81 protein-coding genes and 1 pseudogene (2 of these 82 running past the window's edge) are annotated in these 115,343 nt (G+C 46.5%); 15 read left to right on the top strand and 67 right to left on the bottom strand.

Annotated elements, in window-relative coordinates; genetic code table 11:
* The 9 genes from LOZ80_RS06255 to LOZ80_RS06215 form a co-directional block, all read right to left on the bottom strand.
* A protein-coding gene (locus LOZ80_RS06255; RefSeq protein WP_238170622.1) for an endonuclease MutS2 crosses the window boundary here: on the bottom strand, positions 1-1,503 show its 5' portion. The gene continues 408 nt to the left of window position 1, outside the view; the window shows 1,503 of its 1,911 coding nt (coding positions 1-1,503); it begins with the start codon at positions 1,501-1,503; its stop codon lies off the left edge, out of view.
* A gap of 703 nt (positions 1,504-2,206) precedes the next feature.
* A complete protein-coding gene (locus tag LOZ80_RS06250; RefSeq protein ID WP_238170621.1) occupies positions 2,207-2,566 on the bottom strand; it encodes a DUF7674 family protein in 360 nt (119 codons plus the stop codon).
* Between the two features lie 158 nt (positions 2,567-2,724).
* Positions 2,725-3,048, bottom strand: coding sequence for a hypothetical protein (locus tag LOZ80_RS06245; RefSeq protein ID WP_238170620.1), 324 nt, complete (start codon positions 3,046-3,048; stop codon positions 2,725-2,727).
* 55 nt (positions 3,049-3,103) lie between these two features.
* Positions 3,104-3,433 (bottom strand): hypothetical protein, encoded by a 330-nt coding sequence (locus tag LOZ80_RS06240; protein ID WP_238170619.1) that lies wholly within the window; start codon positions 3,431-3,433, stop codon positions 3,104-3,106.
* 79 nt (positions 3,434-3,512) lie between these two features.
* On the bottom strand, positions 3,513-3,947 hold the full coding sequence (locus tag LOZ80_RS06235; RefSeq protein ID WP_238170618.1) for an NUDIX hydrolase: 435 nt from the start codon (positions 3,945-3,947) through the stop codon (positions 3,513-3,515).
* 347 nt (positions 3,948-4,294) lie between these two features.
* Entirely contained in the window at positions 4,295-4,738 is a 444-nt protein-coding gene (locus LOZ80_RS06230; RefSeq protein ID WP_283214778.1) for an HAD family hydrolase, read from the bottom strand.
* Positions 4,739-4,811: 73 nt separating this feature from the next.
* Positions 4,812-5,000, bottom strand: coding sequence for a hypothetical protein (locus LOZ80_RS06225; RefSeq protein ID WP_238170617.1), 189 nt, complete (start codon positions 4,998-5,000; stop codon positions 4,812-4,814).
* Between the two features lie 169 nt (positions 5,001-5,169).
* Entirely contained in the window at positions 5,170-5,628 is a 459-nt protein-coding gene (locus LOZ80_RS06220) for a GNAT family N-acetyltransferase (protein WP_238170616.1), read from the bottom strand.
* A 47-nt stretch (positions 5,629-5,675) separates the two neighbouring features.
* Positions 5,676-6,125 carry a GNAT family N-acetyltransferase gene (locus tag LOZ80_RS06215; protein ID WP_238170615.1) on the bottom strand — a complete coding sequence of 150 codons (450 nt, stop codon included), beginning with the start codon at positions 6,123-6,125 and terminating at the stop codon, positions 5,676-5,678.
* Positions 6,126-6,315: 190 nt separating this feature from the next.
* On the opposite strand from LOZ80_RS06215, the gene LOZ80_RS06210 reads away from it, so the two are divergent.
* The 6 genes and pseudogenes from LOZ80_RS06210 to LOZ80_RS06190 all read left to right on the top strand — a co-directional run bounded on the left by LOZ80_RS06210 (position 6,316) and on the right by LOZ80_RS06190 (position 9,585).
* A complete protein-coding gene (locus tag LOZ80_RS06210) occupies positions 6,316-6,804 on the top strand; it encodes a hypothetical protein (RefSeq protein WP_238170614.1) in 489 nt (162 codons plus the stop codon).
* A gap of 92 nt (positions 6,805-6,896) precedes the next feature.
* The gene (locus LOZ80_RS39300) at positions 6,897-7,400 is read left to right on the top strand and encodes a tyrosine-type recombinase/integrase (protein WP_337951003.1); all 504 of its coding nucleotides are present in this window, start codon (positions 6,897-6,899) and stop codon (positions 7,398-7,400) included.
* A gap of 210 nt (positions 7,401-7,610) precedes the next feature.
* Positions 7,611-7,739 carry a tyrosine-type recombinase/integrase gene (locus LOZ80_RS39295; protein ID WP_337951002.1) on the top strand — a complete coding sequence of 43 codons (129 nt, stop codon included), beginning with the start codon at positions 7,611-7,613 and terminating at the stop codon, positions 7,737-7,739.
* A gap of 85 nt (positions 7,740-7,824) precedes the next feature.
* A pseudogene (locus LOZ80_RS06200) lies at positions 7,825-8,237 on the top strand (DUF4279 domain-containing protein).
* A 147-nt stretch (positions 8,238-8,384) separates the two neighbouring features.
* A complete protein-coding gene (locus LOZ80_RS06195) occupies positions 8,385-8,783 on the top strand; it encodes a nucleoside 2-deoxyribosyltransferase (protein ID WP_238170613.1) in 399 nt (132 codons plus the stop codon).
* A gap of 232 nt (positions 8,784-9,015) precedes the next feature.
* A complete protein-coding gene (locus LOZ80_RS06190; protein ID WP_238170611.1) occupies positions 9,016-9,585 on the top strand; it encodes a dihydrofolate reductase family protein in 570 nt (189 codons plus the stop codon).
* 769 nt (positions 9,586-10,354) lie between these two features.
* Here LOZ80_RS06190 and LOZ80_RS06185 read toward each other — a convergent pair.
* The 10 genes from LOZ80_RS06185 to LOZ80_RS06140 form a co-directional block, all read right to left on the bottom strand.
* The gene (locus tag LOZ80_RS06185) at positions 10,355-11,140 is read right to left on the bottom strand and encodes a DeoR/GlpR family DNA-binding transcription regulator (protein ID WP_189017356.1); all 786 of its coding nucleotides are present in this window, start codon (positions 11,138-11,140) and stop codon (positions 10,355-10,357) included.
* A 79-nt stretch (positions 11,141-11,219) separates the two neighbouring features.
* A complete protein-coding gene (locus tag LOZ80_RS06180; protein ID WP_238170610.1) occupies positions 11,220-16,385 on the bottom strand; it encodes a DUF2341 domain-containing protein in 5,166 nt (1,721 codons plus the stop codon).
* Positions 16,386-16,416: 31 nt separating this feature from the next.
* Entirely contained in the window at positions 16,417-20,280 is a 3,864-nt protein-coding gene (locus LOZ80_RS06175) for a LamG-like jellyroll fold domain-containing protein (protein WP_238170608.1), read from the bottom strand.
* 297 nt (positions 20,281-20,577) lie between these two features.
* Entirely contained in the window at positions 20,578-21,162 is a 585-nt protein-coding gene (locus tag LOZ80_RS06170) for a TetR/AcrR family transcriptional regulator (RefSeq protein ID WP_238170607.1), read from the bottom strand.
* A gap of 613 nt (positions 21,163-21,775) precedes the next feature.
* Positions 21,776-21,943, bottom strand: coding sequence for a hypothetical protein (locus LOZ80_RS06165; RefSeq protein WP_238170606.1), 168 nt, complete (start codon positions 21,941-21,943; stop codon positions 21,776-21,778).
* Positions 21,944-22,203: 260 nt separating this feature from the next.
* On the bottom strand, positions 22,204-23,076 hold the full coding sequence (locus LOZ80_RS06160) for a sugar phosphate isomerase/epimerase family protein (RefSeq protein ID WP_238170605.1): 873 nt from the start codon (positions 23,074-23,076) through the stop codon (positions 22,204-22,206).
* On the bottom strand, positions 23,060-24,364 hold the full coding sequence (locus LOZ80_RS06155; protein WP_238170604.1) for an alpha-L-fucosidase: 1,305 nt from the start codon (positions 24,362-24,364) through the stop codon (positions 23,060-23,062). Before LOZ80_RS06155 ends, LOZ80_RS06160 begins: the two co-directional genes overlap by 17 nt.
* A gap of 38 nt (positions 24,365-24,402) precedes the next feature.
* Positions 24,403-26,121, bottom strand: coding sequence for an ABC transporter substrate-binding protein (locus LOZ80_RS06150; protein WP_238170603.1), 1,719 nt, complete (start codon positions 26,119-26,121; stop codon positions 24,403-24,405).
* Between the two features lie 98 nt (positions 26,122-26,219).
* Positions 26,220-27,155 carry a carbohydrate ABC transporter permease gene (locus LOZ80_RS06145; protein WP_189017380.1) on the bottom strand — a complete coding sequence of 312 codons (936 nt, stop codon included), beginning with the start codon at positions 27,153-27,155 and terminating at the stop codon, positions 26,220-26,222.
* Between the two features lie 11 nt (positions 27,156-27,166).
* On the bottom strand, positions 27,167-28,072 hold the full coding sequence (locus tag LOZ80_RS06140; RefSeq protein ID WP_238170602.1) for an ABC transporter permease: 906 nt from the start codon (positions 28,070-28,072) through the stop codon (positions 27,167-27,169).
* Between the two features lie 131 nt (positions 28,073-28,203).
* Between LOZ80_RS06140 and LOZ80_RS06135 the strand changes: the two genes are divergently transcribed.
* Together LOZ80_RS06135 and LOZ80_RS06130 are read left to right on the top strand one after the other, a co-directional pair.
* Positions 28,204-29,982, top strand: coding sequence for a sensor histidine kinase (locus tag LOZ80_RS06135; RefSeq protein ID WP_238170601.1), 1,779 nt, complete (start codon positions 28,204-28,206; stop codon positions 29,980-29,982).
* A complete protein-coding gene (locus LOZ80_RS06130; protein ID WP_238170600.1) occupies positions 29,979-31,484 on the top strand; it encodes a response regulator in 1,506 nt (501 codons plus the stop codon). The genes LOZ80_RS06135 and LOZ80_RS06130 overlap by 4 nt, the downstream gene beginning before the upstream one ends.
* Before the next feature lie 20 nt (positions 31,485-31,504).
* On the opposite strand, the gene LOZ80_RS06125 is transcribed toward LOZ80_RS06130, so the two are convergent.
* Positions 31,505-32,599: a response regulator transcription factor gene (locus LOZ80_RS06125; RefSeq protein WP_238170599.1), complete on the bottom strand. Its 1,095-nt coding sequence runs from the start codon at positions 32,597-32,599 to the stop codon at positions 31,505-31,507.
* Between the two features lie 183 nt (positions 32,600-32,782).
* The gene (locus LOZ80_RS06120; RefSeq protein ID WP_238170598.1) at positions 32,783-34,288 is read right to left on the bottom strand and encodes an alginate lyase family protein; all 1,506 of its coding nucleotides are present in this window, start codon (positions 34,286-34,288) and stop codon (positions 32,783-32,785) included.
* Positions 34,289-34,516: 228 nt separating this feature from the next.
* Here LOZ80_RS06120 and LOZ80_RS06115 point away from each other — a divergent pair, with 228 nt between their 5' ends.
* Entirely contained in the window at positions 34,517-35,719 is a 1,203-nt protein-coding gene (locus LOZ80_RS06115; protein ID WP_238170597.1) for an MFS transporter, read from the top strand.
* A 79-nt stretch (positions 35,720-35,798) separates the two neighbouring features.
* Here LOZ80_RS06115 and LOZ80_RS06110 read toward each other — a convergent pair whose 3' ends face one another.
* From LOZ80_RS06110 to LOZ80_RS06095, 4 genes are all read right to left on the bottom strand, one after another.
* Positions 35,799-37,496 (bottom strand): S41 family peptidase, encoded by a 1,698-nt coding sequence (locus LOZ80_RS06110; protein ID WP_238170596.1) that lies wholly within the window; start codon positions 37,494-37,496, stop codon positions 35,799-35,801.
* 443 nt (positions 37,497-37,939) lie between these two features.
* The gene (locus LOZ80_RS06105; RefSeq protein ID WP_238170595.1) at positions 37,940-39,298 is read right to left on the bottom strand and encodes a sensor histidine kinase; all 1,359 of its coding nucleotides are present in this window, start codon (positions 39,296-39,298) and stop codon (positions 37,940-37,942) included.
* Positions 39,295-39,975, bottom strand: a complete 681-nt coding sequence (locus LOZ80_RS06100; protein WP_238170594.1) for a response regulator transcription factor — start codon at positions 39,973-39,975, stop codon at positions 39,295-39,297. Before LOZ80_RS06100 ends, LOZ80_RS06105 begins: the two co-directional genes overlap by 4 nt.
* Positions 39,976-40,067: 92 nt before the next feature.
* On the bottom strand, positions 40,068-41,474 hold the full coding sequence (locus LOZ80_RS06095) for an MATE family efflux transporter (protein ID WP_443147012.1): 1,407 nt from the start codon (positions 41,472-41,474) through the stop codon (positions 40,068-40,070).
* 321 nt (positions 41,475-41,795) lie between these two features.
* On the opposite strand from LOZ80_RS06095, the gene LOZ80_RS06090 reads away from it, so the two are divergent.
* Both LOZ80_RS06090 and LOZ80_RS06085 read left to right on the top strand, forming a co-directional pair.
* Complete coding sequence (locus tag LOZ80_RS06090) at positions 41,796-42,488, top strand: DUF4183 domain-containing protein (RefSeq protein ID WP_238170592.1); 693 nt, start codon at positions 41,796-41,798, stop codon at positions 42,486-42,488.
* Positions 42,489-42,575: 87 nt separating this feature from the next.
* Entirely contained in the window at positions 42,576-42,860 is a 285-nt protein-coding gene (locus LOZ80_RS06085; protein WP_238170591.1) for a DUF4183 domain-containing protein, read from the top strand.
* A 375-nt stretch (positions 42,861-43,235) separates the two neighbouring features.
* On the opposite strand, the gene LOZ80_RS06080 is transcribed toward LOZ80_RS06085, so the two are convergent.
* The 35 genes from LOZ80_RS06080 to LOZ80_RS05910 all read right to left on the bottom strand — a co-directional run bounded on the left by LOZ80_RS06080 (position 43,236) and on the right by LOZ80_RS05910 (position 101,028).
* Positions 43,236-43,892: a type 1 glutamine amidotransferase domain-containing protein gene (locus LOZ80_RS06080; protein WP_238170590.1), complete on the bottom strand. Its 657-nt coding sequence runs from the start codon at positions 43,890-43,892 to the stop codon at positions 43,236-43,238.
* Positions 43,893-44,796: 904 nt separating this feature from the next.
* Positions 44,797-44,967: a hypothetical protein gene (locus LOZ80_RS06075; RefSeq protein WP_238170589.1), complete on the bottom strand. Its 171-nt coding sequence runs from the start codon at positions 44,965-44,967 to the stop codon at positions 44,797-44,799.
* 143 nt (positions 44,968-45,110) lie between these two features.
* Positions 45,111-48,701: a golvesin C-terminal-like domain-containing protein gene (locus tag LOZ80_RS06070; protein WP_238170588.1), complete on the bottom strand. Its 3,591-nt coding sequence runs from the start codon at positions 48,699-48,701 to the stop codon at positions 45,111-45,113.
* A 144-nt stretch (positions 48,702-48,845) separates the two neighbouring features.
* Complete coding sequence (locus LOZ80_RS06065) at positions 48,846-50,186, bottom strand: FAD-dependent oxidoreductase (RefSeq protein WP_238170587.1); 1,341 nt, start codon at positions 50,184-50,186, stop codon at positions 48,846-48,848.
* Between the two features lie 28 nt (positions 50,187-50,214).
* A complete protein-coding gene (locus LOZ80_RS06060; protein WP_337951001.1) occupies positions 50,215-51,036 on the bottom strand; it encodes a carbohydrate ABC transporter permease in 822 nt (273 codons plus the stop codon).
* Positions 51,037-51,054: 18 nt separating this feature from the next.
* Positions 51,055-51,954 carry a carbohydrate ABC transporter permease gene (locus LOZ80_RS06055; RefSeq protein ID WP_238170586.1) on the bottom strand — a complete coding sequence of 300 codons (900 nt, stop codon included), beginning with the start codon at positions 51,952-51,954 and terminating at the stop codon, positions 51,055-51,057.
* Positions 51,955-52,416: 462 nt separating this feature from the next.
* Positions 52,417-54,156, bottom strand: a complete 1,740-nt coding sequence (locus tag LOZ80_RS06050) for an S-layer homology domain-containing protein (protein WP_238170584.1) — start codon at positions 54,154-54,156, stop codon at positions 52,417-52,419.
* 76 nt (positions 54,157-54,232) lie between these two features.
* Positions 54,233-58,945, bottom strand: coding sequence for a cohesin domain-containing protein (locus tag LOZ80_RS06045; RefSeq protein WP_238170583.1), 4,713 nt, complete (start codon positions 58,943-58,945; stop codon positions 54,233-54,235).
* 39 nt (positions 58,946-58,984) lie between these two features.
* Positions 58,985-59,833, bottom strand: coding sequence for a carbohydrate ABC transporter permease (locus tag LOZ80_RS06040; RefSeq protein ID WP_238170582.1), 849 nt, complete (start codon positions 59,831-59,833; stop codon positions 58,985-58,987).
* 20 nt (positions 59,834-59,853) lie between these two features.
* Complete coding sequence (locus LOZ80_RS06035) at positions 59,854-60,723, bottom strand: carbohydrate ABC transporter permease (protein WP_238172909.1); 870 nt, start codon at positions 60,721-60,723, stop codon at positions 59,854-59,856.
* A 100-nt stretch (positions 60,724-60,823) separates the two neighbouring features.
* Positions 60,824-62,182 carry an ABC transporter substrate-binding protein gene (locus LOZ80_RS06030; protein WP_238170581.1) on the bottom strand — a complete coding sequence of 453 codons (1,359 nt, stop codon included), beginning with the start codon at positions 62,180-62,182 and terminating at the stop codon, positions 60,824-60,826.
* Between the two features lie 104 nt (positions 62,183-62,286).
* Positions 62,287-63,723 (bottom strand): helix-turn-helix domain-containing protein, encoded by a 1,437-nt coding sequence (locus LOZ80_RS06025; RefSeq protein WP_238170580.1) that lies wholly within the window; start codon positions 63,721-63,723, stop codon positions 62,287-62,289.
* On the bottom strand, positions 63,695-65,491 hold the full coding sequence (locus tag LOZ80_RS06020; protein ID WP_238170579.1) for a cache domain-containing sensor histidine kinase: 1,797 nt from the start codon (positions 65,489-65,491) through the stop codon (positions 63,695-63,697). Before LOZ80_RS06020 ends, LOZ80_RS06025 begins: the two co-directional genes overlap by 29 nt.
* 649 nt (positions 65,492-66,140) lie before the next feature.
* On the bottom strand, positions 66,141-67,490 hold the full coding sequence (locus tag LOZ80_RS06015; RefSeq protein WP_238170578.1) for an ABC transporter substrate-binding protein: 1,350 nt from the start codon (positions 67,488-67,490) through the stop codon (positions 66,141-66,143).
* A gap of 119 nt (positions 67,491-67,609) precedes the next feature.
* Positions 67,610-69,205, bottom strand: coding sequence for a response regulator transcription factor (locus LOZ80_RS06010; protein WP_238170577.1), 1,596 nt, complete (start codon positions 69,203-69,205; stop codon positions 67,610-67,612).
* A complete protein-coding gene (locus LOZ80_RS06005; protein WP_238170576.1) occupies positions 69,202-70,923 on the bottom strand; it encodes a sensor histidine kinase in 1,722 nt (573 codons plus the stop codon). The genes LOZ80_RS06010 and LOZ80_RS06005 overlap by 4 nt, the downstream gene beginning before the upstream one ends.
* A 146-nt stretch (positions 70,924-71,069) precedes the next feature.
* On the bottom strand, positions 71,070-75,350 hold the full coding sequence (locus LOZ80_RS06000; protein ID WP_238170575.1) for a hypothetical protein: 4,281 nt from the start codon (positions 75,348-75,350) through the stop codon (positions 71,070-71,072).
* 24 nt (positions 75,351-75,374) lie between these two features.
* Positions 75,375-77,045 (bottom strand): extracellular solute-binding protein, encoded by a 1,671-nt coding sequence (locus tag LOZ80_RS05995; protein ID WP_238170574.1) that lies wholly within the window; start codon positions 77,043-77,045, stop codon positions 75,375-75,377.
* 124 nt (positions 77,046-77,169) lie between these two features.
* A complete protein-coding gene (locus LOZ80_RS05990; protein ID WP_238170573.1) occupies positions 77,170-78,045 on the bottom strand; it encodes a carbohydrate ABC transporter permease in 876 nt (291 codons plus the stop codon).
* Between the two features lie 15 nt (positions 78,046-78,060).
* Positions 78,061-78,981: an ABC transporter permease gene (locus tag LOZ80_RS05985; protein ID WP_238170572.1), complete on the bottom strand. Its 921-nt coding sequence runs from the start codon at positions 78,979-78,981 to the stop codon at positions 78,061-78,063.
* Between the two features lie 206 nt (positions 78,982-79,187).
* Entirely contained in the window at positions 79,188-81,440 is a 2,253-nt protein-coding gene (locus LOZ80_RS05980) for a helix-turn-helix domain-containing protein (RefSeq protein ID WP_238170571.1), read from the bottom strand.
* A gap of 30 nt (positions 81,441-81,470) precedes the next feature.
* On the bottom strand, positions 81,471-83,666 hold the full coding sequence (locus LOZ80_RS05975) for a family 78 glycoside hydrolase catalytic domain (RefSeq protein ID WP_238170570.1): 2,196 nt from the start codon (positions 83,664-83,666) through the stop codon (positions 81,471-81,473).
* Positions 83,667-84,129: 463 nt separating this feature from the next.
* The gene (locus tag LOZ80_RS05970) at positions 84,130-84,480 is read right to left on the bottom strand and encodes a hypothetical protein (RefSeq protein ID WP_238170569.1); all 351 of its coding nucleotides are present in this window, start codon (positions 84,478-84,480) and stop codon (positions 84,130-84,132) included.
* Between the two features lie 83 nt (positions 84,481-84,563).
* The gene (locus LOZ80_RS05965) at positions 84,564-85,976 is read right to left on the bottom strand and encodes a sulfatase family protein (RefSeq protein WP_238170568.1); all 1,413 of its coding nucleotides are present in this window, start codon (positions 85,974-85,976) and stop codon (positions 84,564-84,566) included.
* A gap of 89 nt (positions 85,977-86,065) precedes the next feature.
* Positions 86,066-86,890: a carbohydrate ABC transporter permease gene (locus LOZ80_RS05960; RefSeq protein ID WP_238170567.1), complete on the bottom strand. Its 825-nt coding sequence runs from the start codon at positions 86,888-86,890 to the stop codon at positions 86,066-86,068.
* Entirely contained in the window at positions 86,887-87,789 is a 903-nt protein-coding gene (locus LOZ80_RS05955) for a carbohydrate ABC transporter permease (protein WP_238170566.1), read from the bottom strand. The genes LOZ80_RS05960 and LOZ80_RS05955 overlap by 4 nt, the downstream gene beginning before the upstream one ends.
* Before the next feature lie 17 nt (positions 87,790-87,806).
* Positions 87,807-89,324 (bottom strand): ABC transporter substrate-binding protein, encoded by a 1,518-nt coding sequence (locus tag LOZ80_RS05950; protein ID WP_238170565.1) that lies wholly within the window; start codon positions 89,322-89,324, stop codon positions 87,807-87,809.
* A gap of 120 nt (positions 89,325-89,444) precedes the next feature.
* A complete protein-coding gene (locus tag LOZ80_RS05945; protein WP_238170564.1) occupies positions 89,445-90,296 on the bottom strand; it encodes a helix-turn-helix transcriptional regulator in 852 nt (283 codons plus the stop codon).
* A gap of 274 nt (positions 90,297-90,570) precedes the next feature.
* Complete coding sequence (locus LOZ80_RS05940) at positions 90,571-91,644, bottom strand: sialidase family protein (protein ID WP_238170563.1); 1,074 nt, start codon at positions 91,642-91,644, stop codon at positions 90,571-90,573.
* A 105-nt stretch (positions 91,645-91,749) separates the two neighbouring features.
* Positions 91,750-93,195, bottom strand: a complete 1,446-nt coding sequence (locus LOZ80_RS05935) for an ABC transporter substrate-binding protein (protein WP_238170562.1) — start codon at positions 93,193-93,195, stop codon at positions 91,750-91,752.
* A 105-nt stretch (positions 93,196-93,300) separates the two neighbouring features.
* Positions 93,301-95,010 carry a sensor histidine kinase gene (locus LOZ80_RS05930; protein ID WP_238170561.1) on the bottom strand — a complete coding sequence of 570 codons (1,710 nt, stop codon included), beginning with the start codon at positions 95,008-95,010 and terminating at the stop codon, positions 93,301-93,303.
* Positions 95,007-96,557 (bottom strand): response regulator transcription factor, encoded by a 1,551-nt coding sequence (locus LOZ80_RS05925; protein WP_238170560.1) that lies wholly within the window; start codon positions 96,555-96,557, stop codon positions 95,007-95,009. Before LOZ80_RS05925 ends, LOZ80_RS05930 begins: the two co-directional genes overlap by 4 nt.
* 18 nt (positions 96,558-96,575) lie before the next feature.
* Positions 96,576-97,406, bottom strand: a complete 831-nt coding sequence (locus LOZ80_RS05920; RefSeq protein ID WP_238170559.1) for a carbohydrate ABC transporter permease — start codon at positions 97,404-97,406, stop codon at positions 96,576-96,578.
* 13 nt (positions 97,407-97,419) lie between these two features.
* Positions 97,420-98,370: a carbohydrate ABC transporter permease gene (locus LOZ80_RS05915; protein ID WP_238170558.1), complete on the bottom strand. Its 951-nt coding sequence runs from the start codon at positions 98,368-98,370 to the stop codon at positions 97,420-97,422.
* 195 nt (positions 98,371-98,565) lie between these two features.
* Entirely contained in the window at positions 98,566-101,028 is a 2,463-nt protein-coding gene (locus tag LOZ80_RS05910; RefSeq protein ID WP_238170557.1) for a glycoside hydrolase family 38 N-terminal domain-containing protein, read from the bottom strand.
* Positions 101,029-101,172: 144 nt separating this feature from the next.
* Between LOZ80_RS05910 and LOZ80_RS05905 the strand changes: the two genes are divergently transcribed.
* The 4 genes from LOZ80_RS05905 (at position 101,173) to LOZ80_RS05890 (ending at position 105,272) form a co-directional block, all read left to right on the top strand.
* A complete protein-coding gene (locus LOZ80_RS05905) occupies positions 101,173-102,078 on the top strand; it encodes an AraC family transcriptional regulator (protein WP_238170556.1) in 906 nt (301 codons plus the stop codon).
* 90 nt (positions 102,079-102,168) lie between these two features.
* Positions 102,169-102,963, top strand: coding sequence for a DeoR/GlpR family DNA-binding transcription regulator (locus LOZ80_RS05900; RefSeq protein ID WP_238172908.1), 795 nt, complete (start codon positions 102,169-102,171; stop codon positions 102,961-102,963).
* A complete protein-coding gene (gene nagA, locus LOZ80_RS05895) occupies positions 102,953-104,098 on the top strand; it encodes an N-acetylglucosamine-6-phosphate deacetylase (RefSeq protein ID WP_238170555.1) in 1,146 nt (381 codons plus the stop codon). Before LOZ80_RS05900 ends, nagA begins: the two co-directional genes overlap by 11 nt.
* A gap of 76 nt (positions 104,099-104,174) precedes the next feature.
* A complete protein-coding gene (locus LOZ80_RS05890) occupies positions 104,175-105,272 on the top strand; it encodes a stalk domain-containing protein (RefSeq protein WP_238170554.1) in 1,098 nt (365 codons plus the stop codon).
* Between the two features lie 114 nt (positions 105,273-105,386).
* On the opposite strand, the gene LOZ80_RS05885 is transcribed toward LOZ80_RS05890, so the two are convergent.
* From LOZ80_RS05885 to LOZ80_RS05855, 7 genes are all read right to left on the bottom strand, one after another.
* Positions 105,387-106,181 (bottom strand): SDR family NAD(P)-dependent oxidoreductase, encoded by a 795-nt coding sequence (locus LOZ80_RS05885; protein ID WP_238170553.1) that lies wholly within the window; start codon positions 106,179-106,181, stop codon positions 105,387-105,389.
* A gap of 109 nt (positions 106,182-106,290) precedes the next feature.
* Positions 106,291-107,304, bottom strand: a complete 1,014-nt coding sequence (locus LOZ80_RS05880) for a helix-turn-helix transcriptional regulator (protein ID WP_238170552.1) — start codon at positions 107,302-107,304, stop codon at positions 106,291-106,293.
* A 456-nt stretch (positions 107,305-107,760) separates the two neighbouring features.
* On the bottom strand, positions 107,761-109,857 hold the full coding sequence (locus LOZ80_RS05875) for an IucA/IucC family protein (protein WP_238170551.1): 2,097 nt from the start codon (positions 109,855-109,857) through the stop codon (positions 107,761-107,763).
* A 14-nt stretch (positions 109,858-109,871) separates the two neighbouring features.
* Positions 109,872-111,074, bottom strand: a complete 1,203-nt coding sequence (locus LOZ80_RS05870; protein ID WP_238170550.1) for a type III PLP-dependent enzyme — start codon at positions 111,072-111,074, stop codon at positions 109,872-109,874.
* Between the two features lie 36 nt (positions 111,075-111,110).
* Positions 111,111-111,878: an HpcH/HpaI aldolase family protein gene (locus LOZ80_RS05865; protein ID WP_238170549.1), complete on the bottom strand. Its 768-nt coding sequence runs from the start codon at positions 111,876-111,878 to the stop codon at positions 111,111-111,113.
* A 5-nt stretch (positions 111,879-111,883) separates the two neighbouring features.
* Positions 111,884-113,734: an IucA/IucC family protein gene (locus tag LOZ80_RS05860; RefSeq protein ID WP_238170548.1), complete on the bottom strand. Its 1,851-nt coding sequence runs from the start codon at positions 113,732-113,734 to the stop codon at positions 111,884-111,886.
* On the bottom strand, positions 113,731-115,343 hold the 3' portion of the coding sequence (locus LOZ80_RS05855) for an IucA/IucC family protein (RefSeq protein WP_238170547.1). Its footprint extends 253 nt past the window's final position; 1,613 of the gene's 1,866 nt are visible here — the last part of the coding sequence; its start codon lies off the right edge, out of view — the gene reads right to left on this strand; the stop codon is at positions 113,731-113,733. Before LOZ80_RS05855 ends, LOZ80_RS05860 begins: the two co-directional genes overlap by 4 nt.

The following is a 115,343-nucleotide window of genomic DNA, read 5'->3' as shown; positions in this document are numbered from 1 at the left end:
CCCCAATACCTCATCTTTCAACTCCATCTTCTTCGAGATCCAAAGCGCATTGCTCTCGCCCGATTGCCCAATCAGTAGCTTATATTGCGGCTCTAAGGTCTCGTTGTCGAATGCCATGGCTGCGTTCATGAAATCCGGATGCCGTTCCGAAAATTCCTTAATCTCTCCATAGTGCGTGGTCGCAACCGTCATACAACCCATTTGGTAAAATTCTTCCAGAATCGCAATGGCCAGTGCCGCACCCTCATTGGGTTCCGTTCCGCTACCAATCTCATCAAACAACAACAACGTATTCCGATTCGCTTGGCGCATGATCTCGGCTATATTTTTCATATGGGACGAAAAGGTACTAAGCGCATTCTCCAGGCTCTGATTATCCCCGATATCAACGAACATACGATCAAACACAGCCACTTCGGTAGACGCATCCGCCGCGATGTGAAATCCGGACATCACCGCCAGCGCGATCAAACCGACCGTCTTCAGGACAACCGTCTTGCCCCCCGCATTCGGACCCGTAATGACCAAACTGCGATATCTATCGCCAATTTCAAAATCCAGCGGAACCGCACCTCCGGACAATAACGGATGCCTGCATCGGACCAACTTAATCATCCCGTGGTCGTTCACTTTAGGTGCGATTCCATCCATGCTTTTGCTAAATTTTCCTTTGGCGAAAATCATATCGTACAGACTAATCAAATCAATATTGACCGTTATCGGCTGGGTTTGATTTGCGACTAAATCCGATAGAGCCGACAGAATCTGAAGCTCCTCCATCCCCTCCTCCATCTTGAGACCCGAAAGCTCTGCGTTATACTTGGCAACAGTTAACGGCTCCATAAACACAGTCGATCCCTTGGAAGATATTTCGACAATCGTTCCAGCCACTTGATGCTTATAGGCAGCTTTAATCGGGATGGTGAAGCGGTCATTTTTTTTGCTGACAAAAAACTCCTGAATAACCTCCTTGTTCGCGCTGTTCTTCAGAAACTTTTGCAGCTGCTCCTCAATCTTCGCCTCGGCAATATCAATATGCTTGCGGATTCGTCTGAGCTCTTTACTTGCCCCGGAGTCCACCCGATTCCCTTTAATAGCTTGGTGAATTGCATCTTCAATGTTCTGGAAATCCCACATGGAGTTGGCATAAGCACTTAGCTTAGGAGCGTAGAATTCCTTCTCGGTCATGAACTTCTTGACTTTCCGGCAACCCCGGAGAAAATCAGCAATGGCAATCAGTTCGGAGGGATCCAGCACCATCCCTTTGTCCAGCTTCTCCATCATGAGTTTAATATTCGAAATCCCCAGCAGCGGCACATGTCCCTCAGTATCCAGAATCGCGCGGGCTTCCGTTGTTTCAAGGAGACGTTGCTTTACTACTTTGAGGTTTGAACTTGGTTCAAGCTGATCGATCAGTTGCTTGCCCAGACTGCTTACACAATAGCTTTGGACGAGTGTCTTCAATTCGTTATATTGTAATTTGTCCTTTGTACTTGGATTCATCTTTGCATTCTCCTCACGATTGGGTGATCATGATGAATATCCCTGCACCATAAGATTTCAACGTTTATGCACAAATAAGCGCAAAAAAAGCTGCGGGAAACCCACAGCTCATTACACTCAATTTACATGACGTTACATATAGATAAAAGCCATCAGCTGACAAGGGATTTGTGTCCAAAGCCGCAGTGTACTTCCTCTGTTCGAGTCATGGTTCATGATGCATTCGCAGGGTTCTTCATAGGTAACTTAAATAAAACTATCATATAGGATTTTAAGAAACGGTATCCCGCTTCACCTATAGAATAGAATGTTATCTTCTTAAGTTATGCCTGTTGAAAACCTGCTACACTCATAAAACACCTCGTAGGGAATGTGTCTTGCATTGAAATCGTATGATGTAAGTAGGATATATGATTTGATGTGGGAAGTCAAGGGTGTAATGACCGCTAGTCAATTCTTAAATAATCATTTGGCTGGTGGAATACTTTCTGAAGTATTTGAACTATCCTGCCCGAAGCGCCAAAGACCACCACGCTCTACTGCCCGTTAGTGGGGAAAAGGCAACCTGTTTTTGTCGGTTACCTTTTCGTCTGGACTATTGAGCTCTCGTTCACCGTTAGCGTAGTGAATCTTGCCGAATGGCTCGATGCGTGAATGCGGATTTAGAGGTTGACGGTGGCTTCGGAGATATACATAGAAATTCTCATAATCTCCCCCATGCTCTTTCAATATTATCCGACGCTTTTCTGGTTTCCTTACCCATGTATCTATAAGCAACTTCTAGTATTTCCTTTTCGTCCCCAAGCCTCTCTAGAATAGTACAAGACAAAACTTCTTTAACTAAAGTATCCCCCTTTAATTCCATCCTCTCATAAAATTCAAACAATCGTATTAGTAACTCGGTTTCTATATCTTTTCTTAGTAATTCGATCAAATAATCATTTAAGTCACCAAAAAACACATGGTTAAGAACTTCTTTATATAATGCTTCATGTTCAGTAAGGTTAAGCCTGAATTTTGGAAATTCATTAACAAATATTTTTGAAAGTTCATTATATTTCAAGCCTAACCCACCTTCTTAAATTCTAATATATTCGCCTGCCTTGCCTAAGATATTCGCAAAGTTATTGAACTATCCTCCCATTACGTAAAAAGGGAACAGTCTACCGGCCACGGCGTTCTGCTCCCATGTTATTCAACAATCGTTCCCAGTTAGTTGAATCAACTCATGTCAAATGTGGTCCAACCAACTTCAAGTATTTTCATTTGAAAATCCCTGAATTCTTTCTTTGCATTAAAATTCGTAAATTCAATCTTAGTAAAAGGCTTTGTAAAGAATGTAAAACAACATGGTTTTGCGCAGATATCCCGTTCTCCGACACATTTACTTTTAGTACGGAAAGCTTGAACTTCATCATCCGTCCAACTATTTTTCCTCTTATTATACATAACCCAATTTTCATTACACTCTTTAAAATCGACGAAGGTTTCTTTATCTAAATTAACGTAGGTAAAACCCTCTAACGTTACCTCACGGATCTTCAAAAATCTCTCACCCCACTTAAATACAACTTATGTACTTTTCAACTATCGTCCTACGTTAGGTTAACGCTTCGAGCTTTCTTCCAGATAGTTTAAAACTCAACAAGGCTCCTTTTCCCTTTGGATTCCATCCCATATTAATTGCTTCAGGAATTATTAGGGCCACTTCAGCAGGCATTACAACTTTGTTATTGAGTGTCTCAATATGCGGAAACTCCACCCAGAACACATTAATATCTGATTCTATATTAACCCTGAGTATTTGGCCTCTAACTTCATTTTGCTGAACGGTTAAGGTGAGAATCCCCTTTGCAGAAGGGGTGATTATCCATGTGTACGATTCTTGCCCTACTGTAATCTTTCTTGTCCCCTTCTTACTGATAGTCATATAGTCAACTCCAGTGTCTTTTTTATTGAAACAATCGTTTTTCTTTAGGTTAATCATACCTCTATAAGCTTTTAGTTTTTCATGTAATATCTATAAGTAATTCAGTTAAGCCATTAGGATATAGGATTCTTTGACCGAGTTCAAAATCGGTAACTGATATCCATTGTGCATATGTGATTTTTTCACCTTCATTAACCTCAAAACGTTCTTGCTCATATAAATTTGGGTTGTTTAAATCTACTAGGTATATTTGAGTTATTTCATGCCCTATATTCTCATCGATCTTATAAATGTTTTCTATACATTTGACATGACTTTTTATTGTTATTTGAACACCTAGTTCCTCTTGGAATTCTCTTATTAATGTCTCTTGAGAATGTTCCCCAAGTTCGATTGTTCCACCTATAGGTCTATAGTAAAAACCTGTTCCCTTTGAATGTTTCCCTGTTTGCTCCTCAACAAGAATTCGTTTATTCCGAGTAACGATTCCTAATACATTGGCACGTGGATACAAGTCTCTTCCTCCTCAAACCAAAATTGTTTTTATTCAATACTACCACAATTTGGTTGCATTTCAGCCCGTTAGGTCAATAAAAAAAGGAACAGTTGCCGGTCGCGGCGATCTGTCCCTATTTTTCACTAAAGTTACCCGTTAGCGTAATGAACCTTTCCGAACGAAGCGTGAAAGACGTAAGATTCAATCATCCACTAATTATAATAGTAAGGCTGGTCGAGGCGATAACGGCGTTTTATGCATAATCATTTTCACTTCATCTGTATTGAGCGACAAGTCGTTTACAGCCGGTAAATACAAATCAACATCGTTTATCCGTTAGTTAATTGGTGTTGATCGTATATCATTTATATTAGTAAAGCTGTCTTCAATTCATTGAAGCTGGATACTCGTTCACATCCTGCTCTCTGAGTGTCAAATTTATCTAAGAAGATTGACTTCATTCCCATTCTCTGTGGTGTTAAATAATCATTTTCATAATCGTCGCCAACAAATATAATTTCAGAATTATTACAGCCCGCTGATTGCATGGAAATCTCGTATATTTTTGAATGTGGCTTTCTCCAACCTACATTTATCGAGGTGATTATGAAGTCAAATAATTCTCCGATTCCGTTGCTGAATAGTAACTCCTCTATACCATCCTTTACCATAAAATTTGAAACTATAGCTAACTTATATCTCTTAGAAAGCTGAATTATAACCTCTCTCACTTCTGGACTTATGTAGCATTTCGATTTATATGTTCTCCAATAATTTTCATATAGCTTTGTTACTACTTCAGTTTTAATATTTAGTCCTATCGACTTAGATTTATGAACTAATAACTCAAACCTTCATACTAACTCATACTCTTCGTCCATTTCAAAGGGTTACTCCAATTTCAATTTTTGAAGTTTCATAATATTTTGCGAACTCATTAAAATCATTCCAATAATGCTCAACACCAGAACCTTTAAATGCCCATAAAGCATAGTCATTCCCTTTTGGCAATTCATATAAATCAACAATTGTTTCCATGCAATCAAAGAAAATGTATTTAAACTTATTCAATGTAGAACACCCACCCAAAACAGAATATTGGAATAATTATACATTAAACTCAGGCATTAAAGTACAAAAGAAATATAAATTAAACTGCCCGTTAACGTAATGAGACTGCCAATCATATTCGCGGCAGCCATGTGGTGTTTGTTTATTGATCTATCGTTTCGCGTTAGCTTTACGCTAACTGAAGTAAGTGGGTGTCTTTTTCAGAATCATCTTTTACCGAAAACCCGATAGAGTGATAAAACAAATCAGCAACAGGATTATCTGTCTTCAACACAATCATTTGAAAGTAATTTCTAGCTTCTGCAATAACTGAGTCCATTAGCATCCGCCCTATCCCAAATCTGCGTACACTTGGTGAGACATACATTCGACGAACACGACCAATTTCTATGTTTTCTGAATGCGGGGCTTGATTTAATCCGCAAACTCCTACAATTTCGCCGTTTTTAATGGCTAGAAAGAGTGCTTCCACGTCCAAATCGAATTTATTTGTTCCAGCTTCATAATCGGTTACCAATCGTTTGAGGTGACGAAATCCTTCACTCGTACTCTCATCAACCAACAGATTAAGCTTTTGGATATCTAGATCATGCACTTTTGTAATTATGAATTCACTCTCAAATGGCATCTTATATTCTATTTCTTTCCTGTCCGTTAGCGGAATGAACGAATCGGTTATGGTTTGGCTATGAATCCAGTTTTTACCCCTTTTTTGAATCCAGCATTTTCATAAAACAAAAGTGTCCCTTCTTCTTTTGAACCAGTCATCAACATAACTTTATAACAATTTTGTTCCCATGCAATCTCTAATGCTTTTTTCAAAACTGCGGCCCCATATCCTTTTCTTCTAAAATCGGCATGAGTAACTACATTTTCAATTAAACCGTAAGGACGGGCATTTCTAGTTAAGTTTGGAATTATGACTAACACACAAGAGGCTACTAATTGATTATCTTTATCAACTACGATATAGTGCATATTTAAATCATTGTAGATTTTACCCCACAATGAATCTAAATCCTCCACATTAAGTTCCGGGTCATCTTTGTTTAAATGTTTATATAGCTCTAATAGTTTGGGTAATTCGTTTTTGTATATAGTTCTGATTGCTACAACTGTTTCCATAGATCCACCCCTGAATGCGACTTTTCCTACATTATAAATCCAAATAATGGTTTACGATACACTATTACGCAAAACTTCCCGTTAGTTGAATGAACAAAAAAGAGGAGCTGCCGCGATGCAGTCTCCTCCGCTATAGTTACCCGTTAGCGGGACTGTTACAATAAGATGGAGTAGTGTGAAGTGCCAAATATTGTTGATGATAAGATCATATGATGTAATTTTTAAATTAATGGCAGCCGTTGTGATCAAGCCATCTACTACTGAAAAAACAAAAACTCCAGTACCACAAACTAAAACTGAATATAAGATAGGATATCGCCTTAGTATTGTCAGTCCTAAGACGATAACAATTACTGAATCAAAGTGGGCTGTGTTCCCTAAAGGAATAAAAGTTTTCCCTGTCTCCGAAGCGGAAATGGTGGAACTCTCCGAAGAAGAAGAGTATCAATTAATATTTGAGCTACGTAGAGAAAAAGTAAATGCAGTGAAGTTAGGAAATCAATCCCCACATCTACACATTGTATTTGACTCAGGAAAAACGCTTTTTGTAAATGGTCACCATGATAAATATGAGTGTTGGCAAGCAAGGGATGGTTATGGATACACTGGCGATGAATGGCTAATAGTAGCCACCCCTGGAGATAGCATCTCAACATGGGCACCAAATTCGTTCAACTAACGAAAAACGCTAGCACAATTATAAGTACTAAGATTAGACCCTCCCAATACTAGCAAAGCTAGAGATAACTTATACTTGGGAGGGTTTTTATTATGACATTGAAGGATTTATGGATGCTGTATGAAGCTGACAAACGTATCCTGGGATTCAGCACCCACACAATTAAAGCATACTTTCTACAACTAAACATGCTGATTCGTGAACTAGGTAATATGGAGATAGAAGAAGTCTCTTTAAACTTACTAAAAGACTACTTAGCAAGGGAATCTGCGAGATTAAAACCGAGTAGCTTAGGTCATCGGATCCGATTTGTACGCTCCCTTTTCCGCTTTGCATTTGAAGAGGGCCATATGACACGGAATCCTTCTCTCAAGCTAAGAGAGCCGAAGATGGATAAACATATTCCGAAATTTCTAATTGAGGATGATGTAATTCATCTGAAGATTACCTGTCATTCACATCGAGAGTATGCTCTGTTGGAATTTCTGTACTGCACAGGCTGCCGTGTTGGAGAAGTGCAGAAAATAAACATTGAAGACGTGAACTGGGAAAACTGTTCAGCAATAGTGAATGGTAAGGGTTCTAAACAAAGATAGGTGTATTTTACTACCAAATGTAATATCTGGTTAAAAAGGTACTTAGAAAGCCGTGGAGATACTTGTAAAGCATTGTTTGTTACCGAAACGAATCCGACCCGACGAATGACGATTCCAACAATACGTTGGTCATTAAAAAAGCTCGCACAACGCGGGAAAATTAATGCCAATGTATATCCTCATTGATTCCGTCACACGTATGCTTGTCAATTGCTAGATAACGGTTCACCGTTAGAATTTATTCAGGGTATGCTTGGGCATGAAAAAGCATCTACTACACAGATTTATGCTCATCTGCGCGGAGAGCGTAGAAGAGAATTATATCGTCGATATTTTTAGGGATTTCACCGTTCAAGTAAGGGGAGTTGTGTTAAAGTTTAGATATGAATAGACTGGGGTGACTGATATGGATAAAACCACTGTCATGGTATATTTCAACATATTCGGGGACAGTTTTCCTGTAAATGAAGTTACGAAAGTGCTTGGTATCGAACCAACTGAATCGTATAACAAAGGTGATGTCATTGTTAGAGTTAAGAATGATAATCTAGATAGTTCAGCCATCCATACAGAAAAGAGTCATCCTGGGAACTTAGTTCAGGCTATCAAGAGTCCTATGATATTAACGACCAATTGTATTACCTCGTAGATTCACTGGAAAGTAAGGTAGTTGAACTTAACAAAAACAGGGACGAGTTCAATGTATCGTTTAAGTTTATGGTGGTAATAAAAATTGAAAATAATGAAAAACCTGCGATGTATTTACATCATAGTTTCATTAGCTTTGCATATTCAATAAATGCGGATGTAGATTTTGACTTGTACATTTTTAATTAATCGATGATTAAGCTCCCTTGAGCAATTTTAGTTCAATAACATCAAGAGAAGGCTGCCGATATCATTTTGATCGGCAGCCTTCTCAGCTAAAGGGTAGGGTACTTCCAATATGTGCTGAGGTTTAGAAGGCTTAAATGGGGGAACGAAATGAAATTTTACATAGCGTCCAGTCTCAAAAACATAGAAAACGTGCGGTTAGTCGCTGAGAATTTGAAAGCACTTGGTTTTCAACATACGTACGACTGGACAATACATTCGAACATAGACTCCATCACCAAACTACGTATAATTGGCGAAGAGGAAGTTTCAGGGGTTTTGGTTGCAGATGTAGTAATTGTCATGATCCCAGCAGGGAAAGGGAGTCATGTCGAGCTAGGAATTGCTCTGGGAGCAGGAAAGAAAATCTATTTGTATTCCTCAACAAATGAACTGAATGAAATCGGGAATACATGTACGTTTTATCATGCAGATTCAGTTGAACAAAGGATTGGCTCTTTAGAAGAATTGATAAATTCAGTCCGTATTGATTACCAGGATCATCATTAAACTATCGGGAAACGATAGTTAGGGATCGTCGGCTGCGCGCAGTCTGGACGGTCCCTATTTTATTGAAGTAAAGGGCAGATTTGCACAACATTGTTGTCTTCGAAGGATATTCAGATTTCCACTTGACCCTTACGTAACGTAATGATTTATAGTGAACGTAAGAGCAGGACGAAACACGGGCCTACTGCCAAAAAATCGAACAACTAAAATCGAAGTCGGAGGAGAAGCAAACATGAGAAAACTCGTATTGTTCATGCATGTGTCGCTGGACGGGTATGCGTCGGATTCGAACGGAGGACTAGATTGGATTCCGTACAACGAGGAATTAGAGAAATACGCCGAGGAGGTCGTAGCCGAAGTCGGCTCTCCCGTATACGGACGCACGACGTATCGGATGATGGAGAACTACTGGCCCACGGTGCTTGATAATCCGAATGCGTCGAGGCACGGTATGGAGCATGCCAAATGGCTGCAAGATGTTAAGAAGATCGTCATTTCCGGCTCGATGGACTTTGTCGAATGGAACAATACGATGCTGATCAAGGACAATATCGCAGAGGAAATCAAGGCGCTCAAGGAGCAGCCTGGCAAAAATCTCGTTATCTTCGGCAGTCCGGGGGCAGCGAAGACGTTGCTTGAGCTCGGCCTGATCGACGAATTCCTGCTGACGATTTGTCCGGTCATCTTGGGTGGCGGAAAATCGGCATTCCACGGCGATGGTGAGAAAATCAGGCTCAAGCTGCTGTCCAGCCGAACACTCAAGTCGGGCATTATCGCGGCCCGCTATGAGTTGGAGAAATAGCCGCGCCGTACAAGGTGTTCCACTAACGGATAACGTTTGTTGAATGGGAGCCTTATAAGCGGTTGTAAAAAGTACTTCAAAACTTATTTGTCCTCGAACACCAAAGTTTTAAAAAGGCAGCTTAGCCGCCCTAAGAGATGAGCGTCTTCATAGTGGTTTTCAACAATCTAGCGGTTCCTAGTTCCCTTTGGGCTTTGCCATGACAGGAAGCGTCGTGTGAAAAGGAACTATGATCCTCTATATAGCGGGAAATGAGGGAAACGTAACCTGAAAGGGAACTGAGATCCGCTATTTAAACGAAACCTGCTGATTCCAACCGGGAAATGGAGACATAGCGGATCGTAGTTCCCTCTGGCGTGGAATATGACGGTTTTCAGAATTATAGCGTACTGTAGTTCCCTCAAACTGGCGATCATGACACATTTTGCTATCATCGCGGCTTGACGTCCCCTTATATCCGTACGATAGCTAAGCTAGAGGACCTCATTCTGCCAAATAGCTTGTTTATACCTCTAGTTAAGAAAAAACTAGCCTGCGGCTAGGTCACTCAGACAATCAACCTTGAGGCAAGCTCAAACCCTACGCCGACTCCGTTCATTAAATCTCCAAAGCAGCCTTTTTTCAGTCTATAAACATCATACAGTTCATTAGATGCCCTTTGGGATCGAAAACCTCCAAAACAAAGAAGTCTGCGGTGGACGCCAATAAAAAAAGGCTCCTATTGGAAATTCCCCCAATAAGAGCCTTTTCTATCGGCTATTGAGCGTATTCATTCGCTAGTTAGCCAGTAAATGTCTTTCTGTTCAATCGTTTCCTTCCACTCCTTAGGATAAGGCTGGTCAGAGACGATGACATCAATCTGATCGAGAGGCATCAGGTGAACGAAGGCTTGGACACCGATTTTGGACTGATCCGCAAGGACAATGACTTCGCGTGCCGATTTGGCAAACTTCTTCGTCATATACGTTTCGTTCAAATCATAATCGGTCACACCGCCCGTCAGCGAGATGCCGCCGATGGACAAGAATGCTTTATTCAGATAAAACTGCTCCATGAGCTGTTCACAGAGCGGGCCTGTGAGTGACTGCTGCTCTGGATTAAGCTGTCCGCCGAGCAAAAAAACTTTGCCCGTAAACCGATTGCTGTTCAACGCTTCACACAAATAGGAAGCTATCGGCAGCGAGTTTGTCAAGATCGTCAAGTTGCGCTTGCCTTGAATGGCTTTCGCCAGCTCCATCATGGTGGTGCCTACATCCAATGCAATTGTGTCCCCGTCCTCGATAAGTTGGGCAGCTCGCTCTCCGATCTTCTTCTTGGCATCAACGAACAATTGTGTGCGCTGTACAAAGGTGGGTTCACCGTTCTCATAGCTGGCACGAACAGCTCCGCCATACACCCGCTGAAGGTGCCCCTCTAATTCCAAGGCATCTAAATCTCGACGCACCGTCTCCGAGGAAACACCTAGTTCGTCCGCCATTGGCAACACTTTAACTTTGCCATCACGAAGCAATGTTTGCAAAATATGCTCTCTTCTTTCCTGGCCTAACAACGACAAGAGCGACACACCACCCATGGATACATATATGTCTCAGTATATTAAAATTGTGTACTTTTTCCAATAGGGAGCATCTGAATTATTTATTTGTTTGAAATAAGAAATTATGAATGGCCTGCGTGCCCTCTGCTCGCGTCGCTGTTCCTTTGGGCACGAACGATTCATCCGCACGTCCATTCATCAAATGCAAGGAAGATACGGAAGCTATTGCTTCTTTCGCCCAATCGTCAACTTCACGCCAATCTACAAAAGCTTTCCCGTCACGCGGGGCTTCGCCCCCGTTATTCTTAACTTTCCAAGCCCGCATCAACATTGCTGCCATCTGTTCTCTTGTAATCTGCGCATCCGGGGCAAATTGGGAGTCGCTGATTCCATCAACGATGCCAGCGGCCAACGCGGCAGCAACTTCTTGTGAGTACCACGCTGTATGAGAAATGTCGGCAAATGGGCTGCTGCCTGCCTTCGGAAGCGCCAACGAGCGAGCGATTAGCGCAGCAAATTCGGCGCGGGTAATCTGCTTTTCAGGATTGAAGCTTATTTCGCCTTGAACGGCAACAATGGGATCGGCTACCATGGAATCGAACATATTACGCGCAGCCAAGTCTCCAATCACATTCGCAGCCCAATGTCCTTTGACGTCGAAATAGTTTACTTCCTTTTGGACGATGACAAAGTCACTGCTGCCAGTCGCTTTGAACTTCATGTTGGACGGATCTTCCGAAGCATTCAAGGACTGTAGAAGGAGTTGACCGTCGTTGCTGATGCGGTACAATCCAACTCTTTTACTGTTAAACCCTTCCTTCATAGGCATCTGAATATCGATCGTCCCCTGCCGTGCAGAAGCTCCCCAGACAACATGCATCATATCGGATACAGGCTTCACTCGCAGCGACTGATGAGACTCCAAGTCTTTCAGAATGTCCATATAGTCATCGTTCCATACACTTCCAGACAGCACAAGCGCCGGATTTTTATTAGGCTTATCTGATACCAAAGCGCTAGCTGACACTTTCAAAGTTCCCCAGTCGAACTGAATATGAATGTTCGATGCCTTTGCCAGATCTGCGGTTAAGTAAGGAAGCTCCATCTGAACTTTGCCTTTCTCAGCACGTACTATGATAGAATCCGTTCCGTCATTAGCCGTTAACTCGCTTGCCTTTACTTTCTGAATAAAGATATCGTCCGGATCCACAGGAACAGGAGTCTGGATGAAGCCTCCTCCAACGCCTCCAGGTGGTGGGGCCGTTGCTGCAGCAACCTGAACCTCATGACTGACCTCTAACCCTTTGTATCTTGCGGTTATGGTCGCACGACCTGGACTAACTGCAATCACTTCGCCCTGAGCGTTCACGCTTGCTACAGATTCCATACTGCTCGTAAATTGAACGCCGTCTTGAACCGGGACAAAGTTCGGCTTGTCGCTATAACGTGCGGATATGGCAGCTTGGCCTTTCTCACCCACTTTAAGCGAATCAATGCCACTGATCACCAGCGATTCCAATTTCGGTCCTGGTTCTGGAGTCGGCACGTCCACATTATCTTTCACCAATAATGTATAGCTGCTGAAGAGGGTCTGGTACGTTGCTGTAATGACGGTTTGCCCCGCTTTCAAGGCTATAACTTCGCCAGTTAGCGCGTTCAACTGCGCGACGCTTGGATCTGCATTGGTCAGGATTAGCCCTGGTGTCAATGACTGATCCGCTCCTAGCAGCGATGAGGTCGTATGATTGCTATAGGTTGCTGTGACTACCGATTGCTGACGCACCCCAACGACAGCAGCCTTCAAACCTGTCAGCTCTATCGATTGAATAAGCGGCTGCACCGATGGCAGCGCTTGGACAATTAACCGATAGGACGTTGCGATTAATCCCACTCTCACTGTGATATCCGTCTGCCCTTCGGCGATCGCCGAAACGAGCCCGTTGGCATTAACCGTTGCCACCGCAGGATTGCTGCTGCTTATGACGTAATCCTTTACCGACACGATACTGCCATCTGTATACGTAGCTTCTACGACCGTGCTAAGCTTTTGTCCTACTTTCATCGGAGCCAGCCCGTTCAATCGAATGGATTGCACGGCAGGAGCATCAATAGTAAAGGTGCTTTCCTCCGTTTTCACTTTATGGCCGAAGGCATCCGAAACCTCGCCATACCAAGTGTATGACTGGTTGGGGTTTAAGCCTTTCCATACATAACTGGCCATTCCATCTGCGGCTGTAACAGGCGCTAGATTTAGCGAACTTGTACTGACGTTGCTTCCCGTAATGGCAACATAACCGGTTGCCAGCTCAATAGGCTCGTTGTTCCATTTAATCGGCATTGTATAGAACTCATGTTTCTGTTGAAAAAATCCATAATTATCATTCGTAATCGGCGAGTACGGAACCATGTAAATCTGTTGGCGTTTCAAATCGAAGTACATCATCCGCATGTACGCCGCACCGCCAAGAGCCGCATCCTGATAGTCGTGCAGCAGTTCGTAGACGACTTTGCCCCCGATTCGTTTAACGTTATAGAACGTAGATTGATTATGACCGCACAATACCATAAAGACATTGCTGTTAGGTTTGACAATCTGATTCATGATATTGATGCCATCATAATCATCCGTACCGTAGGCTCCCTCATATAACAAATATTCATGTACAGCCAGAATTCCTTTACGGTCTTTGTATTGCTGCAATACCTGGTTCGCCCAGTTGATGGATGTCGCGTCAAATCCGCCCCAGCCCATGTACAAGATGATGAAATCTACACCGCCAGATGATATCAAATCGTAGTGGTTCTTGTTCATGCTGTTATAAGCGGTATAGTAAGGCTTGCCATTAAAGAGCTTGTCCTTAAAACGAAATGCGCCGAAATACTTACTATAGAGAGCATCGTTCGTATCATGGTTGCCTTGAATAACACCATAAGGAATCCCTGCGTTTTCCAAAATCTTCATACTATGGTCGGCATTCTTCCATTGCGTTTCCTGGCTCGCTGAATTCACAATATCCCCGGTATGAATCACATACTGGATTTTCTGCGCGTCCTTGTTATCAGCGATCCACTGTGTTTCGGCATCGTAAACGCCTGGAAAAGACTCCGCTTCAAGCTGGGTGTCTGTCATCCATACGAAACTGAAATCATAATCGCTTGGCGTTGGATTTTTGCCTGGTAGCATCGTATCATGCTGCGTTGCGGCGACGTACAGTTTGGCAACCTTCGTTGAGCTGTTCACCATCGTCGTTTTATCCAACGTCCCCGTCAATTTAAAATCGCTATTGTCCGCATTTCCCAACTTGGAAGCGATCTGCACCCATTTGCTGGTCGAATAGTTCCAGGCAAACAGTTTGACCAACTCCTTGGAATGTCCTTCCCATGTCACATCCAACTGATTGACGGTGTTCAGATCGCTGCTAATCGTTAAATCGAAGCGTTGATAAGGATAGTTCGACAACGACTTGCTGTTGTAATAAGCGCCATCCGACGATTTCAATTGATCATAAGCGCTTGCCGGCAAAGCCGTCTCGGAAGTAATCGTAGCGCTGCTTGGCGGATCCATCGTATCGGTTCGCTCATAGGCGGCATCTGTCGGCACTTTGGCGCTGTAATCTTTGACGAACTTCATATCTTTCTGGTAAAAGTTTACTTGTACCGGCTCACCTGTCGCAGACTCTGCCTTGACTTGCAAAGTGACATCGCCGCTTGGCTGAATCAATGTCCCATTGGCTCCTTGCGGCGCAGCTGCTGGGCTTAAATTACGCCCATCGACTGTGAACGTCACTGTTTTGCTGGCCTTAGCGGAAGCATCAGCTTTGGAAACAGCTTCGACATTCAACGTATGCACGCCGCCTTTCAGTTGGCTCAGCATGGATTGAAAAGCTTTGGAACTGCCATCCACAACGACTTCCGGCTGGCTATCCAATTGATAGCGGATCGTTGACGCCTCGCTGGTCACGCCACCAAAGCTTAAATCTGGCGAGTAGTAGACAGCTCCCTGTTTAGGTTGAATAAGTGTTAGCTGCATAGCGCCTTTGGATTCCTTGTCACCGAAAATGACAAAACGGCTGCTCTTGCTCATCGTTTGATAATCAGCCATGACCCAAGCTGCGCTCCTAGCTTGCTTGGACACCCTGACTTCGTCTACACCGCCACGATAACCCCCGCCAGCAGCTCCGGCATCGGAAGCCTTGCTGATTGTGAACGGCGTCGTTGACGAACCGCTAGTCGTAATCAGTGCTCCGCTGCGGGTTGCGGCTGCCACAAGCGCTCCATCGCGATATAGCTTGAGGTTGTTGCTGGCTTGGCTTTGATCATACGTTAATGTCAAATAGGTCCATTCTGCCGTCACGGCTCCTGCGTCCAAGTCCGGCGCCGTGCTGCCGTTTTTCATCGGGTCGGCATCGTTCGTAAACAAATTAGCGCTCCATTTGCCGCCGCCAATTTTCATGAAATAGGCTTGATTTTGCGTATCTGCGCCTCTTTTTCTAGCAATAACGTAATAGTTAAGCGAGTTTATTTCGTACTCATTGGCCCGCACCCAAGCTGAGATCGTAAGCTGGCCTTGACCATCGCCAACATTGCCATTCGTCGCTCTGACCAACCCCCGATGACTTTCATAGTATCTTCCAACCATGTTATATCGAGAGTCCTTGGCCTCCAATGTATAGGAAGGACCGCTTGAACTCGCGTTAGCTGCATTCCGTAAGCCGGTATTGTTGTTCATGCTCGAGTCTGTATACTGCTGAGCTTGAGCAGGGTGATAGAAGTAGTCGGCGATTCTGTCCGGGAAATGATACACCAGCAAATAGTTCGCATCCCACACCTGCTTAGGTTGAAGGTTAATCGTCGAACTGCCTCCATAATACAGCCAGATGCTGTCCGCGCTGGATTGGGCATGGATGATAGGGACTTTAACCCAAATCAGGCTCTCTCCCTGAGGATCCCATTTTTCAACTTCATAGGGAAGCTCAGATGACTGATCGGATGTGTAAAATCTGAGATCGTTCGATGCAGTTACCGAATAATCGATTTTGCTAGCGTCAAGTTTGATCAATACGGGATAATTGGCTAGATCCTCTGTACCTACCGAATTGTCAAAGCTTAACTGCATCCGATAATTCCGGTCTCCGTCCACCCATGTTGCGGGAGCAGATGCGGCATTCGCTTGCTGTGTTAATGTTGGCAACGCCATTTGGCATAGGAATAGAAGGATGACAAGTTGTGCTATTATTGGCTTGAAACGCTGAATTCTCAGCATGGATGATCCTCCACTCTATCTATGAAAATCATTATTTTTGGGTCAAATTATGAATGAGGTTAAATACCGCTTGCGCCGCTTCGGCACGGGATACGCTACCGGTAGGAACAAATAATTGCTCTGCACGTCCTTGCAGAAGTCCTAGCTTTGCAGTCATCTCGATCGATGAACGAGCCCAACTTGCCATTTGATCGGCATCCTTGAACGTTTGGTTGCCGCCTTGTTCTATTTTCCCGCCTGCATGTTCAACTGCTCTGGCGAGAAGCACAGCCATCTGCTCTCTGCTGATAACCGATTCAGGATTAAACAAGGCATTGTCCTCACCGCTGACCAAGCCGGATGATGCAGCTCCTGCAACATATGGCGCATACCATGCGCTTGCCGGAACATCCTGGAAACTGCTTATCTTTTGCTGCGGAATGTGTAATGATCTCATAAGCAAGGCTACAAACTCAGCCCGCGTAATGAACTTCTCCGGTTCGAAGAATGTATCGTTCACGCCTTCCACCATATGCATAGCGCTCATCATCTGCACAGTACGATTCGCCCAATGCTGCTCAGGCAGATCTTGAAACACCTTTTTGTACTCCAGTACCGCATACTTGCCATTCTCACGGAGCTGTGCGCGAATGCCCTTATCTGTTAATTCCCCACCGATATAGGTCATGCTGCCATCTTCATATATGCGGTATACGCCCAACAACGGTCTATCGCCACTTGCCGTAAACTCCGCTTGAATCGGCTCGATCCATCGCTGGTTTGGCGTTCTAGTTCCGTTAAATGCTTGTGAAACGATTGTTACATCAAAGAGCGACGAAGCATATTTCATTGTCGTATCAGGTGCTGAATGACTGGTTGACAGACCCAGAACCAGCTTGATGTCAGAAGATCCAATGAATAGATTGCCAGGCATCGTTAGCGTAAGATCGTCTCGATCTAAGCTAATTGTCTTCTTCGCTGAGCTTTCAGCAAGCGTTGGAAATACAATCTCTTTGATGCCTGTATCCAACTTAATCGTACTGTTCGAAGCTAATTGTCTCTGTAGATCGTCTACTATTAACGTATCGGTTTTATTGGAAGACGTCTGCCCTCCACCTCCACCGTCGCTCCCCGTAGAACTTTGTTCCACAACCGTAATCGTCGATTGAGCCACCAGATTCTGATAAGTTGCTGTCACTACCGTTGTGCCAGAACGAATCCCGGTGATTGTACCATGAGCGTCAATCTGAACAATGGCCGGATTCAGAGCATGCCATTTGGCCATGGCTGTAACGGGCACAGAAGTCGATGAGCTTCCATTTGTATAGATCGCATTGGCCGAAATCGCGCCACTAGCTCCTATATACAAGCTTGCTGGAAGGTTCAACTGCAGCACAACCGGTCGTTGTTCCGGTACAATTACGGCATTAACAACCATCGAAAAGCTTGCATTAAGACCTTTATAGTTAGCGACTAAACGCGCAATCCCCGGTTGAGCTGCGTATACGGCTCCAGAGACAGAATCAATTCTAGCCACATCAGAGTTTTCACTCCAATAGGTGACTCCCGTTTCTAACTTAGTCGTCGAGTTATCCGAATATACGGCCGTGAGTACTGTATGAACTAACTGTCCTACCGTCAAGGCAGTGGGTCCGGCAAATTGGAGTTCCGTAATCTGCGGATTCCCGTTAGGATTGCCCGTTGGACTAACCGTTAGGATAAAGTCTGCTCGCAGTCCAACCGCTGCAGCGCTAATCACAGCTGTTCCCGGAGCAACTGCATGAATGATGCCGTTATTATCGATGAACGCAACAGCAGGCTGATCGGAGCTATACGTTACACCAGCTGACATGATTTCCGTGCTTCCATCCTCATAGACGACTGTCGTCACTGCCTTCCCCGTCTCTGAGGCCATGATGGCGGACGGTCCGTTTAATAAGAGAGATTGCGGCTTGAGCTGCACTTTGTCATGGACGGTTAGAGCAACATTGGCACTTAGAGATCCGTAGTTGGCTGTTAACGTTGCTGTCCCTGCACGAAGCGGTGTAATCATCCCTGAGCTTGAAATCACTGCAACATTCGGGTTCAAGCTTTGAAAAACAAGTCCATTGTCAATAACCGTTTCCAGTTGGTTGGCATCTTTTTTCTTCAATACCGCAAGCCCGCTCTGACCTACCCACCAATCAAGCGGAATATCCCAGGCAATCGAGGACACGGGCGGTATGGCAGCAGGCGCATACTTGGCATGCAATTGCTGCACAGCATTAGCATCCAGCACTTTGCTGTATAATTCCACGAAACCGATTTTACCTTGAAAATAACTCGTGGCATCTATCGGTTCCGCATCTGCGCCAATCGCTAGATCGACCTTCGTGGCACCGCTGATTACGCCATTTTTGGACTGACTTCCTTCCAGAATTCCGTTCACATACAGCTTGGCTGTCTGTCCATCAAAGGTAGCTTCCGCATCATAAACTTGACCTGCCGTTAGTTTCGTGATGCTAGGCACAATGACGAAAGAATCGTTTCCTGCTATGTCATGAATGAAGAACCATGCTTCCAGCTTCTGAGTAATTGGGTTGAATTCCAATGCATAGTCCGATCGCTGCGCTTTTCCAATAATGTCCTGCGTTCGATACAGATCATCCAGCGAGAAAGACGCCGCCATCGTCATAAAGCTTGGGCTAAGCCCTTGGTTGGTTGGGATCCGCACATAGGACATTCCATCAAGCGCGAGGACATTTTTGTTAAAATCAGGATTGTAATTCACCGCTGCACTGCCAACTGGCGTACCGTGATTATGAGCAGCACTGCTGTCTTCACCCGCTGAATGATCGAACGTGAGTTGGAGCAAATCTGGGGCCATACCCGGAGGAGCGACAACCGTCCCCGGCATTGTATAGGACAACGAAGGTCCGTTTGTCGTCCAATTATCTGACGCATCGCCGGCTTCGACTTTATAGGTCGCCGTTTCACCCGGAATCACTAGATCAAACGAATAGCTGTTGGTGCTGCTATTCACCGTATTCACTAAAGTACCGTTCTTGTAAATGCGGTACTGCGTCACTGCTTTATCATCTGTCGCTGACGGCCAGTTCAAGTTAAAGCTCGTCGAGCCTGCCGGTGCGCCACTTAGCTGACTGCCGACCGGCCAGGATGGAGCTTGTTGATCAGCGAGGAGGCCCGTACTTTCGTAATAACAAGCCAATTCGGCTTGCGTTAAGCCTCGGCTGAACATCTTGGCGTAGCCGATCGAACCTTTGAACGTTAGCTGTGCCGTAGTTGCACTTTGTGGATCTCCGCCTATAGCCAGTCCGACTGATGTAGGAGAAGTTATGGCTCCTGTACGATTTTCGGTAGCAACTACCTGCCCATTCACATAAAGAACGTGCTGAGCTCCGTTATAAGTAATTGCAGCATCATAATACTTATTCACACTCAAAACAGGGCTATATAGCTTCCTTGTTGCACCGCCAATATAATCCCATGTCTCCATCTTGTTTGGATTTACTTCCAAGCCGTAGCCTGTGCTCTGCGTTTTCTGGAAAATTCCTTGCTCTCCGCTGAAGGCATCTGCCGAAAACTGAACCAACATCGTAAACCCATTGGGGAAATTGTTGAGTTCCGCAGCATTCGGTATCATAATAAACTGGCCGCCCGTCAGCTTCAGCACGTTCTTTTGCAGCTTTGATTCATATACGAGCTGCGGGTTGCCGTACGCTGTACCATCCACATGCCGAGGTGATTTATCTTTAATCGCGCTTTCGGTAAAATCAAAATCAACTAAATCGGGCACAGGCACAGGGCCCATACAAGATGAGGCGGCACTTGCCTGCCCTGGGATCATGGTGGATGCCAATGCTCCAAATATGAAGCAGATCAGCAATAAAACAGACAAACTTCGACGTAACCTCATCAACATTCTCCTCTTCCATCTTCCTATACTATTCTTACCTTTAAGATAAATAAGTTTTGTTAGCTCAATGTTAACCGGATGTGAAATTTTGTTAAATGTTGTTGTTTATTGTTGATTATTACTTATTGATTTGCATGATATAGATTAAAAAACCCTAAAAACCACGAAAATACCAACTTGAATATCAAATAAAACAACATTAATCAATATTTCTTCGATTTAAGGCGTTGGCATCAACAAATAGAAAAAAAGCTTGGAGTCTATGACTCCAAACTTTAGGCAATCGATATTCAAATTCTATGAAAGCGAACGCATTAAAGTAAATTGTTTGGCCAAATATAGCGGCGTATATGGCATATCCTTTCGAAGCCAAGCAACGATAGTCCCGATTAAGGCAGCAGATCCATACCATAGAGCTATATCCTTCTGAATACCGGTAGCAGCAAGAATCGCTTCACTCTCCGCGCTGTCCAGTCTTGCGGTGATTAATTCAGACAACAGCTTTAACAATCGGTCTGTAAAAATCGGCGTTCGCCTCGACGCAAGTATGATTTTATAAAATTTAGCATGTTCGGCTATATGCTCCAGCAAGTCCACCAACAGCGGCCACGCGCCTTCTTCTGCGACATACTGATTCCCTGAATCCTTGTCCAGAATTTTACGAATATCCTCGATCATATCATCTGCCATCTTCTCCAGCATATCGGGAATGTCCCGATAATGCAGATAAAAGGTAACACGGTTTATGGTAGCTCGCTCAGCAATACGATTGACCGAAATTTTCTCGATTTCCATTTCCTGCAGCAATTCCACAAAAGCGTCTTTCAGCAATTGACGTGTGCGGAGTATGCGGGGATCGGTTCGGGATGTTTTATTTTCCATGTACCTAATTCCTTTGCTCTTATGTATAGCTTTCACATTATATTAGCCTATTGCTTATAAACCACTCAATTCTGCCTACAATCCAATTCAATTTGTGTAAATTATATTACACACTGTAAATTTAGTCCACGCAGGAATGGGAGCATCGAGCCACATTACAGGCAGGAGCACGTACAGGCACTCTAACGAACTCAACACCCTTTATTTGGCCAAAATCGCTCATTCTGAAAATCTAATGAATCCCAGATGCTCTATCACAAGCAAACGATCACCTTTCCGCCTACAATCTGCTCGATAACGCCAATCCAGTTCATTACATCGCCAAAGTAGCCATTTTCTCGCCGATAAGCATCGTACAGTTCGTTAGATCCCTCGCTATACGGACACTTTTTGTTATAATAGTGGACTGAGTTTTCCTTATCTCCGCGCGTGGCCGCTGGGGTAACGCCTCGATCACTCCAAAACATTTAAACGCTTAGATTTCAAGAACAACCTAGTCTGCATTTAGGTCACCAAGTCAATGTACCTTGGGGCAAGTTTCCTAACGAACTCAACACCCTTTATTCGACCAAAATCGCTCATTCTGAAAATCTAATGAATCCCAGATGCTCTATTACAAGCAAACGATCACCTTTCCGCCTACATTCTGCTCGATAACGTCAATCCAGTTCATTACATCGCCAAAGTAGCCATTTTCTCGTCGATAAGCATCGTACAGTTCGTTAGACCCCTGGGAGACGAAAACTGCCGTAGCAAAGAAATCTGCGACAGACGCCAGCAAAAAGAGGCTGGCTCTAAAGGTTACAAACCTAGAGAGTTGCCTCTTTTTTTTGTTTCGATTGGGAGTGAAATCTATTCCGTGAGAAAGTATCAGAAATAACGGAAGCTTTTCCATGTAGTTCAATATTGAAAGCATGGGGCTGCCCTTAAGTCATTAAATTGACTTTCTTTGAGGACAGCCTCTTCAGCGCCTCCAGGCTTTCGGGCTTTCCAACTAGCAATGCCGCATGAGTCATTAGCTGCCGCTTACCTCATTATGCCTCAAGCTTCCTGCCACAGCCGCCTTACATTGTCCATCGCGATGATGGAGGCTGCCCTGCATTCCTCCATGCCTTCAAATTCCACTGTGACATAACCATCATATCCCGAATCCTTAATCAGCTTGATAATTCGGCGCATATCGATATCTCCTTGACCGACGATCGCGCCTCTTAGATAGTTGCCATTCGCGGTCTTGAACCAGGCTCCTTCTCCGGGATGTTCATGGTAGGGTCTGAAATAAAAATCTTTCATATGGATGAGTGACGCATAGGGTAAATTCTTGCGCACCCCGATAAGCGGGTGTTCATCGACGCACATGAAATTGCCAATATCGAGTGTTGTTTTGAAATTGGGGCGATTGACTTCGGTCAGAACACGCTGCACGCGATCGCTGGCTTGTACGCTGAAGCCGTGATTTTCAATGGTCGTCGTAATCCCGTATTGGGCCGCATAATCAGCGATGATGCGGCTTCCTCTTACCATCTTGTGCAAGTTCGCTTCGAACCATTGAATCGTCATCATCTCCGGCGGCAATGTAAAAGCTGTCACATCATGCCGCATATGGGTCATGCCGAGTTCATTTACCAAATCAACATGCTGCTTGACGCGCTCCAGCTCAGCTTCGAAAGCCTCTTGCGTCTCTTGGACGAAGTTGGCAGGCATCGAATAATTGGATAATTCGATGCCAGCTTCCTTGGCCTTCGCGCGGACTGCAGCCGCTAACTCGGGTTGATCTATCAGCGTAAAACCATAGGGGACAATTTCCATATGCTCGCCGCCATGCTCGGCAATCCACTCAATCGCGTCGAGTACAGTCATTTCTCCTGTTTTTAATACGCCCAACAAGCTGTATGTGCTAAGACCTACTTTCATCGTTTATCACCTCAGTCACTAATTCAAGCGCGATCACCGTATCCATATCGTCCGGCAGTTCGGCTCCGATCAAATGAATGAATGCCCCGCTAGCGATATCCGAATACTGTTCCGCCATCCACGGCATGGATATTTTCAGCTCAGATCCGTCTGCAAGGAGTCTTGCCTTCTTAATTCTCCCCTTAAGTCCTTGGAAATAGATGGGGCCGATACCGCGATCAAACACATGGGCATACAACATATTTCCCTTCTGCGTATACCTCCCCCATTCCGGCTTAGGAAGATCCGCTGCTCCGCATCCATAGATGCTTTCGCCATTGCGCCTCATCCATTCACCAACAACCGTCAATATCTCTAAGGATTGAGATGGAATTTCCCCTCGTGCATCCGGCCCGACATTGAGGAGCAGATTGCCGTTCTTGCTGATGCATTCAACCAAAGCCCGCACGACCTGCTTGGGGGACTTGTAGGCATGGTCCATCGCATGATAACCCCAGTTGTCGTTGAGTGTAATACAGGCTTCCCAGGGAACATCCAGCCCGTTCTCGTCTACAATGCCGCCGGGCGGCAGAATTTGCTCAGGGGAATAGAAGTCCCCCGCATATACCTCCGGCTCGGCCGCTTTAATATGGCCGCCAAGCCGATTATCAATAAGAATATCCGGTTGCAGGGAGCGAATCAGGTTGACTAGCTCCGTTGCCCGCCACTTTTCACCCGTCATATCATCGTAAGAGAAGTCAAACCACATGACATCAATTTGCCCATAATTGGTAAGCAGCTCTTTCACTTGCGCATGCAGATAGTCCACGTAGCGTTCGAACTGAATCGGACGGTTCTGATATGCTTCATTGTCTCTCATTGGATGAATGCGGTCCCCGTACGCAGGATAATCATCATGATGCCAATCAATCAAAGAATAGTAGAAGCCGACCTTCAACCCTTCATCGCGAAAAGCTTCGACATATTCCTTGATCAAATCCCGCTGTGCGGGTGAATTCGAAGCCTTATAGTCCGTAAACTCGCTTTCAAAGAGGCAGAAGCCATCATGATGCTTCGTCGTCAGTACAGCGTATTGCTGTCCTACCGCCTTCGCTGCTTTGGCCCATGCCCGCGGGTCGTAACGGTCCGGGTTGAACTCGCGGAAGTACGGCTCGTATGCCTCATTGCTCAGTTTCTCGAAGCTTCGGACCCACTCCCCCCTCGCGGGGATTGCATACAATCCCCAGTGAATAAACATGCCGAATCGTGCTTCCCGGAACCATTCGGTTCGTTCCCAACGCTTGTTCATATGTCTCCTCCTTTGTTCCTATGCAATTCCTGCCGCAATCACTTCTTATACACTTTATCGTAGGCATCCTGATAGATTTTGATAAATTGATCCATACCGGAATCTTTAAGACCTTTCAAATAAGCGTCCCAATCTTTGTCGAAGCTCTTAGCCCCCATGATGAACTGCAGCATGGATTGTTTGACGTAATCCGTAATAATCGGCTTTAATTGTTTCACTTGATTGGCCTGGTCGTTCGTCAAGAAGATATCCGTCGGGAACTCTTCTTTCGGTTGATGTCCTTCGTACAATTCCTTGGTCGCTTTGTACAGACGCGTTTCTAAGCCATCCATCGTATAGAGATCCTGACTGGCTGCGTACCCTGTTTCGCGATATTCAGCAGATCGGAAGTTCGGGCCCATTTGATTCCAATGATCGTTCTGCACCTGACCTACCCCATAAGACGTTTCCTTCACTTTGAACCTAGCCGCCGTTCCGCGTGTATTCTTATCGGTTGCATCGGCCTTCACCCAGTTGCGGCCTTCTTCTCCGAAGTTCGACAATGTCGTGCCTTCATCCGAATACAGATAATCGGCTAGACGAATGGCAGCTTCTGGATTTTTATTTTTATTCGTCACGGCAAATACAGAGTTCCCTACACCAATGTAGTGCGGCGTGAACGATGCTCCGTCCGGTCCTGTAAGCGGCGCAATCGGATCATAGTCTTTGTGCCGCGTCGCTGTTGGCGAGGCATCCGTGAATTCGCCGAACCAGCCTGCCGGAATCGCGCCGGCAATCGCTATATCAGGGCTATTCCCTTTTTGCGTAAGCGCATCTGATTTTTGTGTAAATGCTTCCTTGTCAATCAAGCCTTCCGCATATAGTTTGTTCAAAAATTGCAGACCTTTTTTGAAGCCTGGTTGATCGACCGAGGTTGCCAGCTTGCCGCCGCTCATCATGAAATAATTGTTGTCCGCATTGTAGTAGACGAACGCGTTCATGACGAACGTTTCAATATCCGTATGCCAACCTGTCGGCGAACCCGTCAACGCAATTTCATCTGCCTTGCCATTGCCATTCGGATCTTTCTCCTTAAACGCTTTGAGCATGTTGTAGAAATCGTCAGTCGTTTTAGGTGCAGTAAGACCAAGCTTTTGCAGCCATTTCGTGTTCACCCACATTTTGGCAGAAAACTGGCAGTGATAGCACTCATTCAAGGAAGGAATCGCGTATATATTGCCATCTGGCGCAGTGATTGCCTTCTCCAAGTACGAAATGTCTTTGAATGCTTTCTTAATGTTCGGTGCGTATTGATCGATCAGCTTATTTAGCGGAAGCAGAACCCCTTGTTGACCGTAGAGCAGTTGCTCCTCTTTCGTTAGATTCCCTTGCATGAAAATATCGGGATAGTCGCCACTAGCGAGCAGCAGCTGCTTCTTCTCATTCAATGCCGCTGTTTCACCCGGCACAAGCTGCCAGTTCAAATGAATATTCGTCTTTCCTTCCAAATACTTGGTAAACCAATTCGTATTCAAATCGGCAATATTAGCGGATTGCGGCGCGAAAGCACTCATCGTAATTTTATTGGCGACAATCGGAAAGCCGGTTGCATTAACGTCTTTTCCCCCGCCTGAGCTTCCTGCCCCACTTGGGCTAGTGCCAGGGCTGGTGCTGCCTTTGGGATTATCGCTATTGGATGTGCAGCCAATTACAAGCAAAGTAATGAATAAAATCAGGACCGCCGATAACCATGTTTTTCTGGTTCCTTTACTTACCATACTCAAACCCTCCTTGTTTTTCATAGCTATTCAATTCCGTCTGGACAAGCCTGGTCTGTACACTGCCGCGCATCCCTCCTTTCGATGTGTAACCGGATTCAACCTTTCAGAGAACCAATCAGCAGCCCTTTTACAAAATGCTTTTGCACAAATGGATACAGCATTAGAACGGGAGCGCTCGCCACAACAATCAACGAATATTTAAGCAGTTCCTTTAACCCTTGTCGATCCGCAAGCTCCTTGACATCCTTAATCATCGTAGGATCGATAGAGTTCAGGATCAGAATGTTTCGTAGAATAAGCTGCAGTGGATACAAATTAGCCGATTTCAAGAAAATTAACGCATCAAAGTAGGAATTCCAGTAGCCGATGGCATACATGAGCACCAGAACAGCAATGATTGGCTTGGAAAGCGGGATCACAATTCGCAGCAGAAATTTGAAATCACTGCATCCATCCAAATGTGCGGCCTCCGTTAGTTCCGAAGGAATCGACGTCTGGAAAAATGTCCTCGCCAGAATGACTTGCCAGACGGAAATTGCCCCTGGTATGATCATCGCCCATCTCGTGTCGAGCAAGCCCATGCCTTTCACGGTCAAATAATAGGGAATTAATCCCCCGTTGAACAGCATCGTAAAAATGAACAGCGCGGTGATGACATTGCGTCCATAAAAGTTTTTGCGTGAAAGCGGGTAAGCTGCTGTTATCGTCAAGGCTACGCTAAGCAGCGTTCCGAAGAAGAGATAGAAAAGCGAGTTGCCATAACCCGTCAAAATTTGCGGATTCTGAAACACCGCTTTGTAACCGCGAAGCGTCGGCTCCACGGGTAGCAACCACACCTTGCCTGAGATGACGGCTGATGACGAGCTGAAAGAAGAACTAACAATATAAATGAGCGGATAAGCAACAATGATCAAACAAATGAGCAAGAACAAGTAGACAAAGAACAAATACAATCTGTCCACACTATTTTCAAGAATACGAGTTGAGGTTTTTCGTGCCTCTATCGTCAAAGTCTGTTCGGAATGAACCATCTGTTTACCTCCTACCACAAGCTCGTCTCTGAATTTTTCCTAGCCACATAGTTGACCACAATGAGCAGCAGCAAATTAACGATAGAATTAAAGAGTCCGACTGCTGCGGAGAAACTGAAATTCGCTCCAACCAAGCCCATTTTGTATACATAAGTGGAGATGACCTCGGAGGTCCCAACGTTAATGGCATTTTGCATCAAATACACCTTCTCGAAGCCAACATTCATAATTTGTCCTGCATTCAGAATGAGCAAGATAACAGCCGTCGGCATTATGCTTGGCAAATCGATATGAATCATCCGTTGAAACCGGGACGCGCCATCTACTTTGGCCGCCTCATACATATGCGGGTCAACCCCTGCCAGAGCGGCAATGTAAATGACCGAGGCATATCCCGTAAACTGCCAAACATCGGAGAGTACATACACCGTTTTGAAGTACGCTGGCTTGGACATTATATTTTCCGCTGGAAATCCGAACTTATCCGCCAAGAGATGAACAAAGCCGAGCTGTGGAGAAAGGAACAGCATGATGATGGAAACCATGATGACCGTTGAAATGAAATAAGGCGCGAATGTGACCAGCTGAACCGTCCTTTTGAAAATCCCGTTTTTCAATTCGTTTAACGCCAGGGCCAGAATGATCGGCGCCGGGAAACCAACAAGCAGCGAGTAAAGACTAAGCAGCGCCGTGTTCTTGATAACTCTCCAAAAGATAGGCAAATGGAAAAAGTCCACAAAATGCTTGAAACCGATCCAATCGCTTCCCCATATCCCTCTGGTGACCATATAGTTTTTAAAGGCGATTTGGACGCCAACCATGGGGACATATTTGAATATAATTAAATAAACGAGTGACGGTAAAATAATCAGATAGAGTTGCCAGTTTTTCTTTACCATTTTAAGTGCTATACTCATGATACTCCCCCTCGATGCAATGGCCTACCGCTTATATTAAGCGCTTACAAGGTCTATAATAAAGGAGTCTGACACATATTTATAGTGATCATTTTTAAGATCCAGTGTCCGTTTATAAGGTGGTGTGATCAATGAAAACCAAGCTGACTTTCAGCTATCAAAACTTATCGATTGTGAAAAAAATGGCCATAGGTTATATCGTCATTATTTTCATTCCGATTATTTCGTTCGGCTTGTTTCTGTATAATCAGAACTACAACAGCTTTCTTGAAGAATACGCGCAAGGCAGACAAAAAATTGTTAATCAAGTGCTTAACAACATCAACGTAAGCACGGTACAGATCGAGTCCGCTTATCAGCTATTCCAAAATAATTCGAATACGATCGCCTATTTAAGTGGGAACTACCGGACCGATTTTGAGCAGGTTTCCAATTTTTTGACCTATATCAGACCCTTGTTTTCTTATATTTTGTCATCCAATCGCATGATCGATGGAATGACCATTTATATGGAGCAGCAAAACGGCATGATTTTCCGTCCGGAAATGGCTAAGATGGACGAGTTCAAGCTAGACGAGGACATTAAAAAGCTTCCGCTTGGCGTAGGCAAATGGGTTACGTTTAATAGTGGATCCTATCCCGATATCAACCTCCACTATTTCCACAAAATTGGAAACCGCAACTTCGAGCAGGACATTGGCCTTCTCGATATCAAGGTAACCTCGAATCTAATAAAGCCTTTACTGGAGTCGCTGAATTTGAACATCAGCAGCAATTTATATGTGCTTGATCAGGATCATCAGATTATTTCTCATATCGAAGAGATTGCCCTGTCCAAAGATTCCGAGAAGGCCATGCTCGCCGATGCGTTCCAAGCAAACGCCAAATACGCGTACCAGACGGTCAACGGGAAGAAACTGCTTATTGAATCGTTCTATACGGAAAGCCTCAAGCTGCAATTTGTGATGATCGAGCAAGTGGACGATGTCTTTATTGGGGTAAAAAAAAATAAGTATGTGCTCGTTTTGATTGTAGCCCCCCTGCTGCTGCTGCTGTCAGGCATCTACTATCTGATCGCCAGCTCCATTACGAAGCGGATATTGAAGCTTTCCAAGCACATGCGGCAAGTGGACGAGAACTATTTCCCGCTCTATCGCGGGGAAATTAATAAAGACGAAGTCGGACATCTGACTTCGTCTTACAATGCGATGATCAGACGCATGGATGAGCTAGTCAATACCGTACATCGTTCAGAAATGCTGCGCAAGGAATCGGCCTATCTGATGATGCAAGCCCAAATCAAGCCTCATTTCCTGTACAATACGCTCGAATCGATTCGCATGATCGCGGAAGCGAACGATGACCCGGAGGCCGCGGAGATGTCCTATACGCTTGGCAAGCTGTTCCGCTACAGCCTGTCTGGAACCAAAAGCGAGACTTCGCTGCGAGAAGAAGTCGAGAATATCAAAGACTATATCAAAATCCAACAAATTAGACTCGCTGACCGACTGCAAGTATCCTATGACATCAACGCAAGGATCGATAACTTTATTTGCCCCCACTATATGCTGCAGCCGATTATTGAAAACAGCATTGTTCACGGAATCGCGAATGTAAGAAAACAAGGCTCGCTTTCGATCCGCATTTGGGAAGATGCAGCGTTCATGTACATTGCCGTTGTTGACTCAGGCGCAGGCATTGAGGAAGAACGATTGCAGCTCATACAGGCTGTATTAAACGGAACTATGGATGTCCATCATTTGCAAAAGAGCGGCGGAGGCCTAGGCATTATGAATGTAAACGAACGCGTAAACATGTTTTTTGGCGAACCTTCAGGCATTCAATTGGAGAGTAAGCTTAACGAAGGAACGACATGCATACTCAAGTTAGCTAAGGGGGCAACGCCATGAAATTGATGGTTGTCGATGATGAACCTATTATTCTGAACGGCATCATCCGTATGATCCAGAAAGCGGATACACCGTTTACCGAGATCGTCGGAGCAGCCGACGGCATTGATGCGATACAAAAGCTGGCACACTTCCAGCCGGATTTGATCCTGACTGATATTCATATGCCGGAATTGGATGGACTCGCGCTAATTAAGCACATACAAGAGATGAATCTCTGCAGCCGGTTCGTTATCTTAACCGGATACAGCGATTTCGCTTATGCCAGACAAGCACTGCGCTACCAAGTCATCGACTATTTGTTGAAGCCAATCAACAAGGATGAACTAATTACCATACTCCATAAGATCGGGAGAACGATACAGCAAGAGCAGGCACGAACCATCGAGCACGACCTGCTGCTGCTCAAGGAGCATATCCTATACAATACTCCCTACGAGGAGCTGTCGCTAAGGCCAGAGCAGCTGCAGCCTCTATTTCCCCATCCTTACACCACCATCATCGTATTTCAGGCATGTGAAAACGAACCTCCTCTTCCAGCCGAACGTCTGGATGGTATCGTTAACGCTTTGGCAGCGGCTAGCAGCAGGATTTACAAAACCCAGTCACGTTTCTTGCGGCAAACCATCCTCATTGTCAATGGTGCCCACGTGCTGTCGGACGCAGAGCTGCACCGGTTATGCGGTGAGTTTAAGATACAGGGCAGTGGATATTGCATAGGGGCTAGCGGGGGGATGGACGATGGGATCAGCCTACGCAATCTATATATTGAAGCGATGGCATCCCTGTTGTTTCAGCGGTATTTTGGCAGCTGCGGATTAACGGTTTTCAAACAAGAAACGGAGAACCTCTATAGTAGCTATGACAGCCTTGTTCACTATATTGAACAATCCTTACTGCATCAAACCTCCATCGAGCAGATCGAGAAGGACATGCAGCCCATACTTCTCTATTTCTCCGGCGATATCGATTGCCACAGCAAACTGCGTGAGCAGTTTCTAGTATGCATAGGGCTCTATTTGCAAAATGTCAATCTAACACCTGAAGCGATCTGGGGCGAGCAAGCCGCAGCCCAACTATTTTCATCCAGCGGCGCGATCCTTGAGGATGTGCGTGTAGCGGAGATTCTTGTGCAGCTAATTCGATATATGCGACGAAGCGACAACCAGCAGCCGAACGTACATGCCATTGACAAAATCGTCGCTTTCGTGGAACAAAACTACAAGCTCGATTTATCGCTCGATGCCGTGGCCGACCATGTGCAAATGCATCCCAACTACATCAGCATGTTGTTTCGCAAAGAGATGGGACTGACCTTCCTGCACTACTTGCACACCTACCGACTTGCCAAAGCCAAACTAATCATGCAAGAGAACCCGGAATGGCCGATCAATACGATTGCGGAGCTTGTTGGCTACGAGAATCCGCGGCATTTCTTCAAAGTGTTTAAAAAGTTCGAGAACATTACGCCTGGGCAATTCCGGATCGAAAATTCTTCATAGTGACAGATAAGTGCCACCCATTACTTAATCCCCAGCGAGCTGCGGAATTCAGATGGCGAGATGCCCACTACTTTTTTAAACGTTTTGGTGAAATGGGAATAATCGTCGTAGCCAACCTCATCCGCAATATCAACAATTTTGAGATGGGGGACTCCCAGCAGCTCTTTGGCCATCGCCATTCTTTTGTTAATTCGGTACTGCACGAAGGTTTGGTTCGTCATCTTCTTGAAGAGGAGGCTGAAATAGGTGGGGGTTAATCCAGCCATCTTCGCAACCTCATCCAGAGACAATTCTTGAGACAACCGGTCATCCATATAGTTTTTCGCTAGTTGCATAGCGTCTTTATAATTGCCATTACGAGACAGTCGTAAACATCCCTCGATTTGTCGTAATTGATCATCGAACGCTTCGAGGGCTATTGTTATATTTCCTTCCGGAATATCACGCATCGTTATTGTTGGTATAAAATGTCGCACCTGGAATCTCTTCAGCAACATGTCCATGCATTCATTCAGCAGCTCATGGAGTTGGTGAAAGGAAAGATTCGCTTGGAGACAATAGTCTTTCCATTCCTCCATCAACCGGTTTAGCTCGTCGGTCTGCAAGGTCCAGATGCACTGTTCCACACAATCGATCCACTGCACATAACGAGTAACAGGGATATAACCTGGAGCCTCTTTCTTAAGCATCGCATCGAAAACCTCGTGCAACGTCGATTGAGGTACTGGTTTAAGCAAATAATGCTTCACACCGTAAGATATGCATTTCTGGGCGTATTCGAAATCGTTATACCCGGAAACCACGACCGTTTGAATATGGGCATGGTGGTGGTGAATGGTTTGGCAAAGAGCCAAACCATCCATTTTGGGCATACGTATATCTGAAATAACTATGTTCGGTTCCCTTGCAGCTATTTTACCCAAAGCATCTACCCCATTTTCGGCAGTCCGAATGTCCGCGAAAGATGGCATGTACGCCTCGGCCATCTTCTTTAGCCCTAGGCGGATGATAGGTTCATCGTCGACAATAAGCAAATGAATGGGAAACCTCTCCCTTGCAGGTTTTTTCGTTCTATGCGGTACGGCATCCATCGCCGAATTGGGAATCACTTTCATCCGATACTGGAAATCTTAAGTTGATTCTACTATGCGAACTCGCCTAAGAACATGTAAAATCTTTAGCTTGGTTGGCGTATTTTACGGTGCTCCCCCTTACTCCAAAACAAAGAAAAAGACTGCCCGCAAGTAAATTTACTCACGGGCAGTCTTTTGTGTGTGCCTAGAAGAAGTTTAGCTTCCTTATTGGGATATGCTCGGTAGTGTGAACACCAAGTTCTCCCGGGCGGATGCCCCTTTTTCTTTCAATAGTTGCTCGGCAATGAATCGGAATTCCGGATTTTTGTATGCCCTCGCGGCTGACGTTATAGCTGGGAGCGCTGAAGATAAAGTCTCGGCTTTGATCTGTTCAAATTCCCATTCTTTCTTCTTGCTGATATAGGGACTCAGGAATTCCATAGCTTTGAGAATACTGCGTCCGTCTTCCGTCTTGTAATTCCAGAGATCGATGCCGATTTTGCTGCCTAATCGGGCAACAATCGTCATGGCCTCCATATTGTAAGTTGAATAGTGCAAGGACCGCGTTCTAGCTAGTTCGAGCGGCATGCTGCCGTCTGGTGCGATTTGTGAAGCAATCCGCTTTTTGTTATCTTCGACAATCTTCTTGGCGACATCCGTGTGTCCGCTGAATAAGGCATAGGCAGTGACTTGCGCATCGTACCAATTGCCATGATTGTTTTTGGCATTTCGTTCATCCGTGCCGATCGGGCTTTCGAGCAGCCACGTCATATAGCTGCCGATCCATTGCTTGAATTTGTCCAAATCTTGATTGGACAAATACTTCGTGCCATTCAAGATCGTGGCAGGATCCAGCGTGTTCAAAATATTCAAGGTTTCGATAATACCCGCTGCCCGTCCTTCATTCACGCCTGGTACGGACTGGCCGTAATTTAAACTTGGGTTCATTCGCGTCGCAGGGTCGAGATACCAAATTCTTAGCAATTTGGATGCGTAGTCAGCGTAAGCTTCGTTCTCGGTAAAGAAGTAAGCTAAAGAAAGTGCGCGGATACCTGTCGTCGTGATACCGAAGTTTGTCCGGTCGAAGGCATTCGTATTGACTTCCGGATTCTGCTGGCCGTCTTTCTGAATATAGGGCTTTCCATCTGGCGTATTCGGATTCGGCCACCAATAGACTCCGATGGAAACGTAATCATGTTTATCGCCGCTAGGAGCCACCGTGGTTTTATCCAGCACCGACACCGGGGGTTTCTGCAGTGCCGCTTCTGCATCTAGTATCAGTTGATTCACGCTTTGTGTGATAAGCGGATCTCCCGCCAAATATTTTCTCTTCGCCTCATTCAAGGTAGCTGCATCCAGCGTAACCAGCTTAGCATCATCGAGTGCCTCTGTGCCTTTGCAAGCAGCTTTCTTGACTTCATCACTGGGTTTGCTTCCGATGATGATCGCTCTGCAGGCAGTGTCCCATTCAACGTTCTTGCCCATCAGTTCTCCAACCATTCGTACGGGTACATAGGTCGTATTCTGATAGACCAAGGACTCCGGCACTTTGTCACCTTGATTATTGTAATTGCCATTTGGAGCGCTTTTGTTTACTCCATCCACAAACAATCTCACTTTTTTCAAGCTGATGTCCGTCGATGACGATGCTGCGAAGCCGATGCCTGAGAAAAATAAGGATCCGCATAAAAATGATACAACCACCTGCTTGAGCGAATATTTCCTACTCATTTTCCGTTCACTCCCTTAATAGTAATCATGCAGATTTTAAAACGATGTAAACGATTTCAAAACCATGTTATCTCTTCCTTCAAAAAATTTGTATGGATTATTCCAAGGTGTATATGGGGTAATTTATTATGATTACCAAAATAATAGTTATTCCCGCGTCTATGCATTCCCTCACTAATATGCTAGATTGATTTATACAACATCTCAGAAAGGTTTGATATTGACACCATGGCGTTATCTCAACGTATCTCCACTGATCAAGGATCCAAAAAAGCGTTTCCCATCTCTTTGCTTTCTCTAACCGTTGGTTCCTTCGCAATTGGCATGACTGAATTTGTCATCATGGGTCTTCTGCCTAATGTCGCGACGGATTTGGAAGTCAGTATCTCAACTGCCGGACAACTCATTACGATGTATGCTCTTGGGGTAGCCATCGGAGCTCCTATATTGACCGTGCTCACCCACCGAATCCCACAAAAGAAACTATTATGTTTGCTCATGGTTTTATTTATTCTGGGCAACGGAATCTCTGTTTTCGCTCCCAACTATGCGATTATGATGGGCGCCCGCCTAATAACCGCCTTGACGCATGGGACCTTCTTTGGCGTTGGGGCTGTTATTGCCTCCACCCTGGTCCCCCCGGACAAACGTGCCGGAGCAATTTCCATCATGATGGCTGGTTTAACCATTTCCAATATTATTGGCGTTCCGCTAGGAACATTTATCGGCCAGCACATGGGATGGCGATCCTCATTTGGCGCTATTTCGATTATGGGAATGATCGCATTGGTCGGCATACTTATCTTTATCCCGTCCATGAAGCAAGATAAACCAGCCAGTATCCTTCAGCAGGTTACTTCACTAATCAAGCCCAAGCTCCTGATTTATCTGCTGATCGGGGCACTAGGCAACGCTGGCCTTTTCACTATTTTCACCTATATTACACCACTGCTTACGGAAGTCACCGGTTTTGCCGAGCATAGCGTAACATGGATTTTGGTCCTATTCGGCTGTGGTGTAACCATCGGCAATATGGTTGGCGGCAAACTGGCGGACTGGAAGCTGATGCCTTCCGTACTGGGCATTTACTTTGCGACTTGCGTCATCCTAACCCTCTTCACCTTCACGATGTATAGCCCAACTGCTGCCGTAGTGACCATCTTTCTGTGGGGAGCTGCTTCTTTCGCCGTATTCCCAGGTCTGCAGCTGCGTGTTATGAGCCTAGCCAAAGCGGCGCCTGCACTTGCTTCTACCTCCAGCCATTCAGCAGGCAATCTCGGCAATGCCGCTGGTGCTTTCATTGGAGGTTGGGTCATTACTCATTTAGCCATAACCGCCCTCCCCTGGGTCGGCGCCGTGCTCGTCGGTCTGGCTCTCATCTTGGGCATTGCTTGTTATATAACAGAGCGTAAGCCATCTGTGAAGTACTAGCGAGTCTTATAAGAACACGTCATAGAGGCTGCCTGGATGAAGTCGTGGAATCGACTTGACCAGGCAGCCTCGCTTCACATCACTTCATGTTCTCCAAGGCTTGAATCGCATAATTCAGCTCGACATCCTGCCCTTGAACAACCTTTTGTTCGAAAGTTTGCTCATTTAATGGAATTCGAATATCTGGAATCGCTCCGCCTTTCCCTTGATCATCACTGTCCCCTTGAATCGCTTTATCTGCATTCAGCGATCGGCCGTCCGGGAATTGCACGACGTACCCCTCCGGCATTTCAACTTGTATAGGATTGGAGACAACCCCGAATGAACCATTGGTAGAGGTAAAACCAACAATTTGCACATTGGGCAAGCCTTTTGCCAGAATCGGCAAACCTTCTCCTGAACTTCCTGTCCGTTGATTGATGATAATGGCTAGCTTGCCGCCATAGTAAGGCTCCGCGGGTTGTATTGTCCGCGTTTCACTAGTATTGATTTCAAATTTCCCGGTCATTCGACTGTAGTAACTTACATATTCATAAAATTTAGGCTTATTCACGAAATAACCGGCCATCGCAGCAACAAGGTCATCACTCCCCCCTGGATTGTCCCGAACATCAATAATCAAGCCTTTTATTTGCTTTTCCTGAAACCCTTTCAAGATGTCTCCCAACACTTTATCCGGATGAGCCATGGACTCACTTGGCAGTAAATATCTGATTTTCACATAACCGTATCCGTTACTTAGAACTTTTCCTTCCACGGGGGCATCCGTTTTAACCAATTTCACTTTTGTTTTCTTGAGCGTCTCAAACTGGTCATCATAGGCCCTTAAGGTTACTTTTTTTATCTCATGATCACCCTTGTTTTTATAGGCAACCTCGATATCTTTATCAATAGCCGTTCTTGTCATAAATCTACCCTGATTAATAAGCTGATCACCCTCCGTAGCCATCGGGCTTTCGCTCCAGTAGGTTGAGCGGTAGGCTTCCTGAACATCTCTTCCATCCCAGGACAGGATCTCCGCACCAAGCTGGATGCCGCTTTTATCAGCCGGACTGCCTGCCACTAGCAAATTAACGTATACCTTGCCTTGATCCAATTGAATCGTACTAATCCCCACACTACCGCCAACTTCTTGTTTGAAAACGGGATTGTCTTCGTACAATTGCTCATTCATAATTTTGACATGTCCGTCTCGCAGTGAAAAAAGGTACGTTCTTAACGTTTTATAGTATAAATCTTTGTTCTTTTCTTGCTCAGCTTTTACAAAAAGGGGTTCATATTTATTTTCCATTTCATTCCAGTCTATCTTTTTCCAATCCCCGAAAGGATACTCTTTGGATAGCCGCTCATTTAATTGTACAAAGGCTTGGGAATAGCTCATTTCACTGAAATGACTAACCGGATTAAAGCGTACCTCGCCGGCAATCATCCAAACGAAGATAAGCGGGATGACACCAGCTAGACATAAGACGGCTCTTACAATTCTGTGCTTGGGTACGGCGATGCGATAGATCGGTTTATAAATTTTCTTGAAAGTGCATAGGAAAAGTATCGCGGTCAAGACGTACAGCACTATCGCCAGCAGTGACGTATCGCCGCTTAACACACTTGCGATAGCCACAAGAAGGCTCAAACTAGGCATAAAATCAAACCATCGCATATACCTTTGAATAGGGACAGCATACCAGATTAGAATGATCATATTGATGGCTAATAGTATCAGATCATACATAGTAAACCATCTGAATGATTGAATTACATCTCCAAAATAGCTCATAGGCATCTCCTTCTCTTCGAAGCTTATTTTTTTAAGCTTAAAAAAGAAATATGAACAGAGCATGAACACGATGGGCGCTTTCCATATAAATTCTGACATGAGAAAAATGGCTTCGCCACCCTGATAAATCAGTCTCTTCTTAGCGGCAAAACCTAGTAAGGGAACTAGGGGACGCTAAGTAGACGAAAAGTAGGGTCGCGAGGGGTATAGCGGAACTACAGGGTCTTATTTCCATCAAAAGCGCCGAAATTTCCATGAAACAACAAAATAACGTACTGTAGTTCCCTCAACCTCCCGACAATGATACTTTTGGCTAGAATAGCGCACCGTAGTTCCCTTACGTCAGCGTGAGGAAGCTGGAGCAACTCCGCGCTCACGCCAAAACAAATAAAGGCTGTCTCTCCGGTTTTTCAACCTTTTGAGGCAGCCTTGTTCTTATACATCTAATCAGGCGCAGTGTTTGGCAGATTTATGGTGAACATCGTGCCTTGCCCGACTGCGCTTTCCACTTCGATATTTCCGTGATGGAGAGCAATAATTTGCTTCACGATCGCGAGGCCGAGGCCGCTGCCCATGCTGTTGCGCGAGCTATCCGTTTTGTAAAACCGCACAAAAATATGGGTTAACGCGTCCGGCGTAATACCTATCCCGGAATCCTTGATCACAACCGTATAGGTATGACTGTGTGCGAGGAGCTCGATACCGATCTTTCCGCCATCGGGCGTGAATTTGATGCTATTCCCAAGCAGGTTCATCCATACTTGATTCAGCTGATCGGGATCAGCCGTAATTTTGGAAGCTACGGGAAGCCTCAGGTCAATGCGAATGTTTTTGGTTGACCACAGCGGCTCGCAAGAGACGACAACCTGCCTGATTTGTTCGTCCAGATTGAACGTTTTTGCCACAAAAGGATGGTGCTTGGATTCGAGGGAAGAAAGCTTGAGTAGATTATCGCTGAGTCTGGACAATCTATCGCTTTCCCTAAGGATGATATCCAAATATCGCTCCCGATTCTTCGCAGTAACCAGATGATCAAGCTTGAGTGCTTTCGCGAAGCCCGAGATGGAAGTTAACGGCGATTGAATCTCATGGGAGACATTCGAAACGAAATCCTGACGCATCATCTCTAACTGCTTGAGTTCCCGGGCCGTCTCATTAAAACTTTGAGCAAGAATCCCCAACTCATCTTTGCGCTTCATCTTTAATTCCACATCAAAATCGCCCTTGGCGAGTCGTTTGGTCGCTTTCGTCAATGCTTGAAGCGGCTTCACCAGAAATCTGGCTGCAATAAGAATACATAAGCTTCCTATAACAAGCACGAGTAATAGAATCGTTATTAATAACCGGATAATAGCCTTCTCATTTTGGGTAGAAGACAGCAAAAACAGGGCAAAGTTCTTACCTTCAAAAGAAAACGGAAGCCCGACATAGACCGCCCCTTCTACTTTCACTTTGGATCGATAGTGCCCGCCTCCCAGAACTTGATCGATGGATTCCGTGGCGACAGTAACCACTTGGCCTTGATAATTCTGGCCATAGGCTTTCATTTGGCCTGAGGCAGAATACAATTGAATCGGGTACATGGTCAACTGGGAAGCTTTCGTCATGAACGCATCCAAGTCTTCAGGTTTTGTTTGTTCATAAAGCCCTACAATGTTCTCGCCTACAGCGATCATATCGTTCTGTCCGATATCATTTAACTCTTTTTGGAATATGGCGACCCCGAGCAGGAAGGCAGAGATCAAGCCAATGACAATAGCAGCAAGAAATGTAAGCACGATACGGACATATAAGCTCTTCATCCCGAGTTAACCACAAGCCTATAGCCTAGGCCGCGTGCCGTTTCAATGTGAAAATGCTTTTTGTCGCCGGCAAACCTTTCCCTCAGCCTCTTGATATGCACGTCCACGGTCCTGTCATCACCTTCGTAGTCCATTCCCCATATTTGAGTGATCAGCAGCTCCCGTGTGAAAATTTGCCCTGGATGGCTGGCTAGCTTGAACAATAGCTCGAATTCTTTTAGTGGCAGCGCTTGTTCTTCGTCTCCGCGCACAACTCTGTAGGTGTCAAGGTTCAACAGAATTTCACCCAGCTGTATGACCTTGGAGAAGGAAATCCGGGAGCGCTTCAACAGTGCTTTCACTCGCAGCACAAGCTCCACCGGATCGAACGGCTTCGCCAGGTAGTCATCCGTTCCCAACTGAAATCCTTTTACCCTATGCCCTGACTCCCCTTTGGCCGTAACCATTAAGAGCAGGATATGAGGATCTCGACTCCGGATCTCCTTGCACAAATCCCAGCCGTCCATAAGCGGCATCATGATATCAAGAATGACGAGATTGATATCCGTTCTCTCCATCACCGAGAGTGCTTCCTCTCCGTTCTCCGCCTCAATAACGTCAAATCCATCATTCTGTAGAAAGAAACTCATCAGCTCGCGGATGTTGGCATCATCATCCACAATAAGTATGTTGTTCATTGCACTATGAACTCCTTTTTCCAATATAAACATGTAAACCCATCATACTGCAAGGGTTGATAATTGAACAGAATGGACAAGCTGTTATCCCCTTATTTCTTGCTCGCTGCATCTACCAGACGATGCTTGTACCATCCCTCTCCGCGATAACGCCATAGGAAAATCGCCCCGCGCACACCCCACTCCAATTGCATAGCCGCCCACACACCGAACACTCCGTAGCCCAGCGTGATACCAAAAACATAGCCGAGAACGACGCGAAACAACCACATAGTCAACATCGCCGTAATGGAGGTGAACCGAGAATCACCTGCAGCTCGCAGCGCCCCAGGCAGCAGAAAACTGATCGACCATAGAGGGATTTGGACGAGCATATTAACCAGCATAATCAGGTACAGATCGTCCATAATTTCCGCTGGCGGGTGGAACAGACTTACGAGAGGCTTGAAGAACGGGAGCAGCAGCAAGCCTGTTAGAACCAGCGAGCCCGACGATAGCCATAGAAACGACCTCGTAAATTTGCGGGCATCCTGTATACTGCCCCTCCCTATGCACTGCCCAACCACTGTGACCAAGGCTGTTGACAAAGCGATTGAGGGGATTTGCAAGAGCATAGCGAAAACCGAACTGATCGCATTCGTTGCAATCGCATACGTGCCTAAGCTAACGATGTAGATTTGGGTTAACATTTTACCACCATTAAAAAATACCTGCTCCGCGGCAAACGGCAGCCCGATAAACATGATTTTCTTGAACATCGAGAAATTCCAGTCCAGCAAGTCCTTAAGTTGAATTCGCAGGTTGGCATCCAGACGGAGCAAGTAGTACAGTGCGCAACCCGCAGCCAAATAGCGGGAAATATTCACAGCCACACTTAAGCCTAGAACCCCCATATCCATGAAATGAACGAATATAAAGTTCAGAAGTACGTATGTAAGGTTCATAATCAAGGACAACCCCAAGGTCACTCGGGTTTTCCCGATTCCCCTAAGTGCCCCGTTAACGGCTTCCTTGAAGGCAATACCGAGGTAAGATAAGCCGCTTCCTACCAGATAAGTGCCCGCATGGGTGAACACCTCTGGATCCGCCGTACCGAAAAGAAACTTCAGAATCGGATGATAAAATAAGAGAACAAACAAACTCAAGATTAGCCCCAGTAAAGTCACAGTAGTTACCGAAGCTGCTGCCGCCTTGGAAACCATTTTATCATTCCCGCTGCCCTTGTATTGTGCCACCACCACTGTGCCCCCGGTCGCCAAAGCAACGAAAACGTTAACCAGCAAGAGATTGAGCGAATCAACCATACTCACTGCGCTGACTGCCGCCACACCCGACGAACTGATCATAGCAGTGTTCACCAAACTTAGACCAACTAGGAAGGCTTGATCGATAAGAATTGGGAAAAACAACGATATCACCTGTCGGTAATCAATGGATTCCCCTGTAAGATATTTGTTCAACATAGCATGGCTTCGAGCCTTAAAGCGAAGCGGAATCACATTAGGTCACTTCCCATTCGATAGCATCTGACGTCGATGGATTCGATACCTTTTTGCGAAGATATCATCTTCATTCATTTATCCTACTTTATCATAGAATGTGATGTTGTTGTTGTTTACCAAACTTAAAAAGGCGCTTCTCTCCTCTGTTAGATCCTTAATGACGGAACCGTCACCCTAACACCAACCTATTCTTCCCAAAAATAGGATATGACCCAACGGTAACAGACGATTAGTCCATCCCTAAGATAAACGGCTCACGTACACTGAACCATAACAGCTAGGAACAAATCGGAAATTGTTGATAAGGAGGTGTTTCGCTTGTTGTGTCGCAATACCCGTAAAAAAACCCGAAGGGTTCCATTAACAAGAAAGCATATGTGTAAAAAATCTAATTCCGATGGCAAAAAAGATTGTAAAAAGAAGACAATTACGGCTTGCCCTTTGCCAAGAAAAAAGGGACGCAAGAAAATTATTGTCATCTGTAAAAAAAATAGACGTGTTGCCTGTCCTTCACCAAACATTAATGTAACTGCTCCTCAAGGCATACAAGGCCCTCAGGGACTTCAAGGGCTTCAAGGACTTGAAGGGCTTCAGGGACTTCAAGGGCTTCAGGGGCTTCAGGGGCTTCAGGGGCTTCAAGGAGCACTTGGAATACAAGGACCACAAGGCATACAAGGCCCTCCTGGCCTCCCAGGTCCTTCCATCATCCCTGAAATTATCATTGTTCCAAGCGCTCGAAGATACTTTTATACGGTCATTTCTGATACGCAATCCCTTGTAACTATTCCAGCTAATGAATTCACTAACGATGAAGGAAGATTCATAACCGCATTTATAGTGATAGGTCCAAATAGCTATAGCAATCTTTATATCAATGGCATGTTGCAAGAAAGCAGTTTATACAGCTTAAATACAAACGCCTTGACTATTCGCGCCAACAATCAAACTATTTTTTCTGGTACGCCGATTATTCTCGAAATCATTCATTTTTTTGCTCAAACATCCTATTAAAATGTACGATCTAATCACATAGCTGCCCTTCCCATTATTCTATCTCCGGCATCTACTAATAGTGATTGGAGAAGGGAGGTGATATACATGCCAATTACAAAACCTTTTATGGCTGCCAGAAGATTCAATGCTACAGCAGGAGACGGCACAGGCGTCGGTGTTGCATTTAATATTCTAGCTACAGCCACCACGAATGACGCAGGCACTGCTGCCACAGCATTTCCAACAGCTCCAGCGTATTATAATCTCTACATTAATGCACAGTTACAAACAGCCGATACTTCGACCGTTACTACCACGGCGATCACCATTCCTGGTGGTGATACACTTGATCCAGCGACTCCAATTGTAATCGAATTTGTTGTAAACTAATTCTCTTTAGGAACATGATGCCGACAATTCTTGTTGTTTGGAATTGTCGGCATTTTCGTTCTCAGCGCCTGAAAACATACAAAAAAATGGGATTTGAATGTACATGGCGATCATACTTCCTGTCTCTCCCCCCGCTCAAACCGTTCCAGTAGAGGCTGATGTGATTTTTGACACGAACAGTATTCTCTCCCGCTGAATCACACATGATCCAGGAACCGCTCAGATTGCAGGGCTTTAATTTCTCTAGCGGCCGGCGATGTTCTTACTTTACGGAATCATAGTTATTTGATGAATCTTCCCATACTTATGATGTGAACAAAAAAAAGCCAAGCCTACATTCAGGCTTAGCTCTTTTGCATGTTTTGGAATTCGTAGTTAGTTCAATTTTGCTATAACCGCTTTGGCTACGCTAAGTGTGGATTGAGGATTTTGACCTGTGATTAAATTGCCGTCAACCTCATAGTGATCGCTCCAATCTGGCGCCGTAACAAAGTTGGAACCTGCTTGACGAAGCTTGGACTCCAGCAGGAATGGCATATAGCTATCCAATCCAGCAGCTTTTTCTTCCGAATCTGTAAAGGCCGTTATGCGTTTGCCTTCCACCAAGAATTTGCCATCAGACAGCTTCGTATTGACTAAACCAGCCGGTCCATGGCAAACCGCAGCGACAATTTTCCCAGCCTCATAGAATTCTCTCAGCAGTGTTTGAAGCTTCCCGTTATCAGGTAGATCAAACATCGTTCCGTGGCCGCCTGGCAGGAAAATCACATCATAATCCTCCGCATTTACTTCATCCACTTTGATCGTATTTGCAAGAAACTTCTCGGCATCCAAGATTTCTTGATGCAAATCAGCACTTACACTATTGCTATCAATCGGAGTTTTACCGCCTAAAGGGCTAGCCACAGTTATCTCATACCCCTGTTTGGAAAATTCAATGAAGGGCTCAGCAAATTCCGAAAGCCACAGTCCTGTAGATTTTTCACTATCTATTTGATTGGCAGAAGTGACAACTACTAGTATTTTTTTCATTTTTTTGATTCTCTCCTCTGTGTTTGAAATGATCTTTCAAACGTATTGTATCTTGACGCTATTCATAAATCCAATTATGTATTTTATGGTTTATCATAAATATATTTATATGATTTGCCGGGTTAGACACGCCCATTTGCCAGGTGTTTCCCCATCAATGAGAGAAAGGGTTTGTCCCTGGAGTCTAATGAACCTTGAGGCTATCCGCAATAACGAACTCATTACCAGCTATTTGATCAAAATAGGTCATTTCGAAAAACTAACGAATTCCCGAGGTGTTATTCCGAGCAAATGATCACCATTCCGCCTATAAACTACTCGATAGCGTCAATACAGTTCATTAAATCGCCAAAGTAGCCATTTTTGCGTCTATAAGCATCCCGCAGTTCGTTAGAATGATAGACTGATTAGGCATCGATGGGGGGAGGCCCGGCAAGGCAGAGACCTGGCGGGGTAGAGGCCAGGAGGGGTGGAGGGCCAGGCGGGCGGTGGCACGGCAGGATGGCGGCCGGGCGGGTCGAAGTGCCAGGCGGGCGGTGGCACGGCAGGTTGGCGGCCGGGCGGGACGAAAGGCCAGGCGGGCGGTGGCACGGCAGGTTGGCGGCCGGACGGGACGAAAGGCCAGGCGGGCGGTGGCACGGCAGGTTGGCGGCCGGGCGGGACGAAAGGCCAGGCGGGCGGTGGCACGGCAGGTTGGCGGCCGGGCGGGACGAAAGGCCAGGCGGGCGGTGGCACGGAGGGACGCGGTAAGGGGGCGCTTCTCAGAGCGGCCAGCTCGGCCGCCCAGAGGTCGGCGGTGCTCAACTCTGCCTGTTAACGCTGTTTTTCAGCGTTACAGCTCCCGTTTTGGCCTCATGCTCCAACTTAACGCTGTTTTTCATCCTTATCTCACCTAAAATGTCGCTCAAGGTGCACTTTTCCCACCCGTAACGTTGTTTTGCAACGTTACAGTATCTGCATCTGCATCTCCGCCAACTCCTGCCTCTGCTCCACCTCCGCCAACAAAACAAAGAGGCCGCTCCCCAGGTTTGCAACCTTGGGAGACAGCCTCTTCATCAAATAGAGCGACAGACATCTCAGCAAGACACATCCGAAGCCATCACGTTTGTTCGATAAACAACAACTGGATGCCTTTGATGCTCACAGCTTTCAATCCATTCTACTTTGGGGTTCAAGTGTGCCGCTATCGCAGGCAAGCAGCTTTTCAAAGTAACCCCGCTACGGAGTCACATTCACAATCATCATATCGCTGGATGTGGCACCTGCATGATTAACGAGCTCACCGCGATACTCATAGGCCCCTTTGTTTCTGCTCGCTATCGTTGTTACTGCCGATTGAGCAGACGGTGTATGACTTGTCAGTACTTGCGTATCAATAAGAACACCGTTCTCATATAAATGATACGTCTCGCCATTGGTACCCCACCACATGTTCATACTCACCTTGAAGTTTCCGTCGCCATCCCAGTTATCGCTTGATAAAACCGGTTTGCCGGGTGAAGCCTGGGTAACAGTGACAACGTGCGTACTGCTCGTCGTTGTGCCATAAGCGTTCGTGAGCTCTGCATAGTAACGATACGTTCCGTTCTTATTGCCGTAAACCGCGGTTACCACTGTTTGTGCGTTAGGTGCATTGTCAGTAAGAATTTTCGTATCGATTGAAACATCATTCTCATAAAGCTTGTAAATTGTACCGTTGTCTCCATACCACATATTCATCTTCAACTTGTAATTGCCATCTTGCAGTCCCGTATCGTAGCCATTGTCATCGGAGAGAATCGGCCTACCTGGTTTGGCCATGCTCTTCGACGCAATACTCACTTCGGCCTCGGCATACAGGGACGTCAAAGGATTGGTGACACGGATTACCGCGTTGCCAACAGCCTGAGCACGCAGATGTCCTGCAGTATCAATGGCTGCCACATCGCTATTCGTACTGCTCCAAATCAGATTTTGATCCGTTGCATCATTCGGAGTTATCCCCGCCGTAAATAGATGCGTATCTCCTACTTGCAAGCTAAGCGCCTGAGTATCCAGGCTGATGCCCGTAACGGGGATGAACTCGAACTTGGCAACATCCGCGCGAAGTGGTCTGTCATGAGCCGAATTCACATCCTCAACCGTGATGTAGCTCCCGCTTCCCCTCGGCAAATCATAGATGCCCAGTACCTGCCATGAGCCTTGCAGTGTGGATTGATCGATGATCTTGGAATCAATCTTCGTGCCACCGATATAAAGCGAATATTCGGCTGCTTTGGTCGTATACGCAGGAGTTGCGGGCGTTCCAGGCAGATAAACCGATACCCTGTATCGTCCGGGCTGGATAATTGTCGGCGTCCATTTGGCCGATGCGCCTGTTGGATTCGTAATGGCTCGCGAGATGCCGCCATTGTAACCTTGCAGAATCGTGGAAGTCACCCACTTGTTCGTAGCGGTTCCTAGAGGCCCGTTGACTTCCGCGTATCCCCCATTTGTGCCGTAACTATTATAAATCGTCACCTGCTTTATGACGGGCATCGTTACTTGGATCTTCGCTTCAGCAAAGAGGGAAGTCAACGGATTCGTGGCACGAATCACCGCCTCTCCGACCCCCGTCGCATTCGCATGCCCCTCGGCATCGACAGTCACGATTTGACTGTTCGAACTGCTCCAAACCAGCGTCTGATCTGTCGCCTCGACAGGCGTAAATGCAGCTTTGAAGGCATGCGTATCACCTACCTCCAGGTCCAGTGAATCGGTATCCAGAGCAATTCCCGTTGAAGGAATCGCCTCTAGCTTGATGACATCCGCCCGAAGCGGTCGATCGTGAGCTAAGCTTGTGTCTTCGAGCAGAATATAACTGCTTGTTCCCCTTGGAAACTCATAGGTACCCAATACCTGCCAAGACCCCTGCTGAGAGAATTGATCAACAGCTTTCGTTTCCTGTTTTATTCCGTTGATATAGATCGAATACGCAGCCATCTTCGTGGTATTCACCGGGGTGGCGGGCGTTCCGGGAAGATACGCTGAAACCCGGTAACGTCCGGACGCAGACACATTCGGTGTCCATTTGGCCGATGCGCCCGTTGGGTTCGTAATCGCCCGCGAAATACCGCCGTTATAGCCTTTGAGGACGGAAGAGGTTACCCATTTGTTGGTAGCTGTTCCAAGCGGCCCATTGACTTCGGCGTAACCTCCAACGCTGTAACCGCTATACAGAGTGATCGGATTGGTAATCGTCGGCGGAATCTCTTCGATATAAGGAGCCTCCAACCCACCTTTGACATAAACCGGATTCTCATCCAGCCGCAGCCGCACATAACCATTCGTTGGCGTATACGTTACCATATTCCCCATGATGTCTGTGACTTGTAGGGGGCTGCTAGTATAAAGCTTGAGGTCGGCTCCCGCAGGAGCGTACATAACCCGAACATCCTCCGCAGCTGTATGGAACTTATGGCTATACACGCCAGGTCCAACATCCTCCGTCGTTTGGAAATCCGCTCCCGTTAATTCACGGGTCATAGTCGCATAAGCGGCATAGGCCGGCTTCGGAACATAAGCCCCTTTGGCATCGTCAGGATTCCGAATCAAACCGAACGTTCCCTCAAATTCATTCGGAACCGTAGATTTATTTTGCAGATTATAAATATTAATTTTTTCGACCCCATTTGCCAAGGCAGTGACAATTCTTCGAGCCACATAGTTGGCTTGGACATGTTCGTCGAAATTAAAATTGCTGAATCCTGTCTCCGAAAGATTGATCGGAATGGTTTGATTGTTGTTATAGGTTTTCATCATATTTTTATGTCTGTTGATATCTTTAACGAAATCCTCTGGATTCCTCGTATACGAATGGAACGAATATTCATCCATATAATTCAGCGAGCCTTTTTGATAAAGCGCTTCCAAAAATGCGTCTGAACCCAATTCGCCAAAGACAAATCCTGTTATTTTCACATTCGGAAAAAGGGGATGAATTTGTTCGTAGGAGGTTTTTAACAAATTGAAATAAAAATCCGCCTTCTCTGCCTCTGTATGAAGTCCTTTCCCAAACGAAGGAATGTCCGGCTCATTCCATATTTCCACCTGACCAATCTCCGGGTATCTGCTTAATACTTGCTTGCCATATTCAGCAAAGGCCATTCTTCCCTCCAAACTCGTGGGCGCATTTCCGCTATCATAGAAATTATTATATAATGCAAGTGTGATATAAGGCTTGAGATCGTTCGCCGATACACGCGACATGAAATCATCATGGAAGGTTTTAAAGCTATAATCCCCCTTGGTCGTATCCTCGATGTCCCCCCACCGTAAGGCATCCCTGACATACTTAACCCCCATTTTCTTGGCAATCGGGATCAGGGCTGCGGAGTCTTGTGCAATTATGTCGGTTCGAGCAGCGTGCGTTTGTACGGAAAAATGCGAATCCGCCACTTGGCTCAGATCGAAATTCGAGACGACAGCGAACGAGGTTTCTTTTGACGACACAACGTTCCCGTTCTGCTTGGCGGTTATTACTAAGTTGAACCAACCATTTTTCCCAGGATTAACGGTTAGCAGGGTCGTTCCATCGCTTACAGGCTGACTTCCGGACTGCACGGTGTTATTCCAATAATCGGAATACACCCAATCAATCGAGTCCCCATCCGTATTGATTCTAAATGTTTTGGCATCGCTTTCATAAAAAATATTCCCAACTGTGGTTTGCCCAATGGTTAATGATGCTGCATGGGCCACTTGGTTTCCTGAAATCAGAGTGAACCCGTACATTGCTAGAAGAGCCAACACCACAAATGCAGAACTCAAACGGCTTAACACTTTCTTCATTGCCATACATCTCCCTTCAAATGTAAATCATTTTCAATAGAATTCGAAACCGTGTGTGTCCTCTCACCTCCCTCTTCCATTCAAAAATTAAAAAGGCATACACCGTTCATCGTATAGCGCCCAGTATATGCCTTTGTGCTTCATTTATTTAATCAACACATGTGTCTCCTTGACAGCACCTTCTACGAATTGGCCCCGGGTTTGGAGAATATACCGAATCTCTTCGGCAGAAATCATACGAACATCGCTGAAGCCAGATTTGACGGTTAAGGCTGCTGCAGTTCCTGCTGCTTCGCCAATAGCGCTTATTCCTGACATGACACGGTAAGAAGCGTGGGCTTCAAAGGTACCACTAATGCAGCGCGAGCTTAACAACAGATTGCCAAATCCTTTCGCAATAAGACTGCGATACGGAATATGATAATACCCCGGGCTCGGCAAAATGGTCATATACTCCTGGTGATTTTTATTTCCATCTGGATCATGAACATCCACATCATAAGCACACGCTGCCACCATATCATCAAACTTGCGTACTTGCAGACAGTCTTCTCCGGTTAACATATAATCGCCGATAACTCTGCGTCCTTCACGCACCCCTAACTTGGCGAAAATAGTCTCGATCTTCGCCTCCCGAAAGGCAGGATGCTCCCTGATTGCTTCAACTAATTCATATACTTGAGCTTTGCCGATTTCGAAGGCACGTTCAACGGATCCCGGAATCGTGGGATCAACATCGTTCACAGCCGTCGAATTAAACAGGAATGCTTTGCCGTCTGGATAAGGGAATGCTAGTACGCCCTGACGCATATTCGTGCTGTTCGTTCTCTGTTTCATCGCCATATAATAAGGCTTGAGCGTCTCTTCCAGCCAAAAAAAGCAGCCCCAGCTTGTAACATCCTTTACTTTGAACAACGAGGGATCGAATCCAGTCAGCTTAAAAGTTACCGTTGCCATCTGCATCTTTCCATCTTTTTCTCGCCCCTTTTGAAACTCTGCTCCTGCCAATGCGGACAAATTCCCATCTGCTGTGGCGTCTAGGAATACACGACCGAATACACGTGTTTGCTTAGATCCAGTGATCGTCACTGAACGAATATTGCCATCTTCCACTTGTACAGCGTCTACTTCACAGTCTGTCCATACGGTCAGATTTTTCTCTTTTTGAATTAATCGATGGTACGTTTCTTTTAATTCCTGTTCGTCATAGCTGGATACCGTTTCCTCGTCAAAGGTCAAGCCCGTATTCTGATAAGCCTGAGGGAATAATTCCTTGTGAATCCCCGTGTTCACACATCTTCCATCATGATCACGAAACTTGCATACTAAAGCGATTGCCGCATGGACGCCCGTTCCGCCAATCTCACTCATTTTTTCAATAAGCAGTACCTTGCTGTGTAATCTTGAAGCAGCCAAAGCTGCACAAATGCCGCCTACGCCTGCCCCAACAATCACAATATCAAAATCGTTTGTCCAATCATTCATGGTTATCACTCCTTTAATAAAATTAGGCTTACCCTTTCAGACCGCTGCTGGCAATGCCTTCAACAAAAAATCTTTGGAAAATAGCTACAACAATGATAAGAGGAAGCAGCGCCGAAACGGAAGCAGCCATAATCAACGAATAATTCGCGCCATATTCATCTACAAAGCTGGAAAGACCAATCGGTAGAGTGAACAATTCACTCGAGCGCAGGAAGATCAACGGATTCTCATATTCATTCCAATGCCATGTAAAGGTCAGGATGAGAAGTGTTACGATGGCAGGCTTCGTTAATGGCAAGCAAATTTGCCAATAGATTCGGAAAAATCCTGCTCCATCCACTTTTGCCGCTTCAAGAAGCTCACCGGGGATCGTACTGAAAAATTGTCTCATCAGAAATGTTCCGAATACAGTGAAAATCCCCGGTAAAATGACGGCCCAGTGCGTGTTCACCAAGCCAACGCGATCGAACAGGATAAACCTAGGGACAAGCAGCACCTGAGCGGGGATGATCATCGTTGCCAAGTACATAAGGAAGATAAAATCTCTTCCCTTAAAATTCAGTTTGGCGAATGCGAACCCAGCCAGGGAACTGGTGATGATGGAGCCGACAACCGTAAAGAAGGTGATTTTGGCCGAGTTCCAGTAAAACAAAGCAAATTTGTATTTGCCGCCCCAAACCTCTTCGTAGTTCGAGAGAATCGGATTTTGGGGAATCCAATTGATCGGGTATTTAAATAAATCAGCTTGAATTTTGAAGGATGAAGAAATCATCCAAATAAACGGAATCAAAACAATGATGCCCAATGCCAACATGACAAGGGAAACGCTTAATTTTCGCAAAGATATCACTACGAACCCACTCCTCCATTAAAAATGCTGCTGCCACTTCTTCTGACTGCGCCACTGAACCAAAGTAATCGAAAAAATGATGATGAATAAAACCCAGGACATCGCTGCCGCATAACCCATTTTGTAATTCTGGAAGGCAGTGAGATAAATATGATACGCGATAACCATGGTCGAATTGACCGGTCCGCCTTGCGTCATCACATTCACAACGGCAAAGACCTGGAAGGTGGAAATAATCAGTGTAATCCCAATCAAAAAGGTCGTAGGCTTCAGCATGGGAACCGTGATTTTGAAAAACTGCCTCATCCCTGTGGCACCGTCAATCGAAGCCGCTTCATACAAATCTTTGGGAATTCCTTGCAGTCCCGCCATATAAAGCACCATCGTGTATCCGATGTACGTCCACACGACCATAATGATGATAGCCGGCAAAGCCCACGCCGCACTCCCCAACCACCCGGGAGGATTGTCAATCCCCAGCGATCTAAGGAAGGCGTTGATCGGGCCCTCTTGGGCATTGTAAAGCACGCTCCAAACCACAGAAACGGCCACCAAACTGCTGACATAAGGCAGGAAAAACAAAGTTCGCAATAAACCTTTGGCATAAACATGCCGGTTCAGCAGCACAGCCACAACCAGACCAATCGCCATAGCACTGGGCACCGTTACGCCTGTTAGAATCAGATTGTTCCGCAGTGCGTGCCATAAATACACGTCATTCACTAATTTCTCAAGATTTCCTAGTCCAGCAAAACTTAGCCCAGCAAAGCCTTTTAAATAATCCCAATCTGCAAAAATCAGCATAAAACTGAACAGCAGAGGTAGAATGACGAAGAAAAAAACGCCGAGAAAATTCGGCAAAATAAACAAATAACCCGCCAATTGTTCCTTCCTGTTATGCTTGGACACTCGTCGCATGATGCCACCCCATTTAGCCATATTAAACCCATACCCGTATCATAATCAGTAACGAATCCGAGTGGAATGGCGTGATTTAGGTTGTTACAGCGTTGATTTTAAGATGTAGGGAAACAAATTTAAAAATAGGCGTGAGAAAACCGGCCTCGCCGCCTTGAGAGATCAGCCGCTTATGGCGACAATTCCTGTTAAGGGAACTGTAGGACGCTATTTAGGCAAATAGCAGGGAGGTTAGGGCGATAGCGGAACTACAGGGTCTTATTTCCACGAAAAGCGCTGAATTTCGCATCAAACAGCAAAATAGCGTACTGTAGTTCTCTCAACCTCGCGATATTAATACTTTTGGGTAGAATAGCGGACTGTGGTTCCCTTATCTCCGCGCGAGGCGAACAAACAGCAAGAAATCCGGTTGTTATCTGCATACGCAGATGACAACCGGATTTCTTTGATTCGCTCTTCTTATTACCTTGCTCCCAGATATAACCGGTAGATGACCGCAGCCGCCTGCGCCCTGGTAGATGGGGCTTTCGGCGCGAAGATGTTGCCGCTCATGCCGCTCGCAATGCCGGATTGCCGGACAGCAGTTACCGCCTCCAGGGCGTAGCCCGAAATCTGAGCTTGATCTGCGAATGGAGCATCCGGTTCGGATTGCGTCAACCCGGCATTGAGCATTTCGGCAGCCCTATATATTATAACCGCCATATCTTGCCTGCTGATCTTGTCATGGATGCCGAAACTTCCATCCTCCTTGCCGTTCACAATGCCCAGCTTCTGTGCTGAAGCGACAGCACTGTAATACCAGGCATCCGGATCAGCGTCATGAAACGTCGCTTCCGCTTCGGTATCGACAAGATCAAATGTGCGCATCAGTATGGCAATGAACTCCTCACGGGTCACGTCCCCACTCGGATTAAAGTTTCCCATGCCCACACCGTCGATCGCCTCCCTAGCTGCCAAGCCTTCGACGGCATCCACAGCCCATTCCGCTCCCGCAAAGTCCTGAAAAGCAACATTGCCATATGTAACTGCATACTGGCTGAAGTGCTTCGGCTTAAACGTCACTTTGCTTGTTGCAGGATTATATTTGCCGTTCTTAATCACTTCCAGCTTACCATCATCGGTGATGGAGCAGATGATCACTTTGTTCTGGTTCTCTCCCGGTTTCAGCGTATAGGGAATCTCTACTTTCACATCGTTAACGTCGAATTTATCAAGCTTCTTCCCGTTTACACTCATCCTGAAGTCGTATACGGTTTGGCTGCCGCTCAGCCTCTCCCGAACTTTGGACGGCAATGATGCAGAAGGATCCACCTTGACGACGGAAAGCTCCAGATTGCCGCCTGTTTCGTTGACATGGTTCTTCAGCAGGTTCGGGTTAATCGAGACCGTTGCAAGCCCTGTGTCGACCGCAATTATTATAATCTGCTTATCTTTGGCTAATTGGAGCTGCTTCAGTGGAATTCGCACCTTTACTTCCCTGGCAGCATCCACAGATTTTACTTCAATAAAAATCGTCTGCGCTTTAGCAGTGTCGATTGCCTTCTGCAGTTCCTCCGCGTTGACGGTGGCGGATGCAACGCCATCGGCATCCGTCAGCGCTTTCACTACAACCACAGTAGCAGAAGGGTTTGACGTCGGATTCGGCGAAGGTGTTGGCGTAGAAATCGACGAAGGTGGCGACGAAGAAGAATCGCCGCCAGGGGATGGGGAATCCTGCGAACGAATCTCGAGATCAGCTGCCGCACCTTTCGTACCACCATGTTTGACAAATGCATCCTTCGAATCAAGCCACGCCAGACTGGTCAGTTTGACGGTCGTGCTTCCCTTACCGATTGCTTTAAAGGTGAGCCGATATAGCAGCTGGTCTCCCGTTTTCCCCTTCGTTACGGGAGCCGTTAATGTAGAAGCCAAACGAATCGTGTTCTCTTTAACCTCCGGGGGTACAGAAAAACCTTCAATGATTTGTTTCGTGTCCACATACTGAAGGAGATTGCGGTCATACGTCAACGTGACTTCTTGGGCATATAGATCTGTCAGACTTTTCCCTTCCAATGTCACAGTAAAAGTATCGTTCACTTTCAGCGTCGAAGCTGACGGGATGAGGTTGAACACATTCTCTTCTGTCTGAGCAGCCACCCCGGCAGGAATCATGGCAGTGCATAGTGCCAGAATGAGATAAATAGCCAATAATTTACGTGTCACGGCTAGGCCTCCCTTCTTCAGATTCAGATGGAAAAAAGGCGCGGAGGCCCTTTTCCCCATTCGGTATTCCCATCTATTAGTTGATCATATTTCTCGCCAGATGCGAAAGGTCGTTAATGCCCAGCACTCCGTCTTTGTCGAAATCATACATGGCAATTTCGTGCCAAAGGCTGTTAGGCGCTGGAGTTGCTGATTCACCGTAACGTGCCGCCATGACGCCCAAATCGCCAAGCCTCATGATCGAATTAATTGACGCATGGAACGTGCTGAGCGCATCTTCCATCTTCCGCTTGGCCAAATCGACTGCCGCCTGACTGGCGTCGGAATTGGCGGCCGCTGCTCTTGCAGTTGCAACAGCACCCTTCAAAGCTTCGATAGAAGCATTGGGATAATGGCCGTAGAGATGATCGCCCAAGTTCCTGTTAATCGCTGCAGCTGCAAGGATATCAGCATCCGCTTCGGCAATCGCTGTATGCAGCGCCGTTATGTCAACGACCAGTTGTACACTAAATGCTGGACCGGTGTTGAGCGTTATTTCGTGTCCGAACTGGTCGGAGGCGAGAACGTCCGTGACATAGACACTGGTTGTCACCGCTGGCGAATCGGCCAAAGTTCGGAAGTGCAGCTTGAGCAGGTTCACTGATCCTGTGACAGGAGAATTTAGACCCGCTTCCAAAATTTTAATTTCTCCTGCACCATACGTAGAGCCGACAACCGTAAATTTCTCAAGCATGGATTCCACCCCGGCATATTGAAGCAGCGCTGGATCGTAATGAACAGTCACCGATTTCGCATATACGCTTGATGTGACGTTAACCAGACTGTATGTCAAGTCCAGCGCTTGCCCGATGTTTACGGAAGTCGGTCCGGACAATACAACGCCTTCCTTTAAAGTTCTGCCCGTCTGGAACTGCATGGACCGGAACAGACTTGGCCTCTTCTCATTGCCAATTCCGGAGCCCCATTCCACCCAGCCTTTTCTTCCGTTGCCGTCATTCTCATTCACGAGCAGAGAGAAGCTCATAACATCTCCGAGCATGGGCTGAATCGGCGTCAACTCCGACCATGGCAAAGCAAGCTTATAGATCGTCAGCTTCTGCTCCTCATCCCTTGTTACCACGGCTTCGCCATTATGCACCTGCCCTGCCGGCAATCCACCCATCGTTGTCCAGCGATATATTTGCGGACCATCAGGCGTATCCGAAACACCGTACTCATACCAACCCAGACTTTCACCAGGAATTCCAGGGGACAAAGCAAACTGAATGCCGTCATTATTCCATATATTAGCCCCGGATGCCGCCGCCGCATGAACATCATCCTTAATTTTTGCGGTCAGATACAAATGATCCTGATCATAGTGGAGCCAGGCTTGTCCGCTCACTCCAATATTTCCGCTATGACCGGAGAGCAGGACAGGCTTGCCCTGTGACAAATCGATGGTAGGCGCTAATGCGACAATTTCCGGCTCTATGTGGTTATTGAGCGCAATCGCCCCCTGATAGACCGGATTAAAGCTGAGATTACCTTCATACACATAAGGCTCCTGCTCAGCAAACTCGACGCGGATGGATGTCGGCTGATCCCCTCCAAGAGCGATCGGGCTAAGCGGGATGCTGAATAGCTGTTTACTTCCCGGGAGCACATTCGTGTTGACAAGTTCTACGCCCGACTGTCCTCCAATCCGCCAGGTTATACGGTTAACAGTAAGACCTGCGGCCTTTCTAAAGTTTGCAATATCCACATTCAACATCTGACCGTATGGCTCTTCAGTCTGCTGCATCACAGGTCTGACAGTAACCTTGTTCGGCATCCCTGTAACAACCTCATGCTGCAGCTTGCCTATCTTGTTGCCTGCTTCGTCCAATAAGTGAATCGCTACCGAACGGAAGCCTTCCCGCGTCTCGCCAACTACAAGGGAAAGCGCTGACATTTGTCCTTGCAAAGCTACAAGTGGATAGCTGCTGTCCTCCATCTGCGCTGTTATAGCGAACTTAGGTTCACTCTCGTTTTTCGCTGTCAATGTGAACGGATGCTGATCGCCTACAGCCCCTTGCTCCCCGAAGACAGCAAAAGTGTCGTCCTTCACGATCCGGCTTATGACTCCTTTGATATAAACAGGTTCTCCTGTCAGCGTCATATAGATCTTGCCATTATGCGGTGTGTACATCTCTGTGTTGCCCATAAAATCCGTAACTTCCACCATGTTGCCCGTTTCAATCACGGCTTGGGTTTCCTCCGATGCCCAGACGACTCTGAGAGCTTCGCCGGCTTTCGAGAACAAATTACTTTTAATCGGGGCGCTGAATGGCTCCTCCCTTTCGAAAACAGCGCCATCCAGTTGCCTGCTCATAGCAGCATAGCTCGCATAGGCAGGCTTTGGTGTATAAGCCCCTATCGGGTCATCTTTATGCCGGACCAAACCGAAGTTGTCTTCATTATAATCAGCTTTAAGTCCGTCATTCATGAAATCATACCAGTTCATCCGTTCAAGTCCGAGTTCCAGTCCCTTAACAAATCCGCGCGGTAAATAATTGGCCTGCGTCTTCTCGTCGACCCCTTTGGCGGATTGATGTGTCGGCGAGCCGAATTCGGTCACCCAGATGGGTACAAGCTTGCCGTCATTGTATTTCCTAATCAAGGTTTTCAGATCTTCCAGTTTGGCGAATACCTCGTCAGGAGCGTTCGGATCCATATACGTCTGAACGGACACCGCATCCAGATATTTGAGGCCGGCGTTTTTATCCTCGCCTTGTCCCACGCCCTTCAGTACGCCTTCAATCCAGTTCAAGTCAACACCACCGGAGACGATGCCTACAACCGGCACATCGGGGTACGCCGGCTTGACTACATTATAGGTCTCTTTCATCAACTTGAAGTAATAGTCCGGCTGTGAATTGGCAGGGCTGTTGCCCCTTTTGCCAAACCCGCCATTGAATTCATTGTATACGTTGATCCCGATAAGTTGATCCTTGTAACGCCCCACATAGGCCTTGGCGTATTCGGCAAGCCCCCTTCTTCCCGCATCCGTGAAGGGCGTGCCATTGTTATCATAGTACGGATTATTGAATGCCGCTACTAAGAGCATCTTTATATCATTCTCCGCAAGCTTTTTCATATAGTCGTCCGGTGTAGGAGCAAAGGCATAGACACCCTTTTCTTTCTCGATGCTGGTCCATTCCATGCCATCCCTGACATACGATGCCCCCATGTATCGAATAAGCTTACTTAGTTCTTTACTCCAGCCAGAGGCAGTCCAACCCATATGCGTGCTGACGCCAAATGGCGAGTTGCCATTACCGGACGGCAAAGCAGAAGAAACGACCGCGTAAGCTGTATTTCGGACTAGCGGTTCACTACCAGGCTGCTCAGCAGAAACTTCCAGCGTAAAATAGCCCAATTTGCTGAAAGGTACTGTTATCCGGGCCTCCCCGGCGTTCGTCCTCTCGCTTCCTGAAGCGACTCTCGCGCCATAAATATCATAAGCGATCCAATTTAGTATCGGCCTTCCGGATCTTACAATAAAAGTATTTGGCTCATGATCCAGAAAAACATTGCCAAGTACGGTTTGTTGAATTTTCAGCTCTGGCAGCCAGCTGCCAAGCTGAGCCGTAATCTGATCAACCAGCAGAGAGGCTGTTAACCCGCCATTCTTAATGTCAAAACGGTCGAAGAGTATCGTTATGGTACCGGCCGGCTCATGCCATATCCCGTCGTTGGCACCGTTCCAGTGCGTAAACGACTTCGATCCCATTTGACTGAGTACGATCTGCTGCCAATCGGATGTATTTTGCAAAGTAGGTCGCTGTTCAAACGTTTGCCCTGTTGCGTCTGTTGTTCGTATGCGTACGGACTTCAAATTCGCGGTTTTGACCCAGAGGGCAAGTTGTTCGATGTCCAGGTCATCCACCGTCTTTTTTATAGACGCATATGGCGAACCCGCAGGGCTTTTGCTGAAATCTGCTAATAATTGCCCCATGTAGTTCCCTTTATAGCTTTCAGCTGACTGAATCGCCTTATAGCTGCTCTTGACGGCGGCCGTATCGCCGAAGCTAAAGAGCCATTCATCATTTTCATGCTCAAAGTCGCTGATTACATGATCAAAATCCTTCGGCGGAACCGTTACTTGAGCTGTTATCTGGTCTACCAGCACAGCAGCCGTCAACGCGCCATTCTTAATGTCAAAGCGATCGAAAAATATCGATATGTCCTTGGCTGGCTTATGCCATATCCCGTCATTGGCGCCGTTCCAGTACGTAAACGACTTCGCCCCCATTTGACTGACGACTACCTGCTGCCAATCGGATGTGCCTTGCAGAGTAATTCGCTGCTGGAACGTCTGTCCCGTCGAATCCGTTGTTCGTATACGTACAGACTTCAGATCCGCGGTTTTGACCCAGAACGCAAATTGGGTAATGTCTAGATCTTCCATCTCTTTTTTAATTAACACATACGGCGAGCCCGCTGGTCTTTTACTGAAATCCGCTAGCAATTGCCCCGAATGGCTCCCTTGGTAACTATAAACCGCTTCGATTACATTGAAGCTTCCCTGTACAGCAGGCGTATCGCCGAGACTAAAATTCCACGCATCATTCCCTTGCTCAAAATCACTGATTACGTAGTTAAAATCCGCTGCTGCAAGAGCTGGTTGTCCCGTATTCATGACTGCTTCTTGTACAGATGCGGTTTCTTCAGCTGCATACACGCGGTCCGTATGCCATTGTCCAATGCCGTTCCAAATGCCTGACAAACAAATTGCGAGAAGGATTACACCCAACTTTTTTATCATAGGCCGTTCATTCCTCCTTATTCTAACTGGTATCCGTTATCATCCCTTAACCGCCGAGCTTGAAAAGCCTTGAATAATATACTTCTGACCCAAGAAAAATACGATGAGCAGAGGCACGACGCCTGCTGTGGCGGCAGCCATCATCAAGTTGTAGTCTACGCCGGCTTCCAGCATGAAGTTCTGCATGCCAAGCGGAACCGTGTAAAGCTTCTTGTCCAGCAGGAAAATTAGCGCATTCTCATAATCGTTCCACGTCCATGTAAAATCAATGATCGCGAAGGTGGCTAGCACAGGTTTGGAGAGCGGCAGGAACAATTGCAAGAAAATTCGGAAATGTCCTGCCCCGTCAATGAAGGCAGCCTCGGATATTTCATGCGGAATACTCATGAAAAATTGCCGGATCATGAATACGCCGAATACCGTAAACAAGCCCGGGAGAATCAGCGCCCAATGAGTATTGTAAATATGCATCCATTCAAACATGATGAATTTAGGAACAAACAGCACTTGCTGCGGAATCATCATCAGACATAAATACAACAGAAAAATAGCGTTTCTGCCCTTAAACTCAATACGACTGAACCCATATGCGGCCAATGCGGCAAGCAGCGGCGCTCCAATCATCAGAAACACCGATATCTTCAGAGAGTTTAGATAAAAGAGGAGAAATCCGTCTCCAGTGGTCCAGACCTTGATGTGATTGATTAACACCGGGTCAAACGGAATCCACTGGATCGGGTAGGTGAAGACGTCCTTAGGTTTCTTAAACGAGGTGCTGATCATCCAGATCATTGGCAAAAGCAAAAGCAAGCTGAAAAGAGCCATGATGATCGTGTTCAAGCCTTTGCCCAGCCGTCCCTTGATTATTCTGGTACTTCTTGCATTCATGTTGCGTCTTTCCCCCTTCCCTAATAATGGACCCATTTTTTCTGACCTGCCCACTGAATAAGCGAAATGCCTAGGATAAGCAGAAACATGCTCCACGAAACGGCCGATGCATACCCCATTTCATAAAAGTTGAAGGCTTTCTTGTATGCGAAAATGGAAAATACCGTCGTACTATTAGCAGGCCCCCCCTGGGTAATGGCATAGATCATGCCAAAGCCCTTGATGGAGCCGATACAACCGGTAATCATCAGGAAAAGCGTCGTCGGACTGACCAATGGTAAAATAATGAGACGCAGCAATTGCCCGAACGTCGCTCCATCCATCTTGGCGGCTTCCAGCTGCTCCGGGGATATTTCCTGAAGGGCAGCTAAATAAATAATCATGTTATAACCGATGCCGCCTGCGATCATCATAATGAGCACCGCATACATCGCTGTATCGGGAGAAGCGAACCATTTGGGAGGCTCCGCTATGCCGACGGATCTTAAGAAGGCATTAATGGGACCGTTTGCAGGCTGGAACAGCACCATCCAGACGAACGCAATTGCAATGCCACTTGTAAAATAGGGGGCAAAGAAGAAAGCCCGCAGCGTCTTCTGGAGATAGACGCGATTATTTAACATGACTGCGATCAGAAAACCCAGAATAATTGAAATCGGTACAGGGATTAACACCAATAGCGTGTTCTTGACCGATACAGCAAACAAATCGTCTCTCACCATCATCTTGAAATTGTCCAATCCGATAAAATGCGGGGATTCCCCGCTAGCGAATACCCAATCTGTAAACATCAAATAAAAGGAAAACAGGGCTGGAATCAGCATGAAAATCATCATGCCAATAAGATTAGGGGCGATGAATACATAGCCAAGCAACCTCTGCCTTTTCATCCAGTTCACGATCGGCCACCACCTTTCTCTCTAATATGGGTTACGCCAAAGGAGAAGACAGGCACGTTTATTCCTGCCTCTCCTTTGGCTTTCCCGTCTCCTATTTTTTGGCCGCTTGCAAGTTCTCGTTATGCACACGCGCCAGTTCCTTCGCCCCTTCTTCGGGAGTCAGCTTCTGAGTGAAAACCTTGTCATAGATGACCTGCTGTTCGATTCCCGTTTTCTTGTCCAAACGGCTTAATCCGAGCGGAAGGCTGCCGAACATAACCCGCTTGATGGAATCAATGTCATAGGTATTCTCCACGCCTTTGAACATCAGGGCGATAGCCTCATCGACAGGAAAGTCCTTGGATGATGGCACTCTTCCGCCTGCCGCCATTGGCAGCATCCCACTATCCGAATACCACTTGATAAATTTCCAGGCTGCTTCCGGATTCTTGGTGCGGGGATTAATGGAGAGCACATCGCCCAATCCGCCTGCATTAAGGTAGTCGGTCTGATCCTTGTTTATCTTCGGAGCCGGCGCTGCTGCCACTTTGAACGTGCGGGGATAATCCTTCACATTATTAGTGGTCCTGAAAATCTGATTGGTGGAGAAGATCATGGCTGTTTCTCCCTTCACAAACATCTGGTCCAGAGCCGGCTTCGAGGTGATTTGCTCCGTATGGGGCATGATGCTCTTATCCTTGAACATCATGTCCGAATACACTTGAAGCGCCTTTACTGTCAGCGGACTATCGAAAGCTGAGGTGCCGTCCGGTTTCGTCAGCAGCAGACTTCCCTTCAGCATGGAGCCATTGATGGGCACATTGAAATAATAATCAGATTGCGCCGCTCCCCATACCTTGTCTCCCTTCAACTTGTTGGCGTAATCCCTGAATTCGTCCATACCCCAGTCCGTAGGAACCTTAAGACCCTTGGCATCCAGCATATCCTTGTTCAACCAGACAAAGGACAAGCCTTTCTGAGTGGGAACACCATTATACTTACCATCCACTTTCCACAAGGAGGCGCCTATACCCATTTTGTCGTCCACATTGTAGTCCGTGAACTTGCTCAGATCAAGAGCGTTGCCTGCTTTGATCCGCTTCTCGTAGAGGCTGAAATCATAGTTCATGTACATGTCCACAGGCTGGCTGGAAATGAGCGCCGTATCCAGCTTTAGATTTCCAGCATCATCATTAACGAACCGCACATACTCTACCTGGATATCCGGATTTAGCTTATTCCAGTTGTCCACAACAGCTTGAGGCCCATTCTCGGGCGGCACGCCTCCCCACATCGTAAGCTTGATCGGATTCTTATTGGGCACAGTACTAGGCGCTGCGCTCGAGCCTGCGGAAGGGGAAGACGTTCCCTCCGCTTGGTTGCTGCCACCCTGTGCACCGCAGCCGGTAAGTGCCAAGGGTATAGCTATCAGCGCTGCCATCCCTGCTCTCATCCATTTTCTGTTTCTCATCTTGCCTGTAACCTCCCTGCAATCTAATGTTTGATTCTTCCCAACTATACCAATCTGAACCTTCTCTTCTTAGAGTTGAAACTTGTAGGTTAATAGTACAAAACTTAGATATTGTTCTCTCTTCTGAACGAACTCGGCGTTTGTCCAACCATGCGCTTGAAAACCTTGATGAAATAAGCATCGTCGGCAAAGCCCGTTTGAAAGGCGATCTCCTCCACACTTAGCTTGGCGTGCAGCAGCAAGCGTTTCGCCTGTTCGATCCGGATATTCTGCAAATAAGCGATAGGCGTCAGTCCGGTCTTCTTGCCGAACACGGTGCTTAAGTAGTCCACATTGATGGCTACCAGCTTGGCTAAATCCGTAACCCGGATATTTTCCTTGTAATGCTCCAGCATATATTGAATCACCCTGTTCACCTCGGGATGGTCCGTAAAGCTGACATGTTCCTCCTTCAGATGACGGATAAGCTCCCTTATAGTTTGCAGCACATATGCCAGCAACGATTCATGGCTTATGGCTGAATCGATTCCCTCATGATCCTCGAATTTGCGTCCTGCCAGCATGGCCAGGATATTAAGAAGATGGGAGGCCAGCATTTTAACTTCCATATGGGAAAATGAAGATGATTCCATAACATCCCATATATGTATGGCCACTTCGGCGCATTTGGTTTCATTACGTTCTTCAAAGCAGCGGATCAGTTCGGCTTCCAGCTCCGCGATGGATGGCAATTTGTGCCTTTCCTTCACCTGGCTAGCTGCATCGCCGTACCACTCGCCGTTCAACTGATTCAGCGCCAGCAGCCAATCCTGAGATAGACGAGCCAATCTGCTGCCGGCAGCCAGTCCGGCCGCACGTTTCGGCTTGTTCCAGCGGGCATGGTCTGCCTTTATCTGAAAGCTCCAGCAAAAGAAGGTTGTCTGTCCCCCTTCATAGAAGGATTGGACCAAGAGATACTCTTCCGTCCGAATACCCATCTGATCGGCGTCAGCAGGTACAGCTCCGCTCAGCACGGCAATCACATCAAGCCACAGCCTGCGGAATTTCTCCGCCGCCGCAACCGTTCCAGCCGGATCCTCATGTCCCGTTGCACCTATTCCCCGAATGCCCGACCAAGTACGGTGGTAAAGAGGATACAGAGCCTCTCCAGCACCTCGAAGTTCTTCAAGCATTTCCCCCTTGATCCGCGCCAGATTTTCCAACAGCACCTCATCGTTTAAAGACAGCTTCAACAGATAGTTGAAGGCACCGTATTGAAGGGCGTCCCGAACGTAATCAAAGTGGCTCATGGCCGTCAGCATAATAAACCGGCTGCGGATTCCCGCCTTCCGTGTTTCCTTCAGCAGTTCAATCCCGTCCATGCCCGGCATGACAATATCGGCAATTACGACATCAGGCTTAAGCTCCAGGATAGCTGCCAAAGCCTCCTTTCCGTTACCCGCCTCACCCGCAACACGAAAGCCGTGACTTTCCCAATCTACCGTTTCCCTGAGTGCCTCCCTGACAAAACCTTCATCTTCCACTAGCAAAACCGTCCACATGTCCACCCTCTCCTTCCTGTGAATAAGGCGTTGCAATCAACAATGGCAGCTGGATCCGGACCAGGGTCCCTTCCGCGCTGGATATAAATTCTATGGAGCCCTCCCGCTTAAAAAGCAGCTGCAGCCTTTCTCTCAGGTTGCTTAGTCCGATCCCGTGTCCGCTTCGCCGTACTGGCCTGCGGGAAGCCACTTCCATGCCGACGCCGTTATCTTCCACCTCCAGAATAAGTGAATTTCCTTCCGCCTTGGCTCTGACCCAGATGGCGCAGCAGCCTTTGGCTTCATCAAAGCCATGGACGATGGAATTCTCCACCAGAGGCTGGAGGCTAAGCTTGGGAACCAGAGCATAATGAACCGATTCATCCATCTCATATTGGATGGTGAAATGATCCCTGAAGCGAAATGACTGTATGGATTCGTAGGAGCGCAATAGTTTTATTTCTTCTTTGAGACTAACCAGCTCAATATCTGAACCCAAACTTGCCTCCAGAATGGACCCCAAAGAGGTGCAGATGCCTGCGATCGCTTCCTGCTTTTCTTTTCTGGCCATCCATTTGACTGTGTTCAAGGTGTTCAACAGAAAATGCGGGTTCATTTGGGAAAGCAGCATTTGGAATCGAACCGCCTGCTTTTGCCGTTCCTCCAGCTTAAGCTTGTTTATGAGCACGACGACATCATCAATCATCCGGTTGAAGCTTTCGCCAAGGGAGCGCACTTCATCCGTTGCACCCTTGCCAATGGTAATTTTGACATTCAGCTTCTTATCCGAAGCTTCCTCCATGCTCCGTTCCAGGACATACAGCGGTCCCGTCATGCGAGCCGAGAGGAAGATAGTCACCAGTACGAAGGCGATGACCAGAATGCTCAGAAAGAGGAAAGCGATCAGCCTTAATCGCTGAATCTCCTGCTGCAGCTCGCTTAAAGGCATTTGACTGACCACATACCAGTCCAATTCCTCCAGATAGCTGTAATTGACAAGGGACGAGGCGCGTTCATCCTCGAAATGTCCTTCCTTCGCCTGTGCGGACATGATCCTTTGCATCATAACGCTGCTGAAAGCTGTTTCCTTGCTTTGCAGAACGATCTCTCCTTGACCGGAAAAGATGGTCAGATCCTTGTTGGCCGGGCTATCCTTTAACGTGCTGCGGAACCATTCTTGAATGTTGATGCTGATGCGCGCCAGTCCGTAATTTCCCCGCAGCTGGTCATCCAGAATGGTGTACAGGCTCAGGAGCTTGCTCCCTTGGCTCCCGTTCACATCATTCCAATCATCGGCCGTCCAGCGATAGGGATGGGACCCGCTTTGCAGCGCATTCCGCCAATCTTGCAATTCTTTCAACCGATTGGTCAACTGACCATTGGGGGCATAGGACGTGTATACATTGCCTTTACGGTCGATAAAACGGAAATACAGCTCCGTCTGATGGAAGAAAAAGCTGTTATTGATCCCAAACATTTTGCTTTCGATCACTTTCTTACGGTCAAAGGGATCATACTTCTCCGGATCGTCCATAATCTGGATCAAACTCTCGTCCTGGCTCAACATGATGTTCGCTTTATAGGCGAATGCCATCATATCCGTCAAGGATACATGAACCTGCTGCATACGCTCGGACATTTGGTCCATCATGTCCTTCTGGCGAATGGATTCAAAATGCTGAAACAAATAAAAAATAGCGAAGCACAAAGGAACCATCAGGAGGGTAATGTAAGCTAGGATAAGCCTGATCTTCAAAGTGTTCGGCAGCAAGCGGCGCCATATTTTCATCGTAATGAGTCACTCCCCAAACGTAGTCGGATGTCTTCAATATACAAAACATGACGGAGACATGTATACGTTCTCCGAAAGAACCGCCGATTTCTGCGAATTGGCAAAAAAGCCTCTGTCAAGAGCAAGAGGCGCTTTGCCCAAAAGCACGGCCGATTTTGAGTTATTGAATTTAATCATACCTTCGATTGTATCACGTCAAAAGACGGAATCAGTAGATTAAAACTTGTAGTTTCATATAATAATTCTTAGGAATTGGAGCAAGCCTCACAGTTCTGTTGTTCCCGCTGACAAATCCAGAGGGAGGGAACTCTAGGACGCTATTTTGGCAAAAAGCTCGGTTGCTGCGGCGATAGCGGAACTACAGGGTCTTATTTCCACGAAAAGCGCTGAATTTCGCATCAAACAGCAAAATAGCGTACTGTAGTTCTCTCAACCTCGCGATATTGATACTTTTGGGTAGAATAGCGGACTGTAGTTCCCTCCGGATGCGCTATTTCAAGCAAATGATCGCCATTCGACCAATAAAGTGCCGGGTAGCGTCAACTCCGTTCATTACATCTCCGAAGCAGTCACCAAACCCCAACCAAAAAAAGACCCAGCAGACTTCAAATAGAAGTCCAACAGGTCCCTTTTGCAACGTAACAAGTTATTTTTTCTCAGCCTTAATCGCTTGATCCGCTCTTGTTTTCATATTCTGTATAGCTTTGTCCAAAGGTTGTACACCCATGACATATTTCTCTGTTTCCTCGTTAATAATTTTGGTCATTTCCGGTAAGGCAGTAGAGATCGTTTGAACTGGGAAGATATAGTCACCTTTGATTAGAGACTTCAAAGAATCCACGTTAATCAGGCTTGCTGCATCCCCGACCATAAGATCAGCCACTTTATCCACATCGATCTTCTTGGAAGACGGCAAACGTCCACCCGGAATCATGAGGAGATTACCTTCGGTTAAGTACCACGAGATAAATTGGAAGGCTTCATCCTTGTTAGAAGACGTATTATTAATCGACATGAAGTCGTTGAAGCCTGCCGTATTCACTTTGCCGCCCTTCTCCAACTGGGGCACAGGGGCAAATATCGTTTTGAACTCATGCGGGAAGCTCTTGGTATCCTTCACATTCCTTAGCAAATGTGTGCCTCCGAAGATCATTGCCGCTTTTCCGGTCAGCAGCTCATTGGGAGGAAGCAGCTTGTTGGCAATAATTTCCGGCCACTTCACCGACAATCCTTTGTCCTGCAGCGCTTTTTGATATTCCAAGCCCTTCTTGACTGCAGGACTATCGAAGGTGGACAATCCGTCCGCGGTATAATACGAGTCCACTGGCTTATTCTCAAGAATAGCAAAACGCACCATATTATCATCCGGAACCTTGATAAAGCTGCCCTTCTGATCAGCCGTTTGCAGCTTCTCGGCCAGAGTCATGTAGTCGTCCCATGTCCATCCTTGAGCCGGAATCTTCTCTCCCGCTTTCTCCAATGCCGTTTGATTAATCATCACGGAAGACAACAGCTTCATGGCCGGCAAATAATGCGTTTTTCCTTTGAACGGGACAACATTATCTTTGCCAATAAGATCATCCACATTAAGCTTATATTTACTAATCAAATCATCCAATGGATACGTAACGCCAGCATTGGCTCGGCGATTGTAATTCGTTTCGCCATAGCTGAAGAAGATGTCCGGCGCATCGGAGTTGCTGATCAGGGCCGTATCAAGCTTCGTGTTGCCGCTATCGTCGTTCACATAACGTGTATACTCCACTTGGATGTCAGGATGCGAGCTATTCCATTTCGTGACCACATCCTTAGGGCCGCTCTCTTCAGGAATACCGCCCCACATCTTAAGTTTGACGGCTTTCTTCGGAGCTGCAGAACTGGCCGTCGTCGCAGCTGCAGGCGATGAGCTTGTTTGGTTGTCGCCTTTGGCACAACCGGCAAGCATCAAACTAACGGCTATTGTGAGTGATACGGTAGAGTAAATCGATTTCTTCATACTGGTAAAACCCCTCTCTTACTTGTTTTCATCCGTTTGGAACATCCTTAGCATAGCAAAGTGATCATTCCTGCGTAATGAATTCATTTAAGATCTTACCTGTCTTGTTTTATCCACTTTTAGTGAATATAACGCTTCCGATATTCTTGCGGGTATATGCCTTCGATCTTTTTGAACAGCTTAGCGAAATAATTAGGATCCGAATAGCCGATTGCGTCAGCAACTTCATAAATTTTAACAGTGGGATCTTTAAGCAGTTCCCTGGCTTTCTTCATTCGAATACGGATCATGTAGTCGATCATCGTTTCGCCGGTTTCTTTTTTGAACAACGAACTTAAATACGGCTCCGTAAAATTAACTTCTTTGGCCAAGTCGGACATTTTAAAAGAAGTGCTGTACTTTTCTTCAATTAATCTTTGCACAATTCGAATTTCCGGTCGAGGCTGATGAACCAAGTTTGAGCGCAAGTGCTCCAAGAAGACGGCAATCCAACCAATGAACCACTCACTTATTTCTTGTAGAGATTCCGCTGTCCTCACGACATGATGAGGGTAGCTTCCTTCGTAGGACTCAATCGAGTAAAGGTCTCCTCCTTTATGTTGAAGAAACCCCTCGAATAGATGTACAACATGCAGCCATCGTTCTCTAACCAGATCTGGATAAGGTCGGGATACTTCATCTTCCAAATAAGTCTTAGCCATATTTCTGATAGCAGTCTCTAGCGCTTCTTGGTCTTGCCGGGCCATCGCATCAAGCCAGTCGTCTTGTGATGCAATGGGTACAGCATGATCTGCAAACATTTGCTCCCTGTAGGGAATGACACGATTCGAGTCCTTGTAAAATCTCTCCAAGAGGGCTTCATCGGCATACTTACACGCTTCATGCAGATCATATGCTCGTTCAACAGGGGAATATGTACCACAATAGACAGATAATTTGAGATAGCGTTGTATGCATTCCGTCATCTCCTCAAGCATCGGCTCCGCCCCTGTACCGGTTATCATTCCGAAACGTCCCCCACCCAGTTCCACAATGTGCCCCGTCTTATATTTGCGCATAATTTCCCTGAGTATATTCATAACGGAAAAGCGCAGCAGCTTTTCACTCTTAAATCGATTCTCATCTACAACAAACTCATAACGATCGATTTTCATCATCGAGACCGTCCATGGAAATGACGGAAGCAGACTCGCATATTCCTCTGAGAGATCATCCGCTTCCCGCTTCGAGTACTGCATGGTCAGGAGATCGCGCAGATGCTTTTCAATCGTTATTTCTTGGCGAAATTGAACCGCAGTCCGATTCAGTTGTAACGTTTCCTCCTGCTTTTTACGCTCGTTCTCAATTTCCTCTTGCATTTGCTGCAGCTTGGTTTGCAGATCTTCCGGTCTCATCGTCAGCTTCAAAATATAGTCCGAAGCGCCGAGCTGCAACGCCCGCCTTACATACCCAAAATCATTATAATTGGATAATATTAAAATTTTGATGTGCGGATATAACGCCTTCACGCGTTCCATTAGCGAGATACCATCCATATTCGGCATGGAAATGTCGGTAATCAGCAGGTCACATGGCTTCTCAGCAAGAATGGCAAGCGCATCTAATCCATCCACCGCCTCGCCGATCAATTCAAAGCCGAATTCCTCCCAGGGAATAAACGTCTTGAGCCCGAGCCTCACCAGAAATTCATCTTCCACTAATAAAAGCTTGGTCATGCTGGCTCCTCCATCCTGTTCCAAGGCAGCTTGATAACCGTCTCCACCCCGACATCCGTGCCATTATGCATCAATAGCCCATAAGGTTCCCCGAAATGCATACGAATCCGACTCTGCACATTCTCAAGCCCGATTCCACTATATTTGCCTTGTCTGATGGGATTGGATTCCTCAAGCGCATCGTCTGCAAACTTTCTTTCTGACAGCCCTTGACCATTATCTGTAATCGTGACAAACAACAACCCATCTTCCTGATAAGCCGCAATACGGATGCTTAAAGGCATTCGATTCCCATGGATAATACTGTTTTCTACAATAGGTTGAAGGGTAAATTTAAGCATACGCGCAGACAACAAACTTTCATCGACTTGAATGATCAAGTCTATATTATCGTTAAAGCGAATTTTTTGCAGCGAAAAATAGTGCTCTATGAAATCAAGCTCATCTCGCAGTGTGACAACTTCACTTTCCTGCTTCATACTGTAGCTGAGCATAATGCCTAAGGAAGTAATCATATCCCCAACGTTTTTGGCACCCGAGAATAACGCCAGCCACTTAATAGAATTAAGGGCATTGAACAGGAAATGGGGAGAAATTTGCGCCTGAAGAGCATGAAACCTGGCCTCCTCTTTCAGCTGCTGCTCTTCGCGAAGAGTCGTAACCATTTCCTTCAAGCTCGACAGCATACGGTTGAAATGATGGCTTAGCAGTCCAATTTCATCGTTCCCTCCAGCCAAAGCGGGCTTCTCGAAATTCCCGGAAGCTGCTTTTCCCATGGCCTGCACAAGCGAGCGAATAGGCTTCATTAAACGGAGGGTAAATAGGACATAGATGAATAGAAAGCACGCGAATAAAACGATAACACCCCATGTCGTTGTCGTGCGTACGTTTTTCAACTGCTGCATCCATTGCTCCTGCATGGGAATCCAACGCAACTGCCAGCCTGTTGCTTTTAAGCTTTGCGTAAATATGGAACCCGCTTCTCCCGCTTCAAGCTTATGCCACAAATCATCCCTGCCCCAGAGCAATCGATTATTATCCGATATGAGGAATTGGGCTGGAGAATCCTCCTCTAACCCATTGGAAACGAGAAACATTTCCTTGATTGGAAAAGCGATAAAGACAAACCCATAGCCCTTTGTCGTCTCCCCCCTGATTAACCGGACCATCGTAATAAAGCCCCCTTCTTGGTTCCCTTCAAGGCCTTTCACTATCAAAGAAGGGTTTACATCCCAGGCAGGAGCTCCATTTTTTTCCTTGGCTTGTTTCGCATAATCAGGCATCACTTTAAGTATCTCTTCATCCTGATTGGTCGCAAAGATGCTGCCATTAAATCCATAGACCGCAACAATAGCATGATTGTCCAAAATATAAGAAATCAAGTTGTCCATCTTGCTCTGCAGACCAATAACCCTCTGATAGGTTGGATAGTCATTTAAGTCGGACTGCCCCGAACTTCTAAGCAATTGCAAAACATCATAATCGTTGGTAAGCAAATTAGAAACATTTAAAGTCCGATTGAGCATGTCATCGGCTCGGTCCGTTACCCGCTTTAAAACCTCAGTTTGCGTGTCGGTCATTTGTCTCATAACTATTTTGTCAGATTGAATGAAATATAGAAATAACATCAATAAAATAGGAACCACAATAAACAACGTAAATACGAGTAAAAATTTGAGTCGAAGCGAGAAAAACAGCTGCCTTTTGTTGATGATCATTCCTCTCTCCCCTTCGCTACCAATGTGCAATGGCAACCGTCCAATGAACGGTTGCCATGATGAGGTATATATGTTGTATTATAACTCACATCTTACTTTGGTAACTAGGTGCTGTTTCATGTTTATACAGGGGTAGATTTAATCTCTTACTTCGTTACATTTACAATCATCTTATCGCTGGATATGGCTCCCGCATCGTTGACAAGCTCAGTACGATACTCATAGGTGCCTATTGCTCTATTGGCAATGCTCGTTACTGCTGATTGAGCAAAGGGGGTATGATCCAGAAGTGGTTGTGTATCGATGAGAACGCCGTTTTCATATAAACGATACACGGTTCCATTCTTTCCCCACCACAGGTTCATGGTGACCTTGAAACTGCCGTCGCCATCCCAGTTATCGCTCGCCAAAACCGGTTTGTCTGGCGCTGCTCTCGTAACCGTTACATCATACGTGCTGCTCGTTGTTGTACCGAAGGCATTCGTAAGCTCCGCATAGTAACGATAGGTCCCATTTTTATTGCCGTAAACAGCGGTTGTCACTGTTTGTGCGTTTGGAGAATTGTCTGTAAGGATTTGCGTATCAATTAAAACATCATTCTCGTAAAGCTTATACAGCCTGCCGTTTTCTCCATACCACATGTTCATCGTAACCTTGTATGTTCCGTCCAGAAGTCCAGTATCATAGCCATTGTCATCAGATAGTACCAATGCTCCTGGTATCGCTTTACTTTTGGCTGCAAGACTGTTTACAGTTGCAGTTGCCGTGCCGTGATTTCCTGCTGCGTCGACGAATTCGAAGGTAAAGCTGCCATTATAGATGAATGTGTAGCTGCTTGAACCTCCGTTATTCGTGATCGTTACCGATTCGCTCGGTATGATTGTGGCAATCACACTTTGTGCGGTTGCCGCGCGATAGGCAACTTCTGCAGTTGGTACCGTTGTATCTGCCGCTATCCACACTTTTCCATATTTCCCCGGATTCTTATCACTGCCAATCCCGCTGCTCCATTCCAGATAGCCAAGCCGACCGCTGCCGTTATTGTCGTTGACCAGCACAGACAGTCGAAGTGGACTTTGCGGATCATGTACATAAGGATATAATTCAGAGGAATTTACATGGATATAGTAAGTTGTTTCTCCGGTGACCGTTTGATCTACCTTCAGGGATGCGAACTGCGCTACGCTATTGCCCGGTGTCCAGTTGGTTGGCAAGTTGCCGCCAACATAAGGTACGGATTGTTTATATAGCACTGGACCCTGCGCTGTCAATGCTGCCTGGAATTCTACCTGATCTCCCGTAAATCCCTGGCCGAATGTGTCGATCGCGAACTGTACGCTGTCCCCTTTCCAGAAGCTTCCCAGTGGATTATCCTGAACAAATGTCCCATCCTTCACACGAACGATCAGGTCCAGCCCGCTATCTGAATACCCCGCCGCAAAAGAAGCGTCAAAATCCGCTGGTTTCGTTGACTGGGCAGCTGCCTTGTACGTCCAGTTATCGGTAGTCCAAACAGCCTGGTCAGTGACTTCCAATGTGGCAGGGTTGAATAGTTCTCCACTGATTCCATTCGACTCAGGGACATCGATTTGATTCGAATTACGGTCGAAATCAGAGATCAAGAACGGCTCTGAGATCGGGAGAGCGGCTAATGCAGTGCTATCCGCATGACTTATCCAATATACCTTGCCAGGATGTATGCTCAATAGAGTATTGGCGCTTTGCACTTTGCCCTCCCAGTCCGTAACGAGAGTCTCTCCCGTGAAGGCAGCCGCTAGACGCGCATCGATCGGAGCTTCTGAGGATGCGTCAGTCCACAAACCGATGAGCCCGGTCCCGTCATTGTCTAGTACAACTGCTTTTTGTCCATCCCCGAGAACGTACTCTCCTTTATAGACGAGCGATTGGCCAGCAAGATCGAGAAAATGATGAGCTACGGACGCAGCGAGTCTCGGCTCCACTCGCGGCTTAGAGCGGAACAAACCCGATGCGTGCGTAACAGTACCGGTACTCTTGGCATAAGATAAAGTTTCCATTTCCGATAAATTCAACATATGAAATAAGGCAATTTTTTGCGTTCCCCATTTGAGCTGTGAGAGGAAGTCAACGATCATGCGCTTAGCGATCTCCGATTCCGTAGGCACAGGGCCTGTTACTGAATTCGAATTGACCAGAATCGCATGACTCTCCGAATCGGCCCACTGTTTGGAAGCGACTCCAAAAACCTGATCTATACGCTGGAATTCGCGCGGATCGGGCAGGTAACCATGCAGCGAGAGCTTATCGAAATAGGACGCTCCGCCCAAACTGAGCAGTTCTTTATAAAATGACAAATAGTTGCGTCCTGCAAGTCCGCCAATCCATACATCAGAATCCGGCTGCTCCTCTTTGATTGTCTGATACGCAGTTTTCAACAGTTCAACGAAGCGTTCGGTCGAATCCAACCAAAACACGCTCAGCCCAGGCAAGTTTGGCTCATTCCATACCTCCCAAGTCTTAATCCGAGTATCATACCTGGTAACGACGGCACGAACAAAATCTTCCCAATCCTTCATATCGACTGGAGCATAAGCGGAATAGGCCGGGACACTGATATTTGCCTGCGTCTGCTCTGGATGCGGCGATGCCCACTGCGGCGTGTATAACAGATTTCCAGTCAGATCGAACCCGTAACTTGTCAGCTTGTTGATTTGGTCATCGAATCTCAACCAATCATAAACACCGCGTGACGGTTGAATCGCCCAACTCGTATCGCGGAACTGCGATCCCCATGGCACTGCATGAATCCGCGCAAAGCGAAATCCCACTAGATCAGCCAATTTCATGGCATTCTCGCCTTCGGAAAGCTGGTAACTAAAGCCCATGGTTGGCCATCTCTGCGAAATTGGCTTCGTTGGCCCCTGACTTACAACCAATGAATATCGCTCACGTGAAAACGTAGTCAGATCTGTCTGTGAATACGTATAATTGACAGGCAGATCCGTTAAATCCGCAGCGCCGTTCTGTTGATACGCAAAAGCAACTTCGTAATATCCGGGCTCCGAAGGCGTCCAGTTCCAACCTTGATCGAGAAACGTCTGTCTCGAAACCGATACTTGATCTATCCGTTCATTATCCGAATTGTAAACGCTGCCAATAATGGATTTAGCTGATGTCGGTACTGCTCCAGCGTTCAATTGGTACACGACAGGTTCTCCCAGATTCCACCAGCTAGCAAATTTACTTCCTTTCAACGTAAACATAACAGGTCCCAGCGATTGGTTCGACGCTTCCGCCTTTACGTCATCGAAGTACAGTTTGCCGCTTGCCGGTGTCGCAGCATTAATACTGGCGGTCGTCAAATTCAGGACAAGTGTATTGGTGCCGGCAGGAAATTGGCTTCGATCCACGGTAAACGACACCTCCGTCCAATCTGCCAGCGACAACCCCTCCGTTTTATCCGTCGTGTAGGACCCTAGGAACGTTCCGTTGTTCTGGAAGGAGACCCACAATCGCGGTTTATTGCCCGAGTAATCCTGCGATGCCTTCAGCTTGGCTGTCAATCGAAACGATGTCATATTGGACGGAAGTGTCAGGGGACTGGACACCCATCCTGCGTAACCACTGCTGACGCTGTTGATGTACACCGAGCGCAGACCGCCACTTTTCTCAGTCTCTGTATAGTTTGCTGCTGAAACCGGAGGAGTGTTCGCTGATCCGTTCCACCACCAGGTTTTCCAATCCTTTGGACCGTTAATACCATTGGTCACGATTAATGTCTCGAAACCCGGATTGGAAACCGGCAGTTGCTGTGCAACCGGAATGGGTTCATCCGACGCCTCCAGCATTACATCATCATAGTAAAGTTTGCCGCTTACTGGCTCCGCAGTATTCATGCTGGTTGTCGATAATTTCAGCACCAGCGTGTTGGTGCCAACTGGAAACTGGCTTCGATCAACGGTAAACCTCACCTCAGTCCAATCCGTGAGTGGCAATCCCTCCGTCTGATCCGTTGTGTAGGACCCTAGGAAGGTTCCGTTATTCTGAAAGGAAACCCACAACCGTGGTTTGTTTCCTGAATAATCTTCCGATGTCTTGAGTTTAGCCGTAATTCGAAATGAAGTCATATTCGAAGGAAGCGTTATGGGGTTCGATACCCACCCCGCGTATCCTGTGCTGACACTGCTAATAAATACGGAGCGCTGCCCGCCGTTTTTTTCATTCTCCGTATAATTTGCTGCCGCACTGGACGGGGTGTTCACAGGACCGCTCCACCACCACGTCTTCCATTCTTTGGGACTGTACACACCGCTTGTTACCGTTAGCGTTTCAAATCCTGGGTTAGAAACCGGCAACTGCTGAATAACCGCCGCATGAGCGGCTCGTGCTCCAATTAACATGAATAATAAGAGACCCAAGACGCATGCAAATTGCTTATACTTCCCCATGTTATCCCCTCCTCAGCGTCTGGCTTATTTCTTCATTTGCGCTTGTTTGGCAACAGTCTCCCATAAATCTTTCATCATGAAACTGCTGTCTTTACTGTCTTTGTACCACCCAATGATAAAGTCGTCCATTTGTTTACCACCCGCTTTATCCCAAGCAATCTGAACGTCCTTATAGGCTTGATCAACCGAATATTTGTCCCCGCTTAAGACTGATTTCAACCACGTATCGGTAATTTGCTTCTTAACTGTATTAAAGGACGTTTGCATATCCTTGGGGAAAGAAGGTATAAGCTCTTGCAAGGTAACGAAACGATATTTTTTGGTCGAGTCGAGGTATAGGGACTCAGCTTTGTTGAACATGTCCAGTCCTGCCTTTTGTTCTGGAATGTCAGGATTGTATTGACTTTGAAAGAACGAACACTTGCCTAGTTGCAAACGGGAATAGGATTGCGCATAATCCCCCGCCCAGCTAACTTCCGACTTGCTTTTATTGGGGTCCATGGTTTGCGGACATCCGTTTGCATCCTTCTTGTAATGCGTGCCTTCCAACCCGAAGAGCATGGAGGTGCCTGTCGAGACACGATCCATAAAGTCAATATATTTGATCGCTGCAACGGGGTCTTTGGTCTTGGCATTGATCGCAGTTGTCATTTGCACTGGGCTTTGTACATCCGGAATAAATTCTCCTACTGGACTTTTGGGCAGTGCGATAGGGATCACATCGGCGTCAGGGACAGCCTTTTTCAAGGTTTGTATATCCGTTACTGTGGAATCGAACCAGCTTCCTACAAAAGTTGGATAAATGCCCATCTTGCCATTTAAAAAGTCTTGTTTGGCCTTTGCCCCATTTTTGTCATTCACGAAGTCTTTGTCGATCAGCCCCTCGTCAAACAAACGCTTTTTGAACTCCGTCGCCAATTTGGCATGTTCAAATGCCCGGCTAGGTTGATCGTTTACAAGACCATACAGTTCCACCGGGTTCCCGAACATCATATCGATCACATACTCCGAACGATAACTCAATGCCATTCCGTATGTGTCCTTCTTCCCGTTCCCATCTGGGTCTTGCTCCGCAAACGCTTTCGCTACTTTGTATAGATCCTCAGACGTTTTCGGAATGTCCAGATTCAATTTTTTCAACCAATCAGCACGAACGAAGACTGCATAACTTGGAAATGATTCCAATACCCGTCCAATTTTGTACATCTTACCGTCAGAACTCGTCGCTACTTTCTTCAGTGCGGGATAATCTTGAAGAACCTTCTTATACTCCACACTGTTCTTTTCGATCAGGTCATTTAGTGGCATAAGCTGCTTCTGATCAATGAGCGGGTTCAATATATTCGGATCAAATTCGTTAATAATATCAGGCGCCGATCCGGAAGCAAACAGTACATTGAATTTCTGAGCTGCATCGTTGCGCGGAATTGGTACAAATTTGACATTCGCAGGTCCTGTTTCATTAATAAATTTTGTCCAGCGATTATCTTCTAGTGTGCCTTCGGCAGCAGGAATATTTCCACGATCATAAACCGATACTGATATATCCCCTTTCTTGGCAGGTGTTGTTGTTGATGCTGTTGCTGTGGAATCAGATGGAGAAGTCGGTTGTTCGGGAGCTTTCGTACTGCAGGCCGTGAGAACCATTGAAGTCGATAATGCCATTGTTAGTGATGTCGCAAACCATTTTTTCATGTTTGATAAACCCCTTTTGAATGAAATTTCTGATTCGTTATTTATTTACCTAAGCTTACCTCATCGGATCTTGGGAACCAACTCCCCTAAGTAACACCACCTCCTTTATAGTCCTCTGCTGCCCTTAACCTTTCACGGAACCAAGCATGACACCTTTGACAAAATATTTTTGCAGAAATGGATAAACGATCAACATCGGGGTAATCATGACGATCACGCCTGCAGCTTTGATTCCTTCCTCTACCACATGAACCTGGTCGTCAGGCTGCACCATCATGGTTTGCTGCAGTACGTTCTGGCTTTGAATCATTTGCTGCACGAGCACGGTTAAGTTGTGTTTATCCGTATCGTTGATGTAAATCAGCATACTCATAAATATATTCCAGTACGCAACACCATAAAAAAGCGTCAATGTCGCGAGAACAGGCATAGAAATGGGCAATACAACCTGAAGTAGCAGACGTACTTCACTGCAGCCATCCATGCGTGCCGCATCGTCAATTTCAGACGGGATGTTCTCGAAATATGTGCGTAGAAGAAGCATGTTATACGTACTTACTAAACCAGGCAGCCAAAGAGCCCAATAGGAGTTAACTAGCCCCAAACTTTGAATAACCAGAAAAGTAGGGATAATGCCTCCCGTAAAGATCATCGTAAAGATCATCGAAAGCGTAAAAAACCGACGTGCATAAAAGTTAGGGCGCGACAGCGGATATGCCGCCATAATGGTGGTGAGCATACATAACGCAACGCCTACGAACGTAATCAGAGCGCTGTTGCTGAATGATCGGACGAGCGGTGTTCCCTCGATTAGAACGTTAAACGTATCCCAGGTGAAGTCGACAGGCCAGAGATTTACTTTCCCGGTTTCAATGGCAGAAGAACTGCTAATGGAAAGAGCAATCAAATGAAGAAGCGGAAACAAGCTTGAGCAGGCAATTAAGGCTAATACAAGATAGTTTGTGATGTAAAAGATTTTATCTCCGTTGGATGCACGCATCTCGATTCCTCCTTTCTAAAATAGACCCTTCTGAAAGCGACGTGCAATCCAGTTGACAGAGAGCAATAGAATTAAAGCAATGACTGATTCAAACATTCCCATTGCGGTAGTTAAGCTGAATTGCGCGCCTTGCAGTCCAACGCGATAAATATACGTGCTGATGACATCCGAAACATCGTTCACCGCAGCATTTTGCAAGACGTAAATAGGATCAAATCCGACTTCCATCACACGTCCCATTGAAAGAATAAAGAGCAAAATGATCGTCGGGGCAATTCCGGGAATCGTTATATGAATAATCTGTTTCCACTTATTAGCTCCATCCATACTTGCGGATTCGTAAAGCGACGGATCGATCGTCGTCATTGCCGCCATATAGATGATTGCATTGAAACCCATATCTTTCCATATACCTGCACCAACAAAGATCGTAATCCATGATTTGATATTGTATAAGAAGGGAAATGGTTCAAGCTTAAGAAGACTCATCCAATGACTTAACCAGCTTCCTTCAATTCCAAAAATGCTGAAGACAATCCCGCCAACAATAATCCACGAATAAAAATAAGGAAGATATACGAGCGTCTGCACGATCTTCTTAAACCACATTTTTCTCACTTCATTCAAAAGAATAGCTAATAGGATCGGAAACGGAAATCCTACGAATATATTTAGACTGCTAAGAAGAAGTGTGTTTCGAATAATTTTCAACGAATTTGCGTTATTGAACAGCTTTTGAAAATTATCAAAGCCTACCCAAGGACTGTGAAAGACCCCATCAAAAAAATTATAATCCTTAAAAGCAATGATCAGTCCAGCCATTGGCGCGTATTTGAAAATGAAATAAAATAAAATAACGGGTATGAACATCAGGAGCAGTGGTATATTCTCCCTTAATCTTTTCGTGTCGATTCCCCTTCGGTCTATAGCTTTCATATCGTTCCCTCTTTCTTTGTAGTAGCCTGCGAACCAACTGTACAACTGAAAAGCGATTCGAAACAATCGTTCATTTTCCCTCAATCAACAAAATTCTCAAATAAAAAAAGAACCGTCATCTCTGGCTTTTTTACCAGTGAATCCGATTCTATGGCCTTCCCAATCCTGTTCATCAACAAAAAAACACCCATCAACAAAGTTCAACTTTATGATTTCACTTGCGCAGTCTTCCGAAAATCTCCTGGGGTTTGACCGACCAACTTTTTGAATGATCGAATAAATGTGTTCGGATGCAGATATCCGATTCTGATCGTAATCTCTTGTATGGAATGCTCGGTATGAACCAATAGCTCCTTCGCGTGTTCCGTCCGAATTCTCGTCAAATAATCAATAAAATTCTCCCCTATTTCTTCTTTAAACGTACGGCTAATGCTTTTCATATGTACGTGGAACACTTCGCTTAAATGAAGCAATGATAAATCCGGATTGTGATAGTGCTCCTCCATATACCCTTTAATTTTGCGGATAAGAATATAATGGCTGCTCATCTCACGCAACGCCGCGATTGCTTCGGATGTTTCAGTAAGAACATTTCTCAACATAAACTGTAGTTCGTCCACGGTTTCCCAGTCGTCTACTGCTTTTTGCAGTTTATCCTTGACCCCGTTTGTCCATATTTTTTGCACATCTGTGGGTAAGTCTTTAAACTCCTTATCGATAAAAAAAATCATGTAGCTCATTAGATTGTCTAATTCCTTACGGGCATACAGCCCCCTTCGAATGCCATCAAACAGTTGGGCAAAACTGTTCTGCCAATCGTCTTCACCTGTTCGTAATGAAAAAGCAATCGCGGGGATATATTCAAGCAGATCGAGTGACTGCTGCTTCCCATCTGGCTTAATCTGCCAATAACAGATCACACGATCCTCACCTAGTGAAGGTTTGTATTCAAGTGCTTCCAAGGCTTCGGCGTAGGCGTAATGGACAAGTTCTATGCGATCGACGCCTGAACCTATCCCCATAGTAATATTAAAATCAAGGTAGGTTTGCACCCACTGCATCATGTCATTTGCCATATCACTCGCGATCTGCTCGGGCTCGATTTCCGGCGAATGGACTTGGTGCAGAATCGTCAATTGGTCCTTGGACGTCCACTCGCTCCATATGGTCACATTTCGGCCAATGGCAATTTCCTTTACTACACTGGACAAAACAAATTTAAGCAAATTTTGATCATGTTCGGAATAAAGACTGGTGAATGTACTGTGTTTATTAATTTCGAGCACACTAACACATAATGAGACAAAATCGCTAGGCATTCTGAGGCTCTCCATCTCCTGATGCCACTCTTCGTACTGCAAAGGACGATTCCCGTCCATCCACTCGAAAAAGAAATGTTTTCGCTTAAAAATTAAATCTTCCTCATGCTGCTTCTGATAGGCATTTGACTGCTCCATCAAATTCACCAAAGCGGTATCGATGAACTTAAATTCATCTTGATTGCCTTTTCTGAATAGTTCGGCACTCTTTTGCTGGGAAAATAATTGAATTCGCTGGATGATCGTTTCTACAGGCTTATAATTTCTTCTGGTAACTACAACAATCCATACCACACCTATACTAAAGAAAATCGCGCAAACCAATATCCAATACTTCGATATCGCAGAAACAAGACGAAACAAATTGCCGTTCGCTACACTGCTCTTTATTGCCCATCCGGAATAATCGGAGTGCATCTCCATCATTAGAGCATCGTTGCCCTGAACATCACCATAAATAGGCGTACCCTCGCGGTCGGAAAGACTAAGATGATTGGACTTTTGCGTCGTCAGTGTTTGAACAAAATGAGCAATTGCTTGAAGCTGCACATTGACAACAATCAGACCGTCATTACCGGAATTCAACGGGACATATCGCACTAAAGAGACGACTTCGGACGGTTCGCCTTGCTCCGTGTAGCCTTTCCGCACATTGGTCCATTGATGCTGATTTAGCCCAGATGCCTGCAAAGCTTCCACAATAAGTTGTTTATCGTTAAAGACAGCCAACTTGGAGACGGAATAGGGGGTCTGCACCGTATTGTCCGATAGCCTGTATAAATAGATTGAATCAATGAGAGGCATCGTTGCCATAAGACTTTTCACTTTCAAGGAAGACAAATAGCCTGAATAATAGCGGTCGTCGCGTAAAGCAGGATTAAAAAAAGCAGATAGCATATCATCATCGCTGGCGATCTCATTCGTGATCGTGTTATCGATCAGTTTCATTTGATTATCAATGGATTGCAGCAATTGCTTGGTGAATATCTCATTCGATTCAACTGCGGTTTTTCGTGATAATTCACTGAATGCCATCAACAGGATAATCATGAGGAGAGGCACAATTAAAAGGAAAATCGTAACATACGAAAACAGGAGACGGCGAAACCATGTCTTGTTCAACGAGAAATTCTTTCTCATCGTGTACTCTCCTTTTTTTCAAATTTCCGTTTATGATCCCTGTCGGATTACGCGAACTTGTTGCGGAAATTCCTGGGCCCACTGTCCCTGGTTGTAAGCAAGGCGAATTAATCCAGAAGGGACGCGAACTTGCAGTTCAAAATGCTCCCATTGTGCTGGAATTTTGGGTGAAAATGAGATTTCACTCCACCCCGGTTCGGATGGTTTCAATCCAATGATTTCCTCAATCAACAAAGGTACCGGAGCACTTGCCCAAGGGTGACAAAGACTTGTATTCCACTTTTGATCTTTCCCCCAGGCCTCAAAGCAAGTCGTAGCGCCTTCTTTGAGCATATTTCCCCATGAATGTTCTTCATCGGAGCTCATAAGCTCATATAGCAACGAATGTTCCCCAACCCTGGCCAAAGCTTTTAGGACAAAATAGGAAAAGTACACGCCGCATGAGAATCTTTTCTTGCGAATTTGATCTACGATAAATGGAACGGACTCCTCCGGAGCCAGATTAAAAAGCAATGGCAGCACATTCGCATGCAGCGCATGATGTCTGCTTCCCTCCGCATCAGCAAATAAGCGATCGGTCGGATCATAGAAAACCTCGATGAAGCGTTTTTTTAACCGTGGAAGATCATCCACGTAAGAAATCCCAAGCAAATCACGCACTTCATTTACTGCCTGCGTACAGCCAAGATAAAACGCATTAACCACGTTATGGCAGCCAGGACCTATCGGCTTCGCTAGCTCAAAATCGTATTCATCGCGCAATTCCTTCGGCCAATCAACCAAATTCCATTTATCGGTGATTTCATGCAACAATCCATCGCCTCGATCATAGGCTTGAAAATGACGAAGCAATTCCTCCGCATAGGGATACATCTCCCGCAAAAAGATCAGATCCCCGCTATATCGATAATATTCCAGCAGCTGCAGCGGCCATTGTAGTGAAAAGTCAGCAATCTCCTGCATAAAGTTCCCTGGAACTACTGACATAAGACCAGGACACGTAGAGGAACTTAGAGCAAATTGCTCAATTGCCTTCCTATACAATCGGAGATCGCCGCTGAGGAGCATGTGAGCATGCCCGATTACCGTATTATCGCCCAAATATTGTCCTTTTTCCCGGGTCGGACAGTCAACAAAGTTTTCTTGCGAACCATATTTGACACCGTTTTTACAGATTTGAAAAATACCGTTCATCCGTTCATCCGAGCTTTGAAAGCGGCAGCTTTCTTCATCCAAAGGATAATGTCTGACAATCGCTTGAAACGAATCCGGACGAATCGCTTGTTCAGGACCGAACACTTCCACATATCGAAAGCCTTTGTAATCGTATAGGTCCAATTTATCGTTATCCCCGGACAGCGTCCAACGATCTTGATAAGTACAGTTGCAGCGCATGTTAAATCTGACCGCTTGTCCATCCTCTTCCAGTTCTTCACCGCAGCGGATTTCGATTACTGCCCCTGCTTCCCCTTCCGCCTCCATGGTAAACTGGCCAGTGATTTCCTCGCCAAAATCAATCCAGTAATGACCGGGAGCCCTTCTTACTACGCTATGCGGCTGCTTCTCATATACCGATAATACGGGTGTCGGCTGCTCTACAAGCGTATAGTCCACTTGATTGTTCGTCTGGACGGGAAGCCAAGCAGAATCATCAAAGGAAAGATCCTTCCAGCCTTTTTCCGACTTTCTGGCATCAATATGCTCGGCAAATTGCGTCAAATAGCCAAAAGTCTCCCCTTGCTGGAAACCTTCTGCCCGTTTGGCTCGCCAAGTCTCATCGGTTTTCACGAGAACACGCTCCCCCGACGTCAGTTCTGCGATAAGTCCCTGCCTGTAATCGCCACTGTTATATGCCCGGTTAACCAGCCCTTGGTAATACACGTGGACAGCGATGACATTATTCCCAGCTTGGAGAAAGGGACTAACTTCGATCCGATTATAGTAGTAATGGCCTGCATCATTTTGAGCCGGGCCTTGACCAACAAAATGACCATTTAAATACAGTTTGTAATAATCGTCTGCTGTGATGTTTATATATAGGGGAACGCTTTCAAGATCAATAGACTCCAGATGAAATGTGCTCCTCACTAGCCAATGATGATGCTGCAAGTCCTCACGATGGATCTCTGATTCGGCTGCATCCATTTCTTTATGAAATAAATCCAATGGTTCCATCGAACGAAACGGGTTATCCATTATCCAATTTGCTTCCCAATGCTTAGACATTCTTATCTCTCCCCTAAAGTTGAAATCGAATATGTGTAGTAGCGCGATCAAAGCCAAAGCACGCCATCTTTCGTACAGCTTCAAGTTCCACCATATGAGTTCCAGCAGTCAAAGTCAACACTTTAGTAGCCCTGATGATTTTAGTATAGGAGCGCTTCCTTTATAGTGCCATGTACATAATTATGTTTTTAAAAGAAAAAACATGGTCATGATGAGGGCTGTCCCAAAAGTCAATTTGTAATTTTTTGAGCCCCAATCAGAACTGAGTTTCTTCAAGAAAAGAGGGTGTCCCATAAGCTCATGGGACACCCTCCTCAAGTCAATGAATCTTGGGACAAGCCCAAGACCCCTTACGAACTCAATACCCTCTATTTCCCAGAAGCCCTATTACTAGCAAACGACCACCTTTCCACCTAAAATCTGCTCGATAACGTCAATCCAGTTCATTAATTCACCAAAGTAGCTATTTTTCACGTCGATAAGCATCATACAATTCGTTAGATGCCCATTGAGACCGGAAACCTCCGCAGCAAAGAAGTCTGCGGGGGACGCCATTTTTGACGCGGCTTACCCTGGAGGCGGACCAAAATCGAAGCCAATCACTTACCGGGTGACCAAAGCATCGTCGAAGCTTGCCTTTGACAGCCGCGAGGCTGTCGATGGCCGGTGAAGGGGTTCTGCAAGTTATATCCTTCAAGTGCTGTCCGCGTCCCCGTTCCCGGAGCTGCCAGCAGCGGATTGGATATAAGCTTGTGGACATCATTTGACTCTGAAGCCGGATGGTTGCCGTAAATGCCGTCCCGAACAAAACCATACAGCCTTCTGATAAGAGTCTCCAGCGACTTCTATTGGTATAAAACGGCCACTTTTCACACAAATAGGAGCTTTTAGAGACTCTTATCGCTTCGTGTGGAGCGAGTTTTTGCTTGTTTCAGCTACATATTCCTTGGCGTGGTAAGGGCCGCCCTCTTTCATTACGGTCCACAGCGGGTCCGTATCCTCTTTCATGGACAGCATCATGTCATCATGCCATTCATTTAGCAAGTAGATCGCTTTCAGGCAGACATCGCTTCTTTGTTCAGCAAGATTGTACTGCTCGTAAGGATCATTAACCAAATCAAACAACATCTCTTTGGGAAATCCATGGTGTCCGTCATGATAGGTTCGGATGTACAGCCAGTTCTCAAATCTGACACTTCGCTGGCAAACATGCGCGCACTGGGATACGACCAAGTACGGCCTGCCCGTATCTGTGCCTTTTGTAATACTATCGGCATAGCTCAACCCATCCCATGAATCCGGCTTAGACGCATCAAGCAAGCTTGCCAGCGTAGGAGCGAGGTCCAATTGATAGTGAAGCCCATCGTCTACGCTTCCTTGCAGACCGCCTGGCCAACGGATGATCATCGGAATCCGGCAGGTCCCTTGATCGGCTGTGCCGTGTTCGGAATAAATACCTAATTCCCCCATGTTTTCTCCATGGTCAGCACTGACAATAATCGCTGTATCCTCGAGAACACCAAGCCTTTCAAGTGTCTGAATCACTTGTCCGATATGCTCATCCATATAACGAATGGCAGCATCATAATTATCAATAATGACTCTCAAATCATTATGTTCCTTAATCATTTCGCTATGCCGCGGATGTCTGTAGTAATGCGATTGGGCAAGCTTATTCATATCTTCAATACTGTGCTGCCCTTTTTTGAGCTTGTGCTGCTGGAAAACTTCCTCCGTAATCCAAGCTGGCATCGGCTGATCCGAGAAGGGGTTACCGAAGTGCTCCGGCGTTCTGTAAGGCGTATGCGGGTCCCAGAAATTCAGATGCAAGAACCAATCATCTGCCTTCGCGTTATCTTCTAACCATTTGAGCGCTACGGGCAAAACTTGTTCAGCAGATTCTCCGCCTCTGCCCCCAACATTCAATACTTCATTAAATCCCGCGTTAAAGGTCCATACGGAATGTCTTTCCGAGAATGTGCTGATCGATGCCGTCTTCATGCCCATCTTGCGCAATACGCCTGGAAGGCTTTCCGTCGCCAAGCGATCGCTGAAACCGCGCTCCATCCCTTCACGCCTCATATCCGCTGCTGTCCCACCATGTCCAACTACGCCGGTGTGAATCCCAAATCTGCCCGACATTAATGCCGATCTGGATGGCATACATGGCGCGTCGGAGCAGTAATAGTTGTTGAATCGTACGCTCTCTTCTGCGATACGATCAATGTTGGGGGATGTCGCACGCTGATAACCATAGCAGCCGAGATGATCAGGACGCAAGGAATCTAAATCCAAATAAAGGATTCTCATAGTTCTTGTAACCTGCCTTCGATGTATTTTATAGTCGGTAGTTGTAGTTGCACTTGCACTTGCAGCTATAGTTTGTGCATCATCTGTCGTTAACCCTTCACAGCCCCGGCAATCCCATCCACAAAGTAGCGCTGCAAGAACAGGAAAATCACAATGATCGGAAGTATCGCGATCGTGCCGCCGGCGGCAATCCCCGTCCAATCCACGACATTTTCACCCCGCAGCGCATACAAGCCAACGGCAAGAGGCCGCAGATTAGGCGAACTGAGTGTTAAAATTAACGGGATCATAAAAGAGTTCCAAGACCAGATGAACTGCATGATTGTCACACTGCCGACGATTGGCTTCGATAACGGCAGCATAATGGTGAAAAAGGTGCGGAAAAATCCACAGCCGTCCATAATGGAGGCTTCCTCCAGCTCCTTGGGAATCTGGCCGAAAAAAGTTGAAAAGAGCAAAATAAAAATGATATGCGCTCCTCCAGCTTCTGCCAAAATAACACCTAACAAGTTGTTCATTAGTCCCAAATGTTTGATCAGATCATAAATCGGAATAATCGCAAATTCCATCGGTACAAACATACTGGCGACGAGAACCCCCAAGACCAGCTTCTTCCCTTTAAATACATATCTGCCAAGCACATATCCGCATGTTGCCGTTGCCAGTAGTACGATGAGGATCGTACTGACGGAAATAACCACACTATTGATAAAATATCGTTCAAAATTGGCTTCATTCCACGCTCTGACCAAATTCCCCAGCTGGAAGCTGTTAGGAATCAACCGCAGTCCATTGCTGAAAAATTCACTCTGCGTCTTGAAGGAAGCGGAAACCATCCATAAGAACGGATAAATCCAAACGATGCAAAAGGCGGTCATGACGACGTGGAACAATGATAATCTGAGGATTTTCATAATTTGGCACGACCTTTAATTCGTTTATTCAGCACGGATTGGATAATCGCGAGCGCACTGATGGTTACTGCAAAGAAGAGTCCGGCAGCAGACGCATACCCAAGTTGCGGAAGTCCCATTTCACTGGAGAAGGCGTAGCGATAAATATAGGTGGACACCACATCCGTTGCGAAGAAAGGGCCTCCGTTGGTCATCGTTTTGATCAAATCGAATACTTTCAGAGAATTGACGACATTTAGCAGTAAAATGACGGCTCCTATAGGCAGAAGCAAAGGTACGGTTATATGAACGAACAATTTAGTCCCTCTTGCGCCATCCACTTCAGCCGCTTCATACAGATCCTTTGGAATCCCCTGAAGTCCGGCAAGCCAATAAATCATATTAATACCGAGATTTTTCCACACCGAAATGAGGACCACGGTAAACATTGACCATTTGGCATCTCCCAGCCAATTAATTGGGGTGCTGAGCAAACCTATTCTCATTAACGCATCGTTGACTGCTCCATCGCTGCCCCATATGAAAACCATAATAATACCAACAATCGATGTCGTTGTAACAACGGGCAAGAAGATTAAGGTCCGGTATATGCTGGCTCCTTTTAGCCGGGGACGATTCAAAATAACAGCTAGTATTAATGGAATGATCAGATTAAGCGGCACGACACCAAACATAAATTTGAAACTATTTTTAAAAGCGTTCCAAAAGTAGGGGTCCTTCGCCACATTAGCGAAGTTATCAAGTCCGACATAGGTGGCATCGGATGTTAACCCCGACCAATCCAACGTGGCATAGTACAAGCTGGCCGCAATCGGCCAGCCTTGAAACAAGACAAAAAGCAATAACGTTGGAACCAGGAATATCCAACACCACAATTCAATTTTCCACTTGGTTTTCACGATGTGTGAACTCCCCATTATTTGATCGATTTGTAATCTTGTTCTATGTAATTTTTATCCTGGCTCCAATTGGAGAATACGAAGTCATTCTTGTCTACCTTGGCGCCTTCCGACTTCGCCTTCGCGATAGCCGTATCCAACGCTTTATTAACGAGATCGGAGTACTGCTTTAGTGGAGCGGTTGGATCTTTGATCGCCCCGGATACGACGCCTTGCAGGATATCGCCTACACCAGGCTGAACATCCTTATAATTCCCATACACACTTGTAAGTTCAGGGTTTCTAATCTGCGGATTCGGGATTAAACGGGAAGATTTCTGAACAATGTCGTAGTATTGCTTAAACTGCGGAATTTCGGAGGAGCTCTCATTAACATCCTTTAAGATCGAGAACCGGTCTCCCGCTTTAACCAATACGGACTGATATTCCTTGCTGAAATATTCCTTCAAATAAAGCGCAGCCTCTTTCGGATGTTTCGATGTCTTCGACATTCCGATCCAAGCACCAATGGTTGACTTAGGCAAATACCCCTTCTGTCCATCGTCCGGCACCGGAGGCATCATCACACCGAAATCCAAGTTAGGATTATCCCGTTTCCATACACCAATGGACCATTCCCCTTGCAAAATGAAACCAGCTTGGCCTTCGCCAAATAAGGCGCGAGCTTCAGGAGCGGATATGCTCATCGTCTTCGGATGAAAGCTTCCGTCATCTTTCATGCCCTTGAACAAGTTCATGACATCTACAACGGCTTTGCTGTCATAGTTCGCATCATGCGTAGCCAAACTGATCGGCGATTGTTGGTTTAACCCGCTGCCGCCCAGCGCGGACCAGTCCATGGCTGCCAGCTTCCAACGGCCGATTTGTTTGCCACCCTCGATGATACCGTACGCCTTGCCTTTACCCGCTTCTGTAATTTTCTTCGCCGCCTCGCGGAATTCTGTGTATGTTTTTGGCGGGTTGTCGGGGTTTAGCCCCGCATCTCTAAACAGCTGCTTATTGTAATACACAAGCGTACTCGGCACGCTAGAAAGCGCAGGTATGGAATAAACCTTGCCATTCAACACCGTCGAACCTTCCACGAACACGCCATCAATGAATTGGTTCTTAAAAGCATCATCGAGGTACGCATCTAGTGGCTGATACCATTCTCCTTTAACCGCCATACTCAGCGACATATTGCCTGGAATAGGGAACAAATCCGGCGCATCTCCCGATTTAATCGCTGTTGTGATCGTGTTCTGGAATTGATCAACGCTCATTAGCGTATATTCGATTTTGATATTGGGATATTTCGCTTCAAAATCTTTGATGAATTTCTCGCGATAGGGCTTCTCGCTGTCTGCCCAGTCCATGACTCGCAAGGTAACCTTTTCACCAGTTGGCGCTGCATCGGCTTTATTTCCCGAAGTTCCCGTTGCTGCGGGAGTTCCTGTACTGGCTGTATTCGCAGGAGAGGCAGAGCAAGCCGTAATGATTTGTACAATTAGTGCAGATCCGATTAAAATAGCAGAATATTTCCTTTTTTGTACCATTGATATTTCCCCCTTATTAAGATTACAAATATTCGCAGTTAACCTTGTTTAGTCAAACATTCCGCTAATTGTATGCGCCGTCAAGTCCTCCTCACCCTAATCTATACTTCATATGTTATCCTACAACCTATCCACAGACCATGTAGGCACGATGCCAGTTTTTGTACTTTTGATACTTTTTCGAAAATTGCTAGGGGACATACGAAAAGCTTTCTGAAAAGCGCGATTGAAATGCGACGCGTCATAAAAGCCGCATTTCTGCGAAATTTGCTCGATGGTGTTTTCCTGATCTTCCAGCATTCGTTTCGCTTGTATTAATCTCATTTTTTGCAGCATCTGCATCGGAGTCAGCTCATATACCTGCTTAAAAGCCCGGCTAAAATAGACAGGATTCATATGGTAAATGTCAGCTAATTCCTCACGCGTAATATTTCGCTCCAAACCCTTCTCAATATAATGAAGCGCATAGTTAAAGCGGGCAATTTCGAACGTATCTCTGGATGCACGCTTTTCTCCAATTTTGGAGCTTTCCACAATCTCATGAAGCAGAAACAGCGCCAGAAAACTTGCCTGCACGGCCCCCTGTTCATGATCTTTTTGCTGCCACATGTCTTTGAGTTCGTCGAATTTCTTCTCATACAGAGCGGTGTCCCGAATCGTAATAACCTTATTGAACGGGAACAGCTGAAAGAAATCTTCTCCCTCTCTAACGTGCAATTCTATGCTAAACAGAAAGTGAATCCCTTCCTTTTGCGAAATCACATTAAAAGGCGTATCAGGGCGATGAATCATCACGTCTCCGGTTTTGGCAATATACTCCTTGCCGTCGTCTGTCGTGATTACTTCCCCATTTTTGATATAGGACACCGTCAGATAAGGCTGGGTGAAATCAAACATGAACCGGGAGTAATATTGTATTTTTTTCACATCGAATAACGTTATGGCAAATAGATCCTTCACCTGTGTCGACAAAATAGATTCACTCCTGTCTCTTTTTCAGTGATTATATCAGTAATTAACTATTTGCAATACTGCATAAGAAAAACGGTTTTGCCGCCTTGAGCGATCAGCCTCTTAATAGCGACAAAACCTATAAAGAGAACTGTAGGACGCTATTTAGGCAAAAAGGGGATATACTTGGGCAATAGAGGAACTACAGGGTATGAAAAAAACGATCATCCCCGATTAGATATCGAGAAATGATCGTCACTTTGAACAAGGGAACAATGCCCCTTGCCAGACTTGCTTAATTACTGGCCTTATTCACCAATTGCTTCAAGGCAGCATTCTTAGACACGCTTGTTCCCGCCTCAATATCTTCCTCAGTGAACACTGCCATTAGTATTTCCTTGGCTTTCTCCCGTTCCCTATCATAAATGACGTAAATATGACCTTCTTGATCCTCTACACCATCCGGGTAGGAGATGTCTGATCTTTCATCAAGAACAAGCCCGCCCCTCCATGTGAGTCCATCATCCTCGGACAGCATGGCGGTCAGGTGGCTTCGCCCTTTGAAGCCATAGTGGTTAACCAGCAGCAACCGGCCGGATTGCAGTCTGCGGATGAAGAAACGCGCGCTCGGGCCGCCAAGCGTAGTCGGTTTGCCAGGCGACCAGGTACGTCCGCCATCAGAAGAGATGCTTTCCCCAATGCCATAGAACGTTCTGACCAGCATCCAGAGACTGCCGTCCTCCCGCTCAACGAGCATATGCTCGTCGAAGTGACGATTCGGAATGTCCGCAGAACCTCGCAGTTGGAAGGTAGCTCCCTCATCGGTTGAAACGTACACATTCGAAAAGGCTTGCTCCGGCAGCTCATTCAGCGGTGATTCGTGACAAACCCAGACAGCAATCGGCAGCAGCCATTCTCCGTTCTTCAGCACCGTTGGTTTGTTCATCATAATACCATCGGCAATACGCCTCGGGCTGGTCCAGACAACCTCGTCAGCTCCCGGATCCACGCAGACCGAAGCCCACACCCCGCAGCGTCCGTCGTACCAGCTAAAGCTTTGGGACCAGAATACCCATAAGCGCCCCGCTGGGTCTTTCCACAAGCAAGGATCGAATGCTCGCACCTGATCCGGCGGATCGATCACATAGAGCAAGTCGGACCATGACTTCCCGCGATCCTCGCTTTTCACGAGAGCAACATAATTGTCAGGGCCCTCTCCAGTCCCCCCGCTGTAGAAAGCCGCCCACAACCTGTTGTCCGAGGCGCATTCGATACCGGGAATCCCTTGCCACTGGCGAACTTGGTAGCGATCTCCGCTTACGGGCTGAATCGCCGCCCCATCCAATGATAAATCAAAATTAGGTCTCATGACTTTCCCTCTCTTTCTATCGCTCATCTAGATAGATAACACCCCCAAGCGGCTTGTTAGGCAAAGCCATCTGGGGGTGCGAATGGTTAATCGCTGCTGTCAGCGTTACTTCAGTGGCTTGAAATCCGGTTGCAGATATTTGTTTAACTCCACCGTTTTCGCTTCCACATTAGCAGTCGTCAATTTGTTGAACGCATCTCCCAGCTCCTGCAAAGACTTCTCGATTTCTGGAAGGTCCTTACCCTTGATGAACAGCTCCGTCATGACATCATTGACAACGCCCGATTTTTTGATATCGATGGAGCCCACTTTAAGCGGAGGGTTCACAACGGAATAATCGAGCCGTGGCGCCATTGGATAATTCATTGACTTCCCATTGATGACAAAACCTTCTGATCCTTTGCGATCCTTGGGTTGAATTGATTTCTCCTGAGCGGCCAAGTTTGTAAAGGAGCCCAAACCTTTTTTGGCCAGCGCTACAAACATCTCATCGGAGAGGAAGAATTCCCATACCTTCTTGGCTGCTTCGAGATGTTCTGATTTTTTGTTGATACTGAATCCACTCGCTGTCTCGTAGGCAGGACCACCCAGAACTTTTCCTCCCCAGGTAGGGAAGTCTGCCACAGCCCAGTCGATCTTGGCTGGAAACTGATCGTTGAACACTCCGATATCCCAAGTAGCTGCGGACAGCATGCCGATATTGCCCTCAGAGAACTGGGCGCGGATCATATCATTGTCATAGTTTCCTACACCTGGAAAGACGCTGCCTTCCTTATTCACATCAATCCACCACTTCACATACTTAGCAAAAGGCGAAAAGTCAAATTTTCCAGTTACGGCATTCCAGCCTTCCCTGCCATAAATGTCTCCCGAAACAGCTGCTGGATAAATCACATAATACCTCCAGAATACCGTTTGCTTGATCGGCAGACCAAGACCGAACTTCTTGCCGCCTCCACTGGCTGTGATCTGTTTCGCATATTGCTGCATTTCTTGCCAAGTCGTTGGAGGCTTCTCTGGATCAAGTCCGGAAGCTTTGAACAAATCCTTATTGTAAACTAATTTCAAATTGGTGACGTTCTCAAAAACACGATCCAGTTCACCATTCTTGGAGGTAGGCGGCGCTGTCAGAGCCGATTTATCAAAGCGTTTGCGAATATCCGGTGTGATCAAGGAGTTCAAATCCATAGGATAATCCGCATTGATCAGATCGGCCGATATGTTATAGGCAATATCCGGAAGTTTGCCGGCATTCAGTGCAAGCTTCAATTGCTCGTCATAGTTGTCCGAGTAAACCTTGTAATCAATCTGGATATTGTCAGGATTCGTTTCATTGAACTTTTTGATCAGACTCTCCCGAACCTCAATATCATGCCGCGTGTTGGCCCAAACCTTGACTGTCACTTTCTCCTTAGGCTTTGCACTTTCTGCCGCTGGCGTGCTGCTTGCATTCTTCCCATTGTTTGTACTAGACGAACACCCGGCAGACAGAGCCAGCGCCACGGCAGCTATGGTAATCAAACTGCGGCTCCCCCATTTATTTCTACTCAATTGCTTCAACCCCTCACCTTGATTTGAATTACAACCTCATTATAGAAAGGAATCCACTCGCAGTTAACCCCTCAAAACTCGTATTTACTGACAAACCCGCTGTGATTATGAAAGCTTTTCCACATAGGGAAGGAGCAGTTCGAAGCATTTGCCCTGCTCCAGCTTCTTCATCCGCAAGCCATTAGGTTCACCAAAATAGAGCTTGATCCGCTCATGAACATTACGGATGCCAAAGGAGTCCGGATCAGGAACCTGCTCGCTGAGCAGTCGCTGTACCCGCTCCTCGTCCAGCAGTTGTCCATCATCAAAGACACCAATACAAAACGTATCTGCTGCAACACGCCAGCCTTCAACCCTGATATGACTTCCACCCGCCTGACGACTCATTCCGTACATAATGGCGTTCTCCACCAGCGGTTGCAGCGAGATTTTCACAATCTCCTGCTGCATGAATGCCTCAGGGATCTGGATTGTAATTGCAAACTGCCCCTTGTAGCGGATTTGCTGCATGCCAATATAGTTGTTAAGGTGCCTTAGTTCCTGCTCAATGGTCACGACATCAATCTGATCCAGACCTCCTCGCAGAAAGCCGCTTAAATACTCAATCATGCTGGTGAGCTCACGATCCTTATGCTCCAGGGCTTTCCACTGGATGGTATCCAGGCTGTTGTAGAGAAAATGCGGGTTGATCTGATACTGCAGCAGCCTCAGGCGATACTCCTTCTTCAGCACCTGCTCCTGGCGGATTTCCATTAACAGTTCACGAATCCCGTCATAGAGGACGCCAATTTCATCCGCACGCACCAAAGGCGGAATGTGCAGATTGGCTCCGTCGCTTTTCTTGCGGACAACGAGCGAGGCCAGACGTTCAATCGGCCGGGAGAAATTCCGTGCCAGCCGGATGGAGAGCAGCGTCATGCCTAACAGAAGGATTCCTACCAAACCAATGGTCCATTGGTATACCTTGTAGAGCGGCAGCAGCACTTGATGCCGTGGCACAATGCCAAGCAGCTTCCATTCCGCTCCAATCGTCCGTACCGAATAATAGCTGTCCCCTTCTGTAAAACTGTATTCCGGCTTGCCCAGACTCATCTCCTCAGGAAGTCGAAGAATTCTCGCCTGGAGCTCTGAATTCTCCTCTGCTCCGGGAGATCGAATCAACCTTCCATTCCGGGTATCAACAATCAGATACTGGCTTTGACCTAGCTGTTGCGGCTCTTCGAGCATCGCGCTCATGGAACTGTAGGGGATGGTAATCAGCAGACAGCCGTGCAATTGCTGAGCGGCAACGCTTCCTAAAGGAACGATCCAGGTGAATTCCCCCGTTGTTTTATCGTCAGACAGCCAGTAACTGTGTTCCAGGGTTCGTTTGTCCAGAGAAAAGCTCTCAATGCGATCGGGATCATTTTTCACAGGAAGGCCATAGCTGGAAAGATAGTGATTTCGGGGCAAAAGAAAGGAAACGCGAAAGTCCGCGTTAATATACTTGATATTGCTCAAGTACTGAGATAGCCGGTTGGCTACCTCAACCTGCCTGAGAATAGGAACTTGCGGATTGGCCAAAGCCAGCATCAGCTCGTCATCCTTAAGAAACAGTCCCTCAGCTGTTTGGAATTCCTGATACAGCTGATCCAAAGGGGCGGCTGTGCGGGACAGGATCAAATCAGCGCTTTCCTCCAATTGCCGGGTAAATAAATTGGAGGTCACAAGGATATTAACAAGGCCCACAGCCAGAAGTGGAAGCAGGGCCAATGCAAGCATAAGCAGGAACAACTTTTGGTGAAACCGGCGGAAAGAGGGGCGGCGCTGCTTCATACAAGCGCCCCCCGATACTCCGAAGGTGTCATGCCATATTCCCTTTTGAACAATTTCACAAAATGCTCTACCTTGTTGTACCCGACTTTATAGGATACCTCATAAACCTTAAGCGTGGGATCCTTCAGCAGCCTGATAGCTGCGCCCATGCGAGCCCTGAGCAGATGGACTCGGAAGGTGACTCCCGTTTGCTGTTTGAACAGTTCACTCAAATAGACGGGAGAAAGGCCTAAATCCTCGGCAATTGTGGTCAATTGGAGGTCCTGTTCGTATTCCTTCCCAATCCGCTCCAGAGCAAGACGAATCAAGCGATGAATTCCTTTGCCATGCCGCTGACGGAGCATATGATGGATCTCGTGGGTAAAGAAATACAGAAGATCCTTGATTTTGGTATGACCGGAGATGCGCATCCTGAGATCATCCATATTCGGCAGATGAACATCCCCCTGGACCTCAGCATGTTCCCGTATCGTAGACAACCATTCAAAGCACCATCGCTTAGCCGCGTTAAGCTCCCATTCCAGGAAGGCAGGAGCCAGTTGGTTCAGCCACTCGATCACTCGGTCTGTATCTCCCTGCAGTATCCACCCGATAAGCTCAGCCATCGGCTTCGTCCATTGCATATAGGCCGTTTCGTCACGAGACGGCAAAAGAAAGCGAACCGGCTCCTCCGGATTCGCTCCCATATACGCCATCATCTTCTCTGTTTCCCAAAACAACCTCGACAGTTGGAGCGGACTTTGACCAGACTCTGAAATCATAATGTGTACTTTCTTTTTGGTGAATCGGTCAATACAGTCATATAATCGCCGGGCAAAGAGGAGGTGCTCATCTTGGGAACTGATCCCGCCCGTAACCAGCAGCCATTTACCGAAGGAAAGGCGAATCGGACAAACCGCATCGTATTCGGCAATAAGCTCGAACATAACGTTCTGCACGGCAAACTGGTCAATTTGGGCAGACTCCATATGACCGTGCAGATCTGCCCCATCCAACGTAATCAGGTACAGTCTCAACTCGCCAGCCAGCAGCCATTTCAGACCTACCTGTGCACACTCCTCTTTCCATTCATAGCCAGGTTGATCTCCTAATATGAGCTCCTGAATATACTGGGAGCGGATGGATTCCTCATAATAGCGATTGCGACGGTCACGGTTTCTCAGCACTTTAAGCTGTTCCAGCCTATCCACCTGTTTAAGAAGAACCTGCAGTAATTCCTCCGGTTTCGTCGGCTTAAGCAGATAATCCGCTACCCCTAACTGGAGTGCTCTATGGGCATATTCGAATTCACTGTAAGCACTAAGAATGATAAACTGTATATTCGGTCGATAGGACTCAGCCCTGGCTATCATCTCTAGTCCTGTCATATCGGGCATTCGGATATCCGTAATAACAATATCTGGGGATACCGCCTGGATCTGCTCCAGGGCGCTCTCTCCATCCTCTGCTACACTGGCAACCACGAGATCGTATTCTTCCCAAGGAATCATTGTGACTAGTCTTTCCCGAATAAAATGCTCATCATCTACAATCAACACTTTATACATGCTGCATCCTCCGATCTGTCAACCCTTCACTGCACCTTGCGCAAGTCCACCTACAATTTGCCGATTCAATACAATAAATACAACCAATACAGGAATAACAGAAATCATCGAGCCGGCCAGCAACAAGTTCCAGGCAGCTGCGCCAGAACCCATATTGCGCAGTTCAACCACACCTACAGTCAGTGTCTTGGTATCTGGATTGCCGATGCTCATCACTAACGGGAAAATATAATTGTTCCATTCCGCAATAAATTCCAACAGGAAAAAAGTAGCGGTAATCGGAGCCATGAGCGGCAATGTCAGTTGGTAAAAGCGTTTGAAATAGGAGGCACCATCAACAATTGCTGCCTCATCCATCTCCTTGCCGAGTGATTTAACGAAGCCTTCGTACAGGAAAACACTAGCTCCCAAACCGTACAAGGCAACAAGCGGTATCGTAAAAATACTGTTCGTCAATCCCCAATCCACAGCCAGCTTGAACTTGGGAAACAAGGTCATCGGACCCAGGCTAACGAACATCACCCCGATAATCAGCAGAGAGAGCAGTCGTTTGCCCGGGAATTGGGTCCTGGCAAAAACATACCCAGACATTGCTCCCATGAACACACTCAGCCCAGAACTGACAGTAGCAAAAATCACTGAATTATAGAAGTACAGGGAGAAATTCAGCTCTTCCCATACTTCTGAATAGTTAGAGAATACCCACTTGCGAGGCAGCAAGCTGCCCCCCGTAATTAGTTCCTGATTGGATTTGAAAGAATAAAACAAGACGTAAAGCACTGGGATCAACGTTAGGATGGCGACGACAGACAAAACTACATACTTTAACCACTTTAACAGATGTTTCACCTTGCTGTCCTCCTTAATTATGATAATCCATTTTCTTGGTCAACTTGAAGTAGCCTATCGATATAACGACCAGGATAAGTGCCGTAAACACCGCCACCGTTGCCCCGTAGCCATAATTGGTGCCCGTATCTCCTCCGAAAAACTGATGAAAAATATACAGGAAGGTCAGCTCCGTAGCATGGTTCGGTCCACCATCTGTAAGGACGAGAAAGGGACCCATCGACTTGAGAGTTCCTAGAATAGAAAGGAACAAAATCATCTGGAGAATGCGGCCCATCATCGGAAGGGAGATATAACGCACCCGGGTCCAGCCCGTAGCGCCATCGATATCAGCACTTTCATAGACATCTTTGGGAATGCTGGTCAGACCTACTAGCAGAAGCAGCATATTGATCCCGAAGTTCTGCCAGGCATCCAACAGCATCCCGCTGGCAAACGCTGTCCACCCGCCGGAGAGGAAGGCAATGGGTTGGTCAATCAGGTTTAAAGCGATCAGCAGTTGATTAAGCCCCCCATTGTAAGGGTTCAACAGGATATATACGACTAAGGCCATCGTGGAGGCCGGCAGAATGTACGGCATAACAAACATTGCCCGAAATGCATTCTTCCCTCTCAATTGCGAACTGAGGAGCAGAGCCAACATAAAGGCCAATGGCAGCTCAAGAATGATTTTCAGGGAGAAAAGAGCCTGCTTCCAGAGGCTGGACCAGTAGACTTGATCATCCATCAATCTTTGGAAATTAGCTAGCCCCGTAAACCGCTCCGGCCTAACCCCGTCATAGTAATAAAAAACGTATTTAACCGCCCAAGCAATCGGGTATAAGGAAAAAAGTACAAAGCAGCAAACTGGAATCAGCAGCATGAGGTACGCAGCGCCATACTTTCTCCGAAAGACTTGAAAGGGGTTTAGAGCTCTCATACTTACAGCTGGCGTCCTGTCAGACTTTACCGATAAATCAGTCATAATGGGTATTGCCCCCTTATTTAGTATTAATAACGCCATTATAGCATCACCATTTTCGACTATCCCCCCCTTAAACTTTATATATACTGCACATAATAGGAGAAATTTTCAGACGGGATCTATGCTGCTTCCAAAATAAGACCACTCACCAGGCAACCTTTTTGGCTGCCTGGTGAGTGGTTAGGTTGCATTTCTTTATACTTCACATAAAGGCGCTTCCGCAAGCGTACCCGCAGAGGCTGAGAGACGCAGCGTCTTGCACTCAAACCCGTTCAGATGAATCTCTTGGCGAATTCCCAGCGAAGGGATGCTTAGTACCGTTGATCTGCCAAACCCGGTGGGCTCGAACAGGCGAATGATATAGTTCTCGCCTCTCTCCTCCTTCTTGAAAGCGCTCAGCTGAACCACTGCATCCTCCAGCACTAGAAAAGACTCCGGCCGCTCGCCTTCTCCGGAAGGAAAGAACGATAAAGCGTATGGACGCTCATTGTGAACCAGCGCCTCTCGATCCTGACGATCCCTGCGGTCAGCAAGCTCTCCCGCATTCAACCAGAAGGTATAGCAGCGTTCACCTTGATCCATCCGCGGCAAGAATCGATCCTGCACCATGATCGGTCGGTCATTAATCGGATGAGCGCAATAGCCTGCACTCCGCAGAAGCGAAAGCCGAACCTCTCCGGAAACAAAATCACTGCCATAAATTCCGTTATTTATGCAGGTTAACCCCAGATTCTGCTCAGGAGCTTCTACAGCTACCCACTTTTGTGCAACGGCCTCATGCCCGTGGTTCAGCGAACTGACCCCGAAGGCTGTTTGCCCAACAAACCGCCCTTCGGACAACTGAGTTGGCAGGGACAGCTTGAGCATTTTATCCTTCTCATTCCAATACACCCGCAGTTGTACCTCCAGCTCCGTGCCCGTCTTAGGCAGCTTGTACAACTGGCATATATAGGAGTTGTTGTACGTGAATACCGCTTCTATTACCGTACGCACATCACCGTCTTCAATAACTCGAACGGCAGGAAGCGCGCCTTTCACCCCGGAGAACAGCCCGCTTTCCTCCTCATTCATTAGCTTGAACATCCCCTCAACCTGTGTGAAGGAGGCTTTATCCATCCGCCAGGGATCTTCATTATCCTCCATCACGAGGGGAGCGAAAGCATTAGGCCGGAGGAAAGGAACTCCTCGAACAACATACTCATCGATGAACCCCGTTCGCGCATTGACGACAACAAGCAGTTCCTCCGTCTCGAACCGATAGCAGCCATTCTGCTCCGCCAACTGAGGAATCGGCTTATGCGTCAACATCTCAATCCGGCAATCAAAGCGGTTCATGGATGAGGGCGCAAGCTCTGCCTCAAAGACAACTCTTTTGCGCCAATCCAGATTCAGATTGCTGCCTTCTTTTTCTGGCTGACACGGGATAGGTTGACCCTCTTGATACACAACCGGCAGAGAGAACGCCTCCTGCCAGTTCTGGTCCTCGAGCATGAATTCACACTCAAATATACCCTTGACTGCAAAGGGATGAGGATTGTAGATAAGAATCGGATATTCTTGAAGATTTGCTTTCGGTTGCCCGGCTGCGAGAGCAAAAAAGGATCTCGCTTTAAGACGGGCAACGATCTCCAGACCATGCTCCATTAACCGCAGAGAAGCTTCCTCCGCTGGCTGCACAGAGGAGCCCGGCAGAATATCGTGGAACTGGGCCGTCAATAGATCGCATAAGGCATCATGCAGTTCATGCGAGGGATAGGTCAAGAGACCCTGCAACGCAGCGGTGGAAAGCATCTTTTCAGTCATATACAGTTCATTCTCTAATTGACGATGCTTTTGCTTGATGCGAATCATCGAGGTGTAGCAGCCCACAAAGCGGGGATTCAAATCCCCTGCATACGAGGGCAGGTCCTGGCCAGCCACATCCCGGAAGTAGTTTTCAGGTGTCGAGTGAATAATTTCAAACTCTTTTTCCTGCTTCATTAATTGGTCAATCTGCGCAAGATCAATACGGGATGGCCCGCCGCCATGGTTCCCGACACCCCACAGAACAATCCCCTCATTTTTGTCCCGGTTATCGGCCAGCCAGCCCTCGATTTTCTCCCTGGCCTTGCCCATCAGCGTATTATAGCCCCCCTGTATTTTGTGGGCCGTGACGCTCGAATTATTGAAGCCTTTCCAAATAAAATCACCTGCGGGCAATCCCTCCATTTCATCGGGACGCATGAAGAGGTAAGAATTATATCCAGCAAGCTGCAAGATCTGCACAAGCCCTTGTGTATGACCAAAAGAATCGAAATTAATTGCTGTAGTCGGCTCCGCATTGAATTTGTCGCGAAAATAAGCCTTGCCCAGCAAAATTTGGCGAACAAAAGATTCACCTGAAAGCATATTGCAATCCGGCTGCAGATACCAACCGCCCATGATCTGCCATTTCCCCGCTTGAACCAAACGTTGGATGCGTTTGAATAGTTGGGGCTCATATTCTTCAATCCATTTATAGAGAATGACTTCGTTGTGATTGAACACATATCCCGCCGTCTCCTCGCAAAATTCTGCCGCCGCACGGAAAGTGGATACAGCAGCAGCTGCTCCCTCCTCCCACTCCCACTGCCAAACAGGGTCAAGATGGGCATTGCTGATCAAATGAAGCTTCTTCATTCTTGCAACCTCCTTATGAACGAATGGAAATCTCTCGTCTTTATTGTGAGGCTGCCAAGTTCCGCTGTACATTTCCAATTAACACGAATAGTTGTCTAATTATGATATGATTGAAATCATAGTCTGAAAGCGAGGGCATGATGCATGGATCTTGAACAACTAAAAAGCCTTTTACCTCCCGTCTTTAATCAGATCTGTCAGGAAATTAGAATCAATGATGCGGTCATCGAATGGGTCGATATCATTTTCGAGCAAATTGGCACAGCCAGCAAGTGTCCTCCCCATGCTCATACGTGGTTTGAGTTCAATTATATTTTATCCGGACAAATGGTGACCCATTTCGGCGATGAGCTTGTCCAAGTGGGAGAAGGCGACTTCTTCCTTATTCCTCCAGGCACGATTCATTCCCATTCCTATACCCGCGGAAATCCTCATGAGGGAATTTGTTTAAGATGGCGTATTCGTCCTGCAAGCACGGAGAAAACTGATGTACAGGGGGAGTCCTTTTTCACGCGCCTGCAGCGACTTCAAGAATGGAATCCCGGCTCTTATCGGGATAATGGCAGACTTCATGGCTTGCTGGAGCAATTCTTTCTAGAAGCACTGACGGGCCAGTCCGAGCTGGCGCTTCAGCTTCTGCTCATTCATCTTCTGGAATATCTCAGCCTGCTGCAGATGACCATGCAGGGACAGGTATCCTCCTCCACTGCGGTCAAGGACCCTTTGGTGCGGAAAGTAGAGGTCTATTTAGAGGATTTCCAAAGCAATCGTCTTAGCGTAGGCGAGCTGGCTGCTTCCCTGCACATGAGCTACGGTCACCTGTCCCGCCAATATAAAAAGCTTACTGGGCAGACGATCATCAATCGCATGAACCAAATTCGTTTGGAGAAAGCCAAAGAATTGATGAAGCTGCCAGGTCTGCGCATAGCAGAAATAGCTGAGCAAGCTGGCTTTGCTGATCTGTGCTACTTCAGCAGAGCTTTTAAAAAGCACTATGGAGCGAGCCCTCAAAACTATCGGAGGCAAACGGCTGCTACTGAAAGCACTTAAAGGAAATCGGATTAATTACTTAGACATACTTAAATAATACTTTTAAATACTTAAAATATATGATAAACTTACTTACAAGAGGTGAATTTGATGTATCAAGAAGAACGATTGCTGAAAATTCTCGAATATATTAATAAACACCACGCAATGAGTGTGATGGATATCTGCTCTCTTCTAGATGTATCTAGGGATACTGCCCGAAGAGATATCGTTAAATTAGTGCAAGAAGGCGTTGTTATTCGTACACATGGAGGTGTCGCTCTGCCTCAATTGCAGAAGGAAATCGCCACCTATCAAGAACGTTTAATCGACGAAACAGACAGTAAAAGAAAAATCGGTCTGATCGCAGCTAAACTGATTCAAGATCGGGAGACCGTCATTTTTGACGTATCAACCACGGTACAGTCTGTAGCGGAGCAAATTTCCGCCAAACATATTACGGCGATCACACACTCCATCGATATTGTAGGGATTCTGTCAGGTCGGGAAGATCTGCAAGTTTATGTGCTCGGCGGCTATTTACACGCCAAAAACCGCTTATTATATGGTCCCTCCGTCATTGATAAACTAAGAGAACTAAGAGCTGATAAGGCATTTATCGGGGCTACAGCTATACGAGCCGATGGTCTTTATTTTCCTTATGAAGATGATGTTTCCGTTAAAAAAGAGATGGCCCGCCGATCGGATCAGCTCATTGCTGTGGCCGATTTCACGAAGTTTGCCAGCAAGTCGGTTTATCGCTTAGATTTCGACTTTGTAGATATATTAATTACCGACCAAGAGGTGCCCATCGAAATAAGAGAGGTACTTCATCATAAAAATATCACGATTATTCAATGTGAGGAGAAAGACAATTACGAGGAGGACAACAGCGATGAGTCTTAAAATTTTGCACAATGTAAACGTGATTCAACAAGATGGCCCCGCTCTACCTGCGACACTTTGGATACGAAATGGAAGGATCGAGAACATAGAAATTGGTCTCTCCTCTCTACCGGAGGGCGACTATGCCTTTATAGATGGTCAAGGACATCAATTAATACCGGGCATGATCGATGTTCATATTCACGGTGCCAACGGATTCGACATGATGGATGGCAGCGAGACAAGTATTCAGGAGGTTTCCCGGGCTTGTGCTGAAACAGGGTGCACTTCCTTCTTGGTCACCTCTGTCAGCTCGACAATCGAAGAATTACTAGCCATGATTCGTAGCGTGAAACGTGTCATCGGGCATGAAGTCGGGGCCAAAATTGCCGGGCTTCATCTAGAGGGGCCTTACCTGAATCCTAAGCGGAAAGGTATGCAAAATGAACGGTTTCTACGACATCCGAATCTGGCTGAAATGAAAAATATTTTTGACGAAGCCGAAGGACTGATTAAAATGGTTACCATCGCCCCCGAATTGCCTGGCGGTATGGAACTTATCTCCTTTTTGAAGAAAATGGGCGTAGTTATCGCCATCGCGCATTCGGATGCCTCATACGAAGAAGCCAAGCAAGCCTTTGCAGCAGGAGCCAGTCATGTTACCCATTGTTTCAATGGCATGCGCCCGATCCATCATCGGGATCCCGGACTTGTGGTAGCCGCTTTTGAAGAAGAACATGTCAGCCTTCAAGCCATTGTAGATGGCATTCATTTGCATCCTGCGATCGTTCGAATGATGCATCGACTGAAAGGACCAGAGGGCATGGTACTTATTACAGACGCATTGCAAGCGATGGGACTAGGTGACGGGAATTATGTGTTCGGCGGCCATCATGTTACGGTTACCGAAGGTGTAGCACGCCTAGCGGATGGAACTTTAGCCTCCAGTACAGTTACGATGAACGAGGCTCTGCGGCTAACCGTTGAAACCGGAATTTCATTGCCAGACGCGGTTCAAATGGCCTCAACAACACCTGCACGCATACTCGGTCTTGATACCACAGGCAGGATCTCCACAGGTTTTGATGCGGATCTCGTTTTGTTAGATGAGCAATTTCAGGTACAGTGGACAATGATTAAGGGCAATATCGTCTAACATGATATTTCCTAATCCCCCCTTTGTCAGTTATATGTTACAATACATGAAACTAATAAAGGGAGATATACAACTTATGGTAAAAAAGTCATTTCTATTTCTATTCGCGTTTCTGCTTGTCTTTCTTTCAAGCCCCATCTCCACAAAAGCTGAAGAAAGTAGTTATAACCTCTACATTAATGGAAAAAAGTTTGACTACAACTATCCGCCAATTGTCCAAAACAATGCGATTTACGTACCCATGTATGGCGTACTCTCTGAGTTAGGTATCAATCCACAGTGGGATAAGGATTATCGTACATTCCGAATTAACACGAATTCCAGTGTCGTTTTCCTTAAGACGGATAGTCCCATTATCCTTAAGACGGAACTGAATGTAGCTAATTTTGATTCCGCTGACAAAAGTTATGGTCCTTATCGAGATTTTAAAAGGGAGCTACTTACTTTAGATTTCTATCCGATTTCCAGTCGGGATGTCGTGTACGTTCCGTTAGTATTTTTAAGTGAATACTTGCATCTCGTGATAGCATGGGGAGAAAATGGCAAGATATCGATTTCTGGAGGCAACTACACGCCAGAGGAACATCTGAAAGAACTTTATTCCGCATGGAATGAACAGTTCAAAAAGATTGGAAATTCCTACTCTAATTACTGGTTCTCCTATAATTATAATGATTTTAAATCGAGGTACTATGCGATGTCCTCTGCGCCATATGATTTAGCACAATATGCAGAGCTCGGTCAGTTTTTGAATAAAGATATCTGGTTGAATAAGACGTCCACATTTTGGAAAGATAGATCGCTTGATCTCCCCAATCTAACTAAAGTAAAAATCACTTATGTTGGCGATGGATCTATGCTTGTTAACGACGGCAATTATGATTACACGGTTAATACCCATACTATAAAATCCTTGTCTCATGCTTCACCTTTATCCGGCTTTTTCCTTAGAAGCCCATTTGATGTATTTGATTTTCCTCAGAAAGCATGGGATGCCATAGCTGCACAAAAGGTTTATAGAGGTATGAATTATGGAATGGTGTTATTGTCCTGGGGCAATCCGATACGTACAAACGTGACAACTGGAAAGTATGGAACCATGTCACAATGGGTATATGGCGACAGTACCTTTCTTTATTTTGAAGGTGACGTTCTATCTACTATTCAATATTAAAAGTTAGCTGCTTCAAGTCGGCCCACTAAGCTTGATACAATCTCAGTGAACAAATCGAAAACGCGCTCCGTCGCGCGCAAATAACGCAGCCATTTCTGGCTGCGTTATCTTTTATTAAAAAATAGTCGGTACCATTCCCCCATCCATGCGGATTGGAGAACCTTTAAATGCTGACGCATAAGGGCTGCATACAAATGCAGCTAGTCTGCCTATTTCGATTGGCTTGATAAATCGCTGTATTTCAGATTGAGGTAAGTTTGCAGTCATGAAATCTTTCTCTTTTTCAGAAAAAGTCATATGTTCATCCGGGTATATCCCCTCAATTATTTGATGCACATTTTCAGAGAGTGTTGGTCCTGGCATGATCGTATTGACTGTAACTTCTGTTCCTTTTGTTAATTTAGATAAGCTTTTGGACAATGATAACAGCATTGATTTTGTCATACAGTACTGAGGCATTTGTCCTGAAGGCATAATGGCTTCTTCACTCGCAATAAAAATAATGCGGCCATACTCATTTTTCAACATTTTAGGCAAATAAAATTTAGATAATCCGTTGGCAGCAAGAACATTCGTACGGAAGTATTTTTCCCATATATCATCGTCAACATTCTCGTATTGCATAATTTCATATATGCCCATATTGTTAACTAAAATATCGATATCGGGGTATTTTTCAAATAATGCTTCTCTTTGCCCCCTCTCCACAAGGTCGGCTGTCGCATTTTGCGGAGAAGTAGCCGGGAAATCTGACTTGATTTCAGTAACAACTCGTTCTACCTCTTCATAATTCCGTCCATTTATTAATACATGAACACCTTCTTTGGCAAGTTCAATGGCAATTGCTTTCCCTATACCTTTCGTTGATCCTGTTACTAACGCTGTTTTATTGTTTAATCCCATATCCATCCTACTTGTCTCCTTCTCATTGTCTTCCGGATAGAGATTATATTACCTTGTCTGGATAGCTCAGTAACTAGCCTATTGCGCCAAAGTTCTTGTTCAACGCGCCAAATGTTTAGAAGTTTGCACCTAAATGTGCAGTACGCCAATTTGAAGGCGTATCGCCTTCCCATAGACGGAAAGCGCGGTAGAACGAGTTCTGGTCTTCATATCCGATCAAGAAAGCCACTTCTTTAATATCCAGCGAGGGGTCTGCCAGGTACTTTCGTGCCTGCTCATGTCTAGCTTGTGTCAACAGACGCTTGAAGCTCGTATTTTCATCAGTTAGTCGGCGCTGCAAAGTACGATCGCTCATATTGAGTTCCTTCGCGACAGTCTGAATGTCGGTTCGCCCTCCTGTGAGGCTGCGTTTCATGATCCATTTGACCATCTCGGTGATGGAGCGGCTGCTCCTCTGATCCTCCAACGATCGGTCCATAACAGGAGTCAGAATCTCCAGCAATTCTTCGTTATAGGAGACAAAGGGTTTGTCCAGATCTTTGCGATGCAGCGTCAACCGGTTGCATGTTGAACCAGTCCGGATACGGCAGCCGAAGTATGCTTCAAGAACCTGCACATCGCCCATTGCATGCGATAATTCGACGAACTGCGCCGTCAAAGGTTGACCTGTGCCCCGTCGCCCAAGCTCCAGAAGAAATACCAGCGTGATACCGACCAGCAACGGCGGAACGGGCTGCTCGTTATCCAGCCATTCCAGATCGATCGTACAATGCTCGCCCTCCTCGGTGATACGCAAGCTCTCAGGCGGGCACAGTTGTTTGTACCGAGCCATTCGGTTGAGAGCATCACGGTAATCACGAGCGTGGTAAGCCGCTAAGACGGCTGGTGGGTACTTCGCTGTTTCAAAAACGGTCGCCAGCTCGATAATTCCATTGGCTGTGTCACCCATGAGATCGGAATAAGCTTGCCAGATCGCGAGATACTGGGCGGTGGTGACTGCTGGTTCAGTAATAATGGTAAGCGGCAGCCGTGCTTTGCGAGCTACGTCATGGGCGGCAATCCCTAGTTGGCGTAATCCTGCCCAGAACCCTGGCGGCATTTTTATATGGTCAGAGGTATGAGACTTCATGCAATAGGGCCTCCTTTGGCTGCTTGCCTATTCTTTCGTTCAAATGAGAAAACCGGCTTCGCCGCCCTGAGAGATGAGCCTTGTCAAAGCGATAAATCCTGTTAGGGAACTACAGGACGCTATTTAGATAAATAGCAGGGGGACGGGGCCAATAGCGGAACTACAGGGTCTTATTACCACGAAAAACGCTGAATTTCTCTGCAAACAGCAAAATAGCGTACTATAGTTCCCTCAACCTCGCTATATAGGCACTTTTTTCTATAATAGCGTACTGTAGTTCCCTCCGCGGGAGACCGCTGAGTGAACTCCTCTTATTATGCTGTCTATTATCGCATGCCGCAACATTAGCAAAGTTTTGCGTAAAAGCCCCCTAATCGGCTATGAAACAGAAAAAGACTGCCGGAAAAATCCCAGCAGTCTCCAAACACCTTATACCAGCTAACCCGCTCCAATATTCTAAATAGAATTTGCATCCAGAAGACGCGAAATCTGCCGGAAGGGATTCACCGTTTCTCCCATACTCGCTGGCATGCTGCCTGAAACGGGCCCTTCCTGTTCCAATAATGGTCGGATCAAGTTTTTCCATGGCCATTTCGGCTGATCAAGCATGTAGGCTATGATTACAGCCTTCACATCTTCCGGCAGCTCAGCAAGAACGATAGCCTGCTGCAAACTCTCCAATACAATGAACCAGAGTTGCTTCTCATCCATTTTAAATTGCTCAGCTATGGCCTCAAGAATGGCATAAAGATTCACTTGAATGCCCAGTGTCTGCAAATAAACCAGCAGCTTCTGCGGCGTTACGTTATACAGCGAATTCGGATAACCTGGCTTCATCTTATATTGCGGATCATCCAGTCCGTTTCTTGTCATCCAAGGCACATGCAAACGAACGGAGTCATGATCGCGTAAAAGCAAACCGCTAATCACTTGATCTTTTAGGATCAGGAGTACGTTTTGACCGTGGATTTCCGGCATCACGCCGCATTGGAACAGACGCAGACAAATCGTGAGGAATGTGAGGCATACCTCGCCGAATAGGGTGGCAGCAGATTCTGCCGAATGAGGCATGTTCCGCTCCCTTATCCAGATATCAAGTATCGTTTCTTGGCCATCTCGCGGGTAAGCTGCCAAAGCCGACATCGGCAATAAGCGAATATTTTCCGTTTCCGTGAGTGCAGCTGGATATTGACGTATCAAAGCAGAAAGATGCCGGGGAGAATCCGCAAAAAAGTCGCCGCTTGCAGGCAGATAAGCCCACCAAGTCTTTTCATCGCATAGGAATAGCTGCTCTTTCAGCACTGAATCGTACATTTGTGCCTGCTCCAGCAGTCGCTGGCCTCGCTCACCGTTCATCATGTGGACAGCAGGCAAATAACGAACGGCACCAAGTGAAACGATGCCAAGCGGCAGCTTCAGATGCCGGTTGCTCCCATTCCGAGGCGCCAACGATCGCGCAGATGAAGTCGCGTAGTAAACGCCTGTTTGCACATCAAGGGGAATACAAATACCCGATTCCAACTCTTCTTGCAGCATTTGCGGCAGCATGGCTGTTCGCTGCCATGGATGCACAGGCAGCGCAATATACAGCTCTTGCGACAGTCCTTTCAGCTCCATCGCTTTATGCACAGCCATGCGTTCCTCAGGTGCAAGCAGCAAATCGGCAGGTGTGAGCGCAGCTAAGGCACCCTCCTCACTTGCCTTGCCGCTGTATATAAACGCCTTGCTTACGGCCAACCACTCCAGTGTAATGGGTTGCCCAGCTTCTGCGCTGAAGGCCTCATAATCGGCTTGTGTCCAGCCGCCCTTTGCCTTGGCTACAGGATGAAAAGGACGATCCCGCCATGCAGCTTGGCGCTCTAACGCAATGAGACGCCATGCCGCGTGATCGGTTTTTGGGTGAGCTGCATTTGTTTGAATTGTATCTGTGTCATTAGCATTTGCTTGACCAGCATTTACGTGAGCAGCATTTGCGTGAGCCCCATTTGCATGAGCAGCATACGAGGAATCGCGCGTACTAGCAGCGTAAGCGTCTGCCCAACTTGTCTGTTCTAGCGACAGCCGGAGCAGCTCTTTTAATCGCGATGCCCCTTCATTATCTCCATTCCTCTCATGATGCGCATAGCGCTGCTCTGCAACCAGTTCCAACAGCTTCATGGCATCAATCCTGGTAGGCCCGATTTCCCTGCTGTACGGTTTCCCATCGCTCGCGGATCTTTGGTTCATTTCATTCACTTCATATACACCACCGCCAAAGCAATAAGAGATCGCCTGGACTACAGCTGGACGCACAGGAAAAATCAGAAATCGACCTAACTCGCGATTCACCCACCAACGGAAATAGAGGCCGGTATGTTTCTGAGTTTCCAAGAATGACCGCAAACCGGCGGAGATCTCTGTCATCTCTGACAATTCCACCAGTTCACCTCTGCCATCCTCTTCTAGTATGCCCTCCGCCAGCAGCGCATTAACTAAATCCATGCATATACGCTCCTGCGATTCGCTTGCAATAGCTCCATGAGCTGAAGCTTCTTGGACGGTTTGTCGTCCCATTGTGAAGTCCCCCTTTAAAGAAAAATATGCTCAGGATGCTCATGGCTCAGGAAATCATGGGCTGAAATCGTCCAGCCATAAGCTCCCGCAAGACGAAAAAGCACAATATCTCCGACGCGAAGACGAGCAACATGAATGTCTCTTGCAAGCACGTCTTTTGGCGTACACAACTCACCCGCTACGGTTATTTCCTTATCCTGAATTTCTGGCCTTGCAAACGGATAATCCCATCGCTCCACAGGCACAACCTCGAAAGGATGGCTGTGCTGCCAAGCGCCTGGCAGTCTAAAATGATGCGAGCCACCGCGTAAAATCGCATAATGCTTATCATGGTTGCATTTCAGATCAACAACCTCTGTGGCATAGAAGCCGCAGGCTGCCGCCAAATAGCGGCCTGGCTCAAACAACAGCTCAACGCCAGCTATTCCCTGCTCCTGCACAACTGTACGAAGCCCGGACGTAAAGGTATCCCACTCAAATTTGCGTTCCATATCTGTATAGGAAATCCCAAAGCCGCCTCCAGCGTTTAAATAAGACAATTGAAGTCCGAAACGCTCCTTCCAGCCCCTAACACGTTCAAGGTAGACGGAAATTAATCTGACGTGCAAGCTGGCATCCAGATTATTGGAAATGGAATGCAGGTGGAATCCTTCCAACTGCACATGCGGCAGCGACAGGGCTAATTCAATGGCTTCAGCAACCTGCTCCTCGTCAATTCCAAACTGTGTCGGCCGTCCCGCCATAACAAGCGTAGCTTCAGGAAACGATGCTCTGAGATTTACCCGAATCAAAACGGAGGCTTGGACGCCAAGGCGAGCTGCAATAAGCGAAATACGTCTCAATTCAAGTGTACTTTCAGCATGAATCAGCTTAACGCCAAGCTCCAAGGCTTCTTCAATCTCAGCATCCTTCTTGCCGGGTCCGCCGAAGATAACAGGCTTATCTGCCGACACCTCGCGTATCTTCCTAATTTCCCCAATGGAAGCCGCTTCGAAGCCGTACACGATTGGCTCCAAACATTGCAAAATTTCTTTGGCTGGATTAGCTTTCATTGCGTAAAACAGGCTGCATCCTTGTGGCAGTCCGCTAACGGTTCGCCTCGCATGCTCTTGCAAGCCTTGCAAATCATAGATAAAGGCAGAGATCGGCTGGGCATGCGTTTCTTTCCACTGCTGAATCGTTGTTAATACCTTATTATCCAACACACTTTGTATCATGAACGCTTATTCACACCTTTCATGGGAATTGACCATCTAGCTTTGAACGAAACCTTGAAGATGTGCTTTCAGAGCCCGGAAGGCAACGCCTCGTTCATCCCCAAGCACAAATGCTTGAATACCTAACTCCAACCATTCTGCAAAATCTTCCGGCGCTCGCGGGATTGCACAGTAAGGAACATGACATTGCTTCGCAGTTGCAGCTACTTGCCGCAGAGCTTCTTTGACAACTGGATGGCGGGTTTGCCAAGGGATGCCGTAGGACTGCGATAAATCAGCCGCCCCCTCCAATACCATATCAACCCCTGACACGGACAAAATGTCATGGGCCATCTCCACGCCCGCTCTCGTTTCGATCATGGGGACGACCATGATTTCCTCATTGGCTCTTTGGACATAGGCCGCTAGATCATGCTTCCCGAATATGCCGGCCCGCCCGCTGTTGAGACTGCGGTTTCCAAGCGGAGCATATTTGCAGGAACGTACGATCTGCTCCATTTGCTCTCTACTTTCCACTTGCGGGACAACAATACCTAACGCCCCCGCATCAAGTGCTCGTAATATTTCCTTCGCATTAGGCTCGGACACGCGTACAAGAGCAATCAAGTCAACGGCTTCAGCCGCCCGTATCATATGCTCAAGTGTTTCCGGATTCACCTGCACATGCTCATTGTCGATGATAATGAAGTCATAATCGGCACAGCCGATCATTTCGACGACGAGCGCTGAGGGAATAGAGACCAGCAAACCGAATACGGGGATGCCATTTTTTAGTTTTTGCTTAAGTTTATTCTCTTTGAGCATCTGATTCACCTAAACCTATGCAGTGGATTGGGTACTTCCTGGAGCCGAACTTCGGAATCTCCGAATAGTCGTCGTGCGGTCAACTGCTCAACTTGGATCGTTTCTGCAAATAAATCAAACGCTTGATAACGCACTTCATGCTGTGGATGCGCCTGCCTGTAACGATGTATAATCTGAGCGGCTGCTTCCCAGAAATAAGCTTCGGACAGCTCATAATGCTCTTCAAGAAATAAACAAAGTTCTGTTAAATTGATAAAAAAGAAGGCATCATGCACGAAATCACGCACAATCGAGGCGTCCTTTGTTTCAATGAAGGAATTCGGATTGATTCTTGCATGATGGGCAGGCAGCGTATACAGCCTTGGACAGCCTGCCGGATTAGCCAAATGTTCACGTGAGAAGCGGATACCATCATGAAAATCCTTAAAAGCAACGCGAACCGGTACCCCTTCACAATGAATTAAAATAATATTCTGAGCATGTGTCTCCAGTGCCACGCCGTGAGCAAATAATAAATGAATCAAAGGCTCTATCGTTACTTGCAGCAATTGGTTAGTCCAGGCTTCAACGCCCATATCCTGCACCCATGGATCAATGAGCAGACGGCTCGAGCGGTCCACTGAGGTTAGCGCATTATAAGGGACAGCCTGCTCATTGCCACGCAAATAAGGGTGCAAACTTTCCCGCCAAATAGCGCCAAGCGCGCCATACGCCCGTGATCGTAGCTTTTCCGGCCATGTTTCATGATCGTATGCCACGCCTGCAACTTCACGCAAAAGCACAAAATCAAGCCGCTTGGCATCAGGATCGTCCTGGACAAGAGAATACAGCCAATCCGAAATTAGCGGGGCATTCAGAACCGTATGCTTGGCAAGCATTCGACTTGTTGACGTATTCGTCAGGCTCATCGGAAGCTTGAGATAGGGCTTCTCCTTAGAATGAACATTAGCAAGTGTACGAATCGATTGCTGGGGAGCATACGGCTCCGCCCCCTCGCCGATCAGGATGATCCGTCCATCTGCCAGCTGGCGATGAAAGACGCGAATAATCGTTTCCCTCCATTGCCAAGGGTGAACCGGAATCAGCCGATAGTTTGAGAGATCTTTGCCAAAGGCTGCAAGCTTGGATCTAAAGCCGGCTACCACTTCCTCACCCAGCTCGGATGAGATCCATGTCTCGTCATGCAATGCTGAGGAATAAGCAGCCGAACTTTCATCCCTCGCAACTGCAAGCCATACGGGTTTGATCATTGGTTTAAACTCAGGCCCATACATCCAATTATCATCCAAATTGAAGCCGATCCTGGACTTGTAGCAGGGATGGTAAGGATGGCCATCCATCACATTCGCTTCCAGCGCATCGTACTCGCGTTCAAGACCAGACAGTTCACGATTCGGATTGACATACTGGGCCTGGGTGTCTTTGATAAGCGTCTGTTCCAATTCTTCTATAAACATAGGCAGTTGGTTGACAGGGATAAGAGGAGCGAGCACCTCCCCTAAGAAATGTTCCAACCGCGCCTCCGAGGTGACGCCATCTGGTCCAACGCGTTCAATCCCCTTCTGGCGACTCAAGCGAATACGGCCGAAACTTATCTTGAGGCTGCCCCAGCATTGGTAGATAAGCGGCAATCCCTCCGTAGAGACCCCCTTCATAACGAAACGCGATTCACTCGAAACCGCTGAAATAGGCTCCTTCGATGTAGAACAATCGATAATTCGTTCAAACAGCAACGACTCCACCAATTGCCGTAATATTCGTTTCTCCACTCTGGCATATTCAGGCGATTGCAGCGCAGCAAGCCATGTGCTGCCTGATAGGACTGCTGGTTTTTCTTGGATTTGCTGACCGATCATACGTCCCTCCCGCTGTGATAAATTGGATTTGGTATTTGCACATAATCAGGTGCTTCACTTCGCTGCTCAAATCGGCTGATAAAGTTGGCTTTTGCCGGAAAAAGCGGATTTTCCACTAAATCATGCAGATATCCACTGGATGGATGGTTAGCCTTCATAAGAGTCAACTCGTGTATGAGAACACGGCGAACAATTTGCCAATAAGAAGCTTCATCTTCTTCATTGCAACGGGCAATCGTATGAATGAGCGCGCCCAAATGGTTAACGAAAAAGTAGTATTTCAGCCTCTTCCACGCCTCTGCCTCCGTGTACAGTACTGGACTGTCCGCCGGAATCAAATGCGGTGTCCATCCCTGCTTCTCTGCTAGGTTGAGGTTCACACTGATTCCTTCCAAATCACGCACGTAATAGCGAACGGGGGCTCCTTGTTCAAGTACAATCAAGGAGTTTTGCACATGCGCCTCCAAACTTATGCCCTGTTCAGCAAACAAATGAAGAAGGGGAAGCATGGACAATTTCAAATAAGCAGCAAGCCAGCCTTCCCAATTCGGCAGAAGTCCCTGATTGGATTGGCGAACCGCCTTAAACAGCAACGGCTCTTTGCCGTCTGGCGGCTGCTCCAGCAAAGCGGCTACGACGAAACAGGCTGACTGCTCCTCCATCGTCAACTGCTCGGCTTGACGGTACACGACGGCAAAGGAGGCAAATAACTCCTCCTGTTCATGCACAGGGATATTAGGAACATGAATGGTTTGAAAGCCAGTCTCAGCTAAAATGTCCATGCCTGGATACATGCCTGCTCTACGACCTGACTGGAAGGCATGCAAAATGATCGAAGCATCCATCGTGCGGCGTACCTGATCAACGGTATTTTCACGGATGAAATTCGTTATCCGCACATGCAAGGGCAGCTTGTAAAACAAACGCTCCTTCGGATCCCATACTGTACGCACAGAGGAAGTAGGGTAGACCTGCTGACCATCTTCCAAACCAAGCGGCCCCAAATCAATCAGCTTGCTCTGACTCATTAACGCTTGAACATGCGGCTGCTGGCTAACATATTTCATCTGCCAAGGGTGAATCGGCAGCAGGCTGTATGTCTCAAAGCGCTCTCCAAGCTTGATCTGCGCAGCCGCAACAATCGTTGAAGGTGGCATGGGACGCTTGCCAATCCACTCCTCACATAGGAGTTCATTGGACACAGCCATGTAATGCAAAGCAAAGACAGCGCCCATTTCTGGTGCATATTGACTCAAATCAATGTCCGAGAACCCTTCGGAACTTTTGGGCGTAGGATGGAAAGGATGTCCATACACCATCGATTGCTCTGAACGAGTATAGTCGAGTGGATTGCCGCCGGCTTCCGTAACATTTAATTGCGCATGCCTCACATAAATTGCTGTTCTCCTGATACTATTGGAAATCTGCTCCCGCATGGCCTGTAGAAGACTTTCCTTAATGGCATCATCCACGTTATAACTGACCTCGAGCAATAAAAGTTCAACAATCTGCTGGGGGCTGACGGCGCCAAATGCCTTCTGGGTTGCTGACATTGCCGCCCCCTTGGTTGAAACATACAAATTGGAACCATACCGATGTTGACCTGTTA

Source organism: Paenibacillus sp. HWE-109 (genome assembly GCF_022163125.1).
GTDB lineage: Bacteria > Bacillota > Bacilli > Paenibacillales > NBRC-103111 > Paenibacillus_E.
The sequence above is the reverse complement of the archived record's forward strand: the minus strand, read 5'-3'. Positions and strand labels throughout refer to the sequence as shown.

Excerpts from the sequence above, each read along its gene's own strand:
- LOZ80_RS06105 (WP_238170595.1), bottom strand. The coding sequence starts at position 39,298 with ATGAAGAGCTTATATGTCCGTATCGTGCTTACATTTCTTGCTGCTATT.
- LOZ80_RS06175 (WP_238170608.1), bottom strand. The coding sequence starts at position 20,280 with ATGAGGTTACGTCGAAGTTTGTCTGTTTTATTGCTGATCTGCTTCATA.
- LOZ80_RS06190 (WP_238170611.1), top strand. The coding sequence starts at position 9,016 with ATGAGAAAACTCGTATTGTTCATGCATGTGTCGCTGGACGGGTATGCG.
- LOZ80_RS06145 (WP_189017380.1), bottom strand. The coding sequence starts at position 27,155 with ATGGTTCATTCCGAACAGACTTTGACGATAGAGGCACGAAAAACCTCA.
- LOZ80_RS05960 (WP_238170567.1), bottom strand. The coding sequence starts at position 86,890 with ATGAAAATCCTCAGATTATCATTGTTCCACGTCGTCATGACCGCCTTT.
- LOZ80_RS06020 (WP_238170579.1), bottom strand. The coding sequence starts at position 65,491 with ATGAAAATATGGCGCCGCTTGCTGCCGAACACTTTGAAGATCAGGCTT.
- LOZ80_RS05890 (WP_238170554.1), top strand. The coding sequence starts at position 104,175 with ATGGTAAAAAAGTCATTTCTATTTCTATTCGCGTTTCTGCTTGTCTTT.
- LOZ80_RS06080 (WP_238170590.1), bottom strand. The coding sequence starts at position 43,892 with ATGAAAAAAATACTAGTAGTTGTCACTTCTGCCAATCAAATAGATAGT.
- LOZ80_RS06170 (WP_238170607.1), bottom strand. The coding sequence starts at position 21,162 with ATGGAAAATAAAACATCCCGAACCGATCCCCGCATACTCCGCACACGT.
- LOZ80_RS05965 (WP_238170568.1), bottom strand. The coding sequence starts at position 85,976 with ATGAGAATCCTTTATTTGGATTTAGATTCCTTGCGTCCTGATCATCTC.
- LOZ80_RS06125 (WP_238170599.1), bottom strand. The coding sequence starts at position 32,599 with ATGAAAGTGATTCCCAATTCGGCGATGGATGCCGTACCGCATAGAACG.
- LOZ80_RS06110 (WP_238170596.1), bottom strand. The coding sequence starts at position 37,496 with ATGAGCTATTTTGGAGATGTAATTCAATCATTCAGATGGTTTACTATG.
- LOZ80_RS06070 (WP_238170588.1), bottom strand. The coding sequence starts at position 48,701 with ATGAAGAAAGTGTTAAGCCGTTTGAGTTCTGCATTTGTGGTGTTGGCT.
- LOZ80_RS05885 (WP_238170553.1), bottom strand. The coding sequence starts at position 106,181 with ATGGATATGGGATTAAACAATAAAACAGCGTTAGTAACAGGATCAACG.
- LOZ80_RS06005 (WP_238170576.1), bottom strand. The coding sequence starts at position 70,923 with ATGATCATCAACAAAAGGCAGCTGTTTTTCTCGCTTCGACTCAAATTT.
- LOZ80_RS05930 (WP_238170561.1), bottom strand. The coding sequence starts at position 95,010 with ATGAAGCAGCGCCGCCCCTCTTTCCGCCGGTTTCACCAAAAGTTGTTC.
- LOZ80_RS05985 (WP_238170572.1), bottom strand. The coding sequence starts at position 78,981 with ATGAAAGCTATAGACCGAAGGGGAATCGACACGAAAAGATTAAGGGAG.
- LOZ80_RS06035 (WP_238172909.1), bottom strand. The coding sequence starts at position 60,723 with ATGAAAAGGCAGAGGTTGCTTGGCTATGTATTCATCGCCCCTAATCTT.
- LOZ80_RS05865 (WP_238170549.1), bottom strand. The coding sequence starts at position 111,878 with ATGCTCAAAGAGAATAAACTTAAGCAAAAACTAAAAAATGGCATCCCC.
- nagA (WP_238170555.1), top strand. The coding sequence starts at position 102,953 with ATGAGTCTTAAAATTTTGCACAATGTAAACGTGATTCAACAAGATGGC.
- LOZ80_RS05860 (WP_238170548.1), bottom strand. The coding sequence starts at position 113,734 with ATGATCGGTCAGCAAATCCAAGAAAAACCAGCAGTCCTATCAGGCAGC.
- LOZ80_RS06100 (WP_238170594.1), bottom strand. The coding sequence starts at position 39,975 with ATGAACAACATACTTATTGTGGATGATGATGCCAACATCCGCGAGCTG.
- LOZ80_RS05980 (WP_238170571.1), bottom strand. The coding sequence starts at position 81,440 with ATGAGAAAGAATTTCTCGTTGAACAAGACATGGTTTCGCCGTCTCCTG.
- LOZ80_RS06075 (WP_238170589.1), bottom strand. The coding sequence starts at position 44,967 with ATGTCTGTCGCTCTATTTGATGAAGAGGCTGTCTCCCAAGGTTGCAAA.
- LOZ80_RS05950 (WP_238170565.1), bottom strand. The coding sequence starts at position 89,324 with ATGGTACAAAAAAGGAAATATTCTGCTATTTTAATCGGATCTGCACTA.
- LOZ80_RS06155 (WP_238170604.1), bottom strand. The coding sequence starts at position 24,364 with ATGAACAAGCGTTGGGAACGAACCGAATGGTTCCGGGAAGCACGATTC.
- LOZ80_RS05880 (WP_238170552.1), bottom strand. The coding sequence starts at position 107,304 with ATGAAGTCTCATACCTCTGACCATATAAAAATGCCGCCAGGGTTCTGG.
- LOZ80_RS06030 (WP_238170581.1), bottom strand. The coding sequence starts at position 62,182 with ATGAGAAACAGAAAATGGATGAGAGCAGGGATGGCAGCGCTGATAGCT.
- LOZ80_RS39300 (WP_337951003.1), top strand. The coding sequence starts at position 6,897 with ATGACATTGAAGGATTTATGGATGCTGTATGAAGCTGACAAACGTATC.
- LOZ80_RS05995 (WP_238170574.1), bottom strand. The coding sequence starts at position 77,045 with ATGAAAAAATGGTTTGCGACATCACTAACAATGGCATTATCGACTTCA.
- LOZ80_RS05990 (WP_238170573.1), bottom strand. The coding sequence starts at position 78,045 with ATGCGTGCATCCAACGGAGATAAAATCTTTTACATCACAAACTATCTT.
- LOZ80_RS06130 (WP_238170600.1), top strand. The coding sequence starts at position 29,979 with ATGAAATTGATGGTTGTCGATGATGAACCTATTATTCTGAACGGCATC.
- LOZ80_RS05910 (WP_238170557.1), bottom strand. The coding sequence starts at position 101,028 with ATGAAGAAGCTTCATTTGATCAGCAATGCCCATCTTGACCCTGTTTGG.
- LOZ80_RS05915 (WP_238170558.1), bottom strand. The coding sequence starts at position 98,370 with ATGACTGATTTATCGGTAAAGTCTGACAGGACGCCAGCTGTAAGTATG.
- LOZ80_RS06195 (WP_238170613.1), top strand. The coding sequence starts at position 8,385 with ATGAAATTTTACATAGCGTCCAGTCTCAAAAACATAGAAAACGTGCGG.
- LOZ80_RS06040 (WP_238170582.1), bottom strand. The coding sequence starts at position 59,833 with ATGAATGCAAGAAGTACCAGAATAATCAAGGGACGGCTGGGCAAAGGC.
- LOZ80_RS06140 (WP_238170602.1), bottom strand. The coding sequence starts at position 28,072 with ATGAGTATAGCACTTAAAATGGTAAAGAAAAACTGGCAACTCTATCTG.
- LOZ80_RS06055 (WP_238170586.1), bottom strand. The coding sequence starts at position 51,954 with ATGCGACGAGTGTCCAAGCATAACAGGAAGGAACAATTGGCGGGTTAT.
- LOZ80_RS05975 (WP_238170570.1), bottom strand. The coding sequence starts at position 83,666 with ATGTCTAAGCATTGGGAAGCAAATTGGATAATGGATAACCCGTTTCGT.
- LOZ80_RS06150 (WP_238170603.1), bottom strand. The coding sequence starts at position 26,121 with ATGGTAAGTAAAGGAACCAGAAAAACATGGTTATCGGCGGTCCTGATT.
- LOZ80_RS06045 (WP_238170583.1), bottom strand. The coding sequence starts at position 58,945 with ATGATAAAAAAGTTGGGTGTAATCCTTCTCGCAATTTGTTTGTCAGGC.
- LOZ80_RS06015 (WP_238170578.1), bottom strand. The coding sequence starts at position 67,490 with ATGAAGAAATCGATTTACTCTACCGTATCACTCACAATAGCCGTTAGT.
- LOZ80_RS05870 (WP_238170550.1), bottom strand. The coding sequence starts at position 111,074 with ATGATACAAAGTGTGTTGGATAATAAGGTATTAACAACGATTCAGCAG.
- LOZ80_RS06215 (WP_238170615.1), bottom strand. The coding sequence starts at position 6,125 with ATGGAAACAGTTGTAGCAATCAGAACTATATACAAAAACGAATTACCC.
- LOZ80_RS05970 (WP_238170569.1), bottom strand. The coding sequence starts at position 84,480 with ATGGTTTTGTTCGGGACGGCATTTACGGCAACCATCCGGCTTCAGAGT.
- LOZ80_RS06160 (WP_238170605.1), bottom strand. The coding sequence starts at position 23,076 with ATGAAAGTAGGTCTTAGCACATACAGCTTGTTGGGCGTATTAAAAACA.
- LOZ80_RS06180 (WP_238170610.1), bottom strand. The coding sequence starts at position 16,385 with ATGCTGAGAATTCAGCGTTTCAAGCCAATAATAGCACAACTTGTCATC.
- LOZ80_RS06025 (WP_238170580.1), bottom strand. The coding sequence starts at position 63,723 with ATGTGGACGGTTTTGCTAGTGGAAGATGAAGGTTTTGTCAGGGAGGCA.
- LOZ80_RS06115 (WP_238170597.1), top strand. The coding sequence starts at position 34,517 with ATGGCGTTATCTCAACGTATCTCCACTGATCAAGGATCCAAAAAAGCG.
- LOZ80_RS06065 (WP_238170587.1), bottom strand. The coding sequence starts at position 50,186 with ATGAATGATTGGACAAACGATTTTGATATTGTGATTGTTGGGGCAGGC.
- LOZ80_RS06010 (WP_238170577.1), bottom strand. The coding sequence starts at position 69,205 with ATGACCAAGCTTTTATTAGTGGAAGATGAATTTCTGGTGAGGCTCGGG.
- LOZ80_RS05875 (WP_238170551.1), bottom strand. The coding sequence starts at position 109,857 with ATGGGACGACAAACCGTCCAAGAAGCTTCAGCTCATGGAGCTATTGCA.
- LOZ80_RS06240 (WP_238170619.1), bottom strand. The coding sequence starts at position 3,433 with ATGACTATCAGTAAGAAGGGGACAAGAAAGATTACAGTAGGGCAAGAA.
- LOZ80_RS05905 (WP_238170556.1), top strand. The coding sequence starts at position 101,173 with ATGGATCTTGAACAACTAAAAAGCCTTTTACCTCCCGTCTTTAATCAG.
- LOZ80_RS06220 (WP_238170616.1), bottom strand. The coding sequence starts at position 5,628 with ATGCCATTTGAGAGTGAATTCATAATTACAAAAGTGCATGATCTAGAT.
- LOZ80_RS06135 (WP_238170601.1), top strand. The coding sequence starts at position 28,204 with ATGAAAACCAAGCTGACTTTCAGCTATCAAAACTTATCGATTGTGAAA.
- LOZ80_RS05900 (WP_238172908.1), top strand. The coding sequence starts at position 102,169 with ATGTATCAAGAAGAACGATTGCTGAAAATTCTCGAATATATTAATAAA.
- LOZ80_RS06085 (WP_238170591.1), top strand. The coding sequence starts at position 42,576 with ATGCCAATTACAAAACCTTTTATGGCTGCCAGAAGATTCAATGCTACA.
- LOZ80_RS06000 (WP_238170575.1), bottom strand. The coding sequence starts at position 75,350 with ATGGGGAAGTATAAGCAATTTGCATGCGTCTTGGGTCTCTTATTATTC.
- LOZ80_RS05925 (WP_238170560.1), bottom strand. The coding sequence starts at position 96,557 with ATGTATAAAGTGTTGATTGTAGATGATGAGCATTTTATTCGGGAAAGA.
- LOZ80_RS05940 (WP_238170563.1), bottom strand. The coding sequence starts at position 91,644 with ATGAGACCTAATTTTGATTTATCATTGGATGGGGCGGCGATTCAGCCC.
- LOZ80_RS06120 (WP_238170598.1), bottom strand. The coding sequence starts at position 34,288 with ATGAGTAGGAAATATTCGCTCAAGCAGGTGGTTGTATCATTTTTATGC.